Annotated in this window: 79 protein-coding genes, 2 tRNA genes and 2 pseudogenes; 39 read left to right on the top strand and 44 right to left on the bottom strand. The window is 72.5% G+C overall.

Annotation, left to right across the window (positions count from 1 at the left end):
- The 3 genes from CHB94_RS18750 to CHB94_RS18740 all read right to left on the bottom strand — a co-directional run.
- The coding region (locus tag CHB94_RS18750) for an IS110 family transposase (RefSeq protein ID WP_141137549.1) at positions 1 to 502 on the bottom strand (502 nt) is incomplete at its 3' end.
- A 144-nt stretch (positions 503 to 646) separates the two neighbouring features.
- A complete protein-coding gene (locus CHB94_RS18745; protein ID WP_089338087.1) occupies positions 647 to 1,111 on the bottom strand; it encodes a flavin reductase family protein in 465 nt (154 codons plus the stop codon).
- A 50-nt stretch (positions 1,112 to 1,161) separates the two neighbouring features.
- Positions 1,162 to 2,100 (bottom strand): hydroxymethylglutaryl-CoA lyase, encoded by a 939-nt coding sequence (locus CHB94_RS18740; RefSeq protein ID WP_089338072.1) that lies wholly within the window; start codon positions 2,098 to 2,100, stop codon positions 1,162 to 1,164.
- A 154-nt stretch (positions 2,101 to 2,254) separates the two neighbouring features.
- On the opposite strand from CHB94_RS18740, the gene CHB94_RS18735 reads away from it, so the two are divergent.
- The gene (locus tag CHB94_RS18735; RefSeq protein WP_254920770.1) at positions 2,255 to 3,157 is read left to right on the top strand and encodes a GGDEF domain-containing protein; all 903 of its coding nucleotides are present in this window, start codon (positions 2,255 to 2,257) and stop codon (positions 3,155 to 3,157) included.
- A 16-nt stretch (positions 3,158 to 3,173) separates the two neighbouring features.
- Here the strand turns inward: CHB94_RS18735 and CHB94_RS18730 are convergent, their stop codons facing one another.
- The 9 genes from CHB94_RS18730 to CHB94_RS26310 form a co-directional block, all read right to left on the bottom strand.
- Positions 3,174 to 3,497: a hypothetical protein gene (locus CHB94_RS18730; protein WP_141137548.1), complete on the bottom strand. Its 324-nt coding sequence runs from the start codon at positions 3,495 to 3,497 to the stop codon at positions 3,174 to 3,176.
- Positions 3,498 to 3,674: 177 nt separating this feature from the next.
- The gene (locus CHB94_RS18725) at positions 3,675 to 5,927 is read right to left on the bottom strand and encodes an MMPL family transporter (RefSeq protein ID WP_089338069.1); all 2,253 of its coding nucleotides are present in this window, start codon (positions 5,925 to 5,927) and stop codon (positions 3,675 to 3,677) included.
- Positions 5,928 to 5,946: 19 nt separating this feature from the next.
- Complete coding sequence (locus tag CHB94_RS18720; protein ID WP_089338068.1) at positions 5,947 to 6,591, bottom strand: TetR/AcrR family transcriptional regulator; 645 nt, start codon at positions 6,589 to 6,591, stop codon at positions 5,947 to 5,949.
- A 66-nt stretch (positions 6,592 to 6,657) separates the two neighbouring features.
- Complete coding sequence (locus CHB94_RS18715) at positions 6,658 to 7,740, bottom strand: M20 family metallopeptidase (protein WP_217899376.1); 1,083 nt, start codon at positions 7,738 to 7,740, stop codon at positions 6,658 to 6,660.
- Positions 7,741 to 7,753: 13 nt separating this feature from the next.
- Complete coding sequence (gene pgm / locus CHB94_RS18710) at positions 7,754 to 9,388, bottom strand: phosphoglucomutase (alpha-D-glucose-1,6-bisphosphate-dependent) (RefSeq protein ID WP_089338067.1); 1,635 nt, start codon at positions 9,386 to 9,388, stop codon at positions 7,754 to 7,756.
- A gap of 79 nt (positions 9,389 to 9,467) precedes the next feature.
- Positions 9,468 to 10,172 carry a trypsin-like serine protease gene (locus CHB94_RS18705; protein WP_089338066.1) on the bottom strand — a complete coding sequence of 235 codons (705 nt, stop codon included), beginning with the start codon at positions 10,170 to 10,172 and terminating at the stop codon, positions 9,468 to 9,470.
- A 140-nt stretch (positions 10,173 to 10,312) separates the two neighbouring features.
- Positions 10,313 to 10,672, bottom strand: a complete 360-nt coding sequence (locus CHB94_RS26315) for an MCP four helix bundle domain-containing protein (protein WP_254920769.1) — start codon at positions 10,670 to 10,672, stop codon at positions 10,313 to 10,315.
- Positions 10,673 to 10,722: 50 nt separating this feature from the next.
- Positions 10,723 to 11,574, bottom strand: a complete 852-nt coding sequence (locus CHB94_RS18695) for an alpha/beta fold hydrolase (protein WP_217899374.1) — start codon at positions 11,572 to 11,574, stop codon at positions 10,723 to 10,725.
- A gap of 12 nt (positions 11,575 to 11,586) precedes the next feature.
- Complete coding sequence (locus CHB94_RS26310; RefSeq protein WP_254920768.1) at positions 11,587 to 11,766, bottom strand: hypothetical protein; 180 nt, start codon at positions 11,764 to 11,766, stop codon at positions 11,587 to 11,589.
- A gap of 25 nt (positions 11,767 to 11,791) precedes the next feature.
- Between CHB94_RS26310 and CHB94_RS18690 the strand changes: the two genes are divergently transcribed.
- Positions 11,792 to 13,384, top strand: a complete 1,593-nt coding sequence (locus CHB94_RS18690; protein ID WP_254920767.1) for a DEAD/DEAH box helicase — start codon at positions 11,792 to 11,794, stop codon at positions 13,382 to 13,384.
- Positions 13,385 to 13,405: 21 nt separating this feature from the next.
- Here the strand turns inward: CHB94_RS18690 and CHB94_RS18685 are convergent, their stop codons facing one another.
- The gene (locus CHB94_RS18685) at positions 13,406 to 13,660 is read right to left on the bottom strand and encodes a hypothetical protein (protein ID WP_089338063.1); all 255 of its coding nucleotides are present in this window, start codon (positions 13,658 to 13,660) and stop codon (positions 13,406 to 13,408) included.
- Between the two features lie 211 nt (positions 13,661 to 13,871).
- Between CHB94_RS18685 and CHB94_RS18680 the strand changes: the two genes are divergently transcribed.
- Genes CHB94_RS18680 through CHB94_RS18670 form a run of 3 tightly spaced genes read left to right on the top strand, consistent with a single transcriptional unit; the run spans position 13,872 to position 17,394 of the window.
- A complete protein-coding gene (locus CHB94_RS18680; RefSeq protein ID WP_089338062.1) occupies positions 13,872 to 15,218 on the top strand; it encodes a DNA polymerase IV in 1,347 nt (448 codons plus the stop codon).
- Positions 15,215 to 16,792 (top strand): FAD-binding oxidoreductase, encoded by a 1,578-nt coding sequence (locus CHB94_RS18675; protein WP_089338061.1) that lies wholly within the window; start codon positions 15,215 to 15,217, stop codon positions 16,790 to 16,792. The genes CHB94_RS18680 and CHB94_RS18675 overlap by 4 nt, the downstream gene beginning before the upstream one ends.
- Complete coding sequence (locus tag CHB94_RS18670) at positions 16,789 to 17,394, top strand: class I SAM-dependent methyltransferase (protein ID WP_089338060.1); 606 nt, start codon at positions 16,789 to 16,791, stop codon at positions 17,392 to 17,394. Before CHB94_RS18675 ends, CHB94_RS18670 begins: the two co-directional genes overlap by 4 nt.
- A gap of 36 nt (positions 17,395 to 17,430) precedes the next feature.
- On the opposite strand, the gene CHB94_RS18665 is transcribed toward CHB94_RS18670, so the two are convergent.
- Genes CHB94_RS18665 through CHB94_RS18655 form a run of 3 tightly spaced genes read right to left on the bottom strand, consistent with a single transcriptional unit; the run spans position 17,431 to position 19,830 of the window.
- A complete protein-coding gene (locus CHB94_RS18665) occupies positions 17,431 to 18,318 on the bottom strand; it encodes a hypothetical protein (protein WP_089338084.1) in 888 nt (295 codons plus the stop codon).
- A 28-nt stretch (positions 18,319 to 18,346) separates the two neighbouring features.
- A complete protein-coding gene (locus CHB94_RS18660; RefSeq protein ID WP_089338083.1) occupies positions 18,347 to 19,651 on the bottom strand; it encodes a CoA transferase in 1,305 nt (434 codons plus the stop codon).
- The gene (locus tag CHB94_RS18655; protein WP_141137547.1) at positions 19,648 to 19,830 is read right to left on the bottom strand and encodes a hypothetical protein; all 183 of its coding nucleotides are present in this window, start codon (positions 19,828 to 19,830) and stop codon (positions 19,648 to 19,650) included. The genes CHB94_RS18660 and CHB94_RS18655 overlap by 4 nt, the downstream gene beginning before the upstream one ends.
- 88 nt (positions 19,831 to 19,918) lie before the next feature.
- Here CHB94_RS18655 and CHB94_RS18650 point away from each other — a divergent pair, with 88 nt between their 5' ends.
- Positions 19,919 to 20,323, top strand: a complete 405-nt coding sequence (locus CHB94_RS18650) for a DUF6221 family protein (RefSeq protein ID WP_089338058.1) — start codon at positions 19,919 to 19,921, stop codon at positions 20,321 to 20,323.
- Here the strand turns inward: CHB94_RS18650 and CHB94_RS18645 are convergent.
- Entirely contained in the window at positions 20,299 to 21,531 is a 1,233-nt protein-coding gene (locus CHB94_RS18645) for a PucR family transcriptional regulator (protein WP_089338057.1), read from the bottom strand. The two genes, CHB94_RS18650 and CHB94_RS18645, sit on opposite strands and share 25 nt — an antisense overlap.
- A gap of 93 nt (positions 21,532 to 21,624) precedes the next feature.
- Here CHB94_RS18645 and CHB94_RS18640 point away from each other — a divergent pair, with 93 nt between their 5' ends.
- Complete coding sequence (locus CHB94_RS18640; RefSeq protein ID WP_089338056.1) at positions 21,625 to 22,734, top strand: ferredoxin reductase; 1,110 nt, start codon at positions 21,625 to 21,627, stop codon at positions 22,732 to 22,734.
- 24 nt (positions 22,735 to 22,758) lie between these two features.
- On the top strand, positions 22,759 to 23,955 hold the full coding sequence (locus CHB94_RS18635) for a fatty acid desaturase family protein (protein WP_089338055.1): 1,197 nt from the start codon (positions 22,759 to 22,761) through the stop codon (positions 23,953 to 23,955).
- A 121-nt stretch (positions 23,956 to 24,076) separates the two neighbouring features.
- On the opposite strand, the gene CHB94_RS18630 is transcribed toward CHB94_RS18635, so the two are convergent.
- The 7 genes from CHB94_RS18630 to CHB94_RS18600 form a co-directional block, all read right to left on the bottom strand.
- A complete protein-coding gene (locus CHB94_RS18630; RefSeq protein ID WP_089338054.1) occupies positions 24,077 to 25,990 on the bottom strand; it encodes a hypothetical protein in 1,914 nt (637 codons plus the stop codon).
- Between the two features lie 246 nt (positions 25,991 to 26,236).
- Complete coding sequence (locus tag CHB94_RS18625; protein WP_089338053.1) at positions 26,237 to 28,885, bottom strand: replicative DNA helicase; 2,649 nt, start codon at positions 28,883 to 28,885, stop codon at positions 26,237 to 26,239.
- 673 nt (positions 28,886 to 29,558) lie between these two features.
- Positions 29,559 to 30,014, bottom strand: a complete 456-nt coding sequence (rplI, locus tag CHB94_RS18620) for a 50S ribosomal protein L9 (RefSeq protein ID WP_254920766.1) — start codon at positions 30,012 to 30,014, stop codon at positions 29,559 to 29,561.
- A 2-nt stretch (positions 30,015 to 30,016) separates the two neighbouring features.
- Entirely contained in the window at positions 30,017 to 30,253 is a 237-nt protein-coding gene (rpsR, locus tag CHB94_RS18615) for a 30S ribosomal protein S18 (RefSeq protein WP_026856604.1), read from the bottom strand.
- A gap of 110 nt (positions 30,254 to 30,363) precedes the next feature.
- Positions 30,364 to 30,864, bottom strand: a complete 501-nt coding sequence (locus tag CHB94_RS18610; protein ID WP_089338052.1) for a single-stranded DNA-binding protein — start codon at positions 30,862 to 30,864, stop codon at positions 30,364 to 30,366.
- A 2-nt stretch (positions 30,865 to 30,866) separates the two neighbouring features.
- Positions 30,867 to 31,154 (bottom strand): 30S ribosomal protein S6, encoded by a 288-nt coding sequence (gene rpsF, locus CHB94_RS18605; protein WP_089338051.1) that lies wholly within the window; start codon positions 31,152 to 31,154, stop codon positions 30,867 to 30,869.
- 241 nt (positions 31,155 to 31,395) lie between these two features.
- Positions 31,396 to 32,412 (bottom strand): cupredoxin domain-containing protein, encoded by a 1,017-nt coding sequence (locus CHB94_RS18600; RefSeq protein ID WP_089338050.1) that lies wholly within the window; start codon positions 32,410 to 32,412, stop codon positions 31,396 to 31,398.
- 120 nt (positions 32,413 to 32,532) lie between these two features.
- Between CHB94_RS18600 and CHB94_RS18595 the strand changes: the two genes are divergently transcribed.
- Positions 32,533 to 33,357, top strand: coding sequence for a deoxyribonuclease IV (locus CHB94_RS18595; RefSeq protein ID WP_254920765.1), 825 nt, complete (start codon positions 32,533 to 32,535; stop codon positions 33,355 to 33,357).
- Between the two features lie 13 nt (positions 33,358 to 33,370).
- Here the strand turns inward: CHB94_RS18595 and CHB94_RS18590 are convergent, their stop codons facing one another.
- The 3 genes from CHB94_RS18590 to CHB94_RS18580 form a co-directional block, all read right to left on the bottom strand.
- Positions 33,371 to 34,837, bottom strand: a complete 1,467-nt coding sequence (locus tag CHB94_RS18590; RefSeq protein WP_254920764.1) for a glycosyltransferase family 87 protein — start codon at positions 34,835 to 34,837, stop codon at positions 33,371 to 33,373.
- 146 nt (positions 34,838 to 34,983) lie between these two features.
- Positions 34,984 to 37,416: a transglycosylase domain-containing protein gene (locus CHB94_RS18585; protein WP_254920763.1), complete on the bottom strand. Its 2,433-nt coding sequence runs from the start codon at positions 37,414 to 37,416 to the stop codon at positions 34,984 to 34,986.
- A 200-nt stretch (positions 37,417 to 37,616) separates the two neighbouring features.
- A complete protein-coding gene (locus CHB94_RS18580) occupies positions 37,617 to 38,030 on the bottom strand; it encodes a DUF5318 family protein (RefSeq protein ID WP_254920762.1) in 414 nt (137 codons plus the stop codon).
- Positions 38,031 to 38,184: 154 nt separating this feature from the next.
- On the opposite strand from CHB94_RS18580, the gene CHB94_RS18575 reads away from it, so the two are divergent.
- From CHB94_RS18575 to CHB94_RS18555, 5 genes are all read left to right on the top strand, one after another.
- Positions 38,185 to 38,802, top strand: coding sequence for a PadR family transcriptional regulator (locus CHB94_RS18575; protein ID WP_089338047.1), 618 nt, complete (start codon positions 38,185 to 38,187; stop codon positions 38,800 to 38,802).
- Between the two features lie 94 nt (positions 38,803 to 38,896).
- Complete coding sequence (locus CHB94_RS18570) at positions 38,897 to 39,976, top strand: inositol-3-phosphate synthase (protein WP_089338046.1); 1,080 nt, start codon at positions 38,897 to 38,899, stop codon at positions 39,974 to 39,976.
- A 104-nt stretch (positions 39,977 to 40,080) separates the two neighbouring features.
- Positions 40,081 to 41,235 (top strand): IS630 family transposase, encoded by a 1,155-nt coding sequence (locus tag CHB94_RS18565; RefSeq protein WP_089338045.1) that lies wholly within the window; start codon positions 40,081 to 40,083, stop codon positions 41,233 to 41,235.
- An 18-nt stretch (positions 41,236 to 41,253) separates the two neighbouring features.
- Complete coding sequence (locus tag CHB94_RS18560; protein WP_089338044.1) at positions 41,254 to 41,604, top strand: hypothetical protein; 351 nt, start codon at positions 41,254 to 41,256, stop codon at positions 41,602 to 41,604.
- A gap of 160 nt (positions 41,605 to 41,764) precedes the next feature.
- Positions 41,765 to 42,538 carry a hypothetical protein gene (locus CHB94_RS18555; RefSeq protein WP_089338043.1) on the top strand — a complete coding sequence of 258 codons (774 nt, stop codon included), beginning with the start codon at positions 41,765 to 41,767 and terminating at the stop codon, positions 42,536 to 42,538.
- A gap of 160 nt (positions 42,539 to 42,698) precedes the next feature.
- On the opposite strand, the gene CHB94_RS18550 is transcribed toward CHB94_RS18555, so the two are convergent.
- Entirely contained in the window at positions 42,699 to 43,367 is a 669-nt protein-coding gene (locus CHB94_RS18550; protein ID WP_176445628.1) for a YqgE/AlgH family protein, read from the bottom strand.
- Positions 43,368 to 43,479: 112 nt separating this feature from the next.
- Between CHB94_RS18550 and CHB94_RS18545 the strand changes: the two genes are divergently transcribed.
- The gene (locus tag CHB94_RS18545; protein WP_089338042.1) at positions 43,480 to 44,766 is read left to right on the top strand and encodes an MFS transporter; all 1,287 of its coding nucleotides are present in this window, start codon (positions 43,480 to 43,482) and stop codon (positions 44,764 to 44,766) included.
- Positions 44,767 to 44,773: 7 nt separating this feature from the next.
- Here CHB94_RS18545 and CHB94_RS18540 read toward each other — a convergent pair whose 3' ends face one another.
- Positions 44,774 to 45,772 carry a matrixin family metalloprotease gene (locus tag CHB94_RS18540; RefSeq protein ID WP_254920761.1) on the bottom strand — a complete coding sequence of 333 codons (999 nt, stop codon included), beginning with the start codon at positions 45,770 to 45,772 and terminating at the stop codon, positions 44,774 to 44,776.
- Between the two features lie 49 nt (positions 45,773 to 45,821).
- Positions 45,822 to 47,339: a CCA tRNA nucleotidyltransferase gene (locus tag CHB94_RS18535; protein WP_254920760.1), complete on the bottom strand. Its 1,518-nt coding sequence runs from the start codon at positions 47,337 to 47,339 to the stop codon at positions 45,822 to 45,824.
- Positions 47,340 to 47,514: 175 nt separating this feature from the next.
- On the opposite strand from CHB94_RS18535, the gene CHB94_RS18530 reads away from it, so the two are divergent.
- The 9 genes from CHB94_RS18530 to CHB94_RS18490 all read left to right on the top strand — a co-directional run bounded on the left by CHB94_RS18530 (position 47,515) and on the right by CHB94_RS18490 (position 59,738).
- On the top strand, positions 47,515 to 47,991 hold the full coding sequence (locus CHB94_RS18530) for an NUDIX hydrolase (RefSeq protein ID WP_089338039.1): 477 nt from the start codon (positions 47,515 to 47,517) through the stop codon (positions 47,989 to 47,991).
- 75 nt (positions 47,992 to 48,066) lie between these two features.
- Entirely contained in the window at positions 48,067 to 50,442 is a 2,376-nt protein-coding gene (locus CHB94_RS18525) for a DUF6049 family protein (protein WP_089338038.1), read from the top strand.
- Between the two features lie 26 nt (positions 50,443 to 50,468).
- On the top strand, positions 50,469 to 52,439 hold the full coding sequence (murJ, locus tag CHB94_RS18520; protein ID WP_254920759.1) for a murein biosynthesis integral membrane protein MurJ: 1,971 nt from the start codon (positions 50,469 to 50,471) through the stop codon (positions 52,437 to 52,439).
- Between the two features lie 83 nt (positions 52,440 to 52,522).
- The gene (locus CHB94_RS18515; RefSeq protein ID WP_089338077.1) at positions 52,523 to 54,244 is read left to right on the top strand and encodes a hypothetical protein; all 1,722 of its coding nucleotides are present in this window, start codon (positions 52,523 to 52,525) and stop codon (positions 54,242 to 54,244) included.
- A 76-nt stretch (positions 54,245 to 54,320) separates the two neighbouring features.
- Entirely contained in the window at positions 54,321 to 55,340 is a 1,020-nt protein-coding gene (trxB, locus tag CHB94_RS18510) for a thioredoxin-disulfide reductase (protein ID WP_254920758.1), read from the top strand.
- Between the two features lie 132 nt (positions 55,341 to 55,472).
- A complete protein-coding gene (trxA, locus tag CHB94_RS18505) occupies positions 55,473 to 55,799 on the top strand; it encodes a thioredoxin (protein WP_089338036.1) in 327 nt (108 codons plus the stop codon).
- Between the two features lie 180 nt (positions 55,800 to 55,979).
- Complete coding sequence (locus CHB94_RS18500) at positions 55,980 to 57,125, top strand: N-acetylmuramoyl-L-alanine amidase (protein ID WP_089338076.1); 1,146 nt, start codon at positions 55,980 to 55,982, stop codon at positions 57,123 to 57,125.
- Between the two features lie 190 nt (positions 57,126 to 57,315).
- Positions 57,316 to 58,743 (top strand): aminotransferase-like domain-containing protein, encoded by a 1,428-nt coding sequence (locus CHB94_RS18495; protein WP_217899373.1) that lies wholly within the window; start codon positions 57,316 to 57,318, stop codon positions 58,741 to 58,743.
- Entirely contained in the window at positions 58,740 to 59,738 is a 999-nt protein-coding gene (locus CHB94_RS18490; RefSeq protein ID WP_089338035.1) for a D-alanine--D-alanine ligase family protein, read from the top strand. Before CHB94_RS18495 ends, CHB94_RS18490 begins: the two co-directional genes overlap by 4 nt.
- A 123-nt stretch (positions 59,739 to 59,861) precedes the next feature.
- On the opposite strand, the gene CHB94_RS18485 is transcribed toward CHB94_RS18490, so the two are convergent.
- From CHB94_RS18485 to rpmH, 8 genes are all read right to left on the bottom strand, one after another.
- Positions 59,862 to 60,947 carry a ParB/RepB/Spo0J family partition protein gene (locus CHB94_RS18485; RefSeq protein ID WP_089338034.1) on the bottom strand — a complete coding sequence of 362 codons (1,086 nt, stop codon included), beginning with the start codon at positions 60,945 to 60,947 and terminating at the stop codon, positions 59,862 to 59,864.
- A gap of 28 nt (positions 60,948 to 60,975) precedes the next feature.
- Positions 60,976 to 62,043 carry a ParA family protein gene (locus CHB94_RS18480; RefSeq protein WP_089338033.1) on the bottom strand — a complete coding sequence of 356 codons (1,068 nt, stop codon included), beginning with the start codon at positions 62,041 to 62,043 and terminating at the stop codon, positions 60,976 to 60,978.
- A gap of 103 nt (positions 62,044 to 62,146) precedes the next feature.
- Positions 62,147 to 62,761, bottom strand: a complete 615-nt coding sequence (gene rsmG / locus CHB94_RS18475; protein WP_254920757.1) for a 16S rRNA (guanine(527)-N(7))-methyltransferase RsmG — start codon at positions 62,759 to 62,761, stop codon at positions 62,147 to 62,149.
- A gap of 59 nt (positions 62,762 to 62,820) precedes the next feature.
- Positions 62,821 to 63,489, bottom strand: coding sequence for a Jag family protein (locus tag CHB94_RS18470; protein ID WP_254920756.1), 669 nt, complete (start codon positions 63,487 to 63,489; stop codon positions 62,821 to 62,823).
- Between the two features lie 97 nt (positions 63,490 to 63,586).
- Positions 63,587 to 64,639, bottom strand: a complete 1,053-nt coding sequence (gene yidC, locus CHB94_RS18465; RefSeq protein ID WP_089338031.1) for a membrane protein insertase YidC — start codon at positions 64,637 to 64,639, stop codon at positions 63,587 to 63,589.
- Positions 64,632 to 64,985, bottom strand: a complete 354-nt coding sequence (gene yidD / locus CHB94_RS18460; RefSeq protein WP_089338030.1) for a membrane protein insertion efficiency factor YidD — start codon at positions 64,983 to 64,985, stop codon at positions 64,632 to 64,634. Before yidD ends, yidC begins: the two co-directional genes overlap by 8 nt.
- On the bottom strand, positions 64,982 to 65,389 hold the full coding sequence (rnpA, locus tag CHB94_RS18455) for a ribonuclease P protein component (protein WP_089338029.1): 408 nt from the start codon (positions 65,387 to 65,389) through the stop codon (positions 64,982 to 64,984). The genes yidD and rnpA overlap by 4 nt, the downstream gene beginning before the upstream one ends.
- 1 nt (position 65,390) lies before the next feature.
- The gene (gene rpmH, locus CHB94_RS18450; RefSeq protein ID WP_040338882.1) at positions 65,391 to 65,528 is read right to left on the bottom strand and encodes a 50S ribosomal protein L34; all 138 of its coding nucleotides are present in this window, start codon (positions 65,526 to 65,528) and stop codon (positions 65,391 to 65,393) included.
- 690 nt (positions 65,529 to 66,218) lie between these two features.
- Between rpmH and dnaA the strand changes: the two genes are divergently transcribed.
- The 7 genes from dnaA (at position 66,219) to CHB94_RS18415 (ending at position 75,816) form a co-directional block, all read left to right on the top strand.
- Positions 66,219 to 67,976, top strand: coding sequence for a chromosomal replication initiator protein DnaA (gene dnaA / locus CHB94_RS18445; RefSeq protein ID WP_089338028.1), 1,758 nt, complete (start codon positions 66,219 to 66,221; stop codon positions 67,974 to 67,976).
- Between the two features lie 1,007 nt (positions 67,977 to 68,983).
- The gene (gene dnaN / locus CHB94_RS18440; protein WP_089338027.1) at positions 68,984 to 70,138 is read left to right on the top strand and encodes a DNA polymerase III subunit beta; all 1,155 of its coding nucleotides are present in this window, start codon (positions 68,984 to 68,986) and stop codon (positions 70,136 to 70,138) included.
- Between the two features lie 121 nt (positions 70,139 to 70,259).
- Positions 70,260 to 71,192: a phosphogluconate dehydrogenase (NAD(+)-dependent, decarboxylating) gene (gene gnd, locus CHB94_RS18435; RefSeq protein ID WP_089338026.1), complete on the top strand. Its 933-nt coding sequence runs from the start codon at positions 70,260 to 70,262 to the stop codon at positions 71,190 to 71,192.
- A gap of 171 nt (positions 71,193 to 71,363) precedes the next feature.
- Positions 71,364 to 72,542 carry a DNA replication/repair protein RecF gene (gene recF / locus CHB94_RS18430; RefSeq protein WP_089338025.1) on the top strand — a complete coding sequence of 393 codons (1,179 nt, stop codon included), beginning with the start codon at positions 71,364 to 71,366 and terminating at the stop codon, positions 72,540 to 72,542.
- Entirely contained in the window at positions 72,539 to 73,039 is a 501-nt protein-coding gene (locus CHB94_RS18425; RefSeq protein ID WP_089338024.1) for a DciA family protein, read from the top strand. Before recF ends, CHB94_RS18425 begins: the two co-directional genes overlap by 4 nt.
- A gap of 25 nt (positions 73,040 to 73,064) precedes the next feature.
- The gene (locus CHB94_RS18420) at positions 73,065 to 74,024 is read left to right on the top strand and encodes a hypothetical protein (RefSeq protein ID WP_089338023.1); all 960 of its coding nucleotides are present in this window, start codon (positions 73,065 to 73,067) and stop codon (positions 74,022 to 74,024) included.
- A gap of 43 nt (positions 74,025 to 74,067) precedes the next feature.
- Positions 74,068 to 75,816, top strand: coding sequence for an ABC transporter ATP-binding protein (locus CHB94_RS18415; RefSeq protein WP_254920755.1), 1,749 nt, complete (start codon positions 74,068 to 74,070; stop codon positions 75,814 to 75,816).
- 85 nt (positions 75,817 to 75,901) lie between these two features.
- On the opposite strand, the gene CHB94_RS18410 is transcribed toward CHB94_RS18415, so the two are convergent.
- Complete coding sequence (locus CHB94_RS18410; protein WP_089338022.1) at positions 75,902 to 77,416, bottom strand: SDR family oxidoreductase; 1,515 nt, start codon at positions 77,414 to 77,416, stop codon at positions 75,902 to 75,904.
- A 288-nt stretch (positions 77,417 to 77,704) separates the two neighbouring features.
- Between CHB94_RS18410 and gyrB the strand changes: the two genes are divergently transcribed.
- The 6 genes from gyrB to CHB94_RS18385 all read left to right on the top strand — a co-directional run bounded on the left by gyrB (position 77,705) and on the right by CHB94_RS18385 (position 83,726).
- The gene (gene gyrB, locus CHB94_RS18405; RefSeq protein ID WP_089338021.1) at positions 77,705 to 79,753 is read left to right on the top strand and encodes a DNA topoisomerase (ATP-hydrolyzing) subunit B; all 2,049 of its coding nucleotides are present in this window, start codon (positions 77,705 to 77,707) and stop codon (positions 79,751 to 79,753) included.
- A gap of 102 nt (positions 79,754 to 79,855) precedes the next feature.
- Positions 79,856 to 82,324, top strand: coding sequence for a DNA gyrase subunit A (gene gyrA, locus CHB94_RS18400; RefSeq protein ID WP_089338020.1), 2,469 nt, complete (start codon positions 79,856 to 79,858; stop codon positions 82,322 to 82,324).
- A 77-nt stretch (positions 82,325 to 82,401) separates the two neighbouring features.
- Positions 82,402 to 83,148: a DUF3566 domain-containing protein gene (locus CHB94_RS18395; RefSeq protein WP_089338019.1), complete on the top strand. Its 747-nt coding sequence runs from the start codon at positions 82,402 to 82,404 to the stop codon at positions 83,146 to 83,148.
- A 163-nt stretch (positions 83,149 to 83,311) separates the two neighbouring features.
- Positions 83,312 to 83,385, top strand: a tRNA-Ile gene (locus CHB94_RS18390).
- 98 nt (positions 83,386 to 83,483) lie between these two features.
- The gene (locus tag CHB94_RS25325; RefSeq protein ID WP_176445627.1) at positions 83,484 to 83,627 is read left to right on the top strand and encodes a DLW-39 family protein; all 144 of its coding nucleotides are present in this window, start codon (positions 83,484 to 83,486) and stop codon (positions 83,625 to 83,627) included.
- 26 nt (positions 83,628 to 83,653) lie between these two features.
- Positions 83,654 to 83,726: transfer RNA gene (locus CHB94_RS18385), tRNA-Ala, on the top strand.
- 157 nt (positions 83,727 to 83,883) lie between these two features.
- On the opposite strand, the pseudogene CHB94_RS18380 reads toward CHB94_RS18385, so the two are convergent.
- From CHB94_RS18380 to CHB94_RS18360, 5 genes and pseudogenes are all read right to left on the bottom strand, one after another.
- Positions 83,884 to 84,879 (bottom strand): annotated as a pseudogene (locus tag CHB94_RS18380) (tyrosine-type recombinase/integrase); the annotation flags it as partial.
- A gap of 162 nt (positions 84,880 to 85,041) precedes the next feature.
- On the bottom strand, positions 85,042 to 85,266 hold the full coding sequence (locus CHB94_RS18375) for a helix-turn-helix transcriptional regulator (protein ID WP_089338018.1): 225 nt from the start codon (positions 85,264 to 85,266) through the stop codon (positions 85,042 to 85,044).
- A 240-nt stretch (positions 85,267 to 85,506) separates the two neighbouring features.
- Positions 85,507 to 88,218, bottom strand: a pseudogene (gene mobF / locus CHB94_RS18370) (MobF family relaxase); the annotation flags it as partial.
- Positions 88,219 to 88,633: 415 nt separating this feature from the next.
- Complete coding sequence (locus CHB94_RS18365; RefSeq protein WP_089338016.1) at positions 88,634 to 89,296, bottom strand: GNAT family N-acetyltransferase; 663 nt, start codon at positions 89,294 to 89,296, stop codon at positions 88,634 to 88,636.
- Positions 89,297 to 89,543: 247 nt separating this feature from the next.
- Positions 89,544 to 89,978, bottom strand: a complete 435-nt coding sequence (locus CHB94_RS18360) for a DUF6326 family protein (RefSeq protein ID WP_254920754.1) — start codon at positions 89,976 to 89,978, stop codon at positions 89,544 to 89,546.
- A 241-nt stretch (positions 89,979 to 90,219) separates the two neighbouring features.
- On the opposite strand from CHB94_RS18360, the gene CHB94_RS18355 reads away from it, so the two are divergent.
- Together CHB94_RS18355 and CHB94_RS18350 are read left to right on the top strand one after the other, a co-directional pair.
- The gene (locus CHB94_RS18355) at positions 90,220 to 91,353 is read left to right on the top strand and encodes a sensor histidine kinase (RefSeq protein ID WP_089338014.1); all 1,134 of its coding nucleotides are present in this window, start codon (positions 90,220 to 90,222) and stop codon (positions 91,351 to 91,353) included.
- Complete coding sequence (locus CHB94_RS18350; protein WP_089338013.1) at positions 91,350 to 92,006, top strand: response regulator; 657 nt, start codon at positions 91,350 to 91,352, stop codon at positions 92,004 to 92,006. Before CHB94_RS18355 ends, CHB94_RS18350 begins: the two co-directional genes overlap by 4 nt.
- Positions 92,007 to 92,101: the final 95 nt, after the last annotated feature.

Raw genomic sequence — 92,101 nt, 5'->3', positions numbered from 1 at the left:
GCTCGTGCTTGCCGGTCCACGCCTGCCCGCCGTAGTAGACGTGCCCGTGGCGCAGCAGCAGCTTGGAGATCCGGTGCCGGATCCGCATCAGATCGCCGCGGACGTCCTCACGGGCCCGGACCAGGTCCCGGGCGGCTTCCTGGGCCACGGTCGGCACCCGCACGGCCACGATGTCGTCCAGGCGCAGCAGGCGGGCCAGCAGCAGCGCGTCACGGGCGTCGGTCTTCACCCGATCCCCCGACGGCCGAACGATCTTCGACGCGGCGGCGACCTCACAGCGAATTCCGGCGGCGGTCAGCGCCCGGGCCAGCCCGAACCCGGTCGGCCCGGCCTCATAGGCCACCGCCGCCGGACCGGGCAGGCCCCGCACCCAGTCGAGGACCACCCGCTGGTCGGGCACCAGCCGCTGCCTGATCAACTCCCCGGTGACGCCGTCGATCGCCGCCGCGGACACCGAACGTGCGTGCACATCCAGACCGACGCTCGTACGCTCCAGACCCATCGGGGCCTCCCACACATGTCGGATAGGCCGGGCAGGGGCTCCTACCTGGCAACCCACGAACCTGTGTGAGTGGGGCCCCGACCCGCAACCCCTCCTCACGGGAGCGGTCGAGTCATACCGTCTGAGGCGGCCCCCGGGGACGACCTAGACCTCGCCGCGGCGCAGCAGGCCGTAGCTGCCGCGGTGGAACAGCAGGGGACGCCGCTCGGGGTGCGCGCCGAGATCGAGCACCCGGGCGACGACGATCGTGTGGTCGCCGCCGTCGTACTCGGCCCACAGCTCGCCGTCGATCCACGCGACGACGTCGTCGAGCACGGGCGAGCCGTGCACGCTCGGCGTCCAGTGGACACCGGCGAACCTGTCCGTCCCGGGCCGGGCGAAGGTCTGCGAGACGGCGTCCTGGCCCTCGGCGAGCACGTTGACGCAGAACCGGCCGATCTCCCGCAGCCGCGGCCAGGTCTGCGACGTCCGAGCCGGTGCGAAGGCGATCAGCGGGGGATCGAGGGACAGGGAGCTGAACGACTGGCAGGTGAACCCGATCGGGCCCTCCTCGGTCACCGCGGTGAGCACGGTGACGCCGGAGGCGAAGTGGCCGAGCACGTCGCGCATCACGCGCGGATCGACGATGGCCGGTGCGCCATCCGGCGCCGGGGAGGACATCAGCCGGTGACCGGCGCCGGCCGGGGGACCGACGGCCCACCGGCGCGGTAGAGGGAGCTGGGCAGCTCGTGCCCCACGGCCTCCTCGGTGATCCGGGCGGCGGCGAGAACGGCGTCGAGGTCCAGCCCGGTCCGGACGCCGGACTCCTCCAGGAGGTAGACCAGCTCCTCGGTGGCGATGTTGCCGCTCGCCCCGGGCGCGAAGGGACAGCCGCCGAGCCCGCCGACCGACGAGTCCAGCTGGGTCACGCCGGCCTGGATCGCGGCGAGGGCGTTGGCCTGGCCGGTGCCCCGGGTGTCGTGGAAGTGCACGCCGACGGGTACTCCGGGACAGGCCCGGCGGACGGCGTCGAGCAGCTGGACGACCCGCAACGGCGTGGTCGTTCCGATGGTGTCGCCGAGGCACAGCTGGTCGGCCCCCGCCGTCACGGCGGCGCGGGCGACGTCGACCGTGCGCGCGACGGGGGTCCGGCCGTCGAAGGGGCAGTCCCAGGCGGTGGCGATGATGACCTCGAGGGAGCCGCCGGCCCCATGGGCGAGGGCGGCGATCTCACCGACCGCCCCGACGGCGTCGGCGGTCGACCGCCCGGCGTTGGCGCGGCTGTGCCCGTCGGAGGCCGAGACCACGTACTCGAGGTGGGCCACGCCGGCATCCACGGCGCGGACCGCACCGCGGGCGTTGGCCACCAGCGCCGACCAGTGCACGTCGCCCCATCGGGAGAGTTCCGCCGCGACCTGGTCGGCATCGGCCAGAGCCGGCACGGCCTTCGGGGAGACGAACGACGTGGCCTCGATGCGGCGGACGCCGGTGGCGACGAGCGCCTCCAGCATCCCCAGCTTGGCCTCCAGCGGCAGCGGGGCCTCCAGCTGCAGGCCGTCCCGCATGCCCACCTCGCGGATGTCGACCTCCGTGGGCAGCACCAGGTCGAACTCGTTCACGCGGGCCTCCTCGACTGTCGGTGGTCCCCCGCATCCTGCACCTGCCCGGAAGCGCCCGTTCGGGTGACCCGGAACCGTTCCGTGACGCCTACCGCGCCGATCGGGGAGCCGTCCACCAGGATGATCGTGGGGGAGGAGACGAGGTGTGATCGACGTGGCCGTATCCCTGCCCCCCGTTGACCGGCGCAGCGCCTTCGCCAACGCGCCCATGGGTCTGGCCCTCACCACCACCAGCGGCGTCCTGGTCGACGCCAACCCGGCGCTGTGCGCCATGCTCGGCCGTACCGCGGAGGAGCTCAACGGGCGGTCGGTCCTCGACCAGGTCCACCCGGACGCCGCCTCCGCCGCCCGCGACGCGCACACGGCCTGGATCGCCGAGCCTTCTCGCCCGCTGCGGCACGAGACCCGGCTGCTCCGGGCCGACGGCAGCGACGTCCCCGTGCAGATCACCGCGTCCTGGGTCGCCGCGGAGCCGGACGGCGTGGCCGCGCACCTGGTGCTGATCGTCGAGGACATCACCGACCGGAAGGCGCTGGAGGCGCAGCTGGTCCACCGTTCCCTGCACGACCCGCTCACCGGGCTCCCCAACCGGTTGCTCTTCCAGGACCGGCTGTGGCACGCCCTCGAGCGCGGGCACCGGGAGAGCACCCCGACCTGCGTGCTGATCACCGACCTCGACGGCTTCAAGGTGATCAACGACGAACTGGGGCATCCCATGGGTGATCTGGTCCTGGTGACCTTCGCCGAGCGCCTCCGGTCCGTGCTGCGCGCCAGCGACACCGCCGTCCGGCTGGGCGGTGACGAATTCAGCATCGTGTGCGAGAACACCGATCAGGCCGATGCGGAGGTACTCGCGGAGCGGTTGCGCTCGTCGATCACCGAGCCGCTGTCCCTCAGCGGTACGACGGTCTCGGTGGGCCTGAGCATCGGTATCAGCTGCGTGGCCGGTGGTCATCAGCCCGGGGAGGTCTACGAGCGGGTCGTCCGCGAGGCCGACGACGCGATGTACGCCGACAAGGCGCGGCGGCGTCGTCTGCGGGCGCGACGGGACACCTGACTCCCGGACCGCGGGTTCAGCCGGCGGTCGCCCACCCGCGCACCCGTGGCCGGCGGGCGAAGACGGCCGTCAGTACCGGCAGCGGCAGGGCGCAGCCGACGAACAGGATCACGCCCCCTCGGTCGCCGCCGTACAACGTCGCCATACCCACCACGGCGACCAGGACCAGGACCCCCACCGACGCCAGTGCCGCGCCGAACAGCAGGCCCGGCGAGCGGCGGCCCAGCAGCGTGGCCGCGCCCGTGACGAGGGCGATCGCGCACGGGATGCCCAGGAGCAGGAGCAGCGTGACCGGCTCGTCGTCGCCACCGGCCACCACGAAGAGGAGGGCGAGCGACACCAGGGCCGTGAGGCCTCCCGTGACGAAGCCGAGCACGGCCGCGGCCGCGGCGACCCCCGGCCGCGAGGGCCCGAACGGCCAGGGTGACGGCGCCGCGGACCAACCGTGGGCCGGGCCATGGCCGGGCGGCGATCCGTAGCCCGGCGGCAAGCCGTAGCCGGACCGGAGGGACTCCGGTCAGCGACCGGACGCCGCGGTCTCCGGCTCCGGTGCCCGTGCCGTCGGGTGTGCCGCGCCCAGTCGGGCGCCTTCCACGTCCAGGTCGGGGAGCAGCCGGTCCAGCCAGCGGGGGAGCCACCAGGCCGACCGCCCCAGCAGAGCCAGGACGGCAGGGACGAGGGTCATCCGCACCAGGAAGGCGTCGACCAGGATGCCGACCGCCAGGCCGAAGGCGATCGCCTTGACGATGACGTCCTCGATCGTCACGAAGCTGGCGAACACCGCGAACATGATCAGCGCGGCGGCCACCACGACCCGGGCCGCGTGCCGGGCGCCGGTGACGACGGCCGCCCGTGGCGCCGCACCGTGCACGTACTCCTCCCGCATGCGCGAGACGAGGAAGACCTCGTAGTCCATGGCCAGGCCGAACAGCACCGCCATCAGGATCACCGGCAGGAAGCTGATCACCGGACCGGTGGCGGGAACCCCGAGCAGGTCGCTGAACCAGCCCCACTGGAAGACCGCGACGACGGTGCCGAACGAGGCGCCGACGGACAGCAGGAAGCCGACGGCGGCCTTCACCGGCACGAGGACCGACCGGAAGACCAGCAGGAGCAGGACCAGGGCGAGACCGACCACGACGACGGCGAAGGGCAGCAGCGCCTCGCCGAGCCGGTCGGAGACGTCGATGGCCACCGCGGTCTGGCCGGTCACGGCGAGGTCCGCGCCGGTCCGCTGCTCGAGGTCGGGCGTCAGTCCGCGCAGCTCGGCGACCAGGGCGTCGGTCGCCTCCTCCTGGGGTCCGCTCTCCGGGATCACGGTGAGGATCGCCGTGCCGCCGTCGGGCAGCAGGGTGGGCTGGACGTACGCGACGCCGTCCAGCCCGCCCTCGAACTCGCCGGGCACGCCGGTGGGGGTTCCGCCGACGGCGGCGGCGATGAGGCCGACCGACTGCTGTGCCGTCGCGGGATCGAGGTCCTCGACCAGCACCACCAGGGGGCCGTTGAGGCCCGGGCCGAAGTTCTCGCTGATCAGCTCGTAGGCCCGGCGCTCCGGGCTCTCCGGGGCAGCGGTGGAGTTGTCCGGCAGGGCCAGCTGCAGCTGCGGGGCCGGGACGGCGAGGACGGCCAGGCCGGTGAGCACGGCCAGCACGGTGAGCAGCGGCCGGCGGGTGACCAGCCGGGTCCAGCGGGCGCCCATGGACCCGCCGGTCCCGGTGGTCTCCTGCGCGTCGGCCAGCTCGCGTCGGGCGGCGCGGGAACCGGGCTTCGGCACCAGGCGCTCGCCGGCGAAGCCGAGCAGCGCGGGCAGGAGCGTGAGGGCCACGACGACGGCGACGAGCACGGTGCCCGCCGCCCCCACGCCCATGACGGTCAGGAACGGGATGCCGACGACAGCCAGGCCCGACAGCGCGATGATCACGGTGAGTCCGGCGAAGACGACGGCGGACCCGGCGGTGCCGACCGCCCGTGCGGCGGACTCCTCCGGGCCCATGCCCGCCGCCAGCTGGGTGCGGTGCCGCGACAGGATGAACAGCGTGTAGTCGATGCCGACGGCGAGGCCGATCATCAGCGCGAGCGTGGGCGCGGTCGAGGAGAGCGTGACGATGTTCGACGTCAGCAGCAGCGCGCCCATGCCGACCGCGATGCCGACGACCGCCGTCAGCAGGTTCAGGCCGGCCGCCAGCAGGGAGCCGAAGGTGAGCGCCAGCACGAGGACGGCGACGGCGACACCGACGAACTCCGTGGCCCCGATCGTGACACCGGTCGTGCCGTAGGCGTTGCCGCCGACGGCCACCTCGAATCCGGCCTCTTCGGCCGCGGCGGTGGTCCCCTCCAGGGCGTCCAGGCTGGACTCCTCGAGCTCCTCGCGGGGGACGTCGAACTGGACGGTGGCGAGAGCGGCACCGCCGTCCGGGCTGATGGCCTGGCTGTCGAAGGGGCTCACGACGGACGCGACCTGCGGAGCGCGCCGGGCCTCCTGGACCACCTGCTCAATGGCGCCCGCCACTCCTGGATCGGCCACCGTGGCGCCGTCGGGTGCGACGAAGACGATCTGCGCGCCGACGCCGGCGGCACCGGGGGCGGCGGCGTCGAGCTGGTCCAGGGCCTCCTGGGACTCCGAGCCCGGGATCGTGAACTCGTCGTCGAAGGAACTGCCCAGCGTGACCAGCAGGGCGACGACGGCGCCGACGATCGCCAGCCACGCCACCGAGACCACGCCCCGGTGGCGGTAGGAGGCGCGGCCCAGCCGGGCGAGAAGTGAAGCCATGGAAAGAGGTCTCCGGCGATCAGTCGGTCGGGGCAGGGTCGGACACGGCGGCGCGCAGCAGGAGGACCAGTGCGGTCCGTTCGAGGGCGGTGGCCTCGGCGTCGTCCAGCGGGCCGGCACCGGGGAGGTGGGAGATGACGGACCCGTCGTGGAGGGCGGTGATGATCCGCGCCAGATCCCCGGCCGGCAGCGTCAGCCGGACCCCGGACCGGGTGGCCGCGCCTCCGATCAGCTCGGTCAGCCGGGTGTGCAGCTCCGCGGCGTGTTCGGCGAGCGCGGCGGCGGCCTCGGGGTGGCGGGCGGCGTGCAGGCGGTACTCGGTGAGCACGAGCACCCAGGTGCGGTCGGCGCGGAAGGTGGACAGGCACCGCTCGACCGCGGCCGCGACGGGGTCCGCCTCCCGCTCGATGCCGGTCAGCTGCTGCTCGGCGCGGGCGAGGTCACGCGTGGTCTCGCGGGCGAAGAGGGCGCCGAACAGCTCGTCCTTGGTGCGGAAGCTGGAGTAGAAGGCACCCCGGGTGAATCCGCCGCGGCGGCAGATGTCCTCGACGCTGGCCGCGGCGAAGCCGACCTCGGCGAACGTCTCCAGCGCGGCGTCGAGCAGCCGCTCGACGGTCTCCGCCCGCCGGCGCTTGGGTCGCGCCCCCAGGTCCTCCACGGTCACGATGCAGGACCGTATTGGATGCAGCCCCGTATTGGATACACCAGTGCATCAGTTGTGGGGTGGCTCTCAGCCCGCGCGGCCCCACTGGTCGGCGACGGCGGTGAACACCGCGGCCGCCTGCTCCAGCTCGGCGAGCTCGACGTACTCGTCGCGAGCGTGCATGACGGCCGGCGTGCCCGGACCCCAGACCACGATCGGCGCCCCACCCACGGCCGGTGCCAGGACGGAGGCATCGGTGAAGTAGGTGGCCGGATCCGGCCGCACCGGGGCGGGGAGGGTCGCGACCCACGGGTCGTCCGCGGGCGTGCCCACCGGCGGCAGGTCCACCCGCACGTCCACCTCCGCGACCTCCGGCTGGTCCCGCCACCACTGCAGGAGGGGAGCCCCCTCGGCCACGGTCCGCATGTCCACCAGCACCTCGGCCCGGTCGGGCACGACGTTGGGCACGGTGCCTCCGGCCACGACACCGGGGTTCCACGTCTCGGTGCCGAGGAAGGGATCGGTGCGCAGCGGCAAGGCCGCACCGGCCCGGCCCAGCAGGGCGACGAGGTCGAGGACGGCGTTGTGCCCGCGCTCGGGCGTGCTGCCGTGCGCGGCACGGCCGGCGGTCCGGACGGCGAGCCAGAGCGCACCGCGATGGCCGAGCACGACCTGATTGCCGGTGGCCTCCGGGACGATCACCGCCCCGATCGGCTGCTCCGCCAGGGCGGCGGCCGCCGCGGCGGCGCCCTTCGAGCCGATCTCCTCGTCGCTGGTCAGCAGCAGGGCGACCGGCGTCTGCGGGTCGGCGGCGGCGAGCGCCGCGGCGCCGGCGACCAGGCCGGCCTTCATGTCGCTGGCGCCGCGGCCCCAGACCCGTCCGCCGTCGACGTCGGCACCGAAGGGATCCCGCTGCCAGCTGCCGGCGTCCGGAACCGGCACGGTGTCGACGTGGCAGGCGATCAGGAGCCGCGGGCGGCCGGGGTCGGTGGGGGTCTGCAGCAGGGTCCACGGCTGATCGGGATCCCGCCCGGTGGTGACCTCCAGGTGGGGTGCCCGCTCCCGCAGCACCTCGGTGACCAGCTCCAGGGCGTCCCGCTGGGCGGGCGCGTCACCGGAGACCGTGGTGCGGCCCACCAGCTCGCGGAGCAGCTCGACGACGTCGATCATCGGGAACTCCACCTCAACCACCCAGGGCAGCGGTGACGACGGCGCGGGCCTCCTCCTGCACCTGGGCGAGGTGCTCGGGCCCGCGGAAGGACTCGGCGTAGATCTTGTAGACGTCCTCGGTGCCCGACGGCCGGGCGGCGAACCAGGCGTTCTCCGTCGTGACCTTCAGGCCGCCGATGGCCGCGTCGTTGCCGGCGGCGCGGGTCAGCTTCGCGGTGATCGGCTCGCCGGCCAGCTCCGTGGCGGTGACCGCCTCGGGGGAGAGCTTGCCGAGCGCTGCCTTCTGCTTGCGATCGGCGGGTGCGTCGATCCGGGCGTAGGCCGACTCCCCGAAGTGGTCGGTGAGCTGCTTGTGCAGCTTCGAGGGGGACCGGCCCGTCACGGCCTGGATCTCGCTGGCCAGCAGAGCGAGCAGGATGCCGTCCTTGTCCGTCGTCCAGACGGTGCCGTCGTGGCGGAGGAACGAGGCCCCGGCGGACTCCTCGCCCCCGAAACCGACGGTGCCGTCGAGCAGGCCGGGCACGAACCACTTGAACCCCACCGGGACCTCCACCAGGGTGCGGCCGAGATCGGCCACCACCCGGTCGATCAGCGAGCTGGAGACCAGGGTCTTGCCCACCGCGGTGTCCTTCGCCCAGCCCGGCCGGTGGCTGAGCAGGTAGGCGATCGCGACGGCGAGGAAGTGGTTGGGGTTCATCAGCCCGCGGTCCGGGGTGACGATGCCGTGCCGGTCGGCGTCGGCATCGTTCCCGGTGGCGATCTGGAACTCGTTCCGGCGGCCGACGAGGGACGCCATCGCCGCGGGCGACGAGCAGTCCATCCGGATCTTCCCGTCCCAGTCCAGCGTCATGAATCGCCAGGTCGGGTCCACCAGCGGGTTCACCACGGTCAGGTCGAGGCGGTGCCGCTCGGCGATGGCGGCCCAGTAGTCGACGCTGGCCCCGCCGAGGGGATCCGCGCCGATCCGCACGCCGGCCGACCGGATGGCGTCCAGGTCCACCACGTTCGGCAGGTCGTCGACGTAGGTGCCGAGGAAGTCGTAGGGCTCCGCCGCCGAGCGGGCCTGGTCGACCGGCACCCTTCGGACCCCGCTCAACCCCGCTCGGAGCAGATCGTTGGCCCGCTGGGCGATCCAGCCGGTCGCGTCGGTGTCGGCGGGTCCGCCGTGCGGCGGGTTGTACTTGAACCCGCCGTCACGGGGTGGGTTGTGCGACGGGGTGACGACGATGCCGTCGGCCAGGCCGGCCGTCTTGCCCCGATTGGCGGTGAGGATGGCGTGGCTGACGGCGGGGGTCGGGGTGTAGCGGCCGCCGGCGTCGACGAGGACCGTCACGTCGTTGGCGGCCAGGACCTCCAGCGCGCTCGCCCATGCCGGTTCGGAGAGCCCGTGGGTGTCCCGGCCGATGAACAGCGGGCCGTCGAAGCCCTGCGCCGCGCGGTACTCGCAGATCGCCTGCGTGGTGGCCAGGATGTGCGCCTCGTTGAAGGCCGCGTCGAAGCTGGAGCCCCGGTGGCCGGAGGTGCCGAAGGCGACCTGCTGCGCGGGCTCGGCCGGATCGGGCTCGACGGTGTAATAGGCGGTGACGAGCGCGGCCACGTCCACCAGGTCGCTGGGCTCGGCCGGCTGTCCGGCGCGGGTGTTGCTCATGCGCTGATCTTGGCGCTCGTGTTTCCCGTGCGCGACATCTGCACGCGGCCCTCACCGGCCCGCGGGGCTGCCGACCCGGTCAGGGGAGGTCGGTCACCTCACGGACCCAGCCGACGACCGTGTCGACGCGCGCCGTCGTCTCCTGGGAGCTGTGCGGGCAGGCCGGACCGTTGCTCTCGACCGAGACCAGCACCGGGGGCGATCCCGCCGGCGTGGCGAAGTACGGAGCGCCCGAGTCGTAGGGGCAGGCACTGGTGTTCTTGGCGGGCCAGTGACCCACGACCGTCACGGTGGAGGGCTTGACGGTACTGACCTTGACCTGACCCCAGTACAGCTGGTCGCTCCACGTGCCGGTCGCGGTGGTCGCTCCCCACCCGGCGAAGGTGAGGATCTCCCCCCGGGCCGGCTTCCGCGTGTTCAGCGCCAGCGGCGTGATCCCCTCCACCGGCTGGTCGAGCTGCGCCACGGCGATGTCGTTCGTGGCCGACTGCTCGACCCATACGACGCCACGGGTGACACCTGCGACAGGGTCCGCGGTGTTCGCCGTGCCGAGCCGCGCGGTCACCGCGTATCTCGGAGTCCCGCCGACCCGGTTGCGGTCCCCGTCGTGGAAGCAGTGCCCGGACGTCATGATCCAGCCGGACGAGATGAGCACACCGGAGCAGGCGCTGTCGTACGTCGTGCCGTCCGAGCGGAGGATCTCGTCGAACCGCAGCTGCACGGCGAAGGGGAACTGACCCTCCTCGGCCGCCACGCCGTTGGCGATCGCGGCGGCAGGTGCCATTCCCACCGCTCCCACACTCAGCACAGCGCTCAGCGCTGCAGCGAGACCGGTGAACAGCCGACGTGCGCGCACGGCCAACTCCGAGGGAGCGACGATGAGGAGGCCGGAGGGTAGCACTGCCGCCGCATTGTCAGGACCGACTAGGCCTGGTGCGCGACGTCCTCTGGGCCGGTCTTGGGGAGCATCTCGTCGGCGAGCGCGTCGACACGGGTCTGCAGGAAGGCGCGTCGCACCTCGGCGAGCTGCCGCGCGGGAACCAGGGCCTCGGTGTTGACCTCCTGGCTGCGCCGGTCGAGGTCGGCGAGCTGCACGAGACCGACGATGCCGATGACCAGGGCCACCACCCAGGAGACGGCGACGGCGTGAGGACCTTCACGCGGAGGGACAGCGACAGCAGACGCGGGGGGATGGTCAGACGCACGGATGGGTCCGTTCGGCGAGGCGGAAGGGTTGCCTCTGGGTTCGGCGGATCGGGGATCAGCTCGAGCCGAGCTTCTCAACGCTAAACAAATTTCGTCGCGAACATGCTGGGGTCAGGCCCCGCCCGAGCTCACGCCTCCACGGCCGCCAGGAATCTCCGCAGGGTCTCCAGGAAGACCGCCGGCTGCTCGGAGTGCACCCAGTGGCCGGCGTTCTTGATCCGCACCAGCCGGGTGGCCGGGAAGAGCGCGTCCATGTCCGCCCGGTCCCGGTCCAGCACATAGGTGGAGTTCGCGCCGGCGATCCACAGCACCGGTCCGTCGAAGGTGGCGCCGGGCGGGGGATCGGGGAAACCGCGCAGCTCCCCCAGGTCGCGCTCCAGCAGTTCGAGGTTGAGTCGCCAGCGCCAGCCGCCGTCCGCACCCACCCCCTCGCGCACCAGGCTCTGCAGCAGGAAGCTGCGCACCATCCGGCTGGGAACAGCGGTCCTCAGCGCGGCGTCCGCGTCGTCCCGGGTCGTCAGCTCGTCGAGGTCCATCTCCCGCATGGCCCGGATGAAGGCCGCGAAGGGGGAGGCCTCCTCGTCGGGGTCGTCGGTGCGGCCACCCTGCACGGGATACTCGACCGGCGCGATGTCCACGACGACCAGGGCGCGGAGCAGCTCGGGCCGGCGCAGCGCCAGCTGCATCGCGACCTTGCCGCCCATCGAGTGACCGACCAGCGTCACCGGCTCACCCAGGTGCTCGAGTTCGGCCGCCAGCATCTCGACCATGTCGAGGTAGTTCACGCGGTCGGTCCACGGGGAGTGCCCGTGGTTCGGCAGGTCGATCAGGGCGACGCGGTGGGCATCGGTCAGGCCCTTGGCGATCGTCGTCCAGTTCCTGCCCTGCCCGAAGAGTCCGTGGACGAACACGACCCAGGGCCCGGACATCCCGAGGGTGCGCACCGCGAGGCGTTCGTGGTGGTCGTCCTCGTCCGTCACCCGGCGATTCCATCAGACGTTCCGTCGGTGCGGCCGCTTACCGTGCCGGGGAACGAGGGAGAGGTCCATGCCGGGACGGCCACGCCGTGGCACGAGCAGCCGCACCACCACGAAGACGACGAGCAGCACCACCCGCCGGAGGACGACCTCGGCGTCCACGCGGATGGCGAAGCCCGCCCCCGCGAGGCCCACGGCAGGCCCGGGGGAGCGGGTGTGGGTGCTCGCCGTGCCCTTCCGTGCGCCCGCGCCGGGCGCCGTGTGGCACGCCGCTCTGCAGGTCCACGTCTGGGTGGGGGCGGAGCTGCCGCCCGAGCTCGCGCCGTACGACCCGCCGCCCTACACCTTCGAGCGGTTCCTCGAGGACGAGCTCAACGAGAAGCCCCGGCCGCTGCCCATGGCACGGCCGATGACCCCGCGGGACCAGCAGTGCGACGGTGCCGACGTGGTGGCGGCGCACGCGGCCGCGGGCGGTCGGGTCTTCCTGCTCGGCGACGACCCCGGGGTCGGCAAGACCGGGACGGCGATCCTGGCCGTCAAGGCGATCGCCGAGCAGCGCGACGTCCGGACCGTCCTCGTGATCGCGGACCGGCCGGCGGCGATCACCATCCCGCACTGGGCACGGTCGATCGCCGGGTTCGGCGACGGTGGCATCCGCTGGTGCGTGACCACGTGGGACCGGCTGGCCAAGGTCTCGAAGCTCCGCTTCGACGTCGTCGTCGCCGACGAGGCGCACATGGTGCGGCACACGACGACGCAGCGCTGGAAGCACTGGAAGGCGGTGTCCGGGGCCGGCCGGGTCAAGGACGCGCCGTACGTGCTGGCCACCACGGCCACGCCGGCCCACACGCCGCTGGAACTGCCGTACCTCGCGCCCGAGTTCGCCGTCCGGAACGGGGAGTCGATCCGGGACTGGGCCGACCTGGCGAAGAAGCTCGAGGCGCACGGGTTCCACGTGGAACGTGGCCGCTACGGCTGGCAGTGGACCGAGGACGCCGGCCGGCGCCGCACCGACCTGGCCCGGCTGCAGTCGTGGCTGGCCGACGCCGATCCGCCGGCCACGCTGCACCGGCCGGCGCCGTGGGGCCCCGTGTCGGTGACCGGGACGCCCGTCGCCCTGACGCCGGCCGAACGGGTCGCCTACGACTCCGAATGGTCGGAGTTCCGGGCGGAGATGCAGCTGGCCCGCCGGGCACGGCAGAGCGCGCGCGGCCGTGCGGCACTGCTGCGGTTCCGGCAGAAGGCCGGGCTGATCCGGGTGCAGGCGACGGTCGACTGGGTGAAGGCCCAGGTGGAGGCCGAGCGGCAGGTCGCGGTGTCGGTCGAGTTCGTCGAGACGGCCGCCGATCCCATCCGGCAGGCACTGCTGGACGCCGGGATCCCCGTAGCAGCGATCTACGGGGGAGCCCGGTCCGATCTGGATGATCCCGAGGCGGAGCGGCTGCGCTTCCAGCGCGGCGAGGCGATGGCCTGCGTCTTCACCGTGACGGCTTCGATCTCGCTGCACGCCGGCGAGACGCTGCCCGACGGACGGTCCGCCTCCCGGACGCCCCGGGTGGGGCTGTTCCACCAGCCGCGGTTCTCCGGCATCCAGGCCCGTCAGATCACCGGCCGCACCCACCGCGACGGCCGGACCTCGCCGTGGCGGATCGCGTTCGCCGAGGACACCGTCGAGGAGCAGGTCGCCCGGGTCATGGTGGAGCGGCTCGCGGTCAGCGGCTCGGCCGCCGGAGCGGACACGTCGTCCCTCCGGGAGATCGCGGAGCTCCTCGACGCCGACTGGCTCCCGGCGGCGGCGCTGACCGACCCGTAGGTCTCCGGCGGGGAGCCGCGGTCATCCGCCGGGCGTGGCCTGCAGGTCGTCGCGTGGCGTCACCCGGTCGGCGCGCACGGGGTGGGCGCCTGCGCCGGTGTCCGTCCACTCCACCTCCACCACCTGTCCGGCGCGAAGCGTCCCGCGGGCGCTGGGATGCAACGCCGCGGCCTCCACCCAGCAGTCACCCGGGCAGCCCGGCGCCTCGACCAGGCCGGTTCCCTCGTCGCCGTCCCACCGGATGACCGTGCCCACGCTCGTGCCGCTGCGCGCCATCTGCCCAGGGTGCGCGGGGCTCGCGACGGCGGCAAGCGGCCGACGGCTCAGCGGCCCGGCCCGGTGGCGGAGACTGGTGGCCGGTGGCGCAGGAGCCCTCGACCGCAGGCAACGGGCGCTGCAGGGGGCAGCGGACCCGGCGTCGGGTCGAGGCAGGGGCCGGTTCACCATGTCGCGGGGATCCGGCGGGACTGATCGGAGGTGCAGCGGGATGCGGCGGGAGGCGAGCATCCTGCATCTGGACCTCGACGCCTTCTTCGCCGCGGTGGAGCAGCGCGACAAGCCCTCGCTCCGCGGCCGCCCGGTCGTCGTCGGCGGGGTGGGCGGACGCGGCGTCGTCGCCACGGCGTCGTACGAGGCGCGCGCCTACGGGGCCCGGTCGGCGATGTCGACGGCGGAGGCGCGGCGCCGTTGCCCCTCGGGGACGGCGTTCCTCGGGGGCCGGTTCGCCGCCTACCGGCGAACCTCCGACGTCGTCATGGCCCTGCTGCGCGAGCTGTCCCCCCTGGTGGAGCCGGCGTCCTTGGACGAGGCCTACGTCGACCTGGCGGCCGGGGAGGGACACGACCTCTCCGTGGAGGGCATGACGGAACTGGGCCGGCAGCTGAAGGCCCGGATCGCCGCGGCGACCGGCGGGGTGACGGGATCGGTGGGCATCGGGACGTCGAAGCTCATGGCCAAGATCGCCTCCGATCTCCAGAAGCCCGACGGCCTGGTCGTCGTCCCACCCGGACGTGAGCTCGAGGTGCTGCACCCGTTGCCGGTGACCCGGCTGGGCGGGGTAGGGCCGGCGACCGCCGAGCGACTGCACCAGGTCGGCGTGAAGACGGTGGCCGACCTCGCCGTCAAGTCGCTGACCGACCTCGTGACGCTGGCCGGTAGGGCGCACGGCGCGGGGCTGTACGCGCTGGCGCGGGCGGAGGACGACCGGGCCGTGGTCCCCGACCGGGGCGTGAAGTCGGTGTCGCACGAGGAGACCTTCGAGCGCGACCTCACCGACCTCGACGTCCTGGGCCGGGAGATCGACGGGATGGCCGCGCGGGTGGGGGAGCGGCTGCGCTCCTCGGCGTACTCCGGGCGAACGGTGACCCTCAAGCTGCGTCGCTACGACTTCACGACGCTCACCCGGTCCCAGACACTGCCCCACCCGACCGACGACAGCCGCACGATCGCCACGACCGCGCGCCGGCTGCTCACCGAGGCGGGGACCCAGGGCGGGCTGCGGCTGCTGGGCGTCGGTGTGTCCGGGCTGTCGGTCTACGCGCAGGGCGACCTGTTCGCCGGGGAGGACGACGAACCGCTGCCGGACGTGGTGACCGCCGAGGACACCACCGAGCAGTTGCCGGACGCGGACCTGCCGGCGGAGCGGCGCTGGTGGCCGGGCCAGGACGTGCGCCACGAGGAGCTCGGGACCGGCTGGGTGTGGGGCCGGGGACTGGGCCGGGTCACCGTCCGCTTCGAGGGTCCGCTCACCGCGCCGGGGCCGGTGCGCACACTGGCCGCCGACGACCCGCTGCTGCAGGCCGCCGACCCGCCCGACTGGAGGACGACCGAGTGACCCGGACCGCAGAACGCTCCTGGTGGGGCTGGGGTCGAGTGGACCAGGCCCTGCCCGACGACGAGTGCGTCTCCCTCGCGGCGATGCTCCCGGGGCTGCCCGACCGCCCGCGCCCCGTGCCCCGGCTCCCCGACCTCGCGCTCCCGCCGTCCCGGGTCGACCCGCCGTCCTCCCTGCCGGTCACCACGGACGACGACGCCAGGGCCGCGCACACGTACGGCAAGGCCTACCGGGACGTCGTGCGGGCGCTGTCCGGTGACCTTCGCGCCGCTCCTGACGCGGTGGCGGCCCCGGGGACCGAGGACGACGTGGTCCGGCTGCTGGACTGGGCCGGGTCGGCCGGGGTGGTCGTCGTCCCCTTCGGCGGCGGGAGCTCCGTCGTCGGCGGGGTCGAGTACCGGGGCGCCGACCCCTGGCTGTCGCTGGACCTCACCGGGCTGGACCGCGTGCTGGAGGTCGACCCGGTGAGCCGGGCGGCCCGCATCCAGGGCGGCGCACTGGGCCCGGTGCTGGAGGAGCAGCTGCGCCCGCACGGCCTCACCCTGCGGCACTTCCCGCAGAGCTTCGAGTTCTCCACGCTCGGCGGCTGGCTCGCCACCCGGGCCGGGGGTCACTACGCCACGCTCTACACGCACATCGACGACCTGGTCGAGTCCCTCCGGGTCGTCACCCCCGCCGGCGTGAGCGAGTCCTGGCGGCTGCCGGGCTCGGGAGCCGGTCCGTCGCCGGACCGGCTGTTCCTCGGCTCCGAGGGGACGCTCGGCGTCATCACCGAGGCGTGGATGCGCCTGCAGGACCGGCCGCGGTTCAAGGCGTCGGCATCGGTGGCGTTCGCCGACATGACCGCCGCCATGGCCGCGGTCCGGGCGATCGCACAGTCCGGGCTCCACCCGGCGAACTGCCGGCTGCTCGACCCAGGCGAGGCGGCGCTGTCGGGCGCGTCGACGGCCGGGGAGTGCGTGCTGGTCCTGGGGGTCGAATCGGCGGCGCACCCGGTCGACGGACGATTGGCGGAACTCACCGACCTGGCGCGGGCGCACGGTGGTTCGGTGGCCGCCGCCGGGGACGGCGGGACCGACGCCGCCGACACGTGGCGGTCTGCCTTCCTGCGCATGCCCTACGTGCGGGACGGCCTGGCACGGATGAGCGCGATCGTCGAGACCTTCGAGACGGCGTGCACCTGGGACCGCGCCGAGGAGCTCTACGCGACGGTGCGGGCGGAGATCGGCGCCGCCGTCGAGGAGGTGACCGGCGCGCCCGGCCTGGTGAACTGCCGGTTCACGCACGTCTACCCGGACGGCCCCGCGCCCTACTTCACGGTGATCGCAGCCGGCCGGCCCGGCTCGGAGGTCGCCATGTGGGACGACGTGAAGACGGCGGCTTCGGAGGTCCTGGGCCGCCTGGGCGCCACGATCACCCACCACCACGCCGTCGGCCGGGACCACCGCCCGGGCTACGACCGGCAGCGGCCCGAACCGTTCGCCGTCGCGCTGCGAGCGGCGAAGGCGGCGCTCGACCCTGCCGGGATCCTCAACCCCGGCGTGCTGATCGACCCGTGTAGAACGGCGCCATGACCGAACCGAGCATGTGGACGCGGCTGACGGAGGAGAACCCCGACCACTCCACGGCCTACATCCAGCGCTTCCGGGACCTGGCGGAGGCCGGGCAGGACCTGGTCGGAGAGGCGCGGCTGGTCGACGCGATGCTCCCCAGGGGCGCCCGGGTGCTGGACGCCGGTTCCGGCACCGGGCGTGTCGGGGCCTTCCTCGCCGAGGTCGGCCATGACGTGGTGGGGGTCGACGGCGATCCGGTGCTCGTGGCGGAGGCGCGGAAGGAACGCCCGGGAGCGCGGTGGCTGGTCGGCGACCTCGCCGAGCTGGACCTCCCCGCGGCCGGCATCGCCGAGCCGTTCGACGGGATCGTGTGCGCCGGCAACGTGGTGACCTTCCTGGCGCCCTCGACGCGGCGTGAGGTGCTGCGCCGGATGCGCGCCCACCTGCGGCCCGACGGGCGGGCGGCGATCGGGTTCGGTGCGGGGCGCGGCTATGACTTCGCGGACTTCCTCGCCGACGCCCGGGCAGCCGGCTGGGAGCCGGATCTGCTGCTGTCCACGTGGGACCTGCGGCCGTTCACCCCGGACGCCGACTTCCTGGTGGCGCTGCTCCGCCCCGTCTGATCGAAGCACTTCGGTGGCTCGCAGCACTTCGATGGCTCAGAGCACTCCGTTGGCGCGGAGGAGGACGAGCGCGTGGACCGTGCGGTGCCCGCGCCACTCCAGGGTGGCGGCGGGGGAGTAGCTGGCGAAGTCGACCGGCCAGCCGCCGTCGGGCAGCTGCGCGCCGGCCAGGCGCTCGAGATCGGCCTCGACGACCCCGGGGCCGAACAGCGACCGGGCCGGACCGCCGGGGAACGGCGCGAAGTCCAGCGGACGCATGAACTCGTCCTCCGCCCCGCCGGCGACGTGCAGCAGGCCGTCCGCCGGGACGTGCGGCCGCAGGGCGTCGACCAGGTCCGCCGCCCCCGGCGTGGTCGCGGACGCGGCGTCGAGGAGCTGGGCGGCGAACGCGAGCACCATCGCGTGCGGCTCCGGCCCCAGGTCGCGCACGGCGTCCATGCAGTAGCCGGTCGCCCGGCTCAGCCACGGATGGTCTGCGACCGCCGCGTCGGCTGCGGCAACCCGGTGTGCGGATGCCGCGACCACCGCGGTGATCTGCAGGGAGGACTCCGTCGGGTCCGCGTTCGCCCAGAACGGCGCGCAGGCGGCGGGGTCCGGCACGGGCAGCGCGAACGGTAGACCGCCGTCGGGCAGCACGGCGAACGACAGCCAGTCGCAGAGCTCCACTGCTCGGACCGTCCTGACCGGCGCGACGTCGGCGAACACCTCGAAGGCGTGCAGCGCCCCGCCCGGCTGGCTGGTCCGCGACCGCAGGTCCGGCTCCAGGCCCCACCCGTAGCCGCCGTCCGGGTTCCGGTAGCCGTCGACGGCGGCCAGCACCGGGCCGGGCCCGCCGTCCCCGAACAGCAGGTCGAAGCGGCGGCGGTCCAGCACGCGCGCGGAGGTGGCGAGGAAGTCGGCAGCCGCGGCGAGGTCGACCGTCACGACACCACCCTCTCGCACCACCCCGGGCTCACCGCCAGACCGGGCGCGACGTGGGCGGCAGCTCGGCCGCCGCCCTCCACGGTGGCGATCCCGGCGGCCCGATCACCGTCACACCCCCCCGCTCCGACGGCAGGTCCAGCAGGTACGGCGACGGATCGGGCGGATCGGTGACCTCCTCGGTGCCGGGCCCCGCCCGCAGCAACCATTGCGCCGTCTGCGCGAGGGAGAGCTCGCCGAGCCATCCGCCGCCCTCCGTCCGTCGTCGCCGGAGCGCTCCCAGCACCACGGCGGCGGCGAGATGGCCGGTGGCATGGTCGAGGGCCTGGGCCGGCAATGCGCCGGGCTCGCTCCGGGTGCCGGACACCACCGCGATGCCCGTGGCCGCCTGCACGAGGGAGTCGAAGCCGCGCCGGCGTCCCCACGGCCCGGTGACGCCCCACGCCGACAGCCAGACGACGACCAGGTGCGGATGCCGCTCAGCGAGCGCCGACGGGTCCAGGCCGAAGGCGTCGAGGGCGCCGGGCCGGTACCCCTGGACGACGACGTCGGCACCTGCGAGCAGCTCCTCCACCGTCCGCCGCCCCTCGGCGGAGGCGAGGTCCACGGTGACGTGCCGCTTGCCCGAGCCGGTGTCGAGCAGCCCGTCGCGGTGGTCGGGGAACCGGGGGCCGTCGACACGGAGGACGTCGGCTCCGTGCGAGGCCAAGGTCCGGGTGGCGACCGGACCGGCGATGACGCGGGTCAGGTCCAGCACCCGCAGACCGTGCGGCTGCCCCCTGCGGATCGGCCCGTCGGCGGTGCGCCGCAGCGTCAGCAACGGCTGGTCAGCCACCGCCCAGCCCTGCGGATGCGCGGACCATTCGGTGGGAGTGCGGACGGCGGCCGCCGCGCCGCCCGCCTCGACCACCGCCGTCTCCAGGTCCTCCGAGGACCACTGCAGCGCGGCCTCCGCCACGTCCTCGCCCAGCACGTGGAGGGCGGCCTCGCGATGGTGGGGGTAGTTGCCGTGCAACCGGAGCCATCCGTCAGCGGTGCGCCAGAACCGCGACAACGGGGCGAAGCCCAGCCCGACCGAGCGGCCGTCCAGCCGGGCGTACCGCTCGCTGCGGAAGGCGAGGCCCACGTGGACGGCGTCGAGCTCGAGCGGTCCGGCGCTTTTCCCCGCGAGCGCCCGCGCCGCCAGCAGCTGTGCGGCGACAGAGCCCAGCGCCAGGGCAGGCACGGGTAGCGGCCCGCCCAGGCCGGTCCGTCCGAGGACACGCAGGACGGCCGCATCATCCGCGCCGAGCGCCCGCCACACCTCGCCGACGAGCGAGGCGGCCGTTCCCGTCACCGGCCGGCCGTCCGCAGGGAGGGACCGGCGCACCGGTCGAGGACCGAGGGCCGCGCGCCGTCGACGGCGGCCCGCACCGGCCCGGGCCGGCGGCCCCCGACCGGCGGGTCGGGACGGCGGCGGCCCGGCACGCGGGCTGCATCGGCCAGGAACCCGGCGGCGGCGAGGTCGACGGTCACGGGATCACCTTCCCGCATGTCACCGACGATCCGGTCACGGCGCCGCATCTTCGGACGTCGGCCGCGGTCAGCGGCGCGACGATGAGGCATGGACGAGATCGGCCTGGACGCGGCCACCATGACCCTCGACGAATTCCTCCTGGCCCGGATCGCGGAGGACAAGCGGGTGGCCATGGACGCCGCCGGCGACGGCGGCCAGGAGCGATGGAGCGCGGGCGTCGTCGGCGAGGGACCGGTGGGGCCCCGCTCGGTCGCGCATGTCGTCCGGCACGATCCGGCCCGGGTGCTGGCCGACTGTTCGGCCAAGTGGCGGATCGTCCTGGCCTGCCGCGACGCCCGCCCGGAGATGACGTTCCTCGGCAGCCGCCCTCCGGGCATGGCCGATTTCCCGACCGCAGCTCACGGCCAGCATCAGCTGGCGGCCGTCATCCTGGCACTGCTCGCCCTGCCCTATGCCGATCACCCGCACTACCGACCGGAATGGCGACCGTGAGACGGCGAGGTCGTTCCGGCCCGCCTCCCGGTCCCGGCTGCGCCGAGTGCGATGGTCAGCTCCAGCACCGTGCGGGGGTCCTCCAGCCGGCCGCCGTACAGCTCACGCAGCTGACCCATGCGGTAGCGGACCGTCTGGGGATGGACGTACAGCTCGGCCGCGACGGCCTCCCGCCGTCCGTGGTGCAGCAACCACGCACGCAGCGTCTCGGTCAGCTTCTCCCGCGCCCCGGCCCCCAGGTCCGCCAGCGGCGCCAGGGCCTGCGCGCGCAGGTCGGCCAGCGCCGTCTCGTCGGCGCACAGCACCAGGTCGGCGAGCCGGGCCTCGGTGTCCAGCGGTTCCGGCCCGTCCGCCGTCAGCCCGAGCTGCAGCGCGCGCAGCGCCCTCGCGTAGGAGCTGTGCACCTCGTCCCACGGCCGGGCGGGGCCGACGACCGCCTCGCGCTCACCCAGCGACCGCATCAGCGCCGGCCGTGACCGGCCCTCGGCGTCCGGCACCAGCAGGACCACGAGCTCCCCGGACGAGGTCAGGCCCGGCACGTCGTCGGTCGACCGCAGCGTCCGCCGGTCCAGGGACGCCAGGGCTCCGCGCACCCGCGCCTCGGGGAGGATCACCGCGGTCAGCGTGCGCGGAGCGGGCCAGTCGGCCCGTTCGGTGGCCGCCACCAGGTCCTCCCGGGGGCCGCCGCCGAGCAGCTGGTTGGCCAGCCGCTCCAGGTGCCGCTCGCGGACCCGGCCGCTGGTGGCCAGCTCGTCGGTGTGCCCGGCGACGCTCGCCGCCGAGAGTTGGTCGATGTAGGCGAACACCAGCTCCGCGAACCGGGCGAGCTGCTCGGCGGACAGCCCGGCCCGCACACCGCTGGCGGCCATGTGCCGCCAGGACACCCGGGCGCCGACCCGGTAGGCACCCAGCAGCGCGTCCATGGACCGTCCGCTACGGGCCTCGCCGCGTCCCAGTGCGTAGGCGCCGTCCAGCGCGGGCTGGATGGGGGTGCTCGCGTCACCACCGCCGGCCGACGCCAACTCGAGGAAGCCTCCGAGGGCCAGCTGGACGGCGTTCTCGATCGTGCGGCCCATCTCGCCACTGAACGCGTCGGCGTAGCTCGGCACCTCGACGACGATCGCGCCCACGGTCTGCTCGGCGACCGCAGGAAGCTCCTCACGCATCGCTTCGGCCACCGCATCAGGGATGCCCAGCTCGTCGGTCATACCGCCCCTTTGTTCGCAGGGAACAGAAAGATACCCGCCGATTCACGTCCGGGGCACAGGTAGTTGCGCCCTGGGCTGGACAAGTCTCTAGGCATGACGACCACCGCCCCGCGCCCTGCCCAGGCCCGGCCGCGCGTCGCCCTGCGCGACCGGGTGCTCAAGCTCGCCGCGTTCCTGACGACCCCCCTGCTGCCGGAGGACTACCTCGACCTGGTCGATCCGCTGCGTTCCGGGGCCGATCTGCGCGGCCGCATCGAGGCGATCCAGCACGAGACCCGGGACGCCGCGACGGTCGTCATCCGCCCGGGGCGCAGCTGGCGGACGCACACCCCGGGCCAGTACGTCCGCATCGGCATCGACGTCGACGGCGTGCGCCAGTGGCGGGCCTACTCGATCACCTCCGATCTGACCCGCACCGACGGCTGCATCAGCGTCACCGTCAAGGCCATCCCGGGCGGCAAGGTCAGCAATCACCTGGTGCACCGGGTGCAGCCGGGGACGATCGTCCAGCTCGACCAGGCGACCGGCGAGTTCTGCCTGCCGGAGCAGCGGCCGGACAAGGCGCTGTTCGTCACCGCCGGATCCGGCATCACCCCGGTGATGGGCATCCTGCGCAACCACCCGGAGCTGACCGACAGCCGCAGCGACACGGTGCTGGTCCATTCCGCGCCCACGGCGGAGGACGTCGTCTTCGGCTCGGAGCTGCGGGCGATGGCCGCCGACGGTCGCCTCCGGCTGGTCGAGCGGCACACCGACGTGGACGGGATGTTCGACGCCCCGGCCATCGCCGACCTCGTCCCCGACCTGCACGAGCGCTCCACCTGGGCGTGCGGACCGGTGGGGATGCTCGAGGCGCTGGAGGAGCACTGGGCCGCGGCGGGACTGGCCGACCGGCTCTACACCGAGCGCTTCCGGCCGTCGGTCGTCGTGACCGGCGAGGGCGGCACCGTCTCCTTCGCCAGGAACGGCACCACGCTCGAGGCCGACGGGGCGACCCCGATCCTCGACGCCGCCGAGGAGGCCGGCGTCCTCATGCCGAGCGGCTGCCGCATGGGCATCTGCTACGGCTGCGTGCTGCCGCTGCGGGAGGGCGCCGTGCGTGACCTGCGCAACGGCGAGCTGACCGTCGCCGCACCGGGGGACGGCGTCCTCATCCAGACCTGCGTCAGCGCTGCCGCCGGCGCCTGCGACATCGACCACTGACCGACCCGAGAAGAGGAGCCGGACATGACTGCCCTGCAGAAGAAGACCGAGAACCCCATCGCGCACCTGTCCGCCGAGGACATCGAGATCATCGGCAAGGAGCTCGACACCATCCGCCAGGAGGTGCGCGACAGCCTCGGTGAGGACGACGCGAAGTACATCCGCACGGTCATCGACGTCCAGCGCAAGCTGGAGCTCGGCAGCCGGGCCGCCCTGCTGGTGTCGATGTTCCCGCCGGCGTGGGTCGTCGGAACGGTCGGCCTCTCGGTCGCCAAGATCCTCGAGAACATGGAGATCGGGCACAACATCCTGCACGGTCAGTGGGACTGGATGCGCGACCCGAAGATCCACTCCACGACCTGGGAGTGGGACATGGCCAGCCCCGCCGCGCAGTGGAAGCACTCGCACAACGAGCTGCACCACACGTACACGAACGTGATCGGCAAGGACAACGACCTCGGCTACGGCATCATGCGCGTCGACGAGGACCAGCGCTGGCACCCGCTGTACCTGGCCCAGCCGCTGTGGAACTTCGTCAACGCCTGCTTCTTCGAGTACGGCATCGCTGCCTACGACCTGGAGCTGGGCAAGAACCTGGCGTCCGAGCGGCGCCGCCGCAACCCGGAGTTCCGGGCCGCCGCCAAGCAGGTGCTGAAGAAGATCCGCAACCAGGCCGCGAAAGACTACCTGGTTCACCCGGCGCTCTCGGGTCCCTCGTTCCTGCCGACCCTCGCGGCGAACTTCACCGCCAACGTCGTCCGCAACCTGTGGTCCCACTCGGTGATCATGTGCGGGCACTTCCCCGAGGGCGTCGAGACGTTCGAGAAGGCGTCGATCGACGGCGAGACCCGCGGCGAGTGGTACCTGCGCCAGATGCTGGGCTCGGCGAACATCTCCGGCAGCAAGGCCATGCACATCATGACCGGCAACCTGTCGCACCAGGTGGAGCACCACCTGTTCCCCGACCTGCCCAGCAACCGGTACGCCGAGATCGCCCCGCGGGTGAAGGACATCTTCGACCGCTACGGGCTGACCTATCACTCCGCCCCGCTGTACAAGCAGGTCGCGAGCGCCTGGCACAAGGTGATCCGGCTGTCGCTGCCCAACGGCTGGCTCGCCGAGACGACGCCGAAGAACGCGCCGGCGCAGGTCGTCAAGCTGATCCGTATGACGACCGGTGGCAAGAAGGTTCGCCGCCAGCTGGCCAAGGCCGCCGCCTGAGACAGGACCCCGCCCCGCTCACCCTTCGCACGCTCAGGTGCGGCTCCGGGCGGGGCCGGTGAACCGGAGAGGCCCAGAACCGTGACGGTTCTGGGCCTCTCCGTTCACTGCCGCCGAGCGCTCACGGGCGCAGCGCCGGCTGCGGGAAGTTCAGGCCGAGCAGGAGCGCCGGGTCGCTGATCGGCACCTCCCACACGTCGCCGGCCCCGTCGGGGTCGACGACCTCGCCCCGGCCCAGGAACGCCGCCACCTGGGCCTGCCCCTGGAGGGCCGCCGTCCGGAACCTCGTCGGGTCCAGGTCGAGCAGGAAGGAATGCGGGTTCCTCCCGGCAGTGGCCGTCCGGTCGTTGCGGTAGAGGCTGGTCCGCGACCACAGGTCACCGGCGTCGACGAGCGTGTACGAGGTCGGGTTGGGCACCGTCTGGTCCCCGAACGCCACCTGGATCAAGACCCGCTCGGGCTCGATGAGCGGGGCGAACGCCTCCGGGCTGCCCGGGCGGGACAGCCACCTCGTGCGGGCCAGGAACTCCTGGATCGCCACGGCCCCCGGCACGGTCGCCGTCACCGGCCCCTCCCCGCGCAGCGGCAGCTGCTCGTGGAAATCGTTCCGCGTCGGATCGTCGCTGTTGAGCAGCCCGGCCGCCTCCAGCGCCGCCCTGGTGAGGGGGCGGAACGACGGCGACAGGCGGGTGATCTCGCTGATCGGCCCCCCGGGGACGTTGAGGACGGAGCGGGCGATGGCGGGGTCGGCGGCGGTGAGCATGGTGCCGTAGATGCCCCCGAAGCTCTGCCCGAAGTACGTCACCTCCTCACCGCTGAGGTCCGGCGTCCCGTTGCCGTCGACGTCGGTGCCGCCGAGCGAGCGCGCCAGCGTCATGACGTCCGCTGCGGTCTGGCGCAGCGCGTCCCGGGACGACTGCGCCGTGGCGGCGCCGGTGGCTGAGGTGCCCTCGGTGTTCCCGATGGCCCGGTCGCCGTTCTGGTCGACGCCGCGGCCGTAGGTCGGGATGGTGGCGGTCGTGCCGCCGCTCGTCACCTGCCAGACGCTGTCCGGCCCGAAGCCGTGGCCGACCACGTTGGTACCGATGGTCGCGACGCCGTTCTGCGCGTTGGCGACCGCGGCGAGGAAGACGGCGCTGGTCGAGCTGGTGAAACCGTGACCGAACACCGCCGTCGGCCAGCCACCCTCCGGCGGGGTGCCGGGAGGCAGCACGGCGACGAAGGGCAGCCGCTCGGACCCGACCGGCGCGGGACCGGCGTCCTCGGTCGGCGTCTGCGGGATGGTGACGTCCGGGTCCAGCCAGGACGGCGCCTCGAACGAGCCGAACACGAGCGTGCCGCCCGTCGCGGCCTGCGGGACTATCACGGGCACTGTCGGGGCGGTGGCGCCCTGATCCTGCGTCCAGGTCACCGTGGTGCCCACGGCGGGGAAGCTGCCCTCGACCCGCAGCCCCGGTGTGATGCCGGTGGCGCTGAAGGCCTGGCCGGTGTCGATCTGCTGACGGATGTCGAGCAGACCGTCGGGTGCGCTCATCGTCGTGAACGTGTCCTGGGCGGCCTTGTTCGCCGGCCCACCCTGGACGCGTAGCCGGTAGGTGGTGCCGGGTGCCAGTTGCTGGGCCGGATGCGCGTAGAGGGTGTTCGTCGACGGGTCCCAGACGACGCGGTCGACGCCGATGCGCCAGCCGCCGCGGGCCTCCTGGAGGGTGATCCGCGAGGCGATCTCCCCTGGTTCCACCGGCCCGCTGAAGCGCACGGCGATCCGCGGGTCGAGGTCGAAGCCGTCGAGCTCGTTCAGCTCCTGCACGAGGCCACAGGAGATCGGCGTACCGCAGTCCGCGAGCGGGAGGGCGACACGGCGTCCGGTCAGCTGGCCCGGGTCAGGGACGGTCAGCGCGTCCGTGGGGAACAAGGAGACCGGCTCGGGCTTGATCGGCTTCGCGAGGGCAGCGGGCGCGGTGGCCGTGACCGACATGGTCAGGGCCAGAGCGCCGAGGACGGAAGCGGACGTGCGACGCCAGGACGGGTGCGGCACAGGGGTCTCCCATGACTCGGTGGACCCTCTTCCTAGTGGACAGTGATCTGGATCTCCAGCGGGTGTTGCGCAACCGGCCTTCCTTGATACCCACGGGGCCCGGCGTAGCTCAGCGCCTGGCTCGTCGATCGTCGACGCACCGGCGCTCATCGCCGCGGGCCATGTTTCCCGTGGAACGAAGAACCGGAGGGTCCACGGCCTCGACCGTCCTGGACCCTCCGGCTCAGCGGGGAGTGACGGCGTGGGCTAGTTGGCCATGTCCACGAAGCGGCTGTAGTGGCCCTGGAAGGCGACCGTGACGTTGGCCGTGGGGCCGTTACGGTGCTTGACCAGCATGATGTCGGCCTCGCCGGCCCGCGGGGATTCCTTCTCGTACATGTCCTCGCGGTGGATCATCATCACCATGTCGGCGTCCTGCTCGATGCTGTTGTGGACCACGATCCCGTCGGCGACGAAGTTGTGGCCGCCGAGCACCGTCGCGTCGTAGACCTCCTCCTCGGAGCCCTCCTCGATCGACACGATCTCGTCCCACAGCAGGTCGTTGACGGCCTGCATCTCCAGGTCGGCGTCGCCGAGGATATCGGCGACGCGGCCGAGGCGTTCCCGGCTCGGCGCGTGCTTCCACATCGTGCTGCCGCAGAATGCGCTGCCCATGGCGGCGGCGAACGCCCGGTGACTCATGCCTCGCTCGGCCAAGACGTCGCGAACGCGCTCCCACACCTGTGCCGGGATCGTGTCCACGTTGGTGTTGCCGGACAGCCCGCGCACGATCTCCAGAAGGCGCTCAGCGGCCTCGCCGCGGCTTCCATGGACGCCGATCTCCCCGAGGAAGCGCCGCTGGTCGTCGCAGCCGCTGATGTCGAGCGTCCAGCCGTCCCGGTGGCCGCTCTTCCGGACGCGCCGCACGCGGCAGGAGATTCCGAACCGCAGCAGCAGGCGAGAGACGTCGTCAACCAGTCGGCGGCTGGTCGATGCGTAGTACACGCGGCCACCGCGACCGTTCCTGTTGATCGTCACCGAGCCGTCCGTGGCCCACAGGTGGCGCAGGAACATGGCGATCTGCTTCTTGGGGAGACAGAACACCGGCTCCGGCACGAACTTCTCGTGGCTCCGCAGTCCGAAGAGGCCAAGGTCGTCGAGCCACGCGGCGATCGGGTTGCGCTTGCCGTGGGTGAGCGGGAACGGCGCCCTCAGACGCAGCGTCGTGCAGCGGGCGGCGGCATAGTCGTCTCGAACCGCGACCACGCCGAAGTGCAGCGCCGCCGTCGTCACCGCGCGCAGGTTCGCCTCGTCGATCGACGCGTAACGCAGCGGCTGCCGCTTGACGAAACTGCCATCCCCGATGAGATGCGCGAGCAAGGTGACCTTGTCGTCCTCCCAGACGGTCATCCGGTCCGGCGCCGGTACGTGGCGCGGCACCGCGATGCGATCCCCTGGCGCGAGTTCACCGAGCGGCCGGAAGCCGTCGAAGGTCAGGAACGGGTGGTTTGCGGTCGCCCGGACGGTCTTCCCGGACGCTGTCGTGAGCTGGAAGACCTGCTTGCGGCCGGTCGAGAACACGTGCGTCAGATGCCGGCGCACGTAGCGCAAGTTGTCATCGAGCGACCACACCGGGACGTCAGTAGAGCCGGACTCGAACAGCTCACCCATCGTCGTCTCGGCGCCGGTGTCCGCTCGGAGAATGCGGGTCTCCGCCGTCAAGCAACCCGACTCACGGAGGTCGGACAGCATCGGCTTCTTGTCCTGACGCTGCTCGGAGCCACGGTTGAGCTGGCTCATCGCGATGACCGGGACCTCGAGCTCCTTGGCCAGCAGCTTCAGCGCACGGGAGAACTCCGAGACCTCCTGCTGGCGGCTCTCGACCCGCTTGCCCGACGTCATCAGCTGGAGGTAGTCGATGACCACGAGCTTGAGGTCGTTGCGCTGCTTGAGCCGACGGGCCTTGGCCCGGATCTCCATCATCGTCATGTTGGGCGAGTCGTCGATGTAGAGCGGCGCATCGGCGATCTCACCCATCCGCCGGGCCAGCTTCGACCAGTCCTCGTCCGACAAGGAGCCCGCGCGCATGTGGTGCAGGGGCACCTTCGCCTCGGCCGAGAGCAGACGCATGGTGATCTCGTGCTTGCTCATCTCCAGGGAGAAGATGGCGGCCGGCAGGTGGTGCTTGACCGAGGCCGACCGGGCGATGTCCAGACCCAGGGTGCTCTTGCCCACACCGGGACGAGCGGCGATGACCACCATCTGACCGGCCTGCAGGCCGTTGGTGAGCTCGTCGAGGTCACGGATGCCGGTGGGCACACCGCGGCTGACCCCGCCCCGGGAGGCGATGGCGTCCAGCTCGTCCATCGTCGGCTGGAGGATGTCCTCGAGGCGGGAGTAGTCCTCGCTCATCCGCTTCTCGGTGACGTCGTAGATCTCCTGCTGCGCCCGGTCGACGATGTCGTCCACGTCGCCCTTGCCACCGGCCGCGCCGTAACCGAGCTGGACGACGCGGGTGCCGGCCTCCACCAGGCGCCGCAGCACGGCCTGCTCGGCGACGATCGCCGCGTAGTAGCCGGCGTTGGCGGCGGTCGGCGTGGACGCGATGAGGGTGTGCAGGTAGACCGCGCCACCCATCTTCGACAGCTGGTCGGTGCGGTTGAGCTCGGCGGCGACGGTGATCGCGTCCGCGGGCTCGCCGCGGCCGTACAGGTCGAGGATGCAGTCGAAGATGACCTGGTGCGCCGGCCGGTAGAAGTCCGGACCCTGGAGCACCTCGACGACGTCGGCGATCGCATCCTTGCTGAGCAGCATGCCGCCGAGCACGGACTGCTCCGCGGGGATGTCCTGCGGCGGCTGCCGGTCGTAGGCCGGCGCCGTCGCTGAGGGCCGGCTGAAGTCGTCGGCCACCGCCACGGTGGTTCCTCCATCCACTCACCGGCGCACCCGCGAACAGGCCCCGACCGATCGGCCGGGGCCTGGTGGGGGAAGCACCAGAACGACGTACACCTGACTCGAACGGATGTTCGAGTAGAAGCTAGCCCGGGGCAGTGACAGAACCGCTCCGCTAACCGCTGGGGAGGACGTTAGGAACAGCGGACGGACCAGTCCAACACCGGTGTGCGTCCGGTTCTGCACAACTTGTGGACAAGTCGGTGGACGCAGACGTGTCGACATGTGGAGACAGCAGGGGACACAGGTGGGCTGTGCCGCCTGTCTCGCCGCTGACCTGCGCGGGGGCCGTGCACCGGGTGTGGACGAAAGAAATTCTGGGGAAACGCCGGGTGTCGCGTCCCGGCGTGTCGCGGCCAGGACCCACCCGTCCCAACGGTCACACGTCCACAGATGCCGCATGGTCGGCGACCGGCGCCGAGCTGCGCGGGACGGCGGCTGGCAGGCACCGTCGACCGCCGCCAGAGGACCTACGGGCCCCACGACGCGGGAAGGGGCGCCGGACCGGAGTCCGACGCCCCTTCCGGGCGGTGCAGAGCGGCCCCCTCGTGGCGCGGCCCCGTCCGGGGCCTGCCCGAGCCTGCGCAGGAACCCAGGTCGGGATCCTGCTACGAACGGCTCACAGAGGGGTGCTCGTTCAGCCGGCGACGACCTCGATCGTCAGCTTGGTGGTGACCTCGGGGTGCACCCGCACGGTGACGGTGTGCTCGCCCGTGGTCTTGATGCTGCTGGGCAACTCGATCCGGCGACGGTCGAGCTCCGGGCCACCGGCAGCGGTCACCGCAGCGGCGACGTCGGCGGTGGTGACGCGGCCGAACAGGCGGCCGCCCTCACCGGCGCGGGCGGGGACGCGGACCGTGAGACCGGACAGCTGCCCGGCCACGGCGGTCGCCTCCTCCTGCGAGCGCACGTCCCGGGCGGCACGCGCCCGGCGGAGCGACTCGATCTGCTTCTCCGCCCCTCGCGTGGCCACGATGGCCAGGCCGCGGGGGAGGAGGTAGTTGCGGCCGTAGCCGCCCTTGACCTCGACGGTGTCCCCGGAGGAGCCGAGACCGGTGACCTCCTGGGTGAGGATGAGCTTCATCGTGCTCATGATCAGCGCGCCGTCGAGGTGTAGGGCAGCAGTGCCATCTCGCGGCTGTTCTTCACGGCCACGGCGACGTCACGCTGGTGCTGGCTGCAGTTGCCGCTGACGCGGCGGGCACGGATCTTGCCGCGGTCGGAGATGAACTTCCGCAGCAGCGTCGTGTCCTTGTAGTCCACGTAGGTCGCCTTGTCCTTGCAGAACTGGCAGACCTTCTTCTTGACCTTGCGAATGGGGGGCTTGGGCACCGGAGTTCTCCAGGGCTAGATGGTTCAGAAGGTGTGTGAGGAAGGTGGCCCACCTGCAGGGTCCCGCCGCGAGCTTGCGAGCGGTGGGGGGCAGGAGGGTCCTCCTACTTTCAGAAGGGCGGTTCGTCGGACGGGCCTGCGGGCGTCGACCAGGGGTCGCTCGCCCCGCCACCACCACCGCCGCCGCCGCCGCCGGAGAAGCCGCCACCGCCGCCGCCTCCGCCGAAGCTGCCGCCGCCTTCACCACGCGAGGCACGGGTGACCTTCGCGGTGGCGTAACGCAGGGACGGGCCGATCTCGTCGACCTCGAGCTCGATGACGGTGCGCTTCTCGCCTTCCTTCGTGTCGAAGGAGCGCTGCTTCAGCCGCCCGCTGACGATGACCCGCGAACCACGGGTCAGCGACTCGGCGACGTTCTCGGCCGCCTGCCGCCAGACGTTGCAGCGGAGGAACAGCGCCTCGCCGTCCTTCCACTCCTGCGACTGACGGTCGAAGGTGCGCGGCGTGGACGCGACGGTGAAGTTGGCGACGGCAGCACCCGACGGCGTGAAGCGCAGCTCCGGATCGGCGGTCAGGTTGCCGATGACGGTGATGACGGTTTCGCCGGCCATGATCAGTGGACCTCGGGTCGCATCAGCTTCGTGCGGAGCACCGACTCGTTCAGGTTGAGCTGGCGGTCCAGCTCGGCGACCGCAGCGGGCTCGGACTGGATCGTGACGATGGCGTAGATGCCCTCGACCTGCTTCTTGATCTCGTAGGCCAGGCGCCGACGGCCCCAGATCTCGGTCTTGACGGTGCCACCGGCCTTGGTGACGACGGTGAGGAACCGGTCGAGCGAGGGAGCGATCGTGCGCTCCTCGAGCTCGGGGTCGAGGATGACCATCAGTTCGTAGTTGCGCATGGAGAAACCCCACCTCCTCTGGTCTTGGCGGCTGCAGTACATCTGCAGCAGGAGGGTCGTACATGCGTCGCGCGCCCCGGCCGCCGCACAGCGGCGGGCAGAACGCGCAGGGTCAGGCTACCAGCGTCGGAGGGATCGCCCGTCCGCGCAGTCCACAGGGCCGGCCTCCGGCGCCGGGACGACCGCGGCCGCCGTCCCGGAGGACGGCGGCCGGCGGTGGCGAGCGGGAGCGGCGAGCAGGTCAGCGCGAGGCGCGGGAGGCCTGCTGGGTGCGGACGAGCGCGGCGGTCACCGCGACGAGGGCCACGACGGCGGCCAGCGCGGCCGCAGGCAGCGTCTGGGCCCGGGTGGACTCCGAAGCGGCCTCCGAGACGGAGTCCTCCGCGAGTGCGGAGCCGTCCAGGCCGGCGAGCTGCCCGAAGACGGGTACCGAGGCGCCGTCGTAGCTGCCCGGCGCGCCGCCGGCTCCCCCGCGGTCGACCCCGCCGAGGCTCCGGCCGGGGACGAAGTAGCGCGACGGGTCGAAGGCGGACGCGGCGACGACGTCGGACGGCGACAGCCGGGGTGCGCCGCCACCGGTGTTGTAGGCGTACTGGTCGCCGGTGGGGACGGGGTCGACGCCGTCGTCGGTGTCGTCCGGAGGCGTGGTGGGCGGGGTCGTCGGCGGCGTGGGCGGAGGGTTCTCGTCGCCGCCGAGGGGCGGCAGCTCCACCGTGGGCAGCGGCGGCAGGTTCGCGGCCGGGAGCTTCGGCAGGGCCGGAGCCACGGTCTGCACGATGTACGGCGTCTGGGCCGGCAGGGCCGGAAGCGTGCCGGCCACCGTGTTCACCACCTGGTCGGCCACGTTCGCCGCCAGACCCGCCTGGGGGACGATGCGGTACGTGTAGGTGAGGGTGCCCGTCGTGGCCGGGGCGGTGAAGGTCCACTGGGCGCTCTGGTCCGGCGCGAGGTTCCGCTGCTGGCCGAAGAAGGTCACCGACACGTCGGTGAAGACCGTGGCGGAGACGCTGCCCACCAGGGGCACGGAGATCCCGCCCTTGTTCTGGGCCGGGATCCTGTTCACGAACGTCACCGTGCCGCCCGGCTCCACGCTGGCCGCGGGCGGTGTCACGTTCTTGATCTCGACCGTGACGGCTCGCGCGGGTGCCGCAGCGGCGCTCGGGGCCGTCAGGACCGAGACGGCGGCGACCCCCAGCCAGCCGAGGACGGCCGCGGCGATGCCCCGCTGCGCTGTTCGACGGATCCGACCGGTTGCCATGCTCTGCCCCTACCTCCGACTCGACGCTGGGAAGTAACCCCCGTCACGCTGCACCAACGATGATGTGTGATCGGAGTTACGGCTAAACGCCGAGTTCTGTACGAACTAGGGTCGGTGGCCGTGGCGACCCCCTCCGTGCGACACCCGATCGGCGTACACGTCGGCCCAGGTCTGACCGAGGACAACGAGCTCGACGACGGCGGGCCACTCGCCCGGGCGGCGGAGATGGACGCCGACGGCGTCCAGGTCTTCCTCGCCGATCCGCAGGGGTGGACGGCCCCGAAGCCCCGGCCCGACGCGGAGGACCTGCTGACCGGTGAGGTCATGGTCGTCGTGCACGCGCCCTACGTGCTCAACGTGGCGACGACGAACAACCGGATCCGCATCCCCAGCCGCAAGCTGTTGGACCGGCACGCGCGGGCTGCCGGCGCCATCGGCGCGGTGGGCATGGTCGTCCACGGCGGGCACGTCCTGGCCAAGGACGACCCCGGGGTGGGCGTGGACAACTGGCGCAAGACCTTCGCCAGGCAGGCGGACGACGGTGGCTTCACCGTTCCGCTGCTGATCGAGAACACCGCCGGCGGCGGCAACGCCATGGCGCGCGACCTCGACGCCATCGCCCGGCTCTGGGAGGCGGTGGGGGAGTTCGGCGCCGGGTTCGTCCTCGACACCTGCCACGCGTGGGCCGCGGGCTGGGACCTCGCCACGGCGGTCGACGACGTGCGCGCCGTCACCGGACGGGTGGACCTGGTGCACCTGAACAACAGCCGCGACCCGCACGGCTCCAGCCGCGACCGCCACGCGCCGCTGGGCGAGGGCGAGATCCCGGCGGAGCTCCTGGTCGAGGTCGCGCGCGTCGCCGACTGCCCGATCGTGCTCGAGACCCCCGGCGACGCGGCGTCCCACGCCGAGGAGATCACCCTGCTGCGCGAAGCACTGGCCTGATACGGGTCCTGGCTCACCTGGTGGGGTCCTGGCTCCCCATCGACGCTGAGCCAGGACCACAACGATCAGGTGACCTGATCGTCCTGGGCCACGCGTGGAGGGTGCAGCGGTCGCGGGCGTGGTCGAGCGGGCCTCCGGACGGATCGTCGACTCCGGGCCAGGACGTGCGGACGACGTCGCCGTCCGGGCGGAGCACGTCGCGCACGACGAGGGCCATGAGCACCACGACGGCGATGTCACGCAGCAGGACGCCGAGGAAGAACCACTCGACCTCGATGCCGCGGTTGTCCGTGCCGAGGTAGTGCAGCATCGTCACGACCCACACCAGCACCTCGGTCGCCTGCCACAGCAGCAGGGACCGCCACCGCGGCCGGGCGAGCACGGCCAGGGGCAGGAGCCACAACGAGAACTGCGGGCTCCACACCTTGTTCAGCAGGAGGAACCCCGCGACGAGCAGGAAGGCGAGCTGGGCCACCCTCGGCCGAACGGGGGCGGCCAGCGCCAGCCAGGCGACGCCGGCCGCGAGGACCAGCAGACTGACGGCGACGACCGCGTTGAGCACGGTGGGCGTCTGCCCCGCGGCCAGCGGGCCGTCCAGGATCCGTCGGTCGGTCGCGTGCAACGCGATGTTCCAGATCGACTCGGGGTTGGCCGGCCGCTGCCTGCTGAAGACGAAGAACCACGCCCAGTTGTCGAAGGCGAGGGCGGCGACCGGCACGTTGACCGCGGCCCACGCGCCCGCGGCGGCAGCCACCGTGGTCGCCCAGGCACGCAGCCGGCCGGCGCGCAGGCAGAGCACGAAGAGGACGCCGAGCAGCAGCAGCGGGAAGAACTTGGCCGCGACCCCGAGACCGAGGAGGACGCCGGCCAGCACGGTCCGCGACCGGGCCCAGGCGAGCATCCCGAAGGCAGCCAGGGTGACGGCGAGCAGGTCCCAGTTCGTGAACGCGTGCACCAGCAGGACGGGGGACAGCCCGATCATGGCGGCGTCCCAGGGACGACGACCCGACAACCCCAGGACGGCCCGGACGAGCAGCAGCGCGCACACCGACAGCAGCAGGCAGGTCAGCACGGTGTAGCTCTGCACCGCGGGCACGTCGGGAAGCAGCCCGAGCCGCTCGGCCACGCCGTCGTAGAGCCGCGCACCGGCGGCGGCCAGCACCATGAACGCACCGGTGAGCACCGGGTACTCGACGGTCGCGTCCAGGTAGGGCAGCGCGCCTTGATCGAGGCCGTAGCTGCCGAAGAGCGGCACCGCGTCGGAGTAGCAGAGGTGCGTGTACTGGCGGGATCCGCTCCAGTCACCGCTCGCGCAGGGGGCCTGCTTGCCCCATGCCACCGCGAGGACGGAGGTGACGAAGAGAAGGCACACCCGCAGCGGCGTCCAGAAGGGCGCACGGCCGGTCACCGCGTGCCGGCCCCACGGACCGCCGACTGCCTCGCTGGCCTGGGCGACCACCGGGTCGACCCATGAGGGCACGACCCGGTCCGGTCGGATCGGGTCGCCGGGACCGGGCGTGCTCGTTCCACGTGGAACGAGCACGGACCCCTCCGAAGACGTTCCGGAGGGGTCCGTGGAGGTGGTGCTCACGAGCCCAGTGTGCGGGACCGCGGCGCCGAGGCGGCTCAGCCGCCCGGAGGCCTCTCGGGTTCCTCCGGCTCCCCGGGAAGCCCGGGGACACCGCCCCCGTTCCCGTTCCCGTTGCCGTTCCCGTTGCCGTCGCCGTTCCCGTCGCCCTCGCCTCCCGGTGGCACCACGACGGACGGCGTCGGCGTCGGGGTCGGCGTCGGGGTCGGGGTCGGCTCCGGCGCCTCGGGAGTGGGGGTGGGAGTCGGCTCGGGCGCCTCGGGCGTGGGGGTGGGGGTCGGGGTGGGCTCCGGGACGCCCTCGCCGGAGTCGCCCCGGATGGACGGCCTGTCCGGCAGGTCCTCCTTCGGCGTGCCCGCGAGCACGGTGTTCATGAACTGCTGCCAGATCGCGCCGGGCAGACCCGAGCCGTAGATGATCTGTTCGCGCGCGTTGACGATCGGCTCGTTCGGGTTGTCGTTGCCCATCCAGACCGCCGCCGACAGGGACGGCGTGTATCCCACCATCCAGGCGTCGGAGTTGTCCTTGGCGTTCAGCCCCTGGGTGCCGGTCTTGCTGGCGACCTCGCGCCCGCCGTCGAGAGCACGCTTGGAGTAGGAGGCCACGCCCTTGATCGCGTACGTCACGTCGGACGCGACGGCGGGGTCGATGACCTGCTCGCCCGGGTCGCCGGCGTTCTCCAGCAGGACCGCGCCCTCGTTGTTGGCGACCTTCGCCACGAAGTGGGGATCGCGCTGGATGCCACCGCTGGCCAGGGTGGCGAAGCCGACGGCCTGGTCGATCGGTCGCATCTCGTACTCACCGATGCCGATCGAGGAACCGACGTTCCCCGTGGTCGGGTTCGCCAGCGTCGGTCGCCCGACCAGGAGGTCGTTGCCCTCCTCCCAGACGTCGGGCAGCCCCGCGGCCTTGCGCGTCACATCCGCCACCTTCTCCGGGCCGACCTCGTAGGCCAGTCCGTAGAAGGTGGTGTTCAGCGACCGGGTGATGGCTTCCTGCAGGGTGCAGGAAGAGCACGAGGCGCCGCCCGAGTTCACCACCGGCTTCTCGCGGTCCGGGAACTCCTGCGGCGAGCTCCCGTCCCGGCGGGCGGTGACGCTGATGCCCTGCTCGAGCGCCGTCGCCAGGACGTAGGGCTTCACCGACGAGCCGGGCTGGCGCTGCGCGCGGGCGTAGTCGATGGCGCCGTCGCCGGCTCCGATCGCACCGCCGTAGTAGGCCCGCACACCACCCGTGCGCGGGTCCACGGCCACGAGCGCCTCCCTCAGGCCCTCCGGCTCCCCGTCCATGACCTCGTTCACGGCGGTCACCGCGGCGTTCTGCGCACCGGCGTCGACGGTGGTGGTGATCCGGAGGCCTCCGGCGCGGATCTGCTGCTCGTCGTAGCCGTGCTTGTTCTCCATCTCGGAGAGCACCCGGTTGACGATCAGCCCCTCCGGACCGGTGGGGATGCCCAGGGACGATCCGGCCTTCGGCAGCACTGGCGGGTACACCGACGCCGCGCGCTCCTCGGCGGTCAGCCAGCCCTCCTCGACCATCGCGTCGAGCACCCGGCCCCAGCGGTCCTGGGCGTCCTCGGGACTCACCTCGGGGTCGTAGCGCGAGGGGCTGCGGATGAGGACGGCGAGCACCGCGCCCTGCTGGGCGGTCAGCTGCGCGGCGGGGACGCCGAAGTAGGTGTTGGCCGCCGCCTCGATGCCGTAGGCGCCGCGGCCGTAGTAGATGGTGTTGAGGTAGTTCTCGAGGATCTGCTTCTTGGTGTAGTTGTTGTCCAGCTTGATGGCCAGGAACAGCTCCTGGAACTTGCGGCTGAACGTCTGGTCCGAGTTCTGCAGGATCGCGTTCTTCACGTACTGCTGTGTGATGGTCGAGCCACCCTGGGTCGAGCCACCCGTGAGGTTGTTCCACGTGGCTCGGGTGATGCCGGTGAGGGAGATGCCCGGGTCGGTGTAGAAACTCCGGTTCTCCGCGGCGAGCACGGCCTGCTGCGCAGGCTCCGCGATCTGGTCGAGGGCGACGTTCGTCCGGTTCTCGTCGCCGAGACGGGCCATCTCGGTGGTGCCGTCGGAGTAGTAGATGACCGTCGTCTGCGCGGTGGTGATCGAGTCGGGGCTCGGCACGTCGGTGCTGGCGTAGACGACACCGACGAAGACGCCGAGCAGGACCAGCATCCCGGCGGCGAGCGCACCGGCGAGTTTCAGCCTGCGCCTGCGCTTCTGCTTCGTGTTCCGGGCCGCCGCACCCTTGGCCTTGCCGGCCGAGGCCTTGGCGCCCGGGGCGCCCGGCCGGCCACCCGCGGGGCGCGGTGGGGTCGGCGTGCCGGAGCGGGCGGCCGTCGTGCGGGCGCGGCCACCGGCCGGGGGACGGCCCGATCCACGGCCACCTCCGCCGGTGCTCCTGGTCCGCGCGGGCGGCGGACGGCGGACCGATCCGGCGCGGGGCGCGACGGGCGAGGTCTCGTCGTGTGGCACGAGGACCCCCTCTCTGTCAGGTCTGTCTTCAGTCTTCGTCGGCGAGCCGGTGTACCGGTCGCAGCGTTGTTCGTGAGCGTTGTCCGTGAGCGTGGCGTCTTCAGGTGTGGGAGCGGGGGAGGACCCCACGCAGCGGTGCCCGGTGGGGACTGCTGCGACCGGAGGGGCTGCCGGGACGGCCGACCTCCCGGCGCCGAGGCCTACTCCGTGGCGGCCCGACGCCGTCCCCGGCGGGGCTGCTGCCCCGGCACGGGCTCGGCACCCAGGACGTACGAGGAGTCGAGGTGGTTCCATCCGCAGCTGCGGCACACCTCGACGGCGTACACCGTGAACTCCTCCTGCGCGGCGTCCATCCGTGCGAGCTCGACCTCGGTCTTGGCCTGCCCGGACGTCGGTCCGAGGTGGTCGCCGTACACGTAGTTCACGAGCGTCAGGCGTTCCTTGCGGCAGACCGGGCAAGCGACCGAGGTCACCTCGCCGTGGTACTTCGCCGCCCGGGAGAGGTAGGGGCTGGCGTCGCACACCTCGAACAGACCCGTGCGGCCCGCGTACACGTCGGCGAGCACGGCTCGCCGCTGCAGCGAGTAGTCCACGACGGATCGACGTCCGGGCACGGCGGCCAATGTACGCACTCGGCCCGGCCAGCGGCCTGTCCACGACGCGGGAGGCCCGCCGTCCCACGGGGTCCGCGCCGCGGCCGGTTTCCGCTGACCCATCGACGCAATGTATCGTCCCGATACATCGAGGACACGGGTCCAGGAGGGCGAAATGCTCGAGTTCGCCATCCTGGGCCTGCTGCACCGGTCCCCGATGCACGGCTACGAACTGCGCAAACAACTGGCCGAGGTGCTCGGCGGGATGCGGAGCATCTCCTACGGCTCCCTCTACCCCGCGCTCAAGCGGATGCGCGCAGCCGGGCTCATCTCCACCGATGAGCCCGACCCGCACGCGCTGCTGCCGGCCGACGCACCGCCGCTCACCGGCCGCCGCGGGAAGGTGGTCTACACGATCACCGCGGAGGGGAAGGAGCGCTTCCACGAGCTGGTGGGCCAGACCGGCCCGGAGGCCTACGACGACGGTGGGCTCTTCGGCGTCCGCCTGGCCTTCTTCCGCCACACGGCCTCGGACGTGCGACTGCGGATCCTCGAGGGCCGCCGTCGCACCGTCGAGCAGCAGCGGGAAGGGCTGCGGTCCTCACTGGCGAGGACCCGGGAGCGCCTCGACCACTACACGCTGGAACTGCAGCGCCACGGCTTGGAGTCGGTGGACCGGGAGGTCCGCTGGCTCTCGGAGCTCATCGACACCGAACGCCGTGAGGCGTCCGGGACCTCGGGGGCAGCAGCGCTGCCCGACCCACCCGACGGGGATCGGTCGAACCCCGCCTGAGCACGCGACGGGGTGTCCGGCCCCGTCAACAGTCACCACCGGACCGCTCGCGGTTCACGTACACGGGCCAGCCGGTCCAGGGAGAAGGAGAGTCATGGGATCAGTGAAGGTCGCCATCGTCGGCGTCGGGAACTGCGCCGCCTCGCTCGTGCAGGGCGTGCACTACTACCGCGACGCGGACGCGAGCACCTCCGTTCCGGGGCTGATGCACGTCCGCTTCGGCGAGTACCACGTCTCCGACATCGAGTTCGTCGCCGCGTTCGACGTGGACGCCAAGAAGGTCGGCCGTGACCTCTCCGAGGCCATCGTCGCCAGCGAGAACAACACGATCAAGATCTGCGACGTCCCGCCGCTCGGGGTCACCGTCCAGCGCGGCACCACCCTCGACGGTCTCGGGAAGTACTACCGCGAGATGGTCGAGGAGTCCGACGAGCAGCCCGTCGACATGGTCGCGGCGCTGCGGGAGTCCGGCGCCGACGTCCTCGTCTGCTACCTCCCCGTCGGCTCCCAGCACGCCGCGGAGTTCTACGCCCAGGCCGCCATCGACGCCGGTGTCGCGTTCGTCAACGCGCTGCCGGTCTTCATCGCCGGCACCAAGGAGTGGGCGGACAAGTTCACCGCCGCCGGGGTGCCGATCGTCGGTGACGACATCAAGAGCCAGGTGGGCGCAACCATCACCCACCGCGTGCTGGCCAAGCTCTTCGAGGACCGCGGCGTCCAGCTGGACCGGACGATGCAGCTCAACGTGGGCGGCAACATGGACTTCAAGAACATGCTCGAGCGCGAGCGCCTGGAGTCCAAGAAGATCTCGAAGACCCAGTCGGTCACCAGCCAGGTCGACCGCGACATGGGCGTGGGCAACGTGCACATCGGCCCTTCGGACCACGTGCCCTGGCTCTCGGACCGCAAGTGGGCCTACGTCCGTCTCGAGGGGCGCGCGTTCGGCGACGTCCCGCTGAGCCTGGAGTACAAGCTCGAGGTCTGGGACTCCCCGAACTCGGCCGGGATCATCATCGACGCCGTCCGCGCCGCGAAGATCGCCAAGGACCGCGGCATCGGCGGCCCGATCCTGTCTGCGTCGTCGTACTTCATGAAGAGCCCGCCGGTGCAGTACGACGACAGCGAGGCCCGCGACGCCGTCGAGGCGTTCATCAGGGGTGACGTCGAGCGCTAGTGGTCGCGCCCGTAAGTACAGCGTCGTAAGTTGAGTTCGTCTCGGCGAGGGGAAGCGCCGAGCCTCCGTGATCTTGCTGTGCCTGCGCGGAGGCCTGGTTTGCGATGACCCGTCAGTCCCCGTTCGTGATCGTGTTGTCCGGGGCGGATCGGGCGGTGCTCGAGGCGCGTGCCCGTACCTACACCGCGCCCTTCGCCGAGGTGGTCCGGGCCAAGATTGTGTTGCTGGCCGCCGATGGCGAGTCCAACAGCGCGATCGCCGCGCGGCTGGACGTGCATGTCGGGGTGGTCAGCCGGTGGCGCCAGCGGTTCACCGAGGCAGGTCTGGACGGGCTGGCCGACCGGTCGCGTTCGGGCCGGCCACGATCGTTTCCGGCGCCGGTGGTCGCCGAGGTCAAGGCGATGGCCTGCGAGCCGCCCGAGGCGCGGGACGTGCCGTTGTCGCGGTGGAGCTCGGCGGAGTTGGCCGCCCAGGCGGTGGCCGAGGGACTGACGGTGTCGGTGTCGGCGTCCACGGTCCGCCGCTGGCTGCACGACGACGCGATCAAGCCCTGGCAGCACCGCTCCTGGATCTTCCCCCGCGATCCGGACTTCGCGGCCAAGGCCGCCCGGGTGCTCGACCTCTACGCCCGGATCTGGCACGGCGTCGAGCTCGGCGACGACGAATACGTGATCAGCGCCGACGAGAAGTCCCAGCTGCAGGCCCTGCGCCGCCGCCATCCGGAGCTGCCGCCCGGCCCGGGACGTACCCGGCGGGTGGAGTTCGAGTACCGCCGCGGTGGCACGCTGGCCTACTTCGGCGCCTACGACGTCCACCGCGCCCAGCTGCTCGGCACCATCGCGCCGACCACCGGCATCGCCCCGTTCGGGCAGCTGGTGGAGAAGGTGATGACCACCGAGCCCTACGCCTCGGCGGCGCGGGTGTTCTGGATCGTGGACAACGGCTCGTCGCACAACGGCGCACGCTCGGTTGAGCGGATGCGCGCGGCCTGGCCGACCGCCTGCCTGGTGCACCTGCCGGTGCACGCCTCCTGGCTGAACCAGATCGAAATCGTCTTCTCCATCATCGGGCGCAAGGTGCTGCGACCGGCCGACTTCGCCGACCTCGACGCGCTGGCCGAACGGCTGACCGCCTTCGAGCCCCGGTTCAACGCCACCGCCACCCCGTTCGACTGGCGCTTCGGCCGACGCGAGCTGGCCGACCTGCTGCGCCGCATCGACGCTCACCGGCCCGCCGACACCTCCGCGCTGGCGGCCTGAACGCGGCAGGATCGACGAATGCCGACCCCGCCGACCTCCACCAAGACCAGTCTCGGCCAGCGGCTCAACGCCCACGCCCGGGAACGCTGGCCGGCGCTGGCCAAGGTCGAGGTCCGCTTCCGCGGCCAGTTCGCCTACGTCGACGGCCGCCTGCCCGACGGTGAGGTGCTGCCGCTGTTCCGGCTGCGCTACTCCGGGTCGGCCAGCCGCTGGGGCTTCGCCCTCTACCGAGCCAGCCACGACGACTACCAGGACAGCTACCTACCCAGCGGAGACACCGCCGGCACCCCCCAGGAGGCCCTGGACTGCGCCTGCGGCCTCTATCTCAACGACCCGACCGCCTGGCTGCCGGATACGCCGACGAACTAACAGGCAGGACCACTAGCAGGAGGACCCCTCTCCCCCCACCATCGTCAGCGGCCGCCCTGCAGGGCCCCGCCGCGAGCCTGCGAGTGGTGGGGGGCAGGGCGGTCCTTTCGCTGTCGCGTCGTACCGGGGGATCGGCCCGCTGCTGCATACGCTGCACCGCATGCCGTCCCGCGCCCGACTCCTGCCCCTCACGCTGGGGCTGACGCTGGCGCTGCTCACCGGATGCACCACCGGCGGCCACGCCGAGCGGAAGGCCGGCGACCCGGTCACCGAGGAAGAGGCGGCGGCACTGGCCGCCCTCCTGCAGCGCAACGAGCAGCGCGGCGGTGCCGACTTCGTCGTGACCGCCCCGTACGGCGAGGACCGGCTGCTCACCCTGACCGGCTCGGTGGACTTCCGGAAGGACGTCGGCCGGGCGCAGGCGGTGACCAGCTTCGCTGACGGGCGCCCGGAGGACACCCGCACCCTCTTCTTCACGTCGGAGGACGTCTGGGTCGGTGACGTCGCCGGCCTGACCGACGCCCTCGCGGAGGGCGGCGCCCCGCAGGCGGCCTATCTGCGCCGTCCGGTGAGCACCGGCACGGAGGACGGGACACCGGTGCTGGTCGACGTCCTCATCGAGGTGGTCCTGAACCTGTCGGCGCACACGGCCGACGACCCGCGCGCCTTTCTCGACCGCGACTACACCTGGCAGGGCCAGCGCTCCATCGACAGCCGCCTGGCCACCCTGTTCGGACTGCCCGACGGCCAGATCGTCGCCGTGGCCGCTGCGGACGACCTGCTGACCCAGTTCGTGACGACGCTCGCCGACACCGAGTTCGACGTCACGATCACCCTGTCCGAGCACGGCACCCGCAGGATCGACCTACCGGCCGACGAGGAGACCGCCGACGCGGCCCAGCACGCCGACGTGGCGGCCTCGCTGGGGATCTGAGGGAGGACCCTGCCCCCACCGTCGGCAAGCTCGCGGCGGGAGCCCGCGGAGGGGCCGCCGCCCGGGACGGGGACGCAGACGTAAAAGGAGAGGGCGGCCTCTTCCCCAGACCGCCCTCTCCCGAGTCCTTCCTACCAGATCGGGGCGATCACGGCACCCCTCAGTTGACGGATGGGTCCGCTGTGGCGGTGGAGAGCACGGCCAGCCGGCCGGTCTGCCGGCCCATCACCTGACGCCAGAGATCGGGCCCCGACGCCGGGCTCAGCACGTCACCCGGCCGGCCGGGCACACAGGCCCACGCCCCCTCGGCGATCTCCCCCGCGAGCTGGCCGGGGGACCAGCCGGCGTACCCGGCGAAGACCCGCAACCCGTTCAGCTCCTCGGCCAGGTCCGCCGGGTCGCTGTCCAGATCCACCAGGTAGACGTCACCGGCGACGCGGCGCAACGGGCTGTCCCCCGTCGCGACGGCGCCGGGGGAGACGGCGAGGCACAGTGCCGTGTCGGTCTCGCAGGGCCCGCCCACGTGGAAGACCCCGGGGTCGACGGCGACGTCGCACCAGCCGGGCAGCACGTCGCGGATCTCGACCTGGCTGGGGCGGCCGAGGACGACGCCGAGTGTTCCGGTGTCGGAGTGGTCGAGGACGTAGATCACCGTGCCCGCGAACGTGGGATCGCTGAGTGCCGGCATGGCCACCAGCAGGGCCCCCGGACGGACGTCGTCGAGGGAGCCGATGGCCAGGGCAGGAACCGCGGGGGCGCGCCTGCGACCGGTCGCGGGCCGCGCTGGCGGACCGGACTCGGGGTCGGGTGACGAGGGCGCCGGGGTCATCCCGACCAGTGTGCCCCACCGACGCGCACCGGAGGGACATCCCTCCACCCCTTCGACAACCGGCTGGTCGGAGCCGAGCGGTGTGGCGGTCCGCGGACCGTAGGGTGGCCGCGTGCCGGAGGTCGGGACGCCTGTCGCCCACGTACTGCGCCGCGGCGACTTCCGCCGGCTGCTGGGAACGCGCCTGCTCGGCCAGTTCGGGGACGGCGTGTTCCAGGCCGCGCTGGCCGGCACCGTGCTGTTCAACCCGCAGCGGGCCGCGGACCCGGTCGACATCGCCGCCGGCTTCGCCGTGCTCCTGCTGCCCTACTCCCTCGTCGGGCCGTTCGCCGGCGTCTGGCTGGACCGGTGGAGTCGCCGGCAGGTGCTGCTGCGCGCCAACGTGGTGCGGGCGGGACTGGTGGCCGTCGTCGCGGCTCTGATCCTCGGCGGCGTGGAGGGGGCCGCTTTCTACACGGCCGGGCTGGCGGTGTTCTCGGTCAACCGGTTCGTCCTCTCCGCGCTGTCCGTGGGTCTCCCGCACACCACCGAGGAGGCGTCCCTCGTCCCGGCCAACGCCCTGTCGACGACGTCGGGAGGAGTGTCCACGGTCGCCGGTGGGACCGTCGCCGTCCTGGTGCTGGAGGGGATCGGCTCGGGGAACGCCGGCTACGCCGCGATGGCCCTTGCGGCGGCGGTCCCCTACCTGGGCGCCGCGGCCGTCGTCGGCAGGTTCTCCCGGACCCATCTGGGGCCGGACCACGTGGCCGGCTCCGTCCCGATGTCGGCGGGCGACTCGATCCGGGACACGCTCCTGGGCATGGTCGCCGGAACGCGGCACGTCGCCGCCCGGCCCCCGGCGGCCGCCGCACTCCTGGCGATCGGCCTGCACCGGCTCTACTACGGCGTCTTCACGCTCATGACGTTGCTGCTCTACCGCAACACCTTCGAGGAAAAGGGTGGGCTGTTCCCGGGCGGGATCCTCGGACTGGGGCAGGTCGTGGCCGCCGCCGCCCTGGGCACGCTCCTCGCCGCCGTCGTCACGCCTCCCGCCGTGCGGCGCCTGGGGACCACGCAGTGGATCCCGCTCCTGCTCACCGGTGGCGGGGTGGTCCAGGCGGCACTCGGTCCGTGGCTCTCACCCGTCACCGTCGTCCTGGCCGGGCTGCTGCTGGGGTTCGTGGCCCAGGCGGTCAAGATCTGCGTGGACAGCACACTGCAGGAGACGGTCCAGGACGACTACCGCGGACGGGTCTTCTCGGTCTACGACACGCTCTTCAACATGACGTTCGTGCTCGCGCTCGGGGTGGGGGCCGCCATCCTGCCGGAGTCGGGCGTCTCCTCGGCGGTGCCGGTGGGGGTCGCCGTCGGCTACCTGCTGGCCGCCATCGCCTACCTCCGCACGGCCGGGCAGCACTGACCGCCGGTCAGAGCTCCGGCACGCAGGGCCCGTCGCCCAGGACGGCCAGGCCGGTCAGGTCGCCGGGCGCGAAGTCGGGAACCTCCCGCCGCGCCTCCGGGTACATGAGCTGCTCCCCGTCGTCGACGTGCGCAAGGCCGACCAGGTGGCCGATCTCGTGCAGGATGATCGCGCGCGCGGTGGCGGCGCCGTCCCGCATGGCCAGGATCTCCGGCATCCGGCCGGCATCCAGGGAGACCGTTCCCGTGACGAAGACCCGCGGCCCGTCGCCGAGCGAGACGGCCACGCTGCCGGCCTGACCGACCGTGTCACCGGCCAGCGCCGGGTTCTGCTCCTCGCTCTCCCAGGCGACCAGCACCGGCGCCCACCGGTCCCCGTACCGCTCGGGCTGGAAGATGGGCCGGTCGAGGGTCGTGGACTCGTCACTGACCCCGTCGTAGCGGAACTGCAGACCGGTCACCTCCGAGAGTCGCGCGAACGCCTCGTGCACGGCCTGATCCCCACCTGCGGGGGCGTTGTCGGGGCGGATGACGTAGTACACCGGGCGGCAGGGGTCGTAGGCGACCGGCGTGACACCGTCGGCCTGCAGTGCGATGAAGGCGTGCGCGCCTCCCTCAGGTGGCGCCGGGAGGGGCCGACCGAGCGGCTTGCGGGCCGCCTCGCGGCCCGCGGTCGGCCGGTCCGGGGGTGTGGTGAGCGTCGGCGGGGTGACCGAGGGTGCCGCCGGCGGTGCGGCCTCGGGCGCCACCGGCCTCCACGGCCAGGAGCTGGGACCCACCAGCACGGCGGCGCCGAGGCTCAGGAGGATCACCAGCGGGACGACGACCAGCGCACGCAGCACGGTGCGGCCGCGGCGCCGTGCGGGCCCCGCCCTGTCCGAGCGCCAGGGGACCGACTGCACCGGTCGGCCGGCCGCCTCGTGGAGCACCCACTCCGGCACCCGTCCGGTCGGCGAGGTGGGTACCGGTCCGGCCGGTTCGCCGCCGGCGGTTTCGTGGTCGTCCACGTCGGGATTGTCGGCAGGACGCCGCGCTACCTGCAGTCCGGAGGCAGGTTCAGTCCTGCTGAGCCGCCCACCAGTCCCGGAGCGCGGCCTCGGCGTCGTCCGGGTCGAGGGGACCTCGCTCGAGCCGCAGGTCCTTGAGGAACTGCCAGGCGCGCCCGACATCCGGACCGGGGCGGAGTCCGAGGATCTCCATGATCGCGTTGCCGTCGAGGTCCGGGCGCACCCGCGCCAGGTCCTCCTTCTCGGCGATCTCGGCGATCCGCGCCTCGAGCGAGTCGTAGGTGGCCGAGAGCGCGGCCGCCCGCCGCTTGTTCCGCGTCGTGGAGTCCGACCGCACCAGCTTGTGCAGGCGGGGCAGCAGGTCTCCGGCGTCGGTGACGTACCGGCGGACCGCGGAGTCGGTCCACTCGCCGGAGCCGTACCCGTGGAAGCGCAGGTGGAGGAAGGTCAGGCGGGACACCGCCTCGACGATCTCCTTGGAGTACCGCAACGCGGTCAGCCGCTTGCGCACCAGCTTGGCGCCGACCACCTCGTGGTGGTGGAAGGACACCCGCCCGCGGGGCTCGTGCCGGCGGGTCGCCGGCTTTCCGATGTCGTGCAGCAGCGCGGCCAGCCGGAGCACCAGGTCCGGCGACGGCGCCTCCGCGTCGGCCTTCTCCAGAGCGATGGCCTGGTCCAGCACCGTCAGCGAGTGCGTGTAGACGTCCTTGTGCTGGTGGTGCTCGTCGATCTCCATCCGCAGGGCGGAGAGCTCCGGGAGCGCCACGTCGGACAGCCCGGTGTCGACGAAGAGCTCCAGCGCCGCCCTCGGGGCGTCCTGGAGCAGCGTCCTGGACAGCTCCGCCTGCACCCGCTCGGGGGTGATCCGGCCGAGTTCACCGCTCAGCGAGGTCATCGCCGCCACGACGTCGTCCTCGGGGACGAGGCCCAGCTGGGCCACGAACCGGACGGCGCGCAGCATCCGCAACGGGTCGTCGGCGAAGGACTCCACGGCCGGACCAGGCGTGCGCAGCCGCCCGCGCATCAGGTCGCCCAGACCTCCGAAGGGGTCGGTCACCGTCCGGTCGGGGCCCAGTGAGACCGCCATGGCGTTCACCGTGAAGTCCCGACGTCGAAGGTCGTCGACCAGCGAGTTCCCCCAGGCCACCTCCGGATTCCGGGACTCCCGGTCGTAGCGGTCGGCCCGGAACGTGGTGATCTCCAGCCGCGATCCGCGGACCTCGGCACCGACCGTGCCGAACGCGATGCCCGTGTTCCACGTGGAACCGGCCCATCCGCGGAGCAGCTCGAGGACCTGCTCGGGGCGCGCGTCGGTGGTGAGGTCGAGGTCGCCGGGCGGGTGGGTCGGGTCGTGCGCGGGCGCGGCCGCGGCGAGCAACGCGTCCCGTACCGAGCCTCCGACGAGGTGGACCTCGAAACCCGCGGCGGTGAAGCGCTGCCCGAGCTCGGTCAGGACGGGGGAGAGGTCGACCAGCTCCCGCACCGTCGCCTGAACGGCCGGGGGGACCGGCTCGGCGTGCGGACGACTCGCGGGCTCAGTCGTGGGACGCGGGGGCTCTGCGGACACGACCAGCCAGACTAGTGCCGTCGCTCAGCCGCCTTGGTCCGGCTCCGCGCTCCGCGTAAGGACCCCGCTGCCCCCCACCGCTCGCTCGCGGCGGGACCCTGCAGCGCGGCCACTGAGCTCGTTCCTCGCTGCGATGCTCCCTGAGCTGTCGCCGGACGCGCGCTACCCTCCTGGTATGGCTGGGACGGGCGGGCGCGGGCGCCCCGGCCGCCGGCTGCGCCGGGTCGACGAGACGTCTGCCGGGGGCCTGGTGGTGGCCGACGACGGTGTCACCGGGCCCCGCGCCGCCCTCATCGGCCGCACCGACCGCCGGGGCAGGCTCCTGTGGTCGTTGCCCAAGGGGCACATCGAGGCGGGCGAGACCCCCGCGGACACCGCGGTCCGCGAGGTGGCGGAGGAGACCGGGATCGTCGGCGAGGTCGTCGCTCCGCTGGGAATCATCGATTTCTGGTTCGTCGCCGACGGCCGGCGCGTGCACAAGACCGTGCACCACTTCCTCCTTCGCGCGATCGGCGGCGCCCTGTCCGATGCCGACGTCGAGGTGACCGAGGTCGCCTGGGTCCCCCTCGACGAGCTGAGTGGCCGGCTGGCCTATGCCGACGAGCGAGCACTGGTCGAGCGCGCGCCCGCACTGCTGGCCGACAGCGCCTGACCGGGCGTGCGAGGTCGAGACAGGCACGGCACGGCCCCGCGTCAGGTGGCCGGTGAGCGCCGGCGAGGAGGTGTGGTGACGCGGACGGCGCTGTTCCGCGCCGCCGCCGCCCCCCTGTCCGCCACGGCGGTGGGTGTCACCGCGCTGGGTCTGGCGCTCGGCGTCCCCGCCGCGCCGGCGCTCGCCGCGCCCGCCGACATCCCGGTCGTGGCCGCTCCCGCGGAGAGCGCAGCCCCGAACGTCGCCACCGATGTCGACCGGCCCGTCCGGATCGCGGTCGGCCGCTTCGAGCCGCGGACCATCACCCCCGGGTCGGTCGTGACCGTCACCGGGACACTGACCAACACGGGGCCGACCACGATCACCGATCTGAGCCTGCGGCTGCAGCGCGGCGCCGTCCTCACGACGCGCGCCGAGCTGGCCGCCGATCAGGAGGACCCCGACCCGGCGACCGCCGTGGTGCCGCCGTTCCAGCAGGTTCCCGGCGAGCTCGCCCCGGGCGACGAGCTCGCGTTCAACTACACGCTGCCCGCCGAGGAACTCCGGCTCGCCGAGGACGGCGTCTACCCGGTGCTGCTCAACGTCAACGGGGCCGTGGACGGCGTCGAGCAGCGGCGGGTCGGTGAGCTGCCCACGTACGTGGTGCAGCAGCCGCCGGTGCCCACCACACGGACCGCCGTCGCCTGGCTGTGGCCCATCGCCGAGCCCTCGCACCGCAAGCCCTCGGGCGGGTTCCGGGACGACGGGCTCGCCGAGTCCGTCGACACCGGTGGACGCCTGGACCGTGCGCTGGCCGTGATCGAGCGGCTGCCCGGCGGGCTGCCGGCCGGCGGCAGCGACGCGCCGCCGATCGAGGTGACGCTGGCCGTCGACCCGGCGCTGGTGGAGGAGCTGCAGCTGATGGCCGGCGGGCCCTACGAGGTCGGCGGCGAGGCAGGACGGGGTACCGAGGCGGCCGCGGCGTTCCTCGAGCGACTCACCGCGGTCGCGGCCGTCCACCCGGTGGTCGCCCTGCCCTACGGCGACGTGGACGCCGACGCTCTGGTCGGCGCCGGGATTCCCGACGTCCTCACCCGCAGCCTGCCCGGCACGCCCGACGGAACCGCCCAGGACCCACCGGGGACCACCCCGACCGAGGACGGTGCCGCGGCGACGTCCTCCGCCACGGGGCCCACGGACGCCGCAGCACCGGAGACGGAGGAGTCGGCGGAGGGTGCCGGAGCGGCCATCCTCGCCGAGGCCCTCGACGTCGAGCCGCGCACGGACCTCGCCTGGGCCCCGGGGGGATCGTTCCGCGCCGGCACCCTCCCGACCCTGCAGGCCGGCGGTGTCGGCCAGGTCGTCCTGGGCGCGGGCGGGCTGACCGACGGGGACGACGCGGTCGGCCTCTCCGACCCGACCGCGACCGCCCGGACCACCGTGGCCACCGCCGAGGGGCCGCTCGACGTCCTCGTCGCCGACCCCGGGCTGGGTGGTCTCGTCAGCTCCGTGGAGGAGGCAGCCGGTGGCGCGCGCATGGCTGAGCAGCGCTACCTCGCCGAGCTCGCCGCCCTCACCATGCAGGCTCCGGACGGGACGGAACAGACCGTGCTGGTCGCCCCGCCCCGCGAGGTGGACGCCGTGCCCGAGGGCGCCGGCGCGATGATGACCGACATCGGCAGCCTGCCGTGGCTGCGCCCGTCGACCGTGGCGGAGCTGTCCGCCGGCGCCGCGGCGCCGGCCGGTGAGCTCGCCGATCCGGCCGACGCGCCTGGCCTGGACCCCGCCGGGATGGCCGATGTGGTGGCGGGCGTCGCGGTCCGGGACGACCTGGCCGGTGCGGTGGTCGGGGACGCCGACACCGCCCTGCGCAGCTACGACGCGGCGATCTCGCGGGCCGCGTCCGCAGGCCGCCGGGACGACCCCGAGGAGATGCGGGCGGTCGCGAACTCCCTGCGCACCTTCCTGGAGCAACTGCGCGGCCAGGTGACGCTGTTGGCCCCGGCCGATGGCACCTACAGCCTCGGCTCCAGCGAGGCGCCGCTCGTGCTCACTGTGCGCAACGACCTCCCGGTGACCGTGCAGGTGCTGCTCGACGTTCGGACCCGCGGGAGCCGTGGCCTGTCCATCGGGGAGATCGGCCTCCAGACGCTGGCCCCGGGTGAGCGTTCCACCCTCCAGGTGCCCACCGAGGTGCACCAGTCCGGCGGATTCGCCGTCCGCGCACAGTTGACGACGCCCGCCGGCGGCCCGCTCGGCGACCAGATCTCCCTGCAGGTCAAGAGCACCGCGTACGGCCCGATCTCGCTCATCATCACCGTGGGGGCGGCCGCCCTGCTCGGCCTGCTCTTCCTCCGCCGGTTGGTCCACTTCGTCCTCCGGCGCCGCCGGGCGGCAGCGGACGCCGCTCCGCCGGCGGTAGCGCCGGAGGGCGCCGCCCTCCAGCCACCGCCCAACCGGAGCCCGGTGTGAGGGCCGATCCGGAGGACGAACGACCCGTGGCCCCCGACCCGGGCGGCCTGGCCGAGGACGACGTGCGCAGCGGGCGCCCGCCGGTACCTCCACCGGTTCGCCGGGCCCCCGCCAATGCCGACGGCCCGGCCCTGCCGCCTCCCCCCTACCGCGCCGCTCCGCCGCCGTCGGCGCCGTTCGCCGACCCGACACACGGATCCCCGCAGCCCGCGCCACGGCCCGTGCCACGGCCGTTGCCGCCCCTGCCGCCCCTGCGCGCGGCCCGGGGGCGCTGGGTGCCTGCCGCGGACGACAGCCACACGCAGGTGATGACGTCTCTCCCCCCGGTCCCGCGCGGGCCGGCAGCGGAGACCGACGAGGACGCCGACCGGCGCGAGGGCGCACCGGGTGCGGCGGGCGGGATCCTGCGCGCCGCGGGGACGATGGCGGTCGCCACGCTCGTCTCCCGCATCACCGGCCTCCTCCGGACGATGGTCCTGGTCGCCGCGCTGGGCGTGGGCGCGGTCGGGGACGCCTACAACACCGCGAACACCCTGCCGAACATCGTCTACGAACTCCTCCTGGGGGGCGTGCTCGCCTCCGTCGTCGTCCCGCTGCTGGTGCACGCCCAGGAGCGCGACAGCGACGGCGGCACGGCCTACGCGCAGCGGCTGAGCACGATCGCGCTCAGCGGGCTCGTCGTCGTGACGGCGGTGGCCATCCTGGCCGCTCCGCTCCTGACCCGGCTCTACGGCATCGTGGACGACCCGGAACAGGTGCGGCTGGCCAACTGGCTGGCCCGCATCCTGCTGGTCGAGATCGTCTTCTACGGCGTCGGCGCCCTGGCCCAGGCGATCCTGAACTCCCGCGGCGTCTTCGGGCCGCCGGCGTGGGCGCCGGTGCTCAACAACGTCGTCGTGATCGCCACCGGCCTGCTCTTCCTGGCCGCCGGCGGCCCCGGGGAGCTGACCCCGGTGACCATCACGCCCGGCCAGGTCTGGCTGCTCGGGATCGGCACCACGCTCGGCATCGCGGTCCAGGCGCTGGTCCTGCTGCCGCTGCTGCGGGGCGTCGGTGTCCCGGTGCGTCCCCGTTGGGGCCTGAAGAACACCGGGCTGCGCGAGGCCGGCACGCTGGGGCTCTGGGTGATCGGGTACTCCGCGGTCAGCGCGATCGGCGTCGCCGTGGCGATGCGCATCGCCAACGCCGCCGGGCGCGCCGGCGGCCTGGGCTCGCTGGCGTTCGCCAACGCGAGCCTGCTGTTCCAGATGCCCTACGGGATCATCGGCGTCGCACTCCTCACCGCGCTCCTGCCCCGCATGAGCCGCGCCGCTGCGCGGCACGACTTCCCGGCCGTGATCCAGGACCTCTCGCTCGGCACCCGGCTCTCCGCCCTCGGGCTCCTGCCGGTCACCGCCGCGCTGATCGTCCTCGGCCCCGCACTGGGCGTCCTCGCCTTCGCCCGGGGCGAGACGACGGCCGAACAGGCCGCGGGGATCGGCACGGCCCTGGCCATCGGGGCCTTCGGACTGCTGCCCATGGCGGTGACGCTGCTCCAGCTGCGGGTCTTCTACGCGATGAAGGACGCCCGCACCCCGACGCTGATCCAGATCGGCATGGTCGCCGTCCGCGTACCGCTGCTGCTGGCCGTCCCGGCGGTCGTCGGGCCCGACTTGGTCGTCGCCGGCCTGATGCTGGTGACCAGCATCACCTACGTGGTCGGCTGGGTGATCGGCGACGTCGCCCTCCGCCGCCGGCTCGGCGGCCTGCGCACGCGGGAGACGTTCGGGCCGGTCCTGCGCATGGCCGCGGCCGCGCTGATCGCGGGCGGCGCGGGGCTGCTCGTCCGGAACGTGACCGATGACCTCGTCGGCACGTCCGCCACAGGCTCGCTCGTGACGGTGCTGGTCGGTACCGTGGTCATCGGCGGCGTGGCGCTCGCGGGTCTGGTGCTGGCCCGCGTCCCGGAGATCAAGCAGCCCCTGGCAGCGATCAGGGCCCGGACGGGACGCGGATGACCGGACCCACGCGGGATGTGACGCCGCCGTCTCCGGAGCGCTCGCGCCGGCGGTCGGAACAGGACAGGAGGTCGACAGTGTCGATGACATCGACGACCACCGGCCTTCCCGACCGCTACCGCCCACTCGACCAGGTCGGCCCCGACGAGCCCACTCCCACCGGCGTCATCCAGTGCTGGCGGGCCAAGGACCGCGTCCTCAACCGCGACGTCGCCATCCGGGTGCACACCCCGGCCGGCCCCGCCGCACACGCCTGGATCAGCCGCGCGCTGACCGCCGGCGGGCTGGCCACCCCGGCTCTGGCCATGGTCTATGACGCCTCCGAAGGCTCCGGCGACCCGCAGACCCCGGGCGGCGCCGCCTACGTCGTCAACGAGTGGATCGACGGCGAGACCCTCGCCGAGCGGCTCGCCCGCGGCCCGATGCCCGATCGCGAGGCCCGGACGGTGCTGCGACGCCTCGCCGAGGGGGTCGCCGAAGCACACCGGGTCGGCCTCGCCGTCGGCGGGCTCACCCCCGACAACGTCGTCCTGCGCCCGAACGGCCTCGTCGGCCTGCGGGCCGTTCCCGCCGCGACCGGCAGCATCGACGGCGACATCGCCGCCCTCGGCGCACTCCTCGAGGCCTGTCTGACCGGCCTGGACCCGGCCCACCCCGGGCCGCGCACCGTCTCGGGGCCGTCGGACCTCGTGGCGCTGGTCCGCCGCGCCCGGTCCACCGAACCGGGACAGGGCCTGTCCAGCGTCGCCGCGATGGCCTCGCTGCTCGCGGAGCGGTCCCGCCCCGGCCCCCTCACCCCGGCCGCCCGCGCGGAGGAGACCGACAGCGGTTGGCTGCGCCGGCTGCGCGACCGCCGGCCCGACCAGGCCTCCGACCACCCCGACGGCGGGGGCGCGACGCGCGCCGTGGCGAGCGCCGAGCCCGTCCGTCTCCACCCGCACGCGCGACCGCCCGTTCCTCCCGTGCGGCCGGTCACCAGCGCCCCGCCGGCCCCCGGTTCCCTCGGCGGCGACACGATCGACGCCGACACCGTCGCCCCGGCCACCGGCGCCTACGCCGGGTCGGTCTCCGCCACCCCCGACCGCTACGACGACGAATCCCTCGCGGTGCTCGGCGACGCAGCGGACCACGAGGGGCCGGCCACCGGTGAGAACGATCTCGACGACGACGCGGCCAAGCGCCGCCGCATGCTCTTCATCGCGCTGCCGCTGCTCGCCCTGCTGATCGTCGTGGCGCTCGCCTGGTGGATCGGCGACAAGGTGCTGTCCGTCGCCGGGGAGGTCGAGGAGGTTCCCGGCTCGACCCCCTCGGTGAGCGCGCCCGCGCCGCAGACGGGGGGCGCCGCCGTCCCGGCCGGGGAGACCGTGCCGATCGCCTCGGGCGCCGTGTACGACCCGGGCGGCGACGGCGAGCCCGAGAACACCCGCGCCGTCCCGCGTGCTTTCGACGGCGACCCCTCCACCTCATGGTCGACCCTGGAGTACCGCGGTTCACCGGCCTTCGGCAACCTCAAGGACGGCGTCGGGCTCCTGCTGGACCTGGGGCAGAAGCAGGAGCTCGGGGCGGTCACCCTCACCAGCTCCGCCCCCGGTGCGACGGTGGAGATCCGCACCGGGAACTCCCCCGACGGCGACCTGGACGACTTCGCCGTCGCCGCCGACGGGACGGTCGAGGAGGAGACGCAGCTCAGCTTCGAGGAGCCGGTCTCCGCCCGTTACGTGCTGGTCTGGATCACCGGGCTGGTGCCCAGCGAGAACGGCTTCTCCGCGGACATCGCCGAGGTCACCGTCCACGCAGCCGGCTGAGGAAGGTGGAAGGACCCCGTCCCGGGAGGGGGTCGCTGACAGGAGGCCGGGGAATGCCGCCCCTACGATCCTCGTTGTGCCGCCCGTGACGAACCATCCCAGCCCTGGCCCCGCCGTGACCACCGGCGAGATCGAGGACCCCGTGATCCCGCCGGCCGAGCGCGACGGCATCCGTGACCTCATCATCATCGGCTCCGGGCCCGCCGGTTACACCGCGGCCACGTACGCCGCCCGCGCGAACCTCCACCCCCTGGTGTTCGAAGGATCGCAGTTCGGCGGCGCGCTCATGACCACCACCGAGGTCGAGAACTTCCCCGGCTTCCCCGAGGGCATCCAGGGTCCCCAGCTCATGGACGACATGCGCACCCAGGCCGAGCGCTTCGGGGCCGAGCTGGTCGCCCGCGACGTGACCGAGGTCGACCTCACCGTCGACCCGAAGATCGTCAAGGTGGGCAGCGAGGTGCACCGCGCCCACGCCGTGATCGTCGCCACCGGCTCCAAGTACCGCTACCTGGGTCTGGAGAACGAGCAGCGTCTGCTGGGCCGCGGTGTGTCGGCCTGTGCCACCTGCGACGGCTTCTTCTTCCGCGACCAGGACATCGTGGTCGTCGGTGGTGGTGACTCCGCGATGGAGGAGGCCACCTTCCTCACCCGCTTCGCCAAGAGCGTCACCGTCGTCCACCGGCGGCCCGAGCTCCGCGCGTCCAAGATCATGCAGAAGCGCGCGCAGGACAACGCCAAGATCCGCTGGGCGCTGGGCAAGCAGGTCACCGATGTGCTCGGCGAGACCACCGTTGACGGCGTCCAGATCACCGACGTCGAGAGCGGCGCCACCGAGACGATGCCGGTCACCGGCCTGTTCGTCGCCATCGGTCACGACCCACGGAGCGAGTTGTTCGCCGGCCAGCTGAAGCTGGACGACGAGGGCTACATCCAGGTCGAGCACCCCACCACGCGCACCAACATCGACGGCGTCTTCGCCTGCGGTGACGTGGTGGACCACATCTACCGCCAGGCGATCACCTCGGCCGGCACGGGTGCGGCGGCCGCGATCGACGCCGAGCGCTGGCTCGCCGAGACGTTCGACGAGCGCTAGCGGCCGCCGTGCCGGCGCCCGTCGCGAGCTCGCGAGCGGTGGGGGCAGGGCGGTCCTTCCGGGCATAGAACCACCGTTCTGCGGGTTGACCCCACAGGACGTCAGGCAGTCGAACGAGAGGAAGAACGACCCATGGCAGGCAACACTGTGACGGTCACCGACACCAGCTTCGCCAGCGATGTGCTGGGCAGCGACAAGCCCGTGCTCGTGGACTTCTGGGCGGAGTGGTGCGGCCCCTGCAAGATGGTCGCCCCCGTTCTCGAGGAGATCGCCGCCGAGCACGGCGACAAGCTGACGATCGCGAAGCTCAACATCGACGAGAACCCGCAGATCGCCCGGGACTACCAGGTCATGTCCATCCCGACGATGACCGTCTTCCAGGGCGGCAAGCCGGTGAAGAGCATCATCGGAGCGAAGCCCAAGGGCGCCATTCTGAGCGACCTCGCCGACTACATCTGACAAACACCCCCTGCCCTCCGCCACTCGCGAGCTCGCGTCGGGGCACTGCAGGGGGCCACGGCCTGATCGGGCCCACCCGTCCCACTCGGACAGGTGGGCCCGACGGCGTTCCGGGGCCCCCACCGGGCCGGCCGGACAGGGGGGGACGACAATCGCTCCACGATGGGAACCGACAGCCGCATGCAGATCCTGAGGCTCGGCGACCGTGGCCCGGCGGTGGCAGACGTCCACGCCGCGTTGCGCAGCCTGGGCCTCCTTCCTGCCGACGGCGCCACGGGCGGGATGACGGCCGCCGAGCCGATCCTCGAGCACGCCGAGTTCGACGCCGCGACCGAGCTGGCCGTCCGGCACTTCCAGCAGGTGCGCGGCCTCTCGGTCGACGGCCGGGTCGGCGAGGAGACCTACCGCGCGCTGAACGAGGCCCGCTGGTCCCTGGGTGACCGGCTCCTGCGCTACGACCCCGAGCGGCCGATCCGGGGCGACGACGTGATCAGCCTGCAGGAGCGGGTGCACGAGCTCGGCTACGACGCCGGACCGGTGGACGGCGTCTTCGGTCCCGAGACGGAAGTCGGCCTGCGGGCCTTCCAGCGCGACTACGGGCTCACCGCCGACGGCACGTGCGGCCCGGCCACCCTGCGTGCGCTGCGCCAGCTCGGGCGCAAGGTGACCGGCGGTCGGCCACAGCTGCTCCGGCAGAGCGCTTCGTTCGTGGACAGCGGGCCGCACCTGATCGGTCGTCGCATCGTCGTCGACCCGGGGCACGGCGGCGAGGACACCGGCTACACGGAGGGGGAGACCACCGAGGCGGACCTGGTCTTCGATCTCGCTTCGCGGATCGAGGGACGGCTGGCGGCGGCGGGCGCGACGGTGTACCTCACGAGGGGCCGCCACCAGAACCCGTCTCCGGCCGAGCGCACCGCCTTCGCCAACGACGCCCGCGCGGACCTGTTCATCGCCCTGCACCTGGACGCCCACAGTTCCGAGCACGCCCGCGGGGTCGCCAGCTACTACTACGGCACCGGCTCCGGGGCGTCCTCGACGGTCGGGGAGCAGTTCGCCAACCTGGCCCGCCGGGAGGTCGTCGCGCGCACGGGCATGCTCGACCTGGGCTCGCACTCCAAGACCTGGGACCTGCTGCGGATGACCCGCATGCCGGCGGTGCGGCTGGACTGCGGCTACCTCTCCCACTCGGTCGACCGCCTGCTGCTGCTCGACGCCCGGGTGCGCAGCGCCATCGCCTCCGCGGTCCTCGCCGCCGTCCAGCGCCTCTACCTGCCCGCCGAGGCCGACCCCCCCACGGGAACGTTCGTCCTGCCGGGCGTCTGACCGACTGGTCGCGCCCGGTGGGGTCGGAGGGCATCACGCTGTCGTCCTCCGGACGACACCGCCGCCACGAGCCGTCCCCCGGCCGCCGAGCCGCTGCATCGTGCCTGCGCGATTCCTGATGGTCACCCCGGGCCGGCTGCTCCTGGGGCGAGTCGGTGAGGCGACGACGCCTCTCCCTACACTCGTGAAGGTGCCTACCACCCCGTCCGGCTCGCCTGCCGGTTCCGGTCAGCCGGGGACGCACCTGACGCACGGTGCGCATCCCCATGTCGTGCCGCGGCACCCGCGGCTGGACCCCCTGGCCGACCGGTACGCAGCACGCACCCACGGCATGAAGAGCTCGGAGATCCGGGCACTGTTCTCCGTGGTGAGCCGGCCGGAGGTCGTCTCCCTGGCCGGCGGCATGCCGGCGGTGACCGCCCTGCCCCTCGACGCCGTGGGCTCGATGATCGGTGAGCTCGTGTCCGGCATGGGCGCCCAGACCCTGCAGTACGGCTCCGGCCAGGGCGATCCTCGGCTGCGCGAGCGCATCTGCGACGTGATGGCCCTGGAAGGGATCACGGACGCCTCACCCAGCGAGGTCGTCGTGACCGTGGGCTCGCAGCAGGGGCTCGACCTGGTCACCCGGGTGTTCTGCGACCCGGGCGACGTCATCCTGGCCGAGGGCCCCTCCTACGTCGGGGCGCTCGGCGTCTTCCAGGCGGCCGAGGCCCGCGTCCGGCACGTCCCCATGGACGAGCACGGGCTGATCCCCGAGGCGCTCGAGGAGGCGCTCGTCGACTGCCGCGCCAATGGCGACCGGGTCAAGTTCCTCTACACCGTGCCCAACTTCCACAACCCGGCCGGCGTGACCCTCTCCGAGCCGCGCCGCGAGGCCATCGTGGCCATCGCCGAGAAGCACGACCTGCTGATCATCGAGGACAACCCCTACGGTCTGCTCGGCTTCGAGCACGAGCCGATGCGCGCCCTGCGGGCCCGCAACAACCAGCGGGTCGTCTACCTGGGCTCGTTCTCCAAGACGTTCTCCCCGGGCCTGCGCGTCGGTTGGGTGCTCGCGCCGCTCGCCGTCCGGGAGAAGCTGGTGCTGGCCACCGAGGCGCAGGTGCTCTGCCCCCCGTCGCTGACCCAGTACGCCGTCGCCCGCTATCTGGACACCCAGCCGTGGCGGGAGCAGATCAAGCTGTTCACCGAGCTCTACCGCGAACGCCGCGACGCCACGCTCGAGTCCCTGGCCGCGCTCATGCCGGCCGGCACCGCCTGGACCCGACCCGACGGCGGCTTCTACGTGTGGCTGAAGCTGCCGCACGGGCTGGACGCCAAGCTCATGCAGCCGCGTGCGGTCAACGCGCACGTGGCGTACGTGCCGGGCATCGGCTTCTTCGCCGACGGCAACGGTCGCGAGTTCATGCGCTTGTCCTACTGCTACCCCGAGCCGGACCAGATCCGCGAGGGCGTGCGCCGGCTGGCTCGCGTCATCGAGGCCGAGCTGGACCTGCACTCCACCTTCGACACCGTCGACACCGGCACCTTCCGCGCCATCGCCCGCCCCGGCGCCGGAGACGCGGCCGAGACGATCGTCGGGCCGGCCAACAGCGACACCTACGAGGACCGCCGATGAGCGACACCGCCCCCGCATCCGCCGCCGCACCGGCCGGGGAGGCGCGTTCCGGCTTGCGGGCCGTCGTCCTCAGCGGGGGGCTCAACTTCGAGCGGGAGGTCAGCCTCTCCTCGGGCACCCAGGTGGTGGAGGAGCTGACCCGTGCCGGCCTGGACGCCGAGATCCGGGACGCCGACCCCGACCTCCTCCCGGGCCTGGCCGCGTCCCCCGCCGACGCCGTGTTCATCGCCCTGCACGGGGCGACGGGGGAGGACGGCGCCCTCCGGGCAGTGCTGGAGATGGCCGGTGTCCCGTACGTCGGCTCCCCGGCCGCGGCGTGCCGGCTGGCGTGGGACAAGCCGGCCGCGAAGTCCGTCGTCCGCGCCGCCGGGGCCACCACGCCCGACTGGGTCGCGCTGCCGCACAGCACGTTCCGGGAGCTGGGTGCCGGTGCCGTGCTCGACCTGATGGTCGCCCGGCTCCGGTTGCCGCTGATCGTCAAGCCGGCATCCGGCGGGTCCGCGCTCGGGGTGCAGAAGGTGAGCAGCGTGGAGGAGCTGCCGGCCGCGATGGTCAGCTGCTTCGCCTACGGCGACACGGTCATGGTGGAGCGCTACATCGAGGGCACCGAGCTCGCGATCTCCGTCGTCGACCTGGGGGAGGGGCCGCAGGCCCTGCCGGCCGTCGAGATCGTCCCCGCGTCAGGGGTCTTCGACTACACCGCGCGCTACACCCCCGGGCTCACCGAGTACCACGTGCCGGCGCGCGTCTCCGACGACGTCGCTGCGCGCGCCGCGGCGCTCGCGGTCCAGGTGCACCAGGCGCTCGGGTTGGCCGACCTGTCCCGCACCGACGCGATCGTCTCCCCGGACGGTGCGGTGCACTTCCTCGAGGTGAACGTCTCGCCCGGGCTCACGGAGACCTCCATGTTCCCCATGGCGCTGGAGGCGGCCGGCTTCGACCTCGGTGAGGTCTTCGCCCAGCTGCTCGGTCGGCGGGCGGCGTCCGCGCACTGAAGAGGACCCGTCCTCCCCACCCCTCGTAGTAGGACCCCTGCAGGGGCCCGGCCCTGGCCCTGGGCCGAAGGCCGACTTCCGTCAGTGACGGAAGTCGGCCTTCATCGTGAGGGCGGTCGAAGATCAGGCCTCGGGGCGGCGACCGGTGATCTCCGGGGCCATGACGCCGATGATCCGCTGGAGGTCGTCGACGGATCCGAACTCGACGACGATGCGACCCTTGGCGCGGCCGATCTGGATCTTGACCTTCGTCTCGAACCTGTCGGACAGCCGGGACCCCAGCTCCTCGACCCCCGGGGCGCTGATGTTGCGGGCACGGCGCTTGGCGGTCGGCCGCTCGGCGGCGGCCATCGCGACCGCCTCCTCCGTGGCCCGGACCGACATCCCCTCGGCGACGATGCGCGTGGCGAGGGCGTCCTGCGCCTCGGCGTCCGGTAGGCCGAGGAGCGCCCGGGCGTGACCGGCGGAGATGACACCGGCAGCGACGCGGGTCTGCACCTTCACCGGCAGCTTCATCAGGCGGATGGTGTTGGTGACCTGCGAGCGGCTGCGGCCGATCCGGCTGGCGAGCTCCTCGTGGGTGGCCCCGAACTCCTCCAGCAACTGCTGGTAGGCCGCGGCCTCCTCCAGCGGGTTGAGCTGGACGCGGTGGATGTTCTCCAGGAGCGCGTCGCGGAGCATGGCGTCGTCAGTGGTGTCCCGGATGATCGCGGGTACCGTGTCCAGACCGGCCGCACGCGCCGCCCGTAGCCGGCGCTCGCCCATGATGAGCTCGTAGCCGACTCCGCCGTCGTCCCGGGCGGTCTCGCGGACGACGATCGGCTGGAGCAGACCGAACTCGCGCACCGAGTGGCTGAGTTCCTCCAGGGCCTCGTCGTCGAAGACCTGCCGAGGCTGCTTCGGGTTCGGGACGACGTCGGAGACCGACACCTCGCGGAGCTGCGCGCCGGGCACGCCGACCGCGCCGACACCGTCGTCCACTGCGGGCGTGGCCGTCTCGGGCATCGTCAGGGGCGTCGGCTGGCGCGTCATCTCGGGGCTCGACTCGGCCGCCGGGGGAGCGGGCACCAGCGCGACCGCCGGAGCATCCGGCGTGGCGGACGGCGGTGCTGCCGTCGCGGGTGCGGCCGCTGCCGGGAATTCGGCCGGGGGAGCGCTGGTGGGAATGAGGGCCGCCAGGCCCCGGCCCAGTCCGCCGCGCTTGCTCATGACCGCTCTCCGCTCACCCGTGGGTTGCTCACTGGCTCTCCTGCGTACTGACTGCGTGCTGTTCCCCGTCGTCGACGGAGAGGGCGGCGACCGGGGGAGCGGCCGTGACGCCGGCCATGCCGGAGCGGTCGAGCGGCGGCAACGCGGCCCCACGCTCGGCGAGCTGCCGGGCTGCCTCGACGTAACTGGTGGAGCCTCGGGAGCCCGGGTCGTAGGTGAGCACCGACTGCCCGTAGCCCGGCGCCTCGGAGACCCGGACGTTGCGGGGGATGACCGCCGGCAGCACCAGGTCCCCGAAGTGGTTCCGCACCTCGTCAGCGACCTGGTCGGCGAGCTTGGTCCGGCCGTCGTACATCGTGAGCAGGATCGTCCGGACCGAGATCCCGGGATTGAGGTGCTGGCGCACGAGATCGATGTTGTTGAGCAGCTGGCCCAGCCCCTCGAGCGCGTAGTACTCGCACTGGATGGGGATGAGCACCTCGTCCCCGGCGACCAGGGCGTTGAGCGTGAGCAGCCCGAGGGACGGCGGGCAGTCGATCAGCACGTAGTGCGGTCGCTGCTCCGCGGGGAGCGCGTGGATGTAGGCCTCGATCGCCCGGCGCAGCCGGTGCTCACGAGCGACCACGGAGACCAGTTCGATCTCGGCGCCGGCCAGGTCGATCGTGGCGGGCACGCAGAGCAGCTTCGGGCTCGCCGTCGTCGGGTGCACGACCTCGCCCAGCGAGCTGTCCCCCACCAGGGCGTCATAGACCGAGGGAGTGCCCACCGTGTGCTCGACGCCGAGGGCGGTGCTGGCGTTCCCCTGCGGATCGAGGTCGATGACCAGCGTGCGAAGGCCGTAGAGGGCCAGGGCCACGCCCAGGTTCACCGTGGACGTCGTCTTGCCGACGCCGCCCTTCTGGTTGGCGATGGTGATGACCCGGATCCGGCTCGGTGCGGGGAACGGATCCTGGTCGGCGGCGTGCAGTACCCGCGTCGCCCTGAGGGCTTCCATGGCGATCGGGCTGTCGAAGTCGGCCATGCCGCTGGAGGAGGAGGCGGAGGACGACTGGTCGGCAGCGAGGCTGCTGCGCAGCCGTTCGCCGGGGTCGGTCATCGCGGGTCCTTCCTGCCGATCCGTTTCACGTGGAACGCCGGTGACGAGTGGCTGCACCCGTTCCACGTGGAACAGCGACCGGGCGTCGGGTGCGCGGGCGCCGTCACCGTGCCCCGCGCGTCATGACCACCACGGTAGTGGCAGCGTTGCCCAGCTCCGCGCCGACGGCCCGCGGATGCACGTTCCGCATTCCTGCCGCCTCCAGCTCGGCGACCATGCCCGGGAGCTCCTCGAGCGCGCGGGCGCCCACGAGGGCGACCAGCTGGCTGCCCGGTCGCATCAGGCCGCGGCACCAGCCCACCAGCCGCGGCAGGGGCGCCACGGCCCGTGCGGTGACGACGTCGATCTCGCCCACCGCGGCGGCCACGGCACGCTCCTCGGCGCGCCCGCGGAGCACCCGCCAGCGCCGCCGACCCTCCGGCGGGAGGGCTGCGACGACCTCCTCGAGGAACTCCACGCGGCGTGCCATCGGCTCGACCAGGGTGAGGGCGACGTCCGGCCGGGCGAGCCCCAAGGGGATCCCCGGCAGGCCGGCCCCGCTGCCGACGTCGACCACGCGGGCACCCTCGGGAACGGCCTCGGCCACGGCGGCGCTGTTGAGCACGTGCCGCTCCCACAGCCGGGACACTTCCCGTGGACCGATCAGGCCCCGGACGACCCCGCCGGAGGCGAGCCGGGCGACGTACTCCTCGGCCAGCGGCAGAGCGCCAGCGAACACCCGCTCCGCGCTCGGTGGGGGCGGCGGCGGCTCGTCCCCTGCCGGGGCGGCACGCGCGGTCACTTGTCGGGCAGGACCACGACGCGACGGTTCGGCTCCTCGCCCTCGGACTCGCTGTGCACCCCCGGGGACGACGCGATGACGTCGTGCACGACCTTGCGCTCGAAGGGGTTCATCGGCGCGAGACGCTCCGGCTGCCGGCTGGCTGCAACCCGGCGGGCGGTCTCCCCGGCCAACGCGGTCAGGTCGGCACGGCGCCTGGCCCGGAACTCACCGATGTCGAGCATGAGGCGACTGCGCACGCCCGTGGACTGCGCCACGGCGAGCCGGGTCAGCTCCTGGAGAGCCTCCAGCGTGGCCCCGTCGGGACCGATGAGGTCGGTCAGCTTTCCCCCGACGATCGCCACCGAGGCGCGGTCGCCCTCGACGTCGAGGTCGATGTCGCCATCCTTGTCCAGGATGTCCAGCAGGCGCTCGAGGTAGTCGCCGGCGACGTCCCCCTCCCGCACGAGCAGGTCGTCGTCCCCTTCGGCCTCATCCGTCCCGGTGGTCACGGGCTCGACGACGGCATCGTCGCTGATCGCGTCGGCGTCCGGCAGCGCGGACTCGGCCGGGTCTCCGCTGCCGGCCTCGGCGTCGGGGGACGGGCTGAGGACGGTGTCGCTGGTGGCTTCAGCGGTCAGCATGGTCGGCTGCGCGCCGTCGGTGGGCTGCTGCGGAGCACTCACGGGGGGTTCCTCCCAGGTCGGTGCGGGCGGCCGGGCGAACCCGGTGGTCGGTGGGCCGGCGGAGCCGGCGGGCGTCGGTCAGGACGCGGAAAGCGGGTCAGCGGCGCTTGCGCTTGCCCCGGTTCGGCGGTGACTGACCCGCAGCGGTCGAACCCCCGGGTTTCCCGCCCGACGGCCTGCCGTTCCCGGTGCCACCGTCCGCCGACGGTGCGCTTCCGCCGACCGGGGGGGTGGTCGGCGGGGTGGCCGGGCGACCGCCCTTGGGACGGACCGGCTTGGCACCCGGCTTGGGGGCCAGCGTCTTCGGGTCGATGGCCGGCTTCTCCGCGGCGGCCTTGGCCTTCGCGGCGTCGGATCCGGGCGGGGGCATCTTGCGCAGGATGAAGAACTGCTGGCCCAGAGTCCACAGGTTGTTGGTGAACCAGTAGAGGAGGACGCCGATCGGGAAGAGGAAGCCCGAGACGAACAGGCCGGCCGGCATGACGTACAGCAGGATCTTCTGCACCATCGCGGCCTGACCCTCGACCGGGCCGGAGCGCTTCATGATCTGCTTCTGCGTGAAGTACGTCGTGAAGCACATGATCACGATCAGCACGAACGCGACGATGCGGATGTTCGTGTAGGTGACGCCCTCGATGTCGAGGATCGCCTGCTCCTTGGCGCCGTCCATGTTGAACGACGACGAGATCGGCGCGCCGAAGAGCTTTGCCTTGGCCGCCTCGTCGGTCAGCTCGTCGGACCAGCTGTACAGGCCCTCCTTGCCGGGGGCGAGCCTGCGGAGGACGTGGAAGAGCGCGAGGAAGACCGGGATCTGCGGCAGGATCGGCAGGCAGCCGGCCAGCGGATTGACCCCGCGCTCCTTCTGCAGCGCCATCATCGCCTGGCTCAGGCCCTGCCGGTCGCTGCCGTACTGCTTGCGGAGCTTGGCCATCTCCGGCTGGAGCTCCTGCATCGCCCGCTGCGACTTGATCTGCTTGACGAACAGCGGGAAGAGGATCACCCGGATGGTGACGACGAGGAACACGATCGCCAGGACCCAGGTCAGGCCACCCAGGCCCGACTCGGGAGGGGGGTCACCGAAGACGAGGTTCCACAGCGAGTGCCACCGCGCCATCACCCAGGAGATCGCGGTGTACAACCAGTCAAGCAACGGAGGACTCCTCGTTCGCCCGGCGGAGGTCCCGCGGGGTGGCTCGGTGGGAACGTCGGGCGGTGGCTCCCGGGGCGGGCACCGCTGTGCTCGACGAGTGACCCGCCTCTCCGGTTCCGGGACGGCGGTCGGTCCCCGGGACGAGATCGACGCCGCCGGGGTGCCAGGGGGCGCACTTGACGAGCCGGCGCAGCGCCAGCCACGTCCCGCGGGCGGCCCCGTGGCGTTCGACGGCCTCGGCCGCATAGGCGCTGCAGGTGGGATGGAAGCGGCAGCGCGGCGGCAGTGCCGGACTGATGGCCCGGGAGTAGAAGCGAATGGCCGACATCAGCGCTCTGGCGATCATGAGCGGGTGACCCCGCTGCCGAGCAGCCGGTCGAGGCCGGCGGTGAGGTCGCGGCGCAGCACGTCCGACGACGCCGTCCCGGCCTCCGGGCGGGCACGGACCACGAGGTCGGCCGACCCGGGCAGCCGGTGCAGTTCTTCCCGCACCACCGCGCGCAGGCGCCGGGTCACGCGATGGCGGACCACCGAGTTGCCGACAGCCTTGCCGACCACGAAACCGGCCCGGGCGCCGGGCGGGGGCACGGTGCTCGACGCATGAGCATCGGACACAGGACCACCGCCCGACTGCTCGGGCCGTTCAGAGAGGTAGTGGAGCACCATGGTCGGCCGCCCGGCGCGCCTGCCGGACCGGACGACCGCGGTGAACTCCGGACGCCGGCGCAGGCGTGCCTGCGCGGGCAACACGTCAGGCGGAGAGCTTCTCGCGACCCTTGCGCCGACGGCCGGCGAGGATCGCCCGGCCCGCGCGGGTGCGCATCCGCAGCCGGAAGCCGTGGGTCTTCGACCGGCGGCGATTGTTCGGCTGGAACGTGCGCTTGCTCACGAGGTACTCCCACTACACGACATCGGCGGTGCACACCCGCCGGTAGGCGGGCGTGCGGAGGGTGGCCGGAACCCACGGCGACGTGCCGCATCCCGACGACCCCGAAAGCTGGTCACTGCGGAGCGGAACACTGCACCCGCCATCTGCGCAGCGGGGCTGCACGGATGGACACGGCGTCCGGAACCGTCCACAGACTCCCGCCAGCATAGCCGAGGATGCGCTGCTGCCGGAGACCGGGCGGATCGCGACCACCGATGATTCCCCCGAGAGGGACCCCGCCGCGAGCGGCACGCCGCAGCCGCCGCGCCGGGGCGCGGCGGCCGAGCGTTGCCGGGCTGTGGACGGGGCTGTTAGCGTCGCCGTCGCTCCGCGTCGGACGACAGGGTCACGGCGCGCGGGCCGACCCCGTCGGTCAACCGACCGCCGAATCGTCCGTTCGTCCGTCCGAACCGGCCCCTGACCTGCAGAGATGCAGACGGGGCCGTGCCCGGAGCGAGGCCGGGCAGCATCCGTCGCCGGGCGTGCACAGCCTGTGGACACCCGTGTGGACGCAGTGCGTCCGTTCATCCACAACGGGTGGTCCGGCCGACCGCCGCCCGGTGTCGGAGGTGCCGGGCGCGAGCGGACGAGCGGGTGCGCCGGAAGGACCCGGAACCGCCGGGGTCGACACCATCGGGAGGAAGAAACGGCATGGCCGATGCCACGCTGGACCTGGCGACCGTCTGGGACCAGATCCGCGAGCGGCTGGCGACGAGCCTGTCCCCTCAGCAGAACGCGATGCTCAACCTCACCCGCCCACTGGGCCTGGTGGAGGACACCGCCGTTCTCGCTGCTCCCAACGAGTTCACCCAGACCGTGCTCGAGTCGCGCATGCGCCGGGTGCTGGCCGAGGCGCTGTCCGAGCAGTTCGGTCGCGACATCCGCGTCGCCGTGCAGCTGGAGGACTCGCCACCGGAGTCGGCGCCCGAGTCCCGCGACGAGGGGCCGACCCGCCGTCCGTGGTCGGCGGCCGAGGCAGCGCTGGAAGCACGGCGCGCCGAGGAGGACCGCGCCAGCCGCGACCGCGCCGACGACGGGCGCAGCGCATTCGGCGTCCGGACCGACGCGGTCCGATCCGCGCCCTGGGATCGGGAATCCTCGGACGAGGTGACCGCCCGGGTCGACCCCGAGGTGCGCGAGCTGCGCCCGCCCGACCGCGCGCCGGTCGACCGCGGGGCACCCGAGGACTGGGCGACCACGACGTGGGGCGCCGAACCGGGCACCGGCCGCGACTGGGGCGGTTCCGACGACGGCCGGTCGGCCGACGTCCTGCCCTTCGACCTCGACGGTCCTGCAGCGGAGCAGCGCGGCCGGGCCACCGGTGGTGGGACGGGCCGGGGACGCCGTCCGGAGTCGGGCCGCCCGGCCGGGTTGACTCCCGGGTTGAACGCCAAGTACGTCTTCGACAGTTTCGTCATCGGCAACAGCAACCGGTTCGCCCATGCCGCGGCCGTGGCCGTCGCGGAAGCGCCGGCCCGGGCCTACAACCCGCTGTTCATCTACGGGGAGTCCGGGCTGGGGAAGACCCACCTGCTGCACGCCATCGGGCACTACGCGGCGCGGATGTTCCCGAACGTGAAGGTGCGCTACGTCAGCACCGAGGAGTTCACCAACGAGTTCATCAACCTGGTGCACTCGGGCCGGGCCGAGGACTTCCGCCGTCGCTACCGGGACATCGACTTCCTGCTGATCGACGACATCCAGTTCCTCGAGCGGGCCGAGCGCACGCAGGAGGAGTTCTTCCACACGTTCAACACGCTGCACAACGCCAGCAAGCAGATCGTGATCACCTCCGACCGGGCGCCGAAGAAGCTGACGACGCTGGAGGACCGGCTCCGCACCCGGTTCGAGTGGGGTCTGATCACCGACGTCCAGGCGCCCGACCTCGAGACCCGTATCGCGATCCTCCGGAAGAAGGCGTGGGGCGAGCGCCTGCAGGTGCCCGACGCGGTGCTGGAGTTCATCGCCAGCAAGGTGCAGACCAACATCCGCGAGCTGGAGGGCGCGCTGATCCGGGTCACGGCGTTCGCCAGCCTCAACAAGCAGCAGGTCGACCTGCCGCTCGCCGAGCTGGTGCTCAAGGACCTGATCAGCGACGAGCAGGGTCCGCAGATCACCGCGGCGATCATCATGGCCGCGACCGCGGAGTACTTCTCCGTGACGATGGAGGAGCTGCAGGGATCCAACCGCAGCCGGACCCTCGTCAACGCCCGGCAGATCGCCATGTACCTGTGCCGGGAGCTCACCGAGCTCTCCCTGCCGCGGATCGGCGCCTCCTTCGGCGGCAAGGACCACACCACGGTCATGCACGCGGTCAAGAAGATCACCAACCTGATGAGCGAGCGCCGCGCGACGTACACGCAGGTCACCGAGCTCACCGCCCGCATCAAGAGCCGCGCTCGGCAGTAGAAGGACCCCGCCCTCCCCACCCCTCGCGCGCTCGGGGCGGTTCCCTGGACGGGGCCGTCCGGACCGCACCGGTCGGGGGTAGTGGCTCCGAGCGGGTCGGGGACGGCACCTGTCGTGCCGAGTGGGCCCGGAGGGTCCGCGCAGGCGCGACTCAACGGCTCAACGGCCTGCGGGACGGCCATTGGCCGCGGGGCCGTCCGGAGGACGACAGGGTTGTTGTCCCAGGAGTTGTCCACAGCGGTGGACAGATGTCGACACAGGCAGTGCCCTCGACGAACGCGGTAGCCACCGGTGTCCGACCGGTGACCGTCATCGACTCATCGAGAAGTTGTCCCCAGGAATGTGCACAGGCTGGGGAGATCCCGTGCCCGGCGGGTCACGGCCGGTCATCGGACTTCGGCCCGCGAACCGTGCCCCGCACCCCGGGTCGACGGTCGTGACAGGCCGCTGACCTGCAGCGATGCTGCCGCGCCCGCCGATCGGCCGCGATCCCGGTGGGCGGTCGCCCCCGGGACCTGGGCACGACCTGGGGATGCAGCCGGGAGACACAGGGGACACAGGGTGGACACGGCGAGGCGACGGTGCACAGCCGTCGAGATGTCCACGTGTCGACAACAGGAGGACGCTGACCACCCACAAGAGGCCAACAGGGCGAACCGGCCGCTGACCAGCACGAACGAGCCCGATCCCCAACATCCACACCCGTGATGACGAGGATGAGGGAGTTATCTCGGAGTTTCTCGAACCCCACTCTGGGTGGGGACGCTGCTCCTGGGAGCCCCAGGAGGAGCGCAGCGAGGAACGGATCCGGGCACCGGATCGAGCTCGCCGTGCTGCCCGGGAAGGGGGAGGACCAGCTCATCGAGGGACGGGGTTTCCCCCCGGGGGACTCCAGCAGGCACGATGAACACCGCACCGACGCCGGGCGCACCTGCGCCCAGTTGCCGGGTCCATGAGGAGCCGTCCCCGCGAGAGGGGCGGCACGCAGAGCTGGGGTGGGTCGAGAGATGAAGTTCCGGGTGGCACGTGAGGTGCTCGCCGACGCCGTCGCATGGACGGCGCGCAGCCTGCCGCCGCGGCCGTCGGTACCGGTCCTGGCCGGGATCCTCCTCGAGATCGAGGGGAACCAGCTGTCGGTCTCCGGCTTCGACTACGAGGTGTCCGCACGAGCGGAGGTCGACGTGCAGGCCACCGAGAGCGGTCGCGTCCTGGTGCCCGGCCGCCTGCTGGCCGAGATCACCCGCGCCCTCCCGCCGCACCCGGTGGACATCACCGCCGAGGGCCCCCGGCTGGCCATCACCTGCGGCAACGCACGGTTCAGCCTTCCGACCCTGCCGGTCGAGGACTATCCGTCTCTGCCGTCGATGCCCTCGTCGGCCGGCCTCGTCGACAGCGACGTGTTCGCCGAGGCGGTCGGACAGGTCGCGGTCGCCGCCGGTCGCGACGACACCCTCCCGATGCTCACCGGCGTGCGCTTGGAGATCGAGGACGACCTGATCACCCTGGCGGCCACCGACCGCTACCGGCTGGCCGTGCGCGAATTCGCGTGGCGCCCGGAGACCTCGGGGGTGTCCGCCGCGGTGCTCGTGCCGGCGCGGACGCTCGCCGACGCGGCGAAGACGCTGACGAGCGGGCCGGAGATCGTGCTCTCCCTGTCCTCGGGCAGCTCCGGTGAGGGCATCCTGGGCCTGTCGGGCAAGGACCGGCAGACCACGACCCGGCTCCTCGATGCGGAGTTCGTGAAGTACCGCGCGATCATGCCGAACGAGTCGAACTCGCACGCGACGCTTCCCGTGGGCCTGTTCACCGACGCCGCGAAGCGCGTGGCCCTCGTCGCCGAGCGCGGCACCCCGCTGCGGTGCGAGTTCACCCCGGGTCAGGTCACCCTGCGCGCGGGCGGGACCGACGAGGAGGGGCAGGCCGAGGAGCGCTGCGACGTCGAGTTCGACGGCGAGCCGCTGACCATCGGCTTCAATCCGACGTTCCTGCTCGACGGACTGGCCGCCGTGCACACCGAGCGGGCCCGCATGGACTTCACCAGCCCGCTGAAGCCCGCCGTGCTCTCCGGCGTCGACGAGCCGGCGGCCGACGACGACGACCGCCCGGCCGAGCGCAGCGGGAGCTACCGCTACCTGATCATGCCGGTACGGCTGCCCGGCTGAAAGAGGACCCTGCTGCCCCCCACCGCTCGCAGGCTCGCGGCGGGCCCCTGCAGCAGGGCCGGGGAACTACGAGCACGATGAAGCACCGACTTCCGAGGGAACGCTGAGAGGGGACGCCGTCGTGCAGCTGGGACTGATCGGGCTGGGCAAGATGGGCGGCAACATGGCCGAGCGGCTGCGCCGCGCCGGTCACGAAGTGGTCGGATACGACCACGATGCGGACAAGCGTGACGTCGACAGCTTGCCCGCCCTGGTCGAGGCGCTGGCCGCGCCGAGGGTCGTGTGGGTCATGGTCCCAGCGGGTGACCCGACCCGGGCCACGGTCGAGGAGCTGGCCGGGCTGCTGAGCCCGGGCGACGTCATCGTCGAGGGTGGCAACTCGAAGTACACCGACGACCAGGTCCACGACGTGCTGTGCCGGGAGAAGGGCATCGGCTACATCGACGCCGGCGTCTCCGGTGGCGTCTGGGGCCTGGAGAACGGCTACGCCCTGATGGTGGGCGGCACCAAGGACGACGTCGCCAAGGTGCAGCCGATCTTCGACGCGCTCCGGCCGCCCGCGCCGGTGGACGAGTCGGGCCAGGAACTGCCGGGCGCGGGCTTCGTGCACGCCGGGCCGGTCGGCGCCGGGCACTTCAGCAAGATGGTCCACAACGGCATCGAGTACGCGATGATGCAGGCCTACGGCGAGGGCTACGAACTGCTCGCCGCCGTCGACCTGATCGAGGACGTCCCCGGTGTCGTCGCGTCGTGGACCCAGGGCACCGTCATCCGCTCGTGGCTGCTGGACCTGCTCGTCCGCGCGCTGCAGGAGGACCCGGGGCTGGAGAAGATCAGCGGCTACGCCGAGGACTCCGGCGAGGGACGGTGGACCGTCGAGCAGGCCATCGAGAACGCCGTCCCGATGCCGACGATCGCGGCCTCCCTGTTCGCCCGTTTCGTCTCCCGGCAGGAGGACTCCCCGACGATGAAGGCGGTCGCGGCGCTGCGGAAGCAGTTCGGCGGGCACGCCGTGCAGGTCGTCCGTGCCCGGGAGGCCGAGCGCCCGGCATGAAAGAGGACCACCCTTCCCCCCACGCCTCGGGGAAGGACCCCCTGAAGGACCTCGCTGCCCCCCACCACTCGCAAGTTCGCGGTGGGACCCTGCACCGAGGCCTCAAGACCCCTCGCAGGCTCGGGGCGGTGCCCCGGACACGGCCTGCCCTGAAGGGCGGCCGTTGCTGACATGTACGTCCGGCATCTGCAGCTCGGGTCGTTCCGCAGCTGGGAGCGGGTGGATCTCGCCCTGGGCCCGGGGCCCACGGTGTTCGTGGGCCGCAACGGCGAGGGCAAGACCAACCTCGTCGAGGCCGTCGGCTACCTCGCGACGATGAGCAGCCACCGGGTCGCCGGCGACGCGCCGATGGTGCGCCACGGCGATCCGCAGGCGGTGGTGCGGGCTGCGCTGCGGCGCGGTGACCGCGAGCTGCTGGTCGAGATCGAGATCAATCCGGGCCGGTCCAACCGGGTGCGGATCAACCGCAACCCGCTGCCACGCCCACGTGAGCTGCTGGGCCTCGTCCGCACGGTGCTGTTCGCCCCGGAGGACCTGGCTCTGGTCCGGGGCGACCCCACCGAGCGGCGCCGCTTCCTCGACGATCTGCTGGTGACCCGCATGCCGCGGCTGGCCGGGGTGCGGGCCGACTACGACCGGGTGCTCAAGCAGCGCAACGCCCTGCTGAAGACCGCGCGCCTGGCTCGCGGCAAGGCGATCGAGACCCTCGACGTCTGGGACGGTCACCTGACCGACCTGGGCGGGCAGCTCCTGGCCGCCCGGCTGCAGCTGATCGCCGACCTCGCGCCGCACATGGCGCAGGCCTACGCCGACGTCGCCGGCGAGGGGGCCGCGCCGGCCGGGCTGGGCTACTCCGCCACCGTCCCTCTCGCCGGGGACGGCGCCGCCGTGTCCCCCGGGGCCCGGGTGTGCTCGGCCGAGGAGCTGACTGCGGCGATGCAGCAGCGGGTCGCCGAGCGGCGGGCGGACGAGCTGGACCGGGGGATGACGCTGGTCGGGCCGCACCGCGACGACCTGGTCATCCATCTGGGGCCCGCACCGGCCAAGGGGTTCGCCAGCCACGGCGAGTCCTGGTCGCTGGCGCTGGCGCTGAAGCTGGCCACGTTCGCCCTCTTGAGAGGTGAGGGCGAGGACCCCATCCTGATCCTGGACGACGTCTTCGCGACCCTCGACGCCGAGCGACGCGCGGCGCTGGCCGCTGTTGCCCGTTCGGCCGAGCAGACGCTGATCACCGCGGCGGTGCTCGAGGACGTGCCTGCCGAGCTGCGCGGTGCCCGTGTCGAGGTCGCCGACGGCTTCGCCGTCATGGTCAAGGACGCGGTCCCGGTGGGTGAGGAGAGGGTGCCGTGACCGACGAGCGGCCCGCACGGCCCAGTGACATCGCCCGAGCTGCGCTGGAGGCGGCGCGGGCGGCCTCGGCCGCGCGCCCGCAACCCACCCGGCGTCGTATCGCCGGCCCGCGCCGGACATGGACCGGCGCCGGGCCCGGCGCCGACGACCCGCAGCCCCTCGGCCGGCTGGTCGACTCGCTGGTGACGGAGCAGGACTGGGCCGAGCGCACCCGGGTCGGTGCCGTGTTCGGGCGCTGGTCGGCGCTCGTCGGGCCCGACATCGCCGAGCACTGCCGCCCGGAGACGCTCACCGAGGGCGAGCTGTTGATCGTGGCGGAGTCCACCGCCTGGGCCACCCAGCTGCGGCTGCTGGCACCGTCGATCCTCGGCAAGCTGCGTGCCCAGGTCGGCGGGGACGTCGTGACCCGGCTGCGCGTTGTCGGACCGACGGCCCCCAGCTGGAAGAAGGGCCCACGCTCGGTGCGTGGGCGGGGACCGCGCGACACGTACGGATAGGACGCCCCATGATCGAGAGGCAGCGATGAGCAGCCCGCGCGACCCCGACCCCGACGACGCCTTCCAGGGCCGCCGCGACGACGGCAGCCACTGGCAGGAACCGGCCCACCTGGGCGGCGAGCAGGACGGGGTCGAGCCCAACATCGCCGACCGCAGGAAGCGACCCAGGGACAGCGACCAGACCTCCGACCGCGAGACCTGGCGGCCGCCGGGCTGGGACCTGCCGACGGCTTCCCCTGACCGCGATCGGTCACCGGAGGTCGACCCGTCCTGGACGCCCCCCGCTTCCCCGCCCCCCGCTTCCCCGCCCCCCGGGCCCCCTCCGGGTTCCGCCCCCGACCGGCCGCGCGGCGGCCTGTTCGGCTCCCGGCAGACGGCCCGGGATCCGGAGATGGAGCGGGCGTTCACCTACGAGGGCGACCCGCTCGGGGCGCAGAGCTGGGCGTTGCAGCACGGCTGGACGATCACCGACGGCAGCGGTCCCGAGGACGCCGTCCTGACGGGCCTGCTGGAGACCGCGCCGGTGCGGCCGGGCAAGGAGGCGCGGCCGGCCGGGGTGCTGCGCGGCCGGGCGGGTGCGGTGGAGCTCGTCGCCTTCGACGTCGTCTATCCGGTGGGCCGCCAGTGGGTGGCGAAGTACGCGATCACCGCGGCGCCGATGCTGGGCGCCGTGCCGACGTTCCGGCTCTCCCCGACGCGGCTGTGGAAGCACCGCACCGGCGGTCTGCTCCCGGTGGTCAGCGGGAACGAGGCGTTCGACAGCCGCTGGCAACTCCTCGCCGCCGAGGACGGGCCCCAGGTACGTCGCCTGGTCCAGGACCCGGCGGTGCAGGGGCTGCTGCTGGGCACCGACGACGGTGACGAGTTCTGGACCGGTGCCGGCCACCTCGCCGCGGTCCGGCTCGACGGCCACCGTCCCCAGCTGATCGAGCACCACAGCCGGCTGCTGACCGCGATCGTCGGTGCCCTCGCCGCCGGCTACTGAAGCGACCGATCCCCTGACCAGCGACGGGCGGTCGGTCGAGCCGGTGCAGCCGTCCGCCGGACTGCGGCAGCTGCTGCCGCTGCTGCACCCGCATCGGCGCCCGCTCGTCCTGGCGGCCGGGCTGTCCCTGGTCGCCGCCGCCGGCGCGCTCGCCCAGCCCGCACTGGTCGCCCGGGTCGTCGACGTCGTCGGGACGGGGGAGTCCCTGCTGCCGTCGGTCGGCCTCCTGGTCGTCGTCCTGGTGGCGGCCTCGGCGCTCGGTGCCGCCCAGCAGTACCTGCTGCAGCGCACCGCGGAGGGCGTCGTCCTCACCACCCGGCGCACGCTCGCCGACCGGCTGCTGCGCCTCCCCGTGGCCGAGTACGACCGGCGGCGGATCGGTGACCTGATGTCGCGCGTCGGCGCGGACACGACCCTCCTGCGCGCGACGGTCACCGCCGGAGTCGTCGAGGTGGCGGGCTCGGTGGTCATCGCCGTCGGCGCGCTGGTGGCCATGGCCCTGGTGGATGGCTGGCTGCTCCTGGTCACCGTCGTCTCGGTGTCGGTCGGTCTGGCCACCGTCGTGCTGGTGTCGCGCGGTGTCCGGCGGCTGTCGCAGCGGGCGCAGGAGGAGGTCGGTGCCATGACCGCGGCGGTCGAGCGGGCGCTGTCGGCGGTGCGCACGATCCGCGCCAGCGGCGCCACGGCCCGTGAGGTCGCAGCGGTGGGGGCCGGCGCCGAGCGGGCCTTCGAGGCGGGCGTCCGGGTGGCGCGGCTGCAGGCGCTGGTCTCACCCGCCGGGTCGATCGCCGTCCAGGGCGCGTTCCTGGCGGTGCTCGGCGTCGGCGGCTACCGGGTGGCCGACGGTTCGATCAGCGTGGCGGAGCTGGTCGCCTTCATCCTGTACCTGTTCCTCCTGGTCATGCCGCTCGGCCAGGCGATCGGCGCCTGGACGCAGCTCCAGACGGGGCTCGGCGCGCTGTCCCGTGTGCAGGAGATCCTGGCCCTCCCCCCGGAGGACGACGAGCGCCCGGAGCGCCCCGCGGCCGCCGCCGCGGCGGCCCCGGTCGACACGGTGGGCAGCCCGCCACTGCTGGAGCTCCAGGACGTCACGTTCGGCTATCCGGACGGGACGGCGGTGCTTCAGGGGGTGTCCTTCCAGGTCCCGGCGGGCAGCCGGGTCGCCCTGGTCGGTCCGTCCGGGGCCGGGAAGTCCACGATCCTGGCGCTGATCGAGGGCTTCTACCCGCTGGACGGCGGTGTCGTGCGGTGGGCCGGGACGGACGTACGCGAGCTCCCGCGGGCGGCGCTGCGGGCGCGGCTCGGCTACGTCGAGCAGGAGGCCCCGGTGCTCGCCGGGACCATCCGGGACAACCTGCTGCTCACCCGGCCCGACGCCTCCGACCCCGAGCTGTGGAGGGTGCTGGCCGACGTCGGTCTCACCGAGGTCGTGCGGCGCTCGCCCCGGGGGCTGGACGTGCCGGTCGGTGACGAGGGCGTGCTGCTCTCCGGCGGGGAACGGCAACGGCTGGCCATCGCGCGGTCGTTGCTCGCCCGGCCGGACGTGCTGCTGCTGGACGAGCCCACCGCGAGCCTCGACGCCCGCAACGAGGGTCTGCTGTGGGACACCCTGGCCACGGCGTCGGCCGACCGGGCACTCCTGGTCGTGGCCCACCGGCTGTCCACGGTGCTCGACAGCGACCAGATCGTGGTGCTCGACCGCGGCCGGGTGGTGGCGCGGGGGACCCACGGCGAACTGGTGGACACCAGTCCGCTCTACCGGGAGCTCGCCACCGCCCAGCTGCTGGTCTGAAAGAGGACCCTCCTGCCCCCACCGCTCGCAGGCTCCCGGCGGGCCCCTGCAGGAGGGCCGGGACTGCGCCCGCCGCTGCTCCGTGTCAGGCGGGCTGTTCGGCGGCGCGGGTGATGCCGCGCAGCATCCCGCCGAAGACGATCCCGTGGAAGGCGGCGACGGCCCACCAATAGGTGTGTCCGGCCAGCCCGCGGGGGGCGAAGGTCGCCCGCTGCCGCAGCACGGTGCTCCCGCCACCGTCGTCGTGTTCCACGTGGAACTCGAGCCAGGCGAGGCCGGGCAGCCGCATCTCCGCCCGCAGCCGCAGCAGCCGGCCCTCGTCGAGCTCCTCGACCCGCCAGAAGTCGAGGGCGTCGCCGACGTAGAGGTCGCGCGGATCGCGCCGCCCCCGGCGCAGGCCCACCCCGCCGGCCAGGCGGTCCAGCCAGCCGCGGACCTCCCATGCCAGCGGGAAGGAGTACCAGCCGGTGTCTCCGCCGATGCCCTCCACGACCCGCCACAGCGCGTCGGGTGTCGCCGTGGTCGCGCGCGTCCGCTCGTCGACGTAGAGGCTGCCGCCGGCCCAGTCCGGGTCGGTGGGCAGCGGGTCGGAGGGAGCGCCGGGCACCGAGGCGCCGGACCACCGCGTGGCCACCGCGGAGCTGCGGACCCGGGCCACGGCCAGCTGCACCGCCTCGTCGAACCCGAGCAGCCCTTCCGGAGGGTCGGGGACGAAGGCGGCGATGTCGTGCTCCCCGCAGACGACGGTGTTGCGCAGCGACTCGACCAGCGGCCGGGCGATGCCGGCCGGGACCGGCGTGACCAGGCCGACCCAGTGGCTGGACAGGGACGGCGTGAACAGGGGGACGGGCACGATCCGGCGACGGGGAAGGCCGGCGACCACCGCGTACCGCTGCATCATCTCCGCGTAGGTCATGACGTCCGGGCCGCCGATGTCGAAGGCCCGGTGCACCGAGGCCGGCAGCCGAGCGCAGCCGACCAGGTACCGGAGCACGTCGCGGACGGCGATCGGCTGGATCCGGCTCTGCACCCACCGCGGCGTCACCATCACCGGCAGCCGTTCGGTCAGGTAGCGGAGCATCTCGAAGGACGCCGATCCCGACCCGAGCACCACCGCCGCGCGCAGCACGGCGGTCGGGACGCCGGAGGCCAGCAGGATCTCGGCCACCTCGGTGCGGGAGCGCAGGTGCGGGGACAGCTCCTCGCCGCGCGGCTCGAGCGCCCCCAGGTAAACCAGACGGCCGACACCGGCCTCCCGTGCCGCACGGGCCATGACCTGGGCGGAGTGCCGGTCGGTCTCCTCGAACGCCGGCCCGGAGCCGAGTGCGTGGATCAGGTAGTAGACGACGTCCACCCCGACGCAGGCGGCCGCGACCTCGTCCGGTTCCGTGGCGTCGGCGCGGGCGACCTCGACCTGTCCGGACCACGGCCGGTCGCGCAGGCGCTCGGGGGAGCGGGTCAGGACCCGCACGCGGTGCCCGGCGGCCAGCAGTTCCGGCACCAGGCGTCCGCCGATGTAACCGGTCGCGCCGGTCACCAGACAGGTGAGCGGCGCCGCCGACGCGGGGCCCGTGTGGTCGGTGGGAGCAGCGGCGGACATGGTCCGAGTGTCCGTTCACCGCCGCCGCCGCGCCCGCCGATGAGGACCGGCGGTGCCAGCCGCCCCAGAACGGCGTGTCCCTCCCGGGGGCAAGACCGATGGTGGCCGACCAGCCCTGAGAGGCTCAGACACGACGTGAGGGCGTGGACGGCGGCATTCCTGTCGGTGGACCCGGTATCCTTGGAAGGAGAAACCGCCAGCAACCGGCTCAGTGCCGTTCTGCGCCGTCGCGCTCCCTCGTCCGCACTGGGGGAGCAGCGTGCCGGTTGCGCGAAAGGAAGGCCCCACGTGGTCGCTCGACCGAAGACCGCCGCTGCCCCGGAGAACGCCTACTCCGGCAGCTCGATCACCGTCCTCGAGGGTCTCGAGGCGGTGCGCAAGCGTCCCGGTATGTACATCGGCTCCACCGGCGAGCGCGGCCTGCACCACATGGTGTGGGAGGTCGTGGACAACGCCGTCGACGAGGCGCTGGCCGGTTACTGCGACACCGTCCGGGTGACCCTGCTGGCCGACGGCGGCGTGCGGGTCGAGGACAACGGCCGCGGTATCCCGGTCGACATGCACCCGGTCGAGAAGCGGCCGACGGTCGAGGTGATCATGACCGTCCTGCACGCGGGCGGGAAGTTCGACGGCAAGAGCTACGGCGTCTCCGGCGGTCTGCACGGCGTCGGCGTCACCGTGGTCAACGCGCTGTCGACGCGCCTCGACGTCAACGTCTGGCGCGACGGCACCGAGTGGAAGCAGAGCTACGCCTACGCCAAGCCCGGCCCGCTGGAGAAGGTCGGCCCCACGAAGAAGCGCGGCACCGCGATCACCTTCTGGGCCGACGGCGACATCTTCGAGACGACGAACTACTCCTTCGACACGATCAACCGCCGGCTGCAGGAGATGGCCTTCCTCAACAAGGGCCTGACCATCGTGCTGCGCGACGAGCGTCCCGGGCACAGCAAGGTGGAGACGGGAATCGCCGACGAGGTCACCCTCGCCGAGGCCGCTCCCGAGCCGGGCGCCGAGGCCGAGGCCTTCGAGGCCACCGAGATCACCTACAGGTACGACGGCGGCCTGATCGACTACGTCGGCCACATCAACGCCAAGAAGTCGCCGATCCACAAGTCGGTCATCAGCTTCTCCGCCGAGGGCACCGGCAAGAACGACATGCGCATGTCGATCGACGTCGCCATGCAGTGGTCCGAGGCCTACTCGGAGTCGGTGTACACCTTCGCCAACATCATCAACACGCACGAGGGCGGCACGCACGAGGAGGGCTTCCGCGCGGCGCTGACCTCGATCGTCAACCGTTACGCCGAGGAGAAGAAGCTCTTCAAGGCCAAGGACGAGAAGCTCACCGGCGAGGACATCCGCGAGGGCCTGGCCGCCATCGTCTCGGTCAAGATCGGCGACCCGCAGTTCGAGGGCCAGACCAAGACCAAGCTCGGCAACACCGAGGTCAAGGGCTTCGTGCAGAAGGTCTGCAACGAGCAGATCGCGCACTGGTTCGAGGCCAACCCGACCGAGGCCAAGACGATCATCAACAAGGCCTCGTCGGCGGCCCGCGCCCGCCGCGCGGCGCAGGACGCCCGCAAGCTGGCCCGCAAGAGCCTGTTGAGCAACAACTCGTTGCCGGGCAAGCTGGCCGACTGCCGCTCCACCGACCCGCGCGCCTCGGAGATCTACATCGTCGAGGGCGACTCGGCCGGCGGGTCGGCCAAGTCCGGCCGCGACTCGATGTTCCAGGCGATCCTGCCCATCCGCGGCAAGATCATCAACGTCGAGAAGGCGCGCATCGACCGGGTCCTCAAGAACGCCGAGGTCCAGTCGATGATCACCGCGTTCGGAACCGGCATCCACGACGAGTTCGACCTGTCGAAGCTGCGTTACCACAAGATCGTCCTGATGGCCGACGCCGACGTCGACGGCCAGCACATCCGCACCCTGCTGCTGACCCTGCTGTTCCGCTTCATGCGGCCGCTGGTCGAGGCCGGGCACGTCTACCTGGCCCAGCCGCCGCTGTACAAGATCAAGTGGGGCGGCAAGCACGGCGACGAGTACGTCTACACCGACCGCGAGCGCGACGCCGTCCTCAAGGCCGGCGCGGAAGCCGGCCGGAAGCTGCCCAAGGACGACGCGATCCAGCGGTTCAAGGGTCTGGGCGAGATGAACGCGACCGAGCTGTGGGAGACCACGATGGATCCCGAGACGCGGATCCTGCTGCAGGTGACGCTCGAGGACGCCGCGACTGCGGACCAGCTGTTCAGCGTGCTCATGGGCGAGGACGTCGAGGCGCGCCGCAGCTTCATCACCCGCAACGCCAAGGACGTCCGGTTCCTCGATGTGTAGTCCCGGCCCCTTGCAGGGACCCGCCGCGAGCGTGCGAGTGGTGGGGAGCAAGGGGTCCTTCGATTGTCCACCTCTGTGCACCGACCTGTGGAGACCTGAACCGTGACGGAGACCCCCTTCCGCGACCGCGTCGAGCCGGTCGACCTCCAGCAGGAGATGCAGCGCAGCTACATCGACTACGCGATGAGCGTCATCGTGGGCCGGGCGCTGCCCGAGGTCCGCGACGGCCTCAAGCCGGTGCACCGCCGCGTCCTGTACGCGATGTTCGACCAGGGCTTCCGCCCCGACCGCAGCTACGTCAAGTGCGCCCGCGTCGTCGGTGAGGTGATGGGTAACTACCACCCGCACGGCGACAGCTCGATCTACGACGCGCTGGTGCGGCTGGCCCAGCCCTGGGCCATGCGCTACCCGCTGGTCGACGGGCAGGGCAACTTCGGATCGCCGGGCAACGACCCGGCCGCGGCGATGCGGTACACCGAGGCCCGGCTCACGCCGCTGGCCATGGAGATGCTGGCCAACATCGACGAGGACACCGTCGACTTCCAGCCCAACTACGACGGCAAGAACCAGGAGCCCCTGGTCCTGCCCGGGCGCATCCCCAACCTGCTGATCAACGGCTCCGCCGGCATCGCCGTCGGCATGGCAACCAACATGCCGCCGCACAACCTCCGCGAGGTCGCCGAGGCGGTGTTCTGGATGCTCGACCACCCCGACGCGGAGGCCGAGGAGGCGCTCACTGCGTGCATGGAGCGGATCAAGGGCCCCGACTTCCCGACGCACGGCCTGATCGTCGGCCGCGAGGGCATCGAGGACGCCTACCGCACCGGCCGGGGCTCGGTGCGCATGCGCGCCGTGGTCACCGTCGAGGAGGACACCAAGGGTCGGGTGCAGCTGGTCGTCACCGAGCTGCCCTACCAGGTCAACCCGGACAACCTGGCCGAGTCGATCGCCGAGTCGATCAAGGACGGCCGGCTGCAGGGCATCAGCGAGATCGCCGACGAGTCCAGCGACCGCGTCGGCCGCCGGCTGGTGTTTACGCTGCGCCGCGACGCCGTCGCCAAGGTCGTGCTGAACAACCTCTACAAGCACACCCAGCTGCAGACGACCTTCGGCTGCAACATGCTGTCGATCGTCGACGGCGTCCCGCGGACGCTGCGCCTCGACGAGCTCGTGCGCGAGTACGTCAACCACCAGATCGAGGTCATCCAGCGGCGCACGCGGTACCGCCTGCGCAAGGCCGAGGAGCGCGCGCACATCCTGCGCGGCTACGCCAAGGCTCTCGACCACCTCGACGAGGTCATCGCGCTCATCCGCCGCAGCCCGTCGGCCGACGAGGCGCGCGCCGGGCTGATGGCGCTGCTCGACGTCGACGAGATCCAGGCGACGGCAATCCTGGACCTGCAGCTGCGCCGGCTGGCCGCCCTCGAGCGCCAGCGGATCATGGACGAGCTGGCCGAGATCGAGGCCCGCATCGCCGACCTGCAGGACATCCTCGCCAACCCGGCGCGGCAGCGGCAGATCATCAAGGACGAGCTCGCCGACATCGTCGAGAAGTACGGCGACGACCGCCGCACCAAGTTCGTGGCGAACGAGGGCGACGTGTCGATGGAGGACCTCATCGCGGAGGAGGAGGTCGTCGTCACCATCACCCGCACCGGCTACGCGAAGCGGACCAAGAGCGACCTCTACCGCTCGCAGCGCCGTGGCGGCAAGGGCGTGATGGGCGCGACCCTGAAGCAGGACGACATCGTCGACCACTTCTTCGTGGGCTCCACCCACGACTGGATCCTGTTCTTCACGAACAAGGGCCGGGTCTACCGGGCCAAGGCCTACGAGCTGCCCGAGGCCAACCGCACCGCCCGGGGCGCGCACGTGGCGAACATCCTCGCGTTCCAGCCGGACGAGCGGATCGCCCAGGTCATGCAGATCAAGGACTACTCGGTCGCGCCGTACCTGGTGCTGGCGACCGGGAAGGGGCAGGTCAAGAAGACCCGGCTGACCGACTTCGACTCCCCGCGCCAGGGCGGCGTCATCGCGATCAACCTGCGGGACGGGGACGAGCTCGTCGGCGCGGCGCTGATCGACGACGAGTCCGACCTGCTCCTGGTCACCCGCAAGGCCATGTCCATCCGGTTCAAGGCCGACGACACCGCGCTTCGCCCCATGGGCCGGGCCACCGAGGGCGTGCGTGGCATCTCGCTGAGCGACGACGACCGGCTGCTGTCGATGATGGTCGTGCAGGAGGGCGTCGACGTCCTCGTCGCCACGGAGCGCGGCTTCGCCAAGCGCACGGGCATCGAGAACTACCCGAACCAGGGGCGCGGCGGGAAGGGCGTGCTCACCGCCGACCCGAAGGCCCGCAAGGGTGCGCTGGTCGGGGCCCTGGCCGTGACCCTCGGCGACGAGCTGTACGCCATCACCTCGGGGGGTGGCGTCATCCGGACGCCGGTCAACGGCGTCCGGCACAACAAGGACCGGGCAACGATGGGTGTCAAGCTCATGAACTTGCCGGAGGACGTGACGATCGTGGCAATCGCCCGTACGACGGACAACGACGAGCCCGACGCCTAATCTGGTGAAGATGGCAGCGGGACCAGCCCGGTCCCGCTGGGGAGCGGCCTGCGCCGCCCGGGGATGGGGAGACTGGCATGAGCGACCGGACGCAGGGTTCGGTGCGCACCGAGTCCCCCTCCGGGGACGTCGCCGCGCCGAGCGGCACGGCCCCCGCGGTTGCTCCGCCGGTCTCGGCGACACAGGCGATCCCCACGACGGGCAGCCAGCGCGCCCAGGCGCCTGCCATCGGTAGCACGCCGGCAGGGGCCACGGCCGCCACCCCGACCGGTGCCCCCACCGGGCAGCCGACCGGCGGCCCCGCGGGCGCTCCCCCCGTGCCGCCGTCGACCGGCGTCTCCCCGTCCACCGGCGTCTCCCCGTCGACCGGAACGGGGCCGGGGACGGCCGGGGCCGAGGGTGGCAGCGCCGCCGGTGCGCGCACCGCCGGGCGTGCGCCGTCGCGTTCCGGCGGTCGTGGCCCGCGCCGGGCACGGCTGCAGCTGCGCCACATCGACACCTGGTCGGCGCTCAAGATCTCGCTGGTCCTGTCGATCGCGCTCTTCTTCATCTGGATGGTCGCCGTCGGCATCCTCTACGGCGTGCTGAGCACGCTCGGGGTCTTCGACACCCTGAACGACCTGTTCGGGCAGATCGGCTCGGCGTCCGGGGCGGAGAACGGCGGCGACGTCGTCACGTGGAGCGTCGTGTTCTGGGGTGCCGCGGTCATCGGCGCGATCAACATCGTGCTGATGACGGCGCTGTGCACGGTCGGCACGTTCATCTACAACCTCTGCGCCGACCTGGTCGGCGGCCTGGAAGTAACGCTCTCCGAGCGCGACTAGGACACCGTCGTCCTCCGGACGACACCGCGGCCACGAGCCGTCCCCCGCGTGAGCTGAGCCGTGGAGTCGCGCCTGCGCCGGACCCCCTCCGGGGCCCACTCGGCGCGATCCGGGGGTGGCGTCAGATCGTCTGCCGCCTCCAGGTAAGCTGTTCGAGGTTCACGGGCCTGTAGCTCAGATGGTTAGAGCGCATCCCTGATAAGGATGAGGCCGGAGGTTCAAGTCCTCCCAGGCCCACCCGTGTGCCAGCTCGCCGGTTGCACAAGCCTCCGGCGCCGAGCGCCGTAGCGGTCACCGTCCCGGCGGTGCGCCGAGCGGTCGAGGAGGTACCCCGCGTGCTGAAGAAGCTTGCCCTGGCCGCCGTCGCCGCCGGTGCCCTGGCCGCCGTGCGGAAGCGCTCGGGCGGCAAGGCAGAGGCCGACCTGTGGCACGAGGCCACGCGCGGTCCCGACGCCGTGAGTACACCCACCAACCGCTGAACCACCCGGGCTGCCCGCAGCCCGCCGGGGACGTAGCTCAATTGGCAGAGCACCGCCTTTGCAAGGCGGGGGTTAGGGGTTCGATTCCCCTCGTCTCCACTTCTCTGACCTGGGGTTTCATCTCCGGCGACGGCTCGAACGAGCCCTCCGCAGGGGTCCCAGTCCGCAAAAAGTCCGCAACTCGTCCGCGGGACGACGCCCGCAGGGCGTCCAATCGGTCGGCGACGTCGTCCAGGTCGTCGTCGAACAGGTCGGCGTAGCGGTCCAGGGTCATGGCCGCCGACGCGTGCCCGAGCATCCGCTGCACCGCCTTGACGTTGGCGCCGGCCTTGATCGCCAGCGACGCCGCGGTGTGCCGGAGTTCGTGCGGCGTGAGTCCGGGCTCTCCGATGGCCCGGGCCGCGGCGTCGAACCAGGCGGACCGGGCGTTCCGGTTGCGCAGCACCGCGCCCTGCGGCGAGGGGAAGGCCAGCTCGTCGGCAGGGCGGGTCACCACCGTCCGGGCGAGTTCGTCGACGAGGAACCGCGGCAGCGGCACCGAGCGGCGGCCGTGGGTCTTGGGGGTGCCCCACACCAGGCGGGAGCCGTCGACCTCGGTGACCGCCTCCTCGACGAGCACCCGCCGGCGCAGCAGGTCGAAGTGCCGCACCCGCAGCGCCGCCAGTTCCGACCAGCGCAGCCCGCAGTAGCCGAGCACCAGGACGGCGACCCGGCCGGGCCCGGCAGCGTCGGCGAGCGCCTCCAGCTGCTCGGCGGTCAGGTACCGGCGGCGCTTCTCCTGCATCGGGGGCAGGGCCACGCCGAGCGCGGGGTTGACGGCCAGGCGCCGGTCGCGCACCGCGAGGCCGAGGATGCCGGACAGGACGCCCTGCGCCTTGCGGACCGAGGCCCCGGCCAGCCCCCGGTCGGAGAGCTCGGACAGCCAGGCCTGCACGTCGCCGTGGGTCACCCGGATCAGCGCGATGTTCCCCCAGCGCGGCAGGACGTGGGTCTTGAGGACGTCGGCGTAGCGGGCACGACTGGTGGGCTTGAGGTTGATCTTCCCGGCGAGCCAGACGTCGGCCAGCTCGCCCACGGTCGTCCTGGCCCGCTTGGGGTCGACGTAGGTGCCGGTCTGCACGGCCGCGGTGACCTCGTCGAGCCATCGCTGGGCGTCGACCTTGCGCTTGAAGTGCCGGGCGTGTTCCTTGCCGTGCTCGTCGCGGTACCGCGGCCGGTACGTGCCGTCAGGCCTCCTCGCGATCGAGGCCATCACCGACCACCTCCATCTCCTCGATCCCGGGCCGCGGACTGCGGAGGCGGGGCTCCATCACCGGCGCGCTGATCACGGGAGCCACCTTGCCGTCAGCCGCCTGCTTCTCTGGTGGGCTGACCGCATTCTGTGGACTGCTGTCCGCGCCGGCGGTCGGGCAGCTCACGGCCGGTTTCCTGGGCCGGGGACGGCCTCGCCATGCCGGGCGTCGGTCCAGCTCCGGAGGTCGTCGTAGCGGTAGAGGACGCGGCGGCCGAGGCGGAAGCTGCGGGGGCCGGTGCCCAGGTGGCGCCAGTACCGCAGCGTGGCGACGGAGGCGCGGAGCAGCTCGGCGGCCTCGGCGATGGTGAACAGTTCGGGCTCGCGGCGGGCGGGATCGTCGGTCATGGCTGGCTCCGTTGGGCTCGGATGGGCTGTGCTCCCTCACGGGAGAAGGCGCCATTTGCGCGCGATTGGTGACAGCCGACCACCGATGGCTTCCGAAATTCTCTAGTCCTCCTCCTGTTGCCGGTGTCCGGGCCCGCGGCCGGCCGGTGGAGGCGCCCCTGCTCATCGACCGATGCCCGGCGCGGCGCCTCCACGGGCGAGGGATGGTCCCCGCCGCTCCGCCTCGGGCCGGGGGACGCTCTGTTCCGATGCGACCGGCCGCGAGCGAGCGGCTGCCGTCCGGTCGAGCGACCGGTTCTGGCGTTCGCGGGCGGCTTCGCGAGCGGCCAGCTCGGCCGCGCGACCGGGGCCGAGGTCGGCCCGGTCGCGCCCGAAGACGGCGATCCACTGAGCCCGGCCCTCGGCCACGTCGGCCGCGACGAGGTGCCCGGTGTTGGACAACCGTCCGCGGGTCATGCCGACGTAGGCCGAGGCCGCGCCGGTCTGGTCACCGATCACCACGTGCGCGGCGGGAACGGTGTCACCCTGCACGCCGTACGCGGTGCTGGCGTAGGCCAGCTCCACGTGCCGGGTGACGTAGTCGGCGGGCAGCACCCGGACCCGTGCGCCGGCCGGGGTGACATCGCCCCGGGGGACGTCACCGGTGGCCGTGCCGGCGGTGACCAGCAGCCCACCGCGTCGGCCGACCGCGGTGACGGTCCACGTGTCTCGGTTGGCCACCTCCAGGTCGCGGTCGTTGCGCCGGGTGGCGATCCGGTCGCCGGCGCCGATCCGCTGACCCGCCCGCGTGGTCACGACCTGGACGTCGTCGACGCGGCCGTCGGTGACCAGCCGGTTGCGGATGGCGGCGTTGAGCTCGTTGACCTGCTCGCGGGTGTCCGCCACCACTGCGACGTCGGCCGCCTGGGGGTCGTGGGCGGCGGTCGCGGCCAGCGCGTCCCGCAGCGCTGCGTGGTCGGGGTGCAGGTGGATCCGGCCGCGGGCGAGGAGGGCGTCGAACACCACACCCGGGGTGTCACCCCGCCGCATCGCGATCGTCAGCTCGGCGTACTCACCGTCCGGAACCGACTGGCCGGTGCTGTCGGTGCGGGTGAAGCGGTGCACCGACTCCAATGTCAGGCAGGCGGCCGGGTCGACCTGAGCGGCGGCCAGGTCCAGGACACCGCCGCGGCCGACCGCGGCGAGCTGGTGGCGGTCCCCCAGCAGCGCCAGCCGCGCCCCGGCCTCGTCGGCGACGGTGAGCAGAGCGCGCGCGGTGTCCTGGTCGAGCATGCCGGCCTCATCGACGATCAGCAGATCGTCTGGCCGCAGCCGGCTCCCCTCCGCCGGCCCGGTGTGGATGCGGCCGGTGACCGGGTCGACCTCACCGAGGACGAGTCGGGTCCACTCGCCGTGCTCGTTCCAGCGCCAGCCGTGGGCGAAGACGAGCGACGCTGCAGACCCGGCGCTCGTTCCCACCTCCGCGCGGGCGACCCGGGCGGCCTTCAGCGTCGGGCTGACAACCATCAGCCGCCGTCCCTGCCGCTGCAGCAGGTCATGGGCAGCGGCCAGCGTGGTGGTCTTGCCCGCCCCGGCCGCGCCCTCCACGACCATCAACCGCCGGTCGCCGGCCAGGCAGGCGACCGCGGCGGCCTGACCGGGGTCCAGGCCCCCGACAACGCCGGCCGGCAGAGGCGCCAGCCGCGGTGCACCCGGCGGTGGCTGACCGGCGCGGGCGGCGAACCGGATGCGCAGGTCGGCCTCCACGTCGAGCACCGGCCGCGAGGTCCAGGACCGGACGTGTTCCGGCACTCCCTCCCGGTCCACCAGGGGAACGCACCGGTCGAGAGCGCGGGCGGTGAGGTCCTCGGCCAACTCGAGGCGCACCGCCGTGTCGGCGACGATGCCCTCCGCGGCGATCAGCCGCTCGACCTCGCCGCGGACGTCGGCCGCGTTCCAGGCCGAGCGGCCGGCGGCCAGCCGGTTCAGCACGGTGTCGACGGCAGCCTCGCGATCGAGCACGCCGATCGGAGTCGGCGCCAGTGAGACGGGGTGGGCGGGATCGAGATAGCCCAGTGACCCCAGCTCGGCTCGCCACCATGCCACGAGGTCGGTCCCGGAGCGGGGGATGACCTTGTCCGGGCGCCCCTCGGCCCAGGCGCGGGCGTCCCAGGCCCGCCGCAGCGCCGGACCGGGCTGTTCTCCGGGGTGCGCCGCTATCCAGTCGCGTTCGTAGCGGTCCAGGTTGCGCCCGATCTGTGCCGCCCGCGCGCTGAACGGGCCCACATAGTCGGAAAGCTCCTGTATTTCTGCAGTCGCGTCCAGGGTGTAGCCGTGCGCGGCGAGTGCGGTCCGGAACTGCGGATCGCAAGCCACCGCGGCGTGCCCGATTCCGTTGATGGCGGCGAGGAAGTCACGCACGCCGACGGTGTGCAGCCCGCGCCACTGTTCGGCGGCGAACACCCGGGCGCCGATCTGCAGGTGCAGATGCCGGTGCGGGTCTCCGGCGCGGGAGGTGTAGTGCCGCACCGACACCGCCTCCAGCATCTCCACCGGCACCTGGACCTGGCCGCCACGCGGGCCGACCCGGGTCGTCGCGTGGTCGGCGAGCCAGCCGACGATCTGGACGGCGGCGCGGTCTTGGGCGGCGTCGTAGGCGTCCGCGACGTCGTAGTGCATCGCGGCGGCCAGTGACCAGGACTTCGGGCCGTTGACCACCACCTCGACGAACCGCACCGCGCGCTCGTCGGTCCGCAGCCGCCCCCGTGGGTCGCCGGTGTCCGGGTCGCGGCCGGCCACCCAGGTTTCGTAGGTCTCTCCCGTGAGCGGCGCCGGCTCGGCCACCCGTCCGTCGCGGGCCACGAAGCGGCGGGCCAGGCCGGTGCCCTCGGTCAGGTAGTAGTCATCGGCCCGGCCGCGGTCGGCTTCCAGATACGCCCGGGCGGCCGCCGCCGACCCGGCGTACACCTTCATTCCACCGCGCATTCTCAACGCCACCCAACAATGACCAACAGGTCACCCCTAGAAACGGCGATGGGCCCCGCGAAGCGAGGCCCGGACTACCCCTATTGGTAGCATGCGTGCCGTTCTTCAGTAAAGACTTGGACATTGACGGAAATTGCTGGTTGCTATTGGAGCTCAGCTTGATTCTGGCCGAGTTGTTGAGCAAGGGCGATATCGCTTCTCGACTGCAGGTCATCCTCTTAGCCAAGACCCGCCGGAGCACGACGGGGAGAGGCGCAAGCTCAGGACAGCAGTTCGCTCACGCCGGCGACTCGCACTCCGATTCGGCCGGCGTGGTGGCTGCAAGATCGCCTGACGGAGAAACAGGCACTGCCCCTGCTCACAGAATGCTCACAACTTCGGCGACACGCCGTTGCACCAGCCGTCAGGACGTGTCACCCTGCACCGGTCCTGACCTGCAGGAACGACACTCGGCGACAATGAAGGGAAGGGGGCCTTTCCGCCTCCATTCCTCTTGCAGCAGCGCGTAGGCCGTTCCATCCAGCCACGCCCCGGACCTGTGCAGGGAGTCCCGAACGGTGTACGCCTCGCGCCGCATGCCTACCCGCTCCATGAGCCGCCGGGAAGCTGTGTTGTCGGCGAAGCAGTCGGCGGTGACGCGGCGGAGTTGTAACTCGTCGAAGCAGAGCCGGAGCACTTCGCCGAGCGCTTCGGTGGCGTAGCCATGACCGTTGTGCGCAGGGTGCAGGCCGCAGCCGAGGTCGGCCTGTACGCCGCGCGCCTGCTCCGTCACTTCGTCCTGCGCCCACGCGTCCTGAACCGAGATCAGGAGGTCGCCGATGACTGTCCCGTCGAGCTCGACCACCAGGGTCTTGGCCAAGGATCCGGGCTGCTCGAACTGCGCGGCGTACGTCGCGAAAGTGGCCGGCGCGCCGGACTGCCATTGGGCGAACTCGGGCAGTTGCCGGTACGTCCAGGTGGCCTCAGCATCACGGGGCTCGGCGCGGCGGAGCAGCAGGCGGGCGGTCCTGACCGGCCACGTCACGCTGCCCAGCGGGTCGAACGGAGGCTGCTGGGTCTCTGTCATCAGATTGCTCCCGTCTGGGGCCGCCGTGGGCGGGGGCTGAGCAGGCGCCGACGACGGGCCGCTACCAGAAGAACCCGGCTTCCGGGAGTGACGGTGGATGTGCAGCACCATGACGGCCACGTCGTAGCCCCATCCGAGGCACCCCTCGGTCTGCTTCCGGAGGCCCCGGCCCGTGGATGACGTGCACCGTCGCCACTGAACCGGGCGACCAGCACGCAGCGGCGGGCCACGGCGGGCAGACCCGAGCTCATGCGTGCGCTCGGACGCGTGCGTGCTCCACGGTTGCTCGGGCGGTCCGGGGCCAGGTCCAGGCGGCGCGCAGGATGAAGGCCAGAAGTAGCACCTCGAGTCCGATGGAGAGGCCGTAGAAGTAGAAGTAGGTCCAGGACTCCTCGCCGGCCACGTTGTACATCGAGACGGGGATGTAGAGCGTTGCCACGACGAGGTTGGTGGCGCGGTTGACACGGGCGGGCAGTGTCATGGAGAGCAGGATCATGAGGATCGGGATGGCCATGAGCGTGAGCGCAAGGGCGACAAAGGTTGGGCCGGTGTCGAACTCATGGACGACGCCGACCAGGATTTCGTCGATGAAGCCGGGCTTGTACAGGGCGAGGTAGTCGACGTAGATGTACAGGAACATGAAGCTCGTCCATGCGGCTGCGAGTTTGGCCTGCAGGGGCATGCGCAGATCTTCCAGCGCGCTGCGGGATGGCAGATTTTCTCGTGCGGTGTGGGATTGAGGCGTTCTCATCAGATTGCTCCTTGCCTTGATTGGGTGGGTGCTTCCACCTTCACGGATGCCGGCGGCGGGCACATCCGCCTGCGGGCTCCAGCCGTCCTGGCCGCAGGGACGGCACATCCGCAGTACTTTCGGCTGATCCGTCCGAGCGGCGGCCCCTCTACGTTGGCCGGGAGGGGGAAGCATGCTTGCTGGGATCTGGGCTGAGCCTCGCCCCGCGCGCCCGCCGGTGCGGGTCTGGCGGGACTGGGCGCTCTTCTCGGGTCTCGTCGCGATCTCGCTCGTCGAGGTGCTGCTGCGCGACGACAGGGCATGGGCGCCTGTGGTGGTCGGTGTCAGCGTCGTCGTCGCGGCGTGCCTGCTGTGGCGGCGCACGCGGCCGCTGGCCGCGGTCGCCGTGGCCTTCGGAGCCGTCCTCGCCTTCGACCTCGCCAGGATCGTGGCCATCGATGCCACCGGCCTGCAGAGCATCGCAGGGCTGCTCGTACTGCCCTACGCCCTACTGCGCTGGGGGGCAGGTCGCGAGGCTGTCCTCGGACTCGGCATCATCCTCATCTGGCTACCCGTCACCCTCATCGCGAACCCGGCCTCACCCGCGGAGATGGTCGCCGGCTACGGCTTCTTCCTGTTCTCGGCCGCGCTCGGCGCGGCAGTGCGCTACCGCACCAGAAGCCACGACCGCGAGATCGAGCAGGTGCGGCTGCGCCAGCGCAACGAGCTCGCCCGCGAGCTGCACGACACGGTCGGCCACCGCGTCTCGGCCATCGCCGTCCAAGCACAGGCAGGTCGCGCGCTGTCGGCTGCAGATCCGAAGCGCGCGCTGGCCACTCTGATCACCATCGAAGAAGAGGCGTCCCGGACGCTCAAGGAGATGCGAGCCCTCGTGGGCGTGCTTCGTGACGGAACGGACGCCGATCTCGCCCCCCGGCGGGGGGTGGTGGACGTCGAACGACTCGCTCGTCCCGGCGGCGAGGTGCTCGGCGTCCGCGTGCAGGTCGCCGGTGACATCGAGGCCATCGACCCAGCGGTCAGCACCGCCCTCTACCTGATCGCCGCCGAAGCGGTCACCAATGCGACCCGGCACGCCTCAGGCGCCACCCACGTCAGCGTGGACGTCACCACCGGCCGCAGCCAGGTGCACCTGCGGGTGCACGACGACGGCGAGGCGAGTACGACCAGCCCCTCGCAAGATGGATACGGGCTGCGCGGCATGGCTGAGCGGGCGAGCTTGCTCGGGGGCACCCTGCGGGCCGGACCTGACCCAGGCGGCGGCTGGAGTGTCGACGCCTCGCTTCCTCGGACGGTGCGCGCGTCATGACGATCCGCGTACTCGTCGCTGACGATCAGGACATCGTCAGGGCAGGGCTCTGCATGATCCTCGACGCCCAACCGGGCATCGCCGTCGTCGGCGAAGCCGCCGACGGCCGGCAGGCGATCGCCATGGCCCGTTCGCTACGCCCCGACGTGTGCCTGCTGGACATCCGCATGCCCGAGGTCGACGGGATCGAGGCCACTCGGCAACTCGCCGGAGCCGACGTCGCCGATCCTCTGGCCGTCGTTGTCATCACCACATTCGACCTCGACGATTACGTCTACGGCGCGCTGAAGGCAGGCGCCCGCGGCTTTCTGCTCAAGGACGCCGGTACGGAAATGCTCACCCAGGCCGTCCATGCCGCTGCCCGTGGCGACGCCCTGATCGCACCGAGCATCACGGCTCGGCTCCTGTCCTCCTTCGCCAACAGGCGCTCGCGGTCGATGCCACCCGAGCCTGTCGAGGCGCTCACCGCTCGAGAGGAACAGGTCTTGCTTGCTGCCGCTCGCGGGCGGACCAACGGCGAGATCGGCGACGAGCTGTCCATCAGCCTCAGCACCGTCAAGACGCACATCGCCGCTCTCATGCGCAAGCTCAATGCTCGCAACCGCGTGGAGATCGTCATGTGGGCCTACGAGACGGGTCGCGTCGACACCTGACCTGAGTTGGCTCACGGCGTCATGATGATCTCGTCGGCAGGTCGCTGAGCTGCGCGGATGCGCTGGATCGGGTGCTGTTTCACGCACTAACGGTG

The sequence above is a fragment of the Blastococcus mobilis genome (assembly GCF_900188025.1).
GTDB classification, from domain to species: Bacteria; Actinomycetota; Actinomycetes; order Mycobacteriales; family Geodermatophilaceae; genus Blastococcus_B; species Blastococcus_B mobilis.
The sequence above is the reverse complement of the archived record's forward strand: the minus strand, read 5'-3'. Positions and strand labels throughout refer to the sequence as shown.

Coding starts and splice junctions, on each gene's coding strand:
- CHB94_RS18490 (WP_089338035.1), top strand. CDS start 58,740: ATGAGCGACACCGCCCCCGCATCCGCCGCCGCACCGGCCGGGGAGGCG.
- CHB94_RS18555 (WP_089338043.1), top strand. CDS start 41,765: ATGCCGTCCCGCGCCCGACTCCTGCCCCTCACGCTGGGGCTGACGCTG.
- CHB94_RS18375 (WP_089338018.1), bottom strand. CDS start 85,266: ATGACCGACGATCCCGCCCGCCGCGAGCCCGAACTGTTCACCATCGCC.
- CHB94_RS18725 (WP_089338069.1), bottom strand. CDS start 5,927: ATGGCTTCACTTCTCGCCCGGCTGGGCCGCGCCTCCTACCGCCACCGG.
- CHB94_RS18645 (WP_089338057.1), bottom strand. CDS start 21,531: ATGACCGACGAGCTGGGCATCCCTGATGCGGTGGCCGAAGCGATGCGT.
- CHB94_RS18600 (WP_089338050.1), bottom strand. CDS start 32,412: ATGGCAACCGGTCGGATCCGTCGAACAGCGCAGCGGGGCATCGCCGCG.
- trxA (WP_089338036.1), top strand. CDS start 55,473: ATGGCAGGCAACACTGTGACGGTCACCGACACCAGCTTCGCCAGCGAT.
- CHB94_RS18640 (WP_089338056.1), top strand. CDS start 21,625: ATGACGACCACCGCCCCGCGCCCTGCCCAGGCCCGGCCGCGCGTCGCC.
- CHB94_RS18515 (WP_089338077.1), top strand. CDS start 52,523: ATGACATCGACGACCACCGGCCTTCCCGACCGCTACCGCCCACTCGAC.
- CHB94_RS18610 (WP_089338052.1), bottom strand. CDS start 30,864: ATGGCCGGCGAAACCGTCATCACCGTCATCGGCAACCTGACCGCCGAT.
- CHB94_RS18420 (WP_089338023.1), top strand. CDS start 73,065: ATGAGCAGCCCGCGCGACCCCGACCCCGACGACGCCTTCCAGGGCCGC.
- CHB94_RS18365 (WP_089338016.1), bottom strand. CDS start 89,296: ATGACAGAGACCCAGCAGCCTCCGTTCGACCCGCTGGGCAGCGTGACG.
- CHB94_RS18485 (WP_089338034.1), bottom strand. CDS start 60,947: ATGAGCAAGCGCGGCGGACTGGGCCGGGGCCTGGCGGCCCTCATTCCC.
- CHB94_RS18355 (WP_089338014.1), top strand. CDS start 90,220: ATGCTTGCTGGGATCTGGGCTGAGCCTCGCCCCGCGCGCCCGCCGGTG.
- CHB94_RS18565 (WP_089338045.1), top strand. CDS start 40,081: ATGACCCGTCAGTCCCCGTTCGTGATCGTGTTGTCCGGGGCGGATCGG.
- CHB94_RS18560 (WP_089338044.1), top strand. CDS start 41,254: ATGCCGACCCCGCCGACCTCCACCAAGACCAGTCTCGGCCAGCGGCTC.
- CHB94_RS18480 (WP_089338033.1), bottom strand. CDS start 62,043: ATGACCGACCCCGGCGAACGGCTGCGCAGCAGCCTCGCTGCCGACCAG.
- CHB94_RS18680 (WP_089338062.1), top strand. CDS start 13,872: ATGCGGCGGGAGGCGAGCATCCTGCATCTGGACCTCGACGCCTTCTTC.
- pgm (WP_089338067.1), bottom strand. CDS start 9,388: ATGAGCAACACCCGCGCCGGACAGCCGGCCGAGCCCAGCGACCTGGTG.
- CHB94_RS18650 (WP_089338058.1), top strand. CDS start 19,919: ATGGACGAGATCGGCCTGGACGCGGCCACCATGACCCTCGACGAATTC.
- CHB94_RS18550 (WP_176445628.1), bottom strand. CDS start 43,367: ATGACCCCGGCGCCCTCGTCACCCGACCCCGAGTCCGGTCCGCCAGCG.
- dnaN (WP_089338027.1), top strand. CDS start 68,984: ATGAAGTTCCGGGTGGCACGTGAGGTGCTCGCCGACGCCGTCGCATGG.
- CHB94_RS18635 (WP_089338055.1), top strand. CDS start 22,759: ATGACTGCCCTGCAGAAGAAGACCGAGAACCCCATCGCGCACCTGTCC.
- CHB94_RS18395 (WP_089338019.1), top strand. CDS start 82,402: ATGAGCGACCGGACGCAGGGTTCGGTGCGCACCGAGTCCCCCTCCGGG.
- CHB94_RS18685 (WP_089338063.1), bottom strand. CDS start 13,660: ATGGCGCGCAGCGGCACGAGCGTGGGCACGGTCATCCGGTGGGACGGC.
- rpsF (WP_089338051.1), bottom strand. CDS start 31,154: ATGCGCAACTACGAACTGATGGTCATCCTCGACCCCGAGCTCGAGGAG.
- CHB94_RS18360 (WP_254920754.1), bottom strand. CDS start 89,978: ATGCCCCTGCAGGCCAAACTCGCAGCCGCATGGACGAGCTTCATGTTC.
- CHB94_RS18705 (WP_089338066.1), bottom strand. CDS start 10,172: ATGGCACCTGCCGCCGCGATCGCCAACGGCGTGGCGGCCGAGGAGGGT.
- CHB94_RS18745 (WP_089338087.1), bottom strand. CDS start 1,111: ATGCGCGACGTGCTCGGCCACTTCGCCTCCGGCGTCACCGTGCTCACC.
- CHB94_RS18530 (WP_089338039.1), top strand. CDS start 47,515: ATGGCTGGGACGGGCGGGCGCGGGCGCCCCGGCCGCCGGCTGCGCCGG.
- dnaA (WP_089338028.1), top strand. CDS start 66,219: ATGGCCGATGCCACGCTGGACCTGGCGACCGTCTGGGACCAGATCCGC.
- CHB94_RS18670 (WP_089338060.1), top strand. CDS start 16,789: ATGACCGAACCGAGCATGTGGACGCGGCTGACGGAGGAGAACCCCGAC.
- CHB94_RS18715 (WP_217899376.1), bottom strand. CDS start 7,740: ATGATCGACGTCGTCGAGCTGCTCCGCGAGCTGGTGGGCCGCACCACG.
- CHB94_RS18410 (WP_089338022.1), bottom strand. CDS start 77,416: ATGTCCGCCGCTGCTCCCACCGACCACACGGGCCCCGCGTCGGCGGCG.
- CHB94_RS18570 (WP_089338046.1), top strand. CDS start 38,897: ATGGGATCAGTGAAGGTCGCCATCGTCGGCGTCGGGAACTGCGCCGCC.
- CHB94_RS18500 (WP_089338076.1), top strand. CDS start 55,980: ATGCAGATCCTGAGGCTCGGCGACCGTGGCCCGGCGGTGGCAGACGTC.
- recF (WP_089338025.1), top strand. CDS start 71,364: ATGTACGTCCGGCATCTGCAGCTCGGGTCGTTCCGCAGCTGGGAGCGG.
- CHB94_RS18575 (WP_089338047.1), top strand. CDS start 38,185: ATGCTCGAGTTCGCCATCCTGGGCCTGCTGCACCGGTCCCCGATGCAC.
- rplI (WP_254920766.1), bottom strand. CDS start 30,014: ATGAGCACGATGAAGCTCATCCTCACCCAGGAGGTCACCGGTCTCGGC.
- CHB94_RS18350 (WP_089338013.1), top strand. CDS start 91,350: ATGACGATCCGCGTACTCGTCGCTGACGATCAGGACATCGTCAGGGCA.
- yidD (WP_089338030.1), bottom strand. CDS start 64,985: ATGATCGCCAGAGCGCTGATGTCGGCCATTCGCTTCTACTCCCGGGCC.